The 114011-nt window shown below is 61.2% G+C and carries 108 protein-coding genes (2 of these 108 running past the window's edge); 44 read left to right on the forward strand and 64 right to left on the reverse strand.

Annotated features, from left to right (window positions below; genetic code table 11):
- Together ACZ5FP_RS20860 and ACZ5FP_RS20865 are read right to left on the reverse strand one after the other, a co-directional pair.
- A protein-coding gene (locus ACZ5FP_RS20860; protein ID WP_464664398.1) for an amino acid ABC transporter substrate-binding protein crosses the window boundary here: on the reverse strand, positions 1-438 show its start. It extends 579 nt beyond the left edge of the window; only the first 438 of its 1017 coding nucleotides appear in the window; the start codon lies at positions 436-438; its stop codon lies beyond the left edge, outside the window.
- An 85-nt stretch (positions 439-523) separates the two neighbouring features.
- On the reverse strand, positions 524-3577 hold the full coding sequence (locus ACZ5FP_RS20865) for an aminotransferase class III-fold pyridoxal phosphate-dependent enzyme (RefSeq protein WP_464664399.1): 3054 nt from the start codon (positions 3575-3577) through the stop codon (positions 524-526).
- Between the two features lie 123 nt (positions 3578-3700).
- Here ACZ5FP_RS20865 and ACZ5FP_RS20870 point away from each other — a divergent pair, with 123 nt between their 5' ends.
- Both ACZ5FP_RS20870 and ACZ5FP_RS20875 read left to right on the forward strand, forming a co-directional pair.
- Complete coding sequence (locus tag ACZ5FP_RS20870) at positions 3701-4153, forward strand: Lrp/AsnC family transcriptional regulator (protein WP_223615429.1); 453 nt, start codon at positions 3701-3703, stop codon at positions 4151-4153.
- 130 nt (positions 4154-4283) lie between these two features.
- Positions 4284-4451 (forward strand): DUF1127 domain-containing protein, encoded by a 168-nt coding sequence (locus ACZ5FP_RS20875; RefSeq protein WP_464664400.1) that lies wholly within the window; start codon positions 4284-4286, stop codon positions 4449-4451.
- A 2-nt stretch (positions 4452-4453) separates the two neighbouring features.
- Here the strand turns inward: ACZ5FP_RS20875 and ACZ5FP_RS20880 are convergent, their stop codons facing one another.
- The 4 genes from ACZ5FP_RS20880 to gcl are packed head-to-tail and all read right to left on the reverse strand — an operon-like array spanning position 4454 to position 9276.
- Positions 4454-5728 carry a glycerate kinase type-2 family protein gene (locus tag ACZ5FP_RS20880; protein WP_464664401.1) on the reverse strand — a complete coding sequence of 425 codons (1275 nt, stop codon included), beginning with the start codon at positions 5726-5728 and terminating at the stop codon, positions 4454-4456.
- Between the two features lie 33 nt (positions 5729-5761).
- The gene (locus ACZ5FP_RS20885; RefSeq protein ID WP_346305692.1) at positions 5762-6646 is read right to left on the reverse strand and encodes a 2-hydroxy-3-oxopropionate reductase; all 885 of its coding nucleotides are present in this window, start codon (positions 6644-6646) and stop codon (positions 5762-5764) included.
- 4 nt (positions 6647-6650) lie between these two features.
- Positions 6651-7466, reverse strand: a complete 816-nt coding sequence (gene hyi / locus ACZ5FP_RS20890) for a hydroxypyruvate isomerase (protein ID WP_464664402.1) — start codon at positions 7464-7466, stop codon at positions 6651-6653.
- 25 nt (positions 7467-7491) lie between these two features.
- Positions 7492-9276, reverse strand: a complete 1785-nt coding sequence (gene gcl / locus ACZ5FP_RS20895) for a glyoxylate carboligase (protein WP_346305694.1) — start codon at positions 9274-9276, stop codon at positions 7492-7494.
- A gap of 167 nt (positions 9277-9443) precedes the next feature.
- Here gcl and ACZ5FP_RS20900 point away from each other — a divergent pair, with 167 nt between their 5' ends.
- Entirely contained in the window at positions 9444-10274 is an 831-nt protein-coding gene (locus ACZ5FP_RS20900; RefSeq protein WP_464664403.1) for an IclR family transcriptional regulator, read from the forward strand.
- A gap of 43 nt (positions 10275-10317) precedes the next feature.
- Here ACZ5FP_RS20900 and guaD read toward each other — a convergent pair whose 3' ends face one another.
- Both guaD and ACZ5FP_RS20910 read right to left on the reverse strand, forming a co-directional pair.
- Positions 10318-11673, reverse strand: coding sequence for a guanine deaminase (gene guaD / locus ACZ5FP_RS20905; RefSeq protein ID WP_464664404.1), 1356 nt, complete (start codon positions 11671-11673; stop codon positions 10318-10320).
- The gene (locus tag ACZ5FP_RS20910; protein WP_223615437.1) at positions 11670-12911 is read right to left on the reverse strand and encodes a urate hydroxylase PuuD; all 1242 of its coding nucleotides are present in this window, start codon (positions 12909-12911) and stop codon (positions 11670-11672) included. Before ACZ5FP_RS20910 ends, guaD begins: the two co-directional genes overlap by 4 nt.
- Before the next feature lie 134 nt (positions 12912-13045).
- Between ACZ5FP_RS20910 and ACZ5FP_RS20915 the strand changes: the two genes are divergently transcribed.
- Positions 13046-13960: a LysR family transcriptional regulator gene (locus ACZ5FP_RS20915; protein WP_105735167.1), complete on the forward strand. Its 915-nt coding sequence runs from the start codon at positions 13046-13048 to the stop codon at positions 13958-13960.
- Positions 13961-13963: 3 nt separating this feature from the next.
- Here ACZ5FP_RS20915 and xdhC read toward each other — a convergent pair whose 3' ends face one another.
- From xdhC to uraH, 4 genes are read right to left on the reverse strand one after another with little or no spacing between them, the layout of a single operon-like run.
- Positions 13964-14824 carry a xanthine dehydrogenase accessory protein XdhC gene (gene xdhC / locus ACZ5FP_RS20920; protein WP_464664405.1) on the reverse strand — a complete coding sequence of 287 codons (861 nt, stop codon included), beginning with the start codon at positions 14822-14824 and terminating at the stop codon, positions 13964-13966.
- Between the two features lie 7 nt (positions 14825-14831).
- Entirely contained in the window at positions 14832-17168 is a 2337-nt protein-coding gene (xdhB, locus tag ACZ5FP_RS20925; protein ID WP_464664406.1) for a xanthine dehydrogenase molybdopterin binding subunit, read from the reverse strand.
- A gap of 9 nt (positions 17169-17177) precedes the next feature.
- Positions 17178-18656 (reverse strand): xanthine dehydrogenase small subunit, encoded by a 1479-nt coding sequence (xdhA, locus tag ACZ5FP_RS20930; protein WP_464664407.1) that lies wholly within the window; start codon positions 18654-18656, stop codon positions 17178-17180.
- 6 nt (positions 18657-18662) lie between these two features.
- On the reverse strand, positions 18663-19031 hold the full coding sequence (gene uraH / locus ACZ5FP_RS20935; protein ID WP_105735171.1) for a hydroxyisourate hydrolase: 369 nt from the start codon (positions 19029-19031) through the stop codon (positions 18663-18665).
- Between the two features lie 181 nt (positions 19032-19212).
- Here uraH and puuE point away from each other — a divergent pair, with 181 nt between their 5' ends.
- Together puuE and ACZ5FP_RS20945 are read left to right on the forward strand one after the other, a co-directional pair.
- A complete protein-coding gene (puuE, locus tag ACZ5FP_RS20940; RefSeq protein ID WP_464664408.1) occupies positions 19213-20631 on the forward strand; it encodes an allantoinase PuuE in 1419 nt (472 codons plus the stop codon).
- Between the two features lie 27 nt (positions 20632-20658).
- Complete coding sequence (locus ACZ5FP_RS20945) at positions 20659-21144, forward strand: ureidoglycolate lyase (protein WP_464664458.1); 486 nt, start codon at positions 20659-20661, stop codon at positions 21142-21144.
- Here the strand turns inward: ACZ5FP_RS20945 and ACZ5FP_RS20950 are convergent.
- Entirely contained in the window at positions 21131-22054 is a 924-nt protein-coding gene (locus ACZ5FP_RS20950) for a LysR family transcriptional regulator (RefSeq protein ID WP_464664409.1), read from the reverse strand. The genes ACZ5FP_RS20945 and ACZ5FP_RS20950 overlap by 14 nt on opposite strands.
- Before the next feature lie 152 nt (positions 22055-22206).
- Here ACZ5FP_RS20950 and ACZ5FP_RS20955 point away from each other — a divergent pair, with 152 nt between their 5' ends.
- Positions 22207-23085, forward strand: coding sequence for an arginase family protein (locus tag ACZ5FP_RS20955; protein WP_464664410.1), 879 nt, complete (start codon positions 22207-22209; stop codon positions 23083-23085).
- Between the two features lie 58 nt (positions 23086-23143).
- Here the strand turns inward: ACZ5FP_RS20955 and ACZ5FP_RS20960 are convergent, their stop codons facing one another.
- The 4 genes from ACZ5FP_RS20960 to ACZ5FP_RS20975 all read right to left on the reverse strand — a co-directional run bounded on the left by ACZ5FP_RS20960 (position 23144) and on the right by ACZ5FP_RS20975 (position 27957).
- Positions 23144-23749 carry a deaminase gene (locus ACZ5FP_RS20960; protein WP_223615446.1) on the reverse strand — a complete coding sequence of 202 codons (606 nt, stop codon included), beginning with the start codon at positions 23747-23749 and terminating at the stop codon, positions 23144-23146.
- A gap of 67 nt (positions 23750-23816) precedes the next feature.
- Positions 23817-25109 (reverse strand): NCS2 family permease, encoded by a 1293-nt coding sequence (locus ACZ5FP_RS20965; protein WP_223615447.1) that lies wholly within the window; start codon positions 25107-25109, stop codon positions 23817-23819.
- Between the two features lie 345 nt (positions 25110-25454).
- Positions 25455-26711, reverse strand: a complete 1257-nt coding sequence (locus ACZ5FP_RS20970) for an ATP-binding protein (protein WP_464664411.1) — start codon at positions 26709-26711, stop codon at positions 25455-25457.
- A 58-nt stretch (positions 26712-26769) separates the two neighbouring features.
- The gene (locus tag ACZ5FP_RS20975) at positions 26770-27957 is read right to left on the reverse strand and encodes a serine hydrolase (RefSeq protein ID WP_464664412.1); all 1188 of its coding nucleotides are present in this window, start codon (positions 27955-27957) and stop codon (positions 26770-26772) included.
- 321 nt (positions 27958-28278) lie between these two features.
- On the opposite strand from ACZ5FP_RS20975, the gene ACZ5FP_RS20980 reads away from it, so the two are divergent.
- The 6 genes from ACZ5FP_RS20980 to ACZ5FP_RS21005 all read left to right on the forward strand — a co-directional run bounded on the left by ACZ5FP_RS20980 (position 28279) and on the right by ACZ5FP_RS21005 (position 33864).
- Positions 28279-29115, forward strand: coding sequence for a metallophosphoesterase family protein (locus ACZ5FP_RS20980; protein WP_464664413.1), 837 nt, complete (start codon positions 28279-28281; stop codon positions 29113-29115).
- A complete protein-coding gene (locus ACZ5FP_RS20985; protein WP_464664414.1) occupies positions 29112-30266 on the forward strand; it encodes an ABC transporter ATP-binding protein in 1155 nt (384 codons plus the stop codon). The genes ACZ5FP_RS20980 and ACZ5FP_RS20985 overlap by 4 nt, the downstream gene beginning before the upstream one ends.
- Positions 30259-31203 carry a carbohydrate ABC transporter permease gene (locus ACZ5FP_RS20990; protein WP_464664415.1) on the forward strand — a complete coding sequence of 315 codons (945 nt, stop codon included), beginning with the start codon at positions 30259-30261 and terminating at the stop codon, positions 31201-31203. The genes ACZ5FP_RS20985 and ACZ5FP_RS20990 overlap by 8 nt, the downstream gene beginning before the upstream one ends.
- The gene (locus ACZ5FP_RS20995; RefSeq protein ID WP_288193878.1) at positions 31200-32036 is read left to right on the forward strand and encodes a carbohydrate ABC transporter permease; all 837 of its coding nucleotides are present in this window, start codon (positions 31200-31202) and stop codon (positions 32034-32036) included. Before ACZ5FP_RS20990 ends, ACZ5FP_RS20995 begins: the two co-directional genes overlap by 4 nt.
- A gap of 25 nt (positions 32037-32061) precedes the next feature.
- Positions 32062-33327 carry an ABC transporter substrate-binding protein gene (locus ACZ5FP_RS21000; protein ID WP_464664416.1) on the forward strand — a complete coding sequence of 422 codons (1266 nt, stop codon included), beginning with the start codon at positions 32062-32064 and terminating at the stop codon, positions 33325-33327.
- Between the two features lie 195 nt (positions 33328-33522).
- Complete coding sequence (locus ACZ5FP_RS21005) at positions 33523-33864, forward strand: PilZ domain-containing protein (protein WP_346307662.1); 342 nt, start codon at positions 33523-33525, stop codon at positions 33862-33864.
- 6 nt (positions 33865-33870) lie between these two features.
- Here the strand turns inward: ACZ5FP_RS21005 and ACZ5FP_RS21010 are convergent, their stop codons facing one another.
- The 35 genes from ACZ5FP_RS21010 to ACZ5FP_RS21180 form a co-directional block, all read right to left on the reverse strand.
- Positions 33871-34356 (reverse strand): hypothetical protein, encoded by a 486-nt coding sequence (locus ACZ5FP_RS21010; RefSeq protein ID WP_223615455.1) that lies wholly within the window; start codon positions 34354-34356, stop codon positions 33871-33873.
- The gene (locus ACZ5FP_RS21015) at positions 34353-34790 is read right to left on the reverse strand and encodes a flagellar protein FlgN (protein WP_308526412.1); all 438 of its coding nucleotides are present in this window, start codon (positions 34788-34790) and stop codon (positions 34353-34355) included. The genes ACZ5FP_RS21010 and ACZ5FP_RS21015 overlap by 4 nt, the downstream gene beginning before the upstream one ends.
- 26 nt (positions 34791-34816) lie before the next feature.
- The gene (locus ACZ5FP_RS21020) at positions 34817-35377 is read right to left on the reverse strand and encodes a rod-binding protein (protein WP_464664417.1); all 561 of its coding nucleotides are present in this window, start codon (positions 35375-35377) and stop codon (positions 34817-34819) included.
- A 49-nt stretch (positions 35378-35426) separates the two neighbouring features.
- Entirely contained in the window at positions 35427-35837 is a 411-nt protein-coding gene (locus ACZ5FP_RS21025) for a hypothetical protein (protein WP_464664418.1), read from the reverse strand.
- A gap of 1 nt (position 35838) precedes the next feature.
- Positions 35839-36597 (reverse strand): flagellar biosynthetic protein FliR, encoded by a 759-nt coding sequence (gene fliR, locus ACZ5FP_RS21030; RefSeq protein ID WP_223615458.1) that lies wholly within the window; start codon positions 36595-36597, stop codon positions 35839-35841.
- Between the two features lie 11 nt (positions 36598-36608).
- Positions 36609-38699, reverse strand: coding sequence for a flagellar biosynthesis protein FlhA (gene flhA, locus ACZ5FP_RS21035; protein WP_464664419.1), 2091 nt, complete (start codon positions 38697-38699; stop codon positions 36609-36611).
- Between the two features lie 504 nt (positions 38700-39203).
- The gene (locus tag ACZ5FP_RS21040) at positions 39204-39470 is read right to left on the reverse strand and encodes a flagellar biosynthetic protein FliQ (protein WP_105735188.1); all 267 of its coding nucleotides are present in this window, start codon (positions 39468-39470) and stop codon (positions 39204-39206) included.
- 16 nt (positions 39471-39486) lie between these two features.
- On the reverse strand, positions 39487-39885 hold the full coding sequence (gene flgD / locus ACZ5FP_RS21045) for a flagellar hook assembly protein FlgD (RefSeq protein WP_464664420.1): 399 nt from the start codon (positions 39883-39885) through the stop codon (positions 39487-39489).
- Entirely contained in the window at positions 39882-40322 is a 441-nt protein-coding gene (gene flbT / locus ACZ5FP_RS21050; protein WP_464664421.1) for a flagellar biosynthesis repressor FlbT, read from the reverse strand. Before flbT ends, flgD begins: the two co-directional genes overlap by 4 nt.
- Positions 40323-40327: 5 nt before the next feature.
- Positions 40328-40672 (reverse strand): flagellar biosynthesis regulator FlaF, encoded by a 345-nt coding sequence (flaF, locus tag ACZ5FP_RS21055; RefSeq protein ID WP_223615462.1) that lies wholly within the window; start codon positions 40670-40672, stop codon positions 40328-40330.
- Positions 40673-40723: 51 nt separating this feature from the next.
- Positions 40724-41773 (reverse strand): flagellar hook-associated family protein, encoded by a 1050-nt coding sequence (locus ACZ5FP_RS21060; protein ID WP_464664422.1) that lies wholly within the window; start codon positions 41771-41773, stop codon positions 40724-40726.
- Positions 41774-41775: 2 nt separating this feature from the next.
- On the reverse strand, positions 41776-43248 hold the full coding sequence (gene flgK / locus ACZ5FP_RS21065; RefSeq protein ID WP_464664423.1) for a flagellar hook-associated protein FlgK: 1473 nt from the start codon (positions 43246-43248) through the stop codon (positions 41776-41778).
- 28 nt (positions 43249-43276) lie between these two features.
- A complete protein-coding gene (locus ACZ5FP_RS21070; RefSeq protein WP_464664424.1) occupies positions 43277-44563 on the reverse strand; it encodes a flagellar hook protein FlgE in 1287 nt (428 codons plus the stop codon).
- 122 nt (positions 44564-44685) lie between these two features.
- Complete coding sequence (ftcR, locus tag ACZ5FP_RS21075) at positions 44686-45357, reverse strand: flagellar transcriptional regulator FtcR (protein ID WP_105735195.1); 672 nt, start codon at positions 45355-45357, stop codon at positions 44686-44688.
- 238 nt (positions 45358-45595) lie between these two features.
- Positions 45596-46066: a transglycosylase SLT domain-containing protein gene (locus tag ACZ5FP_RS21080; protein WP_223615515.1), complete on the reverse strand. Its 471-nt coding sequence runs from the start codon at positions 46064-46066 to the stop codon at positions 45596-45598.
- Between the two features lie 52 nt (positions 46067-46118).
- Positions 46119-47345, reverse strand: coding sequence for a flagellar hook-length control protein FliK (gene fliK / locus ACZ5FP_RS21085; protein ID WP_464664425.1), 1227 nt, complete (start codon positions 47343-47345; stop codon positions 46119-46121).
- Complete coding sequence (locus tag ACZ5FP_RS21090) at positions 47342-48511, reverse strand: chemotaxis protein (protein WP_464664426.1); 1170 nt, start codon at positions 48509-48511, stop codon at positions 47342-47344. Before ACZ5FP_RS21090 ends, fliK begins: the two co-directional genes overlap by 4 nt.
- Before the next feature lie 38 nt (positions 48512-48549).
- Positions 48550-49809, reverse strand: a complete 1260-nt coding sequence (locus ACZ5FP_RS21095) for a MotB family protein (protein WP_464664427.1) — start codon at positions 49807-49809, stop codon at positions 48550-48552.
- Positions 49806-50459, reverse strand: a complete 654-nt coding sequence (locus tag ACZ5FP_RS21100) for a hypothetical protein (RefSeq protein ID WP_464664428.1) — start codon at positions 50457-50459, stop codon at positions 49806-49808. The genes ACZ5FP_RS21095 and ACZ5FP_RS21100 overlap by 4 nt, the downstream gene beginning before the upstream one ends.
- A gap of 1 nt (position 50460) precedes the next feature.
- Positions 50461-52107: a flagellar basal-body MS-ring/collar protein FliF gene (gene fliF / locus ACZ5FP_RS21105; RefSeq protein WP_464664429.1), complete on the reverse strand. Its 1647-nt coding sequence runs from the start codon at positions 52105-52107 to the stop codon at positions 50461-50463.
- A 139-nt stretch (positions 52108-52246) separates the two neighbouring features.
- A complete protein-coding gene (locus ACZ5FP_RS21110; RefSeq protein ID WP_223615471.1) occupies positions 52247-53197 on the reverse strand; it encodes a flagellin N-terminal helical domain-containing protein in 951 nt (316 codons plus the stop codon).
- A gap of 167 nt (positions 53198-53364) precedes the next feature.
- Positions 53365-54102, reverse strand: coding sequence for a flagellar type III secretion system pore protein FliP (fliP, locus tag ACZ5FP_RS21115; RefSeq protein WP_346307959.1), 738 nt, complete (start codon positions 54100-54102; stop codon positions 53365-53367).
- A complete protein-coding gene (locus tag ACZ5FP_RS21120) occupies positions 54099-54587 on the reverse strand; it encodes a flagellar basal body-associated FliL family protein (RefSeq protein ID WP_288193890.1) in 489 nt (162 codons plus the stop codon). Before ACZ5FP_RS21120 ends, fliP begins: the two co-directional genes overlap by 4 nt.
- A 5-nt stretch (positions 54588-54592) precedes the next feature.
- Positions 54593-55306: a flagellar basal body L-ring protein FlgH gene (gene flgH, locus ACZ5FP_RS21125; RefSeq protein ID WP_403184549.1), complete on the reverse strand. Its 714-nt coding sequence runs from the start codon at positions 55304-55306 to the stop codon at positions 54593-54595.
- Positions 55303-55743 carry a MotE family protein gene (locus tag ACZ5FP_RS21130; RefSeq protein ID WP_346307966.1) on the reverse strand — a complete coding sequence of 147 codons (441 nt, stop codon included), beginning with the start codon at positions 55741-55743 and terminating at the stop codon, positions 55303-55305. The genes flgH and ACZ5FP_RS21130 overlap by 4 nt, the downstream gene beginning before the upstream one ends.
- Before the next feature lie 89 nt (positions 55744-55832).
- Complete coding sequence (locus ACZ5FP_RS21135) at positions 55833-57050, reverse strand: flagellar basal body P-ring protein FlgI (protein WP_464664459.1); 1218 nt, start codon at positions 57048-57050, stop codon at positions 55833-55835.
- Positions 57050-57532 (reverse strand): flagellar basal body P-ring formation chaperone FlgA, encoded by a 483-nt coding sequence (gene flgA, locus ACZ5FP_RS21140; protein WP_464664430.1) that lies wholly within the window; start codon positions 57530-57532, stop codon positions 57050-57052. The genes ACZ5FP_RS21135 and flgA overlap by 1 nt, the downstream gene beginning before the upstream one ends.
- Before the next feature lie 8 nt (positions 57533-57540).
- Positions 57541-58329 carry a flagellar basal-body rod protein FlgG gene (flgG, locus tag ACZ5FP_RS21145; protein ID WP_464664431.1) on the reverse strand — a complete coding sequence of 263 codons (789 nt, stop codon included), beginning with the start codon at positions 58327-58329 and terminating at the stop codon, positions 57541-57543.
- 9 nt (positions 58330-58338) lie between these two features.
- Positions 58339-58659 carry a flagellar hook-basal body complex protein FliE gene (locus tag ACZ5FP_RS21150; RefSeq protein WP_464664432.1) on the reverse strand — a complete coding sequence of 107 codons (321 nt, stop codon included), beginning with the start codon at positions 58657-58659 and terminating at the stop codon, positions 58339-58341.
- Positions 58659-59078, reverse strand: a complete 420-nt coding sequence (gene flgC, locus ACZ5FP_RS21155) for a flagellar basal body rod protein FlgC (RefSeq protein ID WP_105735210.1) — start codon at positions 59076-59078, stop codon at positions 58659-58661. The genes ACZ5FP_RS21150 and flgC overlap by 1 nt, the downstream gene beginning before the upstream one ends.
- A gap of 5 nt (positions 59079-59083) precedes the next feature.
- On the reverse strand, positions 59084-59464 hold the full coding sequence (flgB, locus tag ACZ5FP_RS21160; protein ID WP_346307955.1) for a flagellar basal body rod protein FlgB: 381 nt from the start codon (positions 59462-59464) through the stop codon (positions 59084-59086).
- A gap of 115 nt (positions 59465-59579) precedes the next feature.
- Positions 59580-60155, reverse strand: coding sequence for a hypothetical protein (locus ACZ5FP_RS21165; protein WP_464664433.1), 576 nt, complete (start codon positions 60153-60155; stop codon positions 59580-59582).
- Entirely contained in the window at positions 60152-61528 is a 1377-nt protein-coding gene (gene fliI, locus ACZ5FP_RS21170; RefSeq protein WP_464664434.1) for a flagellar protein export ATPase FliI, read from the reverse strand. The genes ACZ5FP_RS21165 and fliI overlap by 4 nt, the downstream gene beginning before the upstream one ends.
- Positions 61529-61559: 31 nt before the next feature.
- Positions 61560-62285: a flagellar basal-body rod protein FlgF gene (gene flgF / locus ACZ5FP_RS21175; protein ID WP_223615519.1), complete on the reverse strand. Its 726-nt coding sequence runs from the start codon at positions 62283-62285 to the stop codon at positions 61560-61562.
- Complete coding sequence (locus ACZ5FP_RS21180; protein WP_464664435.1) at positions 62282-63061, reverse strand: DUF1217 domain-containing protein; 780 nt, start codon at positions 63059-63061, stop codon at positions 62282-62284. Before ACZ5FP_RS21180 ends, flgF begins: the two co-directional genes overlap by 4 nt.
- Before the next feature lie 163 nt (positions 63062-63224).
- Here ACZ5FP_RS21180 and motA point away from each other — a divergent pair, with 163 nt between their 5' ends.
- From motA to ACZ5FP_RS21215, 7 genes are read left to right on the forward strand one after another with little or no spacing between them, the layout of a single operon-like run.
- A complete protein-coding gene (gene motA / locus ACZ5FP_RS21185; protein ID WP_319025573.1) occupies positions 63225-64097 on the forward strand; it encodes a flagellar motor stator protein MotA in 873 nt (290 codons plus the stop codon).
- Between the two features lie 8 nt (positions 64098-64105).
- Complete coding sequence (locus tag ACZ5FP_RS21190) at positions 64106-65041, forward strand: FliM/FliN family flagellar motor switch protein (protein WP_464664436.1); 936 nt, start codon at positions 64106-64108, stop codon at positions 65039-65041.
- Complete coding sequence (locus ACZ5FP_RS21195) at positions 65022-65522, forward strand: BAB2_0123 family type IV secretion system effector (protein WP_464664437.1); 501 nt, start codon at positions 65022-65024, stop codon at positions 65520-65522. The genes ACZ5FP_RS21190 and ACZ5FP_RS21195 overlap by 20 nt, the downstream gene beginning before the upstream one ends.
- A 25-nt stretch (positions 65523-65547) precedes the next feature.
- Entirely contained in the window at positions 65548-65901 is a 354-nt protein-coding gene (gene fliN, locus ACZ5FP_RS21200) for a flagellar motor switch protein FliN (RefSeq protein ID WP_105735218.1), read from the forward strand.
- A 53-nt stretch (positions 65902-65954) separates the two neighbouring features.
- Positions 65955-66983 carry a flagellar motor switch protein FliG gene (locus ACZ5FP_RS21205; protein ID WP_223615482.1) on the forward strand — a complete coding sequence of 343 codons (1029 nt, stop codon included), beginning with the start codon at positions 65955-65957 and terminating at the stop codon, positions 66981-66983.
- Between the two features lie 20 nt (positions 66984-67003).
- On the forward strand, positions 67004-68068 hold the full coding sequence (locus ACZ5FP_RS21210) for an EscU/YscU/HrcU family type III secretion system export apparatus switch protein (protein WP_464664438.1): 1065 nt from the start codon (positions 67004-67006) through the stop codon (positions 68066-68068).
- 30 nt (positions 68069-68098) lie between these two features.
- Positions 68099-68539: a hypothetical protein gene (locus tag ACZ5FP_RS21215; RefSeq protein ID WP_223615484.1), complete on the forward strand. Its 441-nt coding sequence runs from the start codon at positions 68099-68101 to the stop codon at positions 68537-68539.
- Between the two features lie 8 nt (positions 68540-68547).
- On the opposite strand, the gene ACZ5FP_RS21220 is transcribed toward ACZ5FP_RS21215, so the two are convergent.
- A complete protein-coding gene (locus ACZ5FP_RS21220; RefSeq protein ID WP_464664439.1) occupies positions 68548-69342 on the reverse strand; it encodes a helix-turn-helix transcriptional regulator in 795 nt (264 codons plus the stop codon).
- Positions 69343-69838: 496 nt separating this feature from the next.
- Here ACZ5FP_RS21220 and ACZ5FP_RS21225 point away from each other — a divergent pair, with 496 nt between their 5' ends.
- Positions 69839-70993 carry a DUF3095 domain-containing protein gene (locus ACZ5FP_RS21225; RefSeq protein ID WP_464664440.1) on the forward strand — a complete coding sequence of 385 codons (1155 nt, stop codon included), beginning with the start codon at positions 69839-69841 and terminating at the stop codon, positions 70991-70993.
- A gap of 274 nt (positions 70994-71267) precedes the next feature.
- On the opposite strand, the gene ACZ5FP_RS21230 is transcribed toward ACZ5FP_RS21225, so the two are convergent.
- Complete coding sequence (locus tag ACZ5FP_RS21230; protein ID WP_464664441.1) at positions 71268-72611, reverse strand: nucleotide sugar dehydrogenase; 1344 nt, start codon at positions 72609-72611, stop codon at positions 71268-71270.
- A 494-nt stretch (positions 72612-73105) separates the two neighbouring features.
- Here ACZ5FP_RS21230 and ACZ5FP_RS21235 point away from each other — a divergent pair, with 494 nt between their 5' ends.
- From ACZ5FP_RS21235 to ACZ5FP_RS21280, 10 genes are all read left to right on the forward strand, one after another.
- On the forward strand, positions 73106-74443 hold the full coding sequence (locus ACZ5FP_RS21235) for an adenylate/guanylate cyclase domain-containing protein (RefSeq protein WP_223615488.1): 1338 nt from the start codon (positions 73106-73108) through the stop codon (positions 74441-74443).
- Complete coding sequence (locus ACZ5FP_RS21240) at positions 74440-75402, forward strand: polysaccharide lyase (protein ID WP_464664442.1); 963 nt, start codon at positions 74440-74442, stop codon at positions 75400-75402. Before ACZ5FP_RS21235 ends, ACZ5FP_RS21240 begins: the two co-directional genes overlap by 4 nt.
- Positions 75403-75542: 140 nt before the next feature.
- Positions 75543-77432: an ABC transporter ATP-binding protein gene (locus ACZ5FP_RS21245; RefSeq protein ID WP_464664443.1), complete on the forward strand. Its 1890-nt coding sequence runs from the start codon at positions 75543-75545 to the stop codon at positions 77430-77432.
- Positions 77426-79333: an ABC transporter substrate-binding protein gene (locus ACZ5FP_RS21250; RefSeq protein WP_464664444.1), complete on the forward strand. Its 1908-nt coding sequence runs from the start codon at positions 77426-77428 to the stop codon at positions 79331-79333. The genes ACZ5FP_RS21245 and ACZ5FP_RS21250 overlap by 7 nt, the downstream gene beginning before the upstream one ends.
- 2 nt (positions 79334-79335) lie before the next feature.
- Entirely contained in the window at positions 79336-80334 is a 999-nt protein-coding gene (locus ACZ5FP_RS21255; protein ID WP_223615492.1) for an ABC transporter permease, read from the forward strand.
- Entirely contained in the window at positions 80331-81506 is a 1176-nt protein-coding gene (locus tag ACZ5FP_RS21260) for an ABC transporter permease (RefSeq protein WP_223615493.1), read from the forward strand. The genes ACZ5FP_RS21255 and ACZ5FP_RS21260 overlap by 4 nt, the downstream gene beginning before the upstream one ends.
- 102 nt (positions 81507-81608) lie before the next feature.
- Positions 81609-82823 carry a glycosyltransferase family protein gene (locus ACZ5FP_RS21265; protein WP_464664445.1) on the forward strand — a complete coding sequence of 405 codons (1215 nt, stop codon included), beginning with the start codon at positions 81609-81611 and terminating at the stop codon, positions 82821-82823.
- Between the two features lie 10 nt (positions 82824-82833).
- Positions 82834-84081, forward strand: coding sequence for a glycosyltransferase family 4 protein (locus ACZ5FP_RS21270; protein ID WP_464664446.1), 1248 nt, complete (start codon positions 82834-82836; stop codon positions 84079-84081).
- Positions 84078-85208, forward strand: a complete 1131-nt coding sequence (locus ACZ5FP_RS21275; RefSeq protein WP_464664447.1) for a glycosyltransferase family protein — start codon at positions 84078-84080, stop codon at positions 85206-85208. Before ACZ5FP_RS21270 ends, ACZ5FP_RS21275 begins: the two co-directional genes overlap by 4 nt.
- Before the next feature lie 164 nt (positions 85209-85372).
- Positions 85373-86896, forward strand: coding sequence for an EAL domain-containing protein (locus ACZ5FP_RS21280; protein ID WP_464664448.1), 1524 nt, complete (start codon positions 85373-85375; stop codon positions 86894-86896).
- Here the strand turns inward: ACZ5FP_RS21280 and ACZ5FP_RS21285 are convergent.
- Positions 86893-88500 (reverse strand): CYTH and CHAD domain-containing protein, encoded by a 1608-nt coding sequence (locus tag ACZ5FP_RS21285; protein ID WP_464664449.1) that lies wholly within the window; start codon positions 88498-88500, stop codon positions 86893-86895. The genes ACZ5FP_RS21280 and ACZ5FP_RS21285 overlap by 4 nt on opposite strands.
- 303 nt (positions 88501-88803) lie before the next feature.
- Between ACZ5FP_RS21285 and ACZ5FP_RS21290 the strand changes: the two genes are divergently transcribed.
- The 5 genes from ACZ5FP_RS21290 to ACZ5FP_RS21310 all read left to right on the forward strand — a co-directional run bounded on the left by ACZ5FP_RS21290 (position 88804) and on the right by ACZ5FP_RS21310 (position 94112).
- Complete coding sequence (locus ACZ5FP_RS21290; RefSeq protein ID WP_464664460.1) at positions 88804-90237, forward strand: esterase-like activity of phytase family protein; 1434 nt, start codon at positions 88804-88806, stop codon at positions 90235-90237.
- 111 nt (positions 90238-90348) lie between these two features.
- A complete protein-coding gene (locus ACZ5FP_RS21295; protein WP_464664037.1) occupies positions 90349-90867 on the forward strand; it encodes a SixA phosphatase family protein in 519 nt (172 codons plus the stop codon).
- Positions 90868-91018: 151 nt separating this feature from the next.
- The gene (locus ACZ5FP_RS21300; RefSeq protein ID WP_464664039.1) at positions 91019-91213 is read left to right on the forward strand and encodes a hypothetical protein; all 195 of its coding nucleotides are present in this window, start codon (positions 91019-91021) and stop codon (positions 91211-91213) included.
- Between the two features lie 168 nt (positions 91214-91381).
- Positions 91382-92908: a glucose-6-phosphate dehydrogenase gene (gene zwf, locus ACZ5FP_RS21305; RefSeq protein ID WP_464664041.1), complete on the forward strand. Its 1527-nt coding sequence runs from the start codon at positions 91382-91384 to the stop codon at positions 92906-92908.
- A gap of 37 nt (positions 92909-92945) precedes the next feature.
- Positions 92946-94112, forward strand: a complete 1167-nt coding sequence (locus ACZ5FP_RS21310; protein ID WP_464664043.1) for a diphosphate--fructose-6-phosphate 1-phosphotransferase — start codon at positions 92946-92948, stop codon at positions 94110-94112.
- Positions 94113-94118: 6 nt separating this feature from the next.
- On the opposite strand, the gene ACZ5FP_RS21315 is transcribed toward ACZ5FP_RS21310, so the two are convergent.
- The 4 genes from ACZ5FP_RS21315 to ACZ5FP_RS21330 form a co-directional block, all read right to left on the reverse strand.
- On the reverse strand, positions 94119-94718 hold the full coding sequence (locus ACZ5FP_RS21315; RefSeq protein ID WP_464664045.1) for a DUF922 domain-containing Zn-dependent protease: 600 nt from the start codon (positions 94716-94718) through the stop codon (positions 94119-94121).
- 33 nt (positions 94719-94751) lie between these two features.
- Positions 94752-95273, reverse strand: coding sequence for a peptide-methionine (S)-S-oxide reductase MsrA (msrA, locus tag ACZ5FP_RS21320; protein ID WP_464664046.1), 522 nt, complete (start codon positions 95271-95273; stop codon positions 94752-94754).
- A complete protein-coding gene (msrB, locus tag ACZ5FP_RS21325; RefSeq protein WP_288194906.1) occupies positions 95270-95719 on the reverse strand; it encodes a peptide-methionine (R)-S-oxide reductase MsrB in 450 nt (149 codons plus the stop codon). The genes msrA and msrB overlap by 4 nt, the downstream gene beginning before the upstream one ends.
- Before the next feature lie 134 nt (positions 95720-95853).
- Positions 95854-97341: a carboxypeptidase M32 gene (locus tag ACZ5FP_RS21330; protein WP_464664048.1), complete on the reverse strand. Its 1488-nt coding sequence runs from the start codon at positions 97339-97341 to the stop codon at positions 95854-95856.
- A gap of 274 nt (positions 97342-97615) precedes the next feature.
- On the opposite strand from ACZ5FP_RS21330, the gene ACZ5FP_RS21335 reads away from it, so the two are divergent.
- Entirely contained in the window at positions 97616-99112 is a 1497-nt protein-coding gene (locus ACZ5FP_RS21335) for an MDR family MFS transporter (protein ID WP_464664049.1), read from the forward strand.
- Between the two features lie 22 nt (positions 99113-99134).
- Here the strand turns inward: ACZ5FP_RS21335 and ACZ5FP_RS21340 are convergent, their stop codons facing one another.
- Positions 99135-100907: an adenylate/guanylate cyclase domain-containing protein gene (locus tag ACZ5FP_RS21340; protein ID WP_464664051.1), complete on the reverse strand. Its 1773-nt coding sequence runs from the start codon at positions 100905-100907 to the stop codon at positions 99135-99137.
- A 526-nt stretch (positions 100908-101433) separates the two neighbouring features.
- Here ACZ5FP_RS21340 and ACZ5FP_RS21345 point away from each other — a divergent pair.
- The 3 genes from ACZ5FP_RS21345 (at position 101434) to ACZ5FP_RS21355 (ending at position 106524) form a co-directional block, all read left to right on the forward strand.
- Positions 101434-103704, forward strand: coding sequence for a caspase family protein (locus tag ACZ5FP_RS21345; RefSeq protein ID WP_464664053.1), 2271 nt, complete (start codon positions 101434-101436; stop codon positions 103702-103704).
- A 66-nt stretch (positions 103705-103770) separates the two neighbouring features.
- Positions 103771-105306, forward strand: coding sequence for a DUF1800 domain-containing protein (locus ACZ5FP_RS21350; protein ID WP_464664055.1), 1536 nt, complete (start codon positions 103771-103773; stop codon positions 105304-105306).
- 30 nt (positions 105307-105336) lie between these two features.
- Positions 105337-106524 (forward strand): DUF1501 domain-containing protein, encoded by a 1188-nt coding sequence (locus tag ACZ5FP_RS21355; RefSeq protein ID WP_464664461.1) that lies wholly within the window; start codon positions 105337-105339, stop codon positions 106522-106524.
- A gap of 42 nt (positions 106525-106566) precedes the next feature.
- On the opposite strand, the gene ACZ5FP_RS21360 is transcribed toward ACZ5FP_RS21355, so the two are convergent.
- Positions 106567-107127, reverse strand: coding sequence for a DedA family protein (locus tag ACZ5FP_RS21360; protein WP_464664057.1), 561 nt, complete (start codon positions 107125-107127; stop codon positions 106567-106569).
- Between the two features lie 106 nt (positions 107128-107233).
- Positions 107234-108559, reverse strand: coding sequence for a S41 family peptidase (locus ACZ5FP_RS21365; RefSeq protein WP_464664059.1), 1326 nt, complete (start codon positions 108557-108559; stop codon positions 107234-107236).
- Between the two features lie 278 nt (positions 108560-108837).
- Here ACZ5FP_RS21365 and ACZ5FP_RS21370 point away from each other — a divergent pair, with 278 nt between their 5' ends.
- From ACZ5FP_RS21370 to ACZ5FP_RS21380, 3 genes are all read left to right on the forward strand, one after another.
- On the forward strand, positions 108838-109233 hold the full coding sequence (locus ACZ5FP_RS21370; protein ID WP_464664060.1) for a hypothetical protein: 396 nt from the start codon (positions 108838-108840) through the stop codon (positions 109231-109233).
- A 173-nt stretch (positions 109234-109406) separates the two neighbouring features.
- Positions 109407-111140 (forward strand): ABC transporter permease, encoded by a 1734-nt coding sequence (locus ACZ5FP_RS21375; RefSeq protein WP_464664061.1) that lies wholly within the window; start codon positions 109407-109409, stop codon positions 111138-111140.
- A 30-nt stretch (positions 111141-111170) separates the two neighbouring features.
- Complete coding sequence (locus ACZ5FP_RS21380; protein ID WP_464664063.1) at positions 111171-112481, forward strand: ABC transporter ATP-binding protein; 1311 nt, start codon at positions 111171-111173, stop codon at positions 112479-112481.
- A gap of 25 nt (positions 112482-112506) precedes the next feature.
- On the opposite strand, the gene ACZ5FP_RS21385 is transcribed toward ACZ5FP_RS21380, so the two are convergent.
- Positions 112507-112791 carry a hypothetical protein gene (locus ACZ5FP_RS21385; protein WP_464664065.1) on the reverse strand — a complete coding sequence of 95 codons (285 nt, stop codon included), beginning with the start codon at positions 112789-112791 and terminating at the stop codon, positions 112507-112509.
- Positions 112792-113065: 274 nt separating this feature from the next.
- Here ACZ5FP_RS21385 and ACZ5FP_RS21390 point away from each other — a divergent pair, with 274 nt between their 5' ends.
- On the forward strand, positions 113066-113926 hold the full coding sequence (locus ACZ5FP_RS21390; RefSeq protein WP_464664067.1) for an undecaprenyl-diphosphate phosphatase: 861 nt from the start codon (positions 113066-113068) through the stop codon (positions 113924-113926).
- 69 nt (positions 113927-113995) lie between these two features.
- Here the strand turns inward: ACZ5FP_RS21390 and ACZ5FP_RS21395 are convergent, their stop codons facing one another.
- A protein-coding gene (locus ACZ5FP_RS21395; RefSeq protein WP_464664069.1) for a DUF2076 domain-containing protein crosses the window boundary here: on the reverse strand, positions 113996-114011 show its 3' portion. The gene runs 692 nt beyond the window's last position; only the last 16 of its 708 coding nucleotides appear in the window; the start codon falls outside the window, past its right edge — the gene reads right to left on this strand; it ends in the stop codon at positions 113996-113998.

Raw genomic sequence — 114011 nt, forward strand, 5'->3', positions numbered from 1 at the left:
CGAAGCGCCGGAAAGCTCTTTCGCGCTCTTCACGCCCAGCGACTTCTTCACCATGAAGCCCTGCCCGTCATAATAGGCGGTGCCGACGAATTTGAGGCCCATGGTGGTGTCGCGCGACAGGGTCCATGTGGTCTGGCGCGACAACAGATCGGCTTCGCCGGACTGCAGCGCGGTGAAACGGTCCTTGGTGGAAAGCGGAATGAAGTTGACCTTGTCCGGGTCGCCGAAGATTGCCGCGGAAACCGCATGGCAGAAATCGACGTCGAAGCCGGTCCATTTGCCCGTGCTGTCCGCATTGGAAAAGCCGAGGACGCCCTGGCTGACGCCGCAATTGACGCGGCCGCGTTCCTTGATCACCGACAGCGTGTCGGCCTTGGCGGGGGTGGCGGTAAAGGCTGCCGATGCTAGCAGCAGGGCGAGAAGTGCAGTCCGTTTCATGATGTTCTCCCTCATTGTGATTGAATAAATCTTTCCCATCCGCCGGACAGCTGCCCGGCGGTTCGTTCGTTCTTCGGTGTTTGGATCACTGGTTCGCCAGGACGGCCGTGAACGTGTCCTCCAACACGTCGATCAGATAATCCGCATTCGCCCGGTTGAAAATCATCGGCGGGCGCAGCTTCAGGATGTTGTCGTGCGGTCCTTCCGTTCCCATCAGGACACCGCGTTCCCTGGCACCGTTGTTGATGGCGCGGGCGATCTGCGTGGCAGGCTCCTTGCTCTTGCGGTCCGTGACGAGTTCGACGCCGAGAAACAGCCCCTGTCCGCGCACATCGCCGATGACGGCATGGCGGGCCTGCATCTCCTTGAAGCGCTGCAGCAGGTAATTGCCTGTCTCCAGCGCATTCTGCCGCAGATCGTCGCGCTCGATGACATCGAGCACCGCAAGGCCGACCGCACAGGAAACCGGATTGCCGCCGAATGTGTTGAAATATTCCATGCCGTTGTTGAACGAGGCGGCGATCTCGCGCGTCGTCACCACCGCCGCCATGGGATGGCCATTGCCGATGGGCTTGCCCATGGTGACGATGTCGGGCACGACGCCTTGCGTCTCGAACGCCCACCAATAGCTGCCGACGCGGCCGAAACCGACCTGCACCTCATCCGCCGCGCAGATACCGCCGGCGGCACGCACCATCGCGTAGACCTCTTTGAGGTAACCATCCGGCAGGAACACCTGACCGGCAACGCTGGGAATGGACTCGGCAAGGAACAGGCCCGGCGCCTTGCCCGCCCGGCGCATCTGTTCGATCTGTTCGGCAACGCTTTGCGCATAGCGGCTGGCAATCTCCGCCTGCGGCCAGTCGGACGGCGCGCGGTAAGGATCGGGAATGGCGGCCTCATAGACATGCGGCTTGCGGCCCTTGCCGCCCTTGCGCTTGTACTTGTAGGGGCTGAGATCGATCAGTTCCTGCGTCGTGCCATGATAGGCCCAATCGAGAACAATCGCCTCCTCGCGTCCCGTATGCGCCCGCATCATCCGCAGCATCAGGCTGTTGGCTTCGCTGCCCGAACAGGCGAAGGTCGCGACCGCGAGATCACCGGGCAGTGTCGCGGTCAGCCGCTCCGCATAGGTGACGATATTGTCGTGGAGATAGCGCGTGTTGGTGTTGAGCAGGCCCGCCTGCCACGACAGGGCCCTCACCACATCCGGATGCGCATGGCCGAGATGGCAGACATTGTTGAAACAGTCGAGATAGGCCCGGCCGCGATCGTCGATCAGCCAGACACCCTCGCCGCGCACGAACTTGATCGGCTCCGCATAGGAAATGGAGAGATTGGGCAGGAGCGACGTACGGCGCGCGGCAACAATGGCCTCCCGGCTGCGCCCCGTCTGCTGGAATGTCTCGCGCGGCAGGCCGATGAAATTGGCCGGGTCCGGGAAGAGTTCGCCCCAGACCGGGAGATAGCGCGCTTCGCCAACGCCGAGGATGGCGGTTGCCGACAGGGATGTATCGACCGACAATTGCAGGTGCAGATGCGGTGCCCAGCCGCCATTTTCCGCCGGCGCGCCCATTTGGCCGACGAGATCGCCCGCTTGAAGCACGTCGCCCGGACGCAGCCGCGTCAGGGCCTCATGCGCAAGATGCCCCCACAGCGTTGCAAAGGGCGGGCAGCCGTCCGGCGCATGCTCGAGCTTGACGAGGCAGCCATAGCCGAGCGGATCGGGCTCGATGACGACTTCTGCGACAGTTGCCGCGATGGGGGTGAACAGCTTCGTGCCTGCAGCCATGAAGAGGTCAAGGCCGAGATGCCGGGTGCGCCGCTCGCCGGCAATGAAACGCGATTCGAACATCACACCGGTATAGACGGAGCGTTCCTCGCCCCACGGCCCGATGCCAAGCGCAATACCGTTTTCCGCGCAATAGGCATCCCACCATGCGGTTGCCTTGTCCGGCTGCTGCGCCGCGGACCAGACGGTCATAGCATTTTCGGGATCGCCATAGGGAACCAGCGCCTTGGCCGCGGTGGCCGGATGCTGCGTGAGAACGGGAGCAAAAGTCCGGTTGTTGCGCTTGATCCAGCCGGCAACCGCCTTGGCACCCGCAGACGCATCATATCCGCAGGCATGGCGGAAAATCGCCGTGGCAAAGCCCGGATTGATCGCATCGAGGCGGCGCAGCAATGCCCATGCGGGCGCCTCGCTGATGGCGAGATAGGGATTGTCATCCGTCTTGTCCTTGCGCTGCGCCGACAGCGTGACGCTGGTGACGAGCCGCATGGCGATCAGGTCGAACAGCAGATCCAGCTCCTGTTCCTGCAGGGGATATTCCGCATGGAAACCCGCAACGATGGCGACTGCCGCCCCGATGGGATCGTCGAGATCGAGAATGGAATAGGCGCAGGCGACCGCCACTTCCGCGATCAGCACGCTGTGCAGCGCGTCGCCGAAATCGATCAGGCCGGCAATTTTCCCCGGATTGTCCGGGTCGACCAGCACGTTCCAGTCATTGGCGTCATTGTGGATGACGGCGGCGCGTAAGCGAGGCAGGCGCGGCGCCACCCGCGCCTCGAACCGGTCGAGGAAGCGGCCGAGCAATGCACGATCCTCGGCATTGTCGATATATTTCAGGCGCTGGCGCGACAGGCCCGCCGCCCGCATGTCCCAGTCGAATGTCCTGAGCGCGCCGGGATGCATGAAGCCCTGCATGGCCCTGTCCAGCCGCCCAAGCATGCCGCCGAGGCTTTGCAGGACCGCCGGCGTGCGTTCGCGTTCGGCCAGGGGATCGCCGTCCTGCCAGGACACCATGCGGATGCAATGCTGTTCGCCGGTCGAGGACTGAACCTGCACCAGCACCTGCCCATCCAGCGACCGGCGCAGTCTTGGCACCGGCAGGTCGGATGCGTTTGCTTCGAGATGATGCAGCAGCGCCGTCTGGAAATCGCTCTGGTCCTTCGGCTCGCTGGAATTGACGGCCTTGAGAATCCAGATGGAGCCATCCGATGCATCGATCCGGAAATTCTGGTCGCGTTCACTGGCGAGCGAACTGATCCGGCCCTCGACGCCAAAATGCTCCTTGGCGATGGCGAGGGCTTCCGCATTCGAAAATGCCGGTGCCGGATGGGACAGATTGATCATGCATCAACTCCTTTTCGCCAGAGCTTGGCACGGGCCTCAAAATGGGGCATCCGTTAATCCGCCGGTTTGACCGTCAGAAGGACGGCCTGAACCGGCATTTGGTCGGGGGAAGAGAAGAGGGCAATGAAGGAACTCGATGAAAAGGACCGGAACATTCTGAGCATCCTGTCGCGCGATGCCAAGATTCCGCTGAAGACGCTCGCCGGAAAGATCGGTCTGTCGCGCAGCGCAACCAGCGAGCGCATTCTTTTTCTCGAACGGTCGGGGGTCATCCGTGGCTACCGGGCCGATATCGGACAACTGAACGAGGGGGTGATCTGCGCCTTCCTGCTGATCAGCCTGGTGCGCACCCCGGCGCTCGGCGTGCTGGACCAGCTTGCGGCCCGTCCGGAAGTCCGGCGCGTTTCCTCGGTCAGCGGGCAGCTCGATCTGATTGTCGAGGTCGAGGTGCCGTCGATGAATCATCTCAACACGATCCGCAACACCGTGGCGCTGCTGGAGGAAGTCGATGACGTCACCACATCCATCATCCTGCGCCGCGACATCGACCGGATGGGCGGCGACGCGGGAGAATAGCCGCCGGCCGGCCTCACTCTCGGAGGATCAGGCAATCTCTTCGGCCAAACGGGATACCGGTTTTTGACCGGTCCGCGCATACTCCGTCGTGTTCACAGGTCTATTTGACGAACAAAGACGAGGTATGAAAATGAACATTTACCGCAACTATATTGCCTGGCGCAATGCGCGCCGCACCATTGCCGAACTCAACACCCTGCCGCTGGATCAATTGGCCGACCTCGGCATCGATCCGCTGATCCATGTCCTTGGCATTCCCGTCCGCTCCTATTCGGGCAGCCAACGCGAAAGGAACTAGGGTCAGGACCCTTTAATATAAATGGCCCGGAAATCATTGACATTGGTGCCTGTCGGGCCCGGCACGAACAGATCACCGAGGGCATCGAACGCCGACCACGCATCATTGGCATTCAACAGGCTGCGCGCGTCCCTCCCAAGACCCGCCAGCCGCGCGGCGGTGCTGCCGTCGGCAAAGGCTCCGGCATTGTCCTCCGAACCATCGATGCCGTCCGTATCGGCGGCCAGCGCCGAGATGCCCCCGGCCCCGGCGATACCAAGCGCAAAAGACAGAAGAAACTCCGTATTGCGCCCGCCCTTGCCCTTCCCGCGCACGGTGACCGTGGTTTCTCCCCCGGACAGGAGAACCACCGGCGCCGTGAACGGCCGGTTTCTGGTCAAAACTTCGCGGGCAAGCGCGGCATGCACATGCGCCACCTCCCTTGCCTCGCCCTCGATGGCATCGGACAGGATGACGGCGTCGACGCCCTGGCGCCGCGCCTCCGCTGCGGCCGCGTCGAGCGAGACCGCCGCTGAAGCGATGATGCGGACCGTGTTGCGGGCAAACCCGGCATCGCCGGGGCTGGGTGCGCGGGCCGCATCCAGCGACAGATGCCGCAAGGCCGCGGACGGCAATGCAAGATTGTACTGGCGCACGATCGCCCGTGCATCGTCGAGCGATGCTTCATCCGGCACGGTCGGTCCCGATGCAACCAGGGCCGGGTTGTCGCCCGGAATATCGGATATGACCAAGGTAACGACCCTGGCCGGAAAGGCGGCGGCGGCCAGCCGCCCGCCCTTGACGGTTGAAAGATGCTTGCGCACCGTGTTCATCGCGGCGATGGGTGCGCCGGATGCCAGCAATGCCTTGTTGACCGCAATCTCGTCATCGAGTGCCATGCCTTCCGGCGGTGCCGGTAACAGCGCGGAACCGCCGCCCGATATCAGCGCCACCACAAGATCGTCCTCCGTCAGGCCAGCAACCGCGTCAAACAATCTTGCTGTGGCCTTCAGACCCGCCGCATCGGGCACCGGATGCGCCGCCTCGATGATCTCGATTTGCTCGCACGCCACGCCGAAACCGTAACGGGTGACCACAACCCCTTGCAGCGGGCCATCCCAGGCCTGTTCGAAAGCGCGCGCCATCTGCGCCGAGCCCTTGCCCGCACCGATGACGATAGTGCGCCCTTTCGGGCGGTCCGGCAGGTTGGCGGCAACGGTGCGTTCGGCCTGCGCCGCCGCCACGGCGGCGTCAAACAGGGATGCCAAAAATGCCCTGGGGGCGGTTTTCAATGTCATTATTGTCCGCCCCCGTGGCCTTGTCGGTTGAACTCAGGCGACCGCGTGGTTGGCGATGCGCTCCAGCGCCTTGACCAGTCCGGAGTGGTCGAGACCGCTGTCACCGTTCGCCGCGCAGCTGTTGAACAGTTCCTGCGTCGATGCCGTGTTGGGCAACGAGACGCCCAGCGTCTTGGCGCTCTGCAAAGCCAGGTTGAGATCCTTCTGGTGCAGCGAAATGCGGAAACCCGGTTCGAATGTCCGCTTGATCATCCGCTCGCCATGCAGTTCGAGAATGCGCGAGGAGGCAAAGCCGCCCATCAGGGCCTCGCGCACCCGTGCCGGATCGGCACCCGCCTTCGACGCCAGCACCAGCGCTTCCGAAATGGCTTCGATGGTCAGGGCAACGATGATCTGGTTGGCAACCTTGGTCACCTGGCCGTCGCCGCAATCGCCGACGAGCGTGATGTTCTTGCCCATCAGCTTGAACAGCGGCAGGGCCCGGTCGAAGGCGCTTTGCTCGCCGCCCGCCATGATGCTGAGCGTGGCGTTCTTGGCGCCCACCTCGCCGCCGGACACCGGCGCATCGATATATTCGCTGCCCGTCTCGCGAACCCTTTTGGCGAATTCCTTCGTTTCAATCGGCGAGATCGAGCTCATGTCGATGACGAGCTTGCCCGGCTTCAGGCCGAAGACCACGCCGTTTTCACCAAAGAGCACGTCCTTGACCTCGGGCGTATCCGGCAGCATCAGGATGATGATATCCGTCTTTTCGGCGAGAGCCTTGGGGCTTTCAACGATCTTCAGGCCGTTCTCGACCAGTTCCGGGCGCGGCTCGATGAAGAATTTCGAGGTGTAGACGTCATGCCCCGCATCCTGCAGGTGACGTGCCATGGGCGTGCCCATGATGCCCAGTCCGATGAAACCTATGTCAGCCATGTCCTCAGCTCCTCATTCTCAAGATGTCGGCGGATTTCTGCGCGTCGGAAAAATCCTTCAGCCAGCCCAGTCCGCGTTGCGTTTCAGTCTTTGGTTTGTATTCGCAGCCGATCCAGCCGGCGTAACCGGCCTCGTCCAGTGCCTCGAACACGAAGGGATAGTTGATCTCGCCCGTGCCCGGCTCGTTCCGGCCGGGATTGTCGGCCAGCTGGATATGGGCAATCCGGTCCTTGTGGCGCTGGTAGGTCGCCACCAGTTCGCCGCGCGTGCGCTGCTGGTGATAGAGATCGTACTGGATGAAGAGATTGTCGCTGCCGACCTCGTCGATGATCGATGCCGCCTGTTCGACGGTATTCAGGTAGAAACCGGGAATATCGTAGGCGTTGATCGGCTCGATCAGCAGGCGGATCTGGTGCCTGGCAAGCTCCTGCGCCGCCAGGCGCAGATTGTGCACGAATGTCGTGCGCAGCACATCGGCCGCCAGCCCGACCGGCGCGATGCCGGCAAGGCAGTTGATCTGCCTGCACCCCAGCTCGGTGGCATAGTCGATGGCCGTGGCAACGCCGCGCCGGAACTCGTCGATGCGGTCCGGCAGCACCGCGATGCCGCGCTCGCCGCCCGCCCAGTTGCCGGCCGGAAGATTGTGCAGCACCTGCACCAGCCGGTGCTGCCCGAGTTTCTGTTTGAGAACGGCCGCATCGAATTCATAGGGGAAGAGATATTCCACCGCATCGAAACCCGCCTGGCTGGCCAGTGCAAAGCGGTCGAGAAACGGAACCTCGTTGAAGAGCATCGTCAGATTGGCTGCAAATTTGGGCATGAGACCTCCGGAAAGTCAGTGAAATTCAGTCAAGGAATGCCGCGACGGCGGTCGGCGCATCCTGTTTCTGTTCGGCCAGCTCCTCGAACTCGACCACCGCATTGATGTCGGCGCCCATGGAGATATTCGTCACCCGCTCGAGGATGAACTCGATGACCACGGGCACCTGGTGTTCGTCCATCAGCGCCTGCGCCTGCGCAAAGGCGTCGGCAAACTGGTTGGGGCTGCGCACGCGGATGGCCTTGCAGCCGAGACCTTCGGCCACCGCCACGTGGTCGACGCCGTAGCCTTTCTCCGCGTCATCAGACGCATTGATGTTGTCGAAAGCAAGCGACACTTCGAAATCCATGTTGAAGCCGCGCTGCGCCTGGCGGATCAGCCCGAGATAGGAATTGTTCACCACAACGTGCAGATAGGGCAGCTTGTGCTGGGCGCCGACGGCCAGTTCCTCGATCATGAACTGGAAATCATAGTCGCCGGAGAGCGCCACGATCGGCCGGTGCGGATCGGCGGCACGCACGCCGAGGGCGGCGGGCAAGGTCCAGCCGAGAGGACCGGCCTGACCGCAATTGATCCAGTTGCGCGGGCGGTAGACATGCAGGAACTGCGCCCCGGCAATCTGGCTGAGGCCGATGGTCGTGACATAGCAGGTGTCGCGGCCGAACGCCTTGTTCATCTCCTCGTAGACGCGCTGCGGCTTCAGCGGCGTCTGGTCGAAATGCGTCTTGCGCAGCAGGGTGCGCTTGCGCTCCTGGCATTCCCGCGCCCATGCCGACCAGTCGCGCAGTTTGCCTGCGGCCTTCCATTCGGTGGCCACGTCGAGGAACAGCTTCAGCGCCTTGCCCGCATCGGAGACAATGCCGAAATCCGGTGCGAAAACGCGGCCGATCTGGGTCGGCTCGATGTCGACATGCACGAATGTGCGCCCTTCCGTATAGGTCGCGACATTGCCCGTATGGCGGTTGGCCCAGCGGTTGCCGATCCCCAGCACGAAGTCCGACGCCAGCAGCGTGGCGTTGCCGTAGCGGTGCGAGGTCTGCAGGCCGCACATGCCCGCCATCAGCCGGTGATCGTCCGGGATCGTTCCCCAGCCCATCAATGTCGGGATGACGGGAACGCCGGTGATTTCGGCAAATTCAACCAGGAGATCGGAGGCATCGGCATTGATGATGCCGCCGCCCGCCACGATCAGCGGCCGTTCCGCCGCATTGAGCATAACAAGCGCCTTCTCCACCTGCGCGCGCGTTGCGGCGGGCTTGTACGGCTCGAGCGGTTCATAGGTGTCGGCGTCGAATTCGATTTCCGCCAGCTGCACATCCAGCGGCAGGTCGATCAGCACCGGACCCGGACGGCCCGAGCGCATGATGTGGAAAGCCTTCTGGAAAACGTAGGGCACCAGGCCGGGTTCCATCACGGTCACCGCCCATTTGGTCACCGGCTTGGCGATGGAAGCGATATCGACGGCCTGAAAATCCTCCTTGTCGAGACGGGCGCGCGGCGCCTGCCCGGTGATGCACAGAATGGGGATGGAATCGGCCGAGGCCGAGTAAAGACCGGTGATCATATCGGTACCGGCCGGGCCCGAAGTGCCGATGCACACGCCGATATTGCCGTGATTGGCGCGGGTATAGCCCTCCGCCATGTGCGAAGCGCCTTCCACGTGGCGCGCCAGGATATGGCGGACCGAACCGCGGGCGCGCAGCGCCGAATAGAACGGGTTGATGGCCGCGCCCGGCACACCGAAAGCGCAATCGATCCCCTCCTTTTCCAGGATAAGAACCGCAGCATCGACAGCACGCATTTTGGTCATGATCATTCCTCCAGATTTAGTGGGATCATAATCCGTTTCATGAATCACACAATGAATTTCTGGAAATCATTCTCATTATATGGAAATAAAGATTTTCAATAAAACTGGTAAAATCAACCGCGCCAGATTATGCCAATGCAACACAATGCAAAGGGAAAGACAGCAGCATGGCTTTACAGTCGACGGCAGCAAAAGGCAGGCGGGGACGCAAGGCGGGGGAGAATGCCGTGCCTTCCTCGGTTCAGGTGCTTGATCGCAGCCTCCATCTGCTCAGCATCGTCGCCGACAATGACGGATCGACGCTGACGGACCTCGCCGACCACACGGGCATGGCGCCATCGACCGTTCACCGGCTGCTGACGTCGCTTGCCAATCACGGCATGCTCGCGCATGACCCGGAATCCGGCGAATGGACGGTCGGCGTGCGCGCCTTTGAAATCGGCAATGCCTTCCTGCGCTACCGCAAGCTCGGCAGCATCAGCCGGCCATTCCTGAAAAAGCTGATGGACGCGTGCGGCGAGACCGCCAATGTCGCCATCGAGGACGAAGGTGATGTGGTGTTCATCTCGCAGATCGAGAGCCATGCACCGATGCGCGCCTTCTTCCGGCCGGGACGGCGCGGCCCCATCCATGCATCCGGCATCGGCAAGGCCATCCTGTCGACCTGGTCCGACACCGATATCGGCCAGATGCTCAGCGGCAAGACGCTGGCGCATTTCACCGACCGCACGCTCGATACGCTGCCCGCCCTCCTGAAGGACATTCAGCAGATCCGCGCACGCGGCTGGTCGATCGACGATGAGGAGCACACGCTCGGCATGCGCTGCATCGCAGCACCCGTTTTCAACGAACACGGCGAGGCCATCGCCGGGATTTCGATTTCAGGCCCGGCCGTGCGCCTGCCCAAGAACAAGCTGGATGTGTTTGGACCGGTCATCCGCCGGACCGCCGATGAACTGACGCAGGCCATGGGTGGCCGCAAACCGCACGAACTCTAGCGGGAAAAGCAAAAAGGGGCCGACGGCCCCTTTTTCGTCACCCTCAGGCGATCTGTAGATCAGCCGCCGACCGGACGGGACCGGCCGCCGGATGTTTGTCGAGCCTGCTCTTCATCGGCTTGCCCGCCACGTAGACCTCGGCTACCGAACGGTCGTCCCCCATGGTCTGCAGGATGAACAGTTCTTCGGCGAGCGTGGTTGCCGTGCGCATGCGCAATTCCATCGCCGGCTTGGCGCGGCTGTCGAGAACCGTGATATCGGCATCGGCGCCCGCATGCAGCGATCCGATCCGGTCTTCAAGGCCGAGCGCCCGCGCATTGCCGAGCGTCATCATGTAGTAGGACGCGAAGGGCGAGAGGCGCTGGCCCTGCACGTGCAGCACCTTGTAGGCTTCGGCCATCGTCTCCAGCATGGAGAAGCTGGTGCCGCCGCCGACATCCGTCGCCACCGAAAACCGCGCGCCGAGCGTCTGGAACCGGTCGCGGTCGAACAGGCCGCTGCCGAGGAACAGATTGGAGGTCGGACAGAAGACCGCCACGGACCCGGTTTCGGCCAGCACAGCAAGTTCCCGGTCGGACAGGTAGATGCAGTGCCCGAGCAGCATCTTTTTGCCCAGGAGGTCATAGCCGGCATAGATGTCGGTATAATCCTTGGCGGCGGGGTACAGCGACGTGGCATAGGCAACCTCGTCGCGGTTTTCCGACAGGTGCGTCTGCACGTAGCATTCGGGATGTTCACGCACGAGAACCCGGCTCATCTCCATCTGCTCGGGCGTCGAGGTGATGGCAAAGCGCGGGCTGATGGCATAATGCGCCCGGCCCCGGCCGTGCCATTTCGCGATCAGCGCCTTGGTCTCGTCGTAACCGGACTGCGCCGTGTCGCGCAGCCCTTCCGGCGCATTGCGGTCCATCATGACCTTGCCGCCGATCATCAGCATGTTGCGCTTTTCCGCTGCCGCAAAATAGGCGTCGACGCTTTCCGGATGCACCGAGCAATACGCAACCGCCGAGGTGGTGCCGTTGCGCAGGAGTTCGTCCATGAAGCGCCCGGCGATGAAATCGGCATGGGCGGAAGACGCGAACTTCTGTTCCTCGACAAAAATATAGGTGTTGAGCCATTCCAGCAGTTGCGCCCCGTAGGAGGCGATGGCCTGCGTCTGCGGGAAGTGCAGATGCGTGTCGATGAAGCCCGGCAGGATCAGATGCGGGCGGTGATCGACGATCTCCGCCTGCGGCCCGGCCAGAGGCGCAAGCGTTGCATGGTCACCCACGCGGGCAACCCTGCCGTTTTCGATGAGAACGGCACCGTCTTCGAAATAGGAATAGGACGCAGTGTCATCGATGGCCTTCGGCGCATCGGTAAAGGTCAGCACCCGGCCGCGCAGCAGCAGTTGGCTCATTGGATTGTTCCTCCCTTGACTGTGTTCTCATACCACTTGGCCAGCAACTGCCGCTCCTCGTTGGAGATGGCGGTCACGTTGGCGGGCGGCATGGCGTGCGAGCGCCCCGCCTGGAGATAAATCTCGCGGGCATGCGCGGCGATCTGGCCATCGGTTTCCAGCATGACGCCCTTGGGCGGGGCGATAAGCCCTTCCCAGCCCGGCTCCTTCGCATGGCACATGGAGCAGCGGCCGAGGACCGTATCGCGCACCTTGGGAAATTCCGCCGAGGCGATGAAGGGCTGCTGCACGGCCGATACCTTGTCGGCGGCTGGGCCTCCCGACAGGATTTTCGGCACCGTCGACAGCCACATGATGACGATGAACAGGATGGCGGTGACCAGCCACGTCCAGGTTGGGTCGCCCTTGCGGGCATGGCGCGTGTTGAACCAGTGGCGGATCGTGACGCCCATCAGGAAGACCAGCGAGGCGATGATCCAGTTGTACTGGGTGCCGAATGCCAGCGGATAATGGTTCGACAGCATCAGGAACAGCACCGGCAGCGTCAGGTAGTTGTTGTGGGTGGAGCGCTGCTTGGCCTGCTTGCCCAGCTTCGGGTCCGGCGTCTTGCCGGCAATAAGGTCCGCAACCACCTTCTTCTGGTTGGGAATGATGATCATAAACACGTTTGCCGACATGATCGTCGCCGTGAAGGCGCCCAGATGCAGGAAGGCGGCACGGCCGGTGAACAGCTGGGTATAGCCCCAGGCCATGCCCACCAGAATGAAATAGAGCAGCACCATCAGCCGCGTATCGTTGCGGCCCAGCGGTGACTTGCAGATCGTGTCATAGACCACCCAGCCGCCGAAGATCGAGGCCAGCGAGATCGCGATGGCCACCGGCCGCGACACGTCGAGCACATGCGGATCGATCAGATAGAGGTCGGCGCCGGCATAATAGACGATGCACAGCATGGCGAAGCCGGACAGCCACGTCGCATAGGATTCCCATTTGAACCAGGTGAGATGTTCTGGCATCTGCGCCGGAGCGACCAGATATTTCTGGATGTGATAGAAACCGCCGCCATGCACCTGCCATTCCTCGCCGTGGGCGCCGACCGGAAGGTCCGGTCGCTGCCGCAGGCCAAGATCAAGCGCCACGAAATAGAATGACGAGCCGATCCACGCAATGCCGGTGATCACGTGCAACCAGCGGACGGCAAAATTCAGCCATTCCCAGGCTATGGCATATTCATACATGCGGCTCTCCCTTTTATGCGAAAGAGTATGTGCCAAAGCCTGAGCCGCAGGAAAACGCCATAAATCGCCCATCTCTTTCAAAAAAAACTATAAAATGCTACATCTTGGAACGGTGTAAGACAGGGGTGGGAACCATGTCATATTTCGATAATCTTCGTGTTTTCGTTCGCGTCGTCGAACTGGGAAACCTTTCTGCCGCCGGCCGGGACCAGCGGGCGTCCCCGGCTGTCGCCAGCAACCGCATCAAGGAGCTGGAGCGCTATCTCGGCGTGCGCCTTTTCAACCGCACGACGCGCAAGCTGACGCCGACCGAGCATGGCCGCGTCTTCTATGAAGGGGCGGTCAAGATCATCGAAGCGATCAACGAGGCGGAAGCGGCGATTGCCGACCTGTCGCAAAAGCCGAAGGGCGCCATCCGCATCACCGCGCCGCTCGGCATCGGCCGCCGGCTGATTGCCTCCGGCGTGCCGGAATTCCACGACAAATATCCGGATATCGAGGTGCGGCTGCGATTGTCGGACCACAATATCGACATCATGAGCGAGGGCGTCGACGTCGCCTTCAAGCTCGGCATTCTCGAAGATTCCAACCTGCGCATGCGCGGCATCATGAACTGCGAGCGGGTGATCTGCGCCTCGCCGGACTATCTCGCCAAACGCGGCATCCCGGCCAGCCCGGACGAACTCATAACCGGGCATCACGATTGCCTGCTTCTGCGCTATCCCGGCTCCAAGGAATATTACTGGACGCTGCAGACGCCGGAAGGCCCGCGCAAGCTGGAGGTCAGCGGCCCCTATGATTCCGACGACGGTGACGTTTTGACCCGCTGGGCGCTCGATGGCCGCGGCATCATCAACAAGCCGCTGTTCGAGGTCAAAAACCACATCAATGACGGGACATTGCAGCCGATCCTTGAGAATACGCCACCGGTCAGCATCCAGCTTGCGGCGATCTATCCGCACAAGCGGTTCCAGGACCCGAAGGTGCGGCTGATGATCGATTTCATGACCGAGCGCTGCCAGCGGCTGATCAGCGCCATGCTCGAATAGGTATCAGGCGTGCAGGCGCGCCTTCTGCCTGGGCAGGCGCTCCTCGCCGATCCGGTGGTTGAGGGCCGACGTCATGATCTCGGCCGCCGCCAGCGCCGCAATGACGCACGGGCGCTTGTCCTTGACCGCGCTTCCCCCCACCGGGCAGACAAGCCCGTCAAAAATGTCCGGGCGGCCGACTTCCCGCTCCAACCAGCTGCGGAACGTCGCCTTCTTGGTCTTCGAACCGATCATGCCGACATAGGCGGCGTCGCCCCGTACCAGGGCTTCGGCCGTGATGAGAAAATCCAGCGCATGGTCATGGGTGAGGACGACGAAGGCGCTGCCCGCCGGCGCATCGCGTACCACCACTTCCGGCATCGCCGTCAGGCAGGTTTCGATGCCGGGGACCCGCGTGGCGGACAATTCGATCTCGCGCGTGTCGACGAGAACGATGCGCAGCGGCACCAGCGACAGGGCCATGGCCAGTGCGTCGCCGACATGCCCCGCCCCGAAGATGTAGACATGCGGGCGCTGGGCGATTTCCAGGTCGACCTTTTCCACCAGCGCCGAGCGCAGGGGCCTGTCCACCCGCTTGAAACCGAGGGCAACCCGCCCGCCGCAGCATTGTCCGATCTCCGGTCCGAGCGGAACGGAAATATCGTCCGCATCCGCCCCGCCTTCGCTTAGCAGCCGCCGCGCGTGGTCGATGGCCATGAATTCGAGCTGGCCGCCGCCGATGGTTCCAAAAATGCAATCGACCGCAACCAGCATCCAGGCGCCCGCTTCGCGCGGCGTTGAGCCGCTGGCGGATTTCACCTCGACCAGCACCACATGTTTGCGCCGGTTGAGAAAATCCCTGATATCATCGCGGTTCGACGGCATGGGACGCTCACTTCCCGTTTCGCGCAGCGCGCAGCCGCTCGACCGCCATCAGCACGCGCTCCGGTGTAGCCGGCGCATCGAGGCGCGGCGCAATCCGATAATCGGCAACGCTGGCTACAGCCATGGAGATCGCCTCGAGCACGGAGATGGCCAGCATGAACGGCGGCTCGCCGACCGCCTTGGAACGGCGGATCGTCTCTTCGCGATTGACGGACCAGGTGGCCAGTTCCACATTGAACTGGCGCGGACGGTCCGAGGCGAGCGGGATCTTGTAGGTGGAGGGCGCATGGGTGCGCAAGCGTCCCTTGGCATCCCACCAGAGTTCCTCGGTGGTCAGCCACCCCATGCCCTGCACGAAAGCGCCTTCGATCTGCCCGAGATCGAGCGCCGGATTGAGCGATTTTCCGACATCATGCAGCACATCCGTCCGGTCGACCTGATATTCGCCGGTCAACGTATCGATGCTGACCTCCGAGACCGAAGCGCCATAGGCGAAGTAATAGAACGGCCGGCCTCTGCCTTCGGCGCGGTTCCAGTGGATTTTCGGGGTCTTGTAGAAACCCGCCGCCGACAGCTGCACGCGCGCGCCATAGGCCATCCGGATGAAATCGGGAAACGGGATAAGGCGATTGCCGGCGCGGACCGCGTTGGGTTCAAAGAACACCTCGCTCTTTGCGACCGCATAATGTTCGGCGGCGAAATCCACCAGCCGCGCCTTGATCTGCTGCGCCGCATTGGCCGCGGCCATGCCGTTGAGATCGGACCCGGACGATGCTGCCGTCGCCGATGTGTTCGGCACCTTCGCCGTGGTCGTCGCGGTCACCTTGACGCGGTCGAGATCGACCTGGAACTCGTCGGCCACCACCTGCGCCACCTTGGTGTAGAGCCCCTGCCCCATTTCCGTGCCGCCATGGTTCAGATGGATCGAACCGTCGCTGTAGACATGCACCAGCGCACCGGCCTGGTTGTATTCGGTCTTGGTGAAGGAGATGCCGAACTTGACCGGCGTCAGCGCGATGCCGCGCCTGATGATCCGGGTGTCGCGGTTGAAGGCAAGGACCGCTTCACGCCGCGCCGCGTAGTCCGACGACGCCTCCAGTTCGGCGACGATCTGCGGAATGATATTGTCTTCGACGGTCTGATGGTAGGGCGTGACGTTCCTGCCGGCATCGCCGTAGAAATTGGCCTTGCGGATCTCCAGCGGGTCCTTCCCCAGCGCATAGGCGATATCCTCGATCATCCGCTCGCCGCCGACCATGCCCTGCGGGCCGCCGAAGCCGCGAAATGCCGTGTTGGACACCGTATTGGTCTTGAGCGGCCGCGAACGCAGGCGGACATTCGGATAGAAATAGCAGTTGTCGGCGTGAAACAGCGCGCGGTCGGTGACCGGTCCGGACAGATCGGCTGAGAAACCGCAGCGCGCCGAAAACGTCGCGTCCACCGCTTCGATACGGCCGTCATCGTCAAAACCCAGTTCATAGGCCACATGGAAATCGTGGCGTTTGCCTGTGGCGACCATGTCGTCGTCGCGATCCGGCCTGATTTTAACCGCCCGCTTGTATTTCTTCGCCGCAACCGCTGCGACGGCGGCGAAGAGGTTGGCCTGCGTTTCCTTGCCGCCAAAGCCGCCGCCCATGCGCCGCACATTGACCGTGACCGCATTGGCGGGCACGCCGAGAACGTGGCCGACCATGTGCTGGGTCTCGCTCGGGTGCTGGGTCGAGGAATACACCGTCACCTCGTCGTCCTCGCCCGGCATGGCAAAGGCGATGTGGCCTTCGAGATAGAAATGATCCTGGCCGCCGATGCGCATTTCACCGCTCAGCCGGTTCGTTGCCTTGGCAAGCCCCTCGGCAATATCTCCGCGCTCGAGCTTGAGCGGATCGATGACCAGCGGATAGCCGGCTTTTTCAGCGTCGAGCACGTCGATGGCGTGATCGAGATCGCGATATTCCACCTTGACCTTCGCGGCCGCATTCCGGGCAATCTGCCGCGTTTCGGCAATGACGGCAAACATGGGCTGGCCATGGAACTCCACCTTGCCCACCGCAAAGACCGGATCGTCATGCTTGCCGGCCGGGCTCACATCATTGTGGCCGGGGATATCGTCCACCGTCAGGACACCGATGACACCCGCACATGCCCTGACCGCTTCGAAATCGATCGACACGATGTCTGCATGAGCACGCTGCGACAGGCCGAGATAGGCGTGCAGCGTGTCGGCCGGTTCCGGCATGTCATCGATATATTCGGCGGAACCGGAAACGTGCTTGTGGCCGGATTCATGCGGCTGCTGTTCGTGCACCCCGCCCTTGATGCGGGCCAGCGGCTGGATCGAATTCATGCTACCCTCCTAGCCCGCAACCGCGGCATAACGGTTCAGCCGGATATTCTCTTCGCCCGTCGTCTCCAGATGGAAGCGGCGCAGCAGGTTCCTGGCGGTCAAAAGGCGGTAATCGGCCGAGGCGCGCCAGTCGGTCAGCGGCGTGAAATCCGCTGTAAAGGCCGCCATCGCCTGCTCGATGGTCGCGTCATCCCATGAGGAACCCGTCAGCACCTCTTCGACGGCGGCAGCGCGCTTTGGCGTCCCTGCCATGCCGCCGAAGGCGATCGTTGCCGCCTGCACCTTGCCAGCCGTGTCGAGCAGCACCTTGAACGCACCGCACACCGACGAAATGTCCTCGTCGAGCCGTTTCGATATCTTGTAGACGGCGAACAGTTCGCCCGGCTTGAGCGCGGGAATGTGGATCGCCTCGACGAATTCTCCCGGCACGCGGTCCTGTTTGCCATAGTCGATGAAGTATTTTTCCATCGGCACGCTCCGGCGGTTCGGCCCCTTGCGCAGGCGCACGCTTGCGCCGAGCGCAATCAGCGCCGGCGGCGTATCGCCGATGGGCGAACCATTGGCGACGTTGCCGCCGATCGTGCCCATGTTGCGCACCTGCTCGCCGCCGATGCGATTCCACAACTCGGACAATTGCGGGAAATGTTCCGAGATGACCGGATAGGCATCGGTGTAGCTCACACCCGCACCGAGCGTCAGTCCGCTGGCGTCGGCCGTGATCCGGCGCAGCCCGTCCAGATGCGAGGTGAAGATGACGGGGCCGATCTCCCGCATGAATTTCGTCACCCACAACCCGACATCGGTCGAACCGGCAACGATGGTTGCACCGGGATTGGCGTCGAGAACAGCGGCGAAATCATCCACATCGGCGGGCAGGATAAAGCGCTGCTTCCCTTCGCCGACATCGACGCGCCTGCCGTCCTTCAATGCCTGCAGCTGTTCGATGACCCGTGCGCGCTCGGCGACAAGCGGATCATTACCGGCATTGCGCGCCGACACGCTTTGCGCTGCGCGGATGATGGCGGCATAGCCGGTGCAGCGGCACAGATTGCCCTGCAGCGCCTTCTCGATGTCCCGCACCGCCGGGCTCGGATTGTGCATCCACAGGCCGTAGAGCGACATGACGAAACCGGGTGTGCAGAAGCCGCACTGGGAAGCGTGAGTGTCGACCATCGCCTGCTGCACCGGATGCAGCGTGCCGTCGGCGGCGGCAAGCGCCTCCACCGTGACGACATGGCAGGCATCGAGCGAGCCGACAAACCGGATGCAGGCATTGACCGATTCATAGGTCAGCTGGCCATGGGTCAGGCGGCCGACCAGGACAGTGCAGGCGCCGCAATCGCCTTCGGCGCAGCCTTCTTTCGTGCCGCGCAACCGGCGATCGAGGCGCAGGAAATCGAGTAGCGTCTGGGTTGCCGCCACATCGGTCAGTTCGACAGGCCGGTCATTGAGCAGGAAGCGGATGCTGGTGCGCGTCTGGATATCCATGGCCGGTCAGCTCCCGCGATAGGTCGAGTAGGCATAGGGCGCGACGAGCAGCGGCACATGGTAATGCGCGGCCTCGTCACCAATGCCGAAGCGGATCGGCACCACGTCGAGGAACGGCACGGCGCCATCGGTCTGCCCGCCGAGATAGGCGCCAACGTGGAAACGCAGCTCGTAGGTGCCGGCACGCATCTCCGCGCCGGCCAGAAGCGGTGCATCGCAGCGTCCGTCCGCATTGGTGCGCGTGCTGCGCAGTGCCGAGAACTGCTCGCCGTCAAGACGCAGGAGATCGACCCGCAGGTTGGCGGCAGGCTTGCCGCTGGCGGTATCCAGCACATGCGTCGTCAGACGGCCTGTCGTTTCGTTCTGAGAACTCATGAGCGTTCCTCCCTCCCGAGGCGGATTTTCCACTTTTGCATCGCCCAGTTTGCCCGGCGCGGAGGCGGCGCAGTAGGCGGCGCTTCCTTGCAGGACTTTCAAAATTTTCTGGGGGAATGCATCTCCGCTTATTTGATTATTCATGGGATCGGACCAGCAGAGTGGAGGACGGATCGCTGCCATGAGATATCCCAGAGACTTGCATGGATACGGAGAAACCCCGCCGCAGGCCCTTTGGCCGGACGGCGCAAAAATCGCTGTCCAGTTCGTTGTGAACTATGAGGAAGGCGGTGAGAACTGCGTGCTGCACGGGGATGCCGCGTCGGAAGCCTTTCTCTCGGAAATCGTCGGCGCGCAGGCCTGGCCGGGCCAGCGGCACTGGAACATGGAATCGATCTACGAATATGGCGCGCGGGCCGGTTTCTGGCGTCTGCATCGCCTGTTCACCGGCAAGAACGTGCCGGTGACGGTCTATGGCGTGGCAACCGCCCTGCAGCGTTCGCCGGCACAGGTCCGCGCCATGCTGGATGCGGACTGGGAGATCGCCTCGCACGGGCTGAAGTGGATCGAATACAAGGATTATACCAGGGAGGCGGAGCGCGAGCATATGCGCGAGGCCATCCGCATCCACACGGATATCACCGGCGAGCGGCCGAAGGGCTGGTACACCGGCCGCTGCTCGGTCAACACGGTGGACCTCGCAACGGAGGAAGGCGGCTTCGACTATGTCTCGGATTCCTATGCCGACGACCTGCCCTACTGGCACGAGGCCGCCGGGCGGCAGCAGCTGATCATCCCCTATACGCTGGATGCCAATGACATGCGCTTCGCCACGCCGCAGGGCTTCAATTCCGGCGAGCAGTTCTTCTCCTACCTCAAGGACAGTTTCGACACGCTCTACGCCGAAGGCGAAGCGGGTTCTCCCAAGATGATGAGCATCGGCCTGCATTGCCGCCTTGCCGGCAGGCCGGGGCGCGCGGCCGCCGTCGCAAGGTTCATCGACTATGTGCAGAGCCACAGCCATGTCTGGCTGGCGCGGCGCATCGACATTGCCCGGCACTGGGCAGAAACCCATCCGCAGCCATCCGGCGAACCGCGCCCGTCGGGACTGGCGGAAGCGGCATTCGTGGCGCGCTTTGGCGGCGTGTTCGAACATTCCGAATGGATCGCGCAGCGCGCCTTTGCCGGCGAGCTTTCCCATGGGCACGACACGGCAGCGGGGCTGCATGCCCTGTTGACCGCCGTCTTCCGCAGCGCGTCGGCGGAGGAACGGCTTGCCGTGCTTACCGCCCACCCGGATCTGGCGGGGAAACTGGCGCAGGCCAAGCGGCTGACGGAAAGTTCCACACAGGAACAGGCATCCGCCGGTCTCGATGCCCTGACCGACGCGGAGCGCGCGCAGTTCGAAGCGCTCAACGGCCTCTACGTCGAAACCTTCGGCTTCCCCTTCATCATCGCGGTCAAGGACCACAGCAAGGATGGCATCCTTGAAGCCTTCAGGACACGCGTCAAGAACGACCGGGAAACCGAATTCAACACCGCCTGCCGGCAGGTGGAGCGGATCGCGTTTCTCCGCCTGCAGGGCATGCTGCCAAACTGAGGGATGACCATGTCAGGTTCAACAGCTATGCGCGAGATTCGGATACAGCCCCTTACCCGTGAAGCGTTCCAGCCCTTCGGCGACGTGATCGAGGTGGAGGGATCATCCAGCTTTCCCATCAATCACGGCATGTGCATGCGCTATCACGACCTGGCGAAGGTCGAGACAACCGGGGAAAACCCGCGCGTGCTGATCAGCCTCCTGCGCGGCAAGCCCTATGATTTGCCGCTGACGCTGACGATGGTGGAACGGCATCCGCTCGGCAGCCAGGCCTTCATGCCGCTGTCCGCCCATCCCCTGCTGGTCGTGGTTGCCCATGACCTGCCCGGCGGGGCGGGCGATCCCATCGCCTTCCTGACGGGACCGGGACAGGGTGTGAACATCCATCGCAATATCTGGCATGGCATCCTCACGCCCCTCGGCGGCATCTCGGATTTTATCGTCGTGGATCGCGGCGGCGACGGCAACAATCTCGAAGAACATTTTTACCCCGAACCGTTCATCGTCCGCTGAGCGTAGCCGGCGGCATGCCGGCTTTCCCGAAGCGCTCGACAAGCCACTGGATCAAGGCCTTCAGGCGGGCGCTCTGATGCCTGCCGGGCGGATACACCACATGGAACGGCAGCGGCGGATGGCTCCATTCGCCGAGGATTTCAACGAGTTGCCCGGACTCCAGGTAAGGCTGGACGAACGGCTTGAGATTCTGTCCGATACCCAGCCCTGCCAGCATCATGGCGATCTGGCCATTGTCCTCATTGGCGGAGAATTGCAGCTCGCTGACGGTGTACCTGTCGCCGGGTTTCACGAACAGCATCGGCTTGGCCTTGCCGTCCGCATGCGAGAAGAAGCCAACCTTGCAGTGGCGGCCCGCGAGCTCCTGCGGGGCAGCAGGCGTCCCCATGCGTTCGAGATAGGCGGGCGACGCGCACGTCACGAACCCGGCATCGAACAGGTGCCGTGCCACGAGGGACTGGTCGCCGATGTCCCCGGCCCTGATCGCGCAGTCCACGCCCTCGCCGACGATGTTCGCCGTTCGGTTGCTGGTGCCCAAGGCGATGGTGATGTGCGGGTATCGCGCATGGAAATCCGGCAGGTGCGGGATCAGGATATTCTGGGCGAACGTGGCGGTGGATTCGATGCGCAGATGCCCTCGCGGTGTCAGCTTGCTGCCGCGCACCGCACCGTCGGCCTCGTCGATCTCCGCCACCAGACGGGCCGCATGGCGGTAATATTCCTCGCCCTCCGGCGTCACCGCGACGTGGCGGGTGGTCCTGTGCATCAGCCGGGTTCCGAGATGCTTTTCCAGATCGGTCACGAGCTTGCTCACCGTCGAGCGCGGCAGCAGCAGCTGGTTGGCAGCGCCCCGGAAGGAACCGGATTCAACGACCCGTACGAAGGCGCGCATCGCAAGCAGCTGATTCACCGCGTTTCTCCACGTGCGAATGATTGTCCACGATTATGGACAGTGATGCCATGAATGCGGCATTTTGTTTCAGATTTCAATCACCTATTTCCTGCTTTCAGCGCGGCCGGAGCCCGTCCGGCTGCACGTCTCCCACAGGAAAGAGTGAATCCATGACCATCGATCCGATGAAAATTCTGCGCCTGAACCTGTCGCAATGGCAGGGCGGCGATCATCCCGACTATGCAATCGGCGCCCGCGTGCTCGCTGCCCTGGCGCCGCAGGCACCGGGGCCGGAAGAGACGGTGGCCGTGCCGGAAGCCGATAACGCCGTGCGGCCGGTCGAGCGGGGCATCGTCTCCCGCCAGCCGCTGCTCGATCTCATCGCCGCAACCAGCGCATCCATCGCCCGGCACGATCCCGAGGCCATTGTCACCCTGGGGGGCGATTGCCTCATCGACCTCGCGCCGATTGCCCATCTCAATGCAAGATACGGCGACGATCTCGCGATTCTCTGGGTGGATGCCCACCCCGACGTGATGGGGCCGCAGCAGTTCCGCAACGCCCATGCGCATGTCCTTGCCATGCTGATGGGCATGGGCGATCCGGATTTCGTGGCCGCCGTGCCGAAGCCGGTGAAGGCCAGCCAGATCCTCTATGTCGGCCTGACCGAAACCACCCCGTTCGAAACCGATTTCATTCCGAAGCACGGCCTGGCACGGCTCAGCCCGGAAGACCTGGCCGGGTCGGCCGAGCCCGTCCTCGCCTGGCTGCGTGCGTCCGGCGCCAGGAAGGTGGCGGTGCATTTCGACCTCGATGTGCTCGATCCCGCATTCTACGATTTCCTTCTTTCGCAGGACCCCGCTGCCGGTCCGGATGCCTTTGACGGCGTCGCGAAAGGCCGGATGCGCTTCGAGGAAGTGGCCGGAATTCTGCGGGCCGTGAATGCCGAAGCCGATATCGTCGGGCTGGCGATCGCCGAATACATGCCGTGGAGCGCGATCCGGCTGGCAAAATCGCTGCGGACACTGCCGCTTCTCGGCAGCAGCTAGCCAAAACGGACGAGACGGGGCGCAAACCCCGTCTCGTCCATGTGTCGATGGGTCAGCCCTAGTTCAGCGGGATCGAATTCTGATCCTTGCCCGCCTGATACTGGTTCGACAGATCCGCATATTTCTTGGCGATCCGGGCGGCACGGGCATGCAGCCTGCCCCGGTCCGGCTCCGGCAGCGCCGCAATCAGCGCGTGGATGGCATAGCTTTTCCAGAACGCATTTTCAGTGTTGTAACCGCCGGGCTCCAGCGTGAAGACTTCCTTCAGAATCTTCAGGTCATGCGGGATGGCGAAGGCATCGCGGGAATCCTCATGGCTGAAGAAATAGTAGAAATTGTCGAAGCCGGCCCAGGTGATGGCCGAAAGGCACATCGAGCAGGGTTCGTGAGTCGACAGGAAGATGAGATCCCTGGGGTCCGGGCGCTTGTCCGGGTTCACTTCGTAGAAGCGCTTGAGCGTATGCACCTCGCCGTGCCAGAGCGGGTTTTCCGTCTCGTTGTTCGTCTCCGCCAGAACAAGCGACAGATCCGACTTGCGCAGCAAGGCGGCGCCGAAAATCTTGTTGCCTGCCGCCACACCCTTTTCCGTCATCGGAATGATGTGATGCTCCATCGCGTCGAGCAGCGCATCGATCGTCGCGGTCGTTGGTCTTTCCACAGTCATTGACGTGTCCTTCGCTTAAGCCTGCAAACAGTCTGGCCCGGATACGGCATGCATCCGGGCCGCTTTTTCACACAGGGAACAGGGTGTACCGGACGACAAACAGGATCGCCACGAGCCAGGTTGCCAGATGCACGTCCTTGACCCGGCCCGTGAACGTCTTGATCACGACGTAGCTGATGAAACCGAAGGCAAGACCGTTGGCGATCGAGTAGGTGAACGGGATCATCAGCGCGGTCAGTGCCGCTGGGGTTGCCTCGGTGACATCACCCCATTCGATGTCGGTGAGTTCACGCATCATCAGGCCGGCGACGTAGAGCAAGGCTGGTGCCGTGGCATAACCGGGAACGGAACCGGCCAGCGGCGAGATGAACAGGGCCGCCAGGAACAGGACGGCAATGGTGAGTGCCGTCAATCCGGTCCGACCGCCGGCCTGAACGCCCGATGCGCTTTCGACATAGGCGGTGGTGCTGCTGGTGCCCAGCAGCGAACCGGCCACGATGGCGGTGCTGTCGGCAAACAGGGCGCGTCCGAGACGGTTGGGTTTTCCCTCCTCGATCAGGCCGGCACGCTTGCTCACGCCGATCAGCGTTCCCGTGGCATCGAACACCTCGACCAGCACGAACACCAGGATCACCTGCAGCAGGCCCGTATGCAGGGCGCCCATGATATCGAGCTGCAGGAATGTCGGCGCGAGGCTCGGCGGGGCGGAAAACACACCCTTGAACTCGCTGGCGCCCACGGCCATCGACAGGACGGTGACCACGAGAATGCCGATGAGGATCGCACCGCGCACCTTCAGTGCATCGAGCGCCGCGATGATGAAGAAGCCCAGCATGGCGAACAGGGCGGGCGTGCTGCCGAGATGGCCCAGACCGATGAAGGTAGCGGGGTTGGCGACGATGATCCCGGAATTCTTCAGCGCGATGAAGGCAAGGAAGAGGCCGATGCCCGCCGCAATGGAACTGCGCAGCGATTTGGGAATGCCGGCAACAAGCCAGCTGCGCACGCCCGTAACGGTGAGCAGGATGAAAATACATCCGGAAATGAAAACGGCACCCAGCGCCTGCTGCCAGCTGAAGCCCATCGCCGCCACGACCGTGAAGGCGAAGAAGGCATTGAGGCCCATGCCCGGCGCCATGCCGATGGGCCAGTTGGCGACAAGCGCCATGACCAGCGATCCGACCGCCGCGGCGATACAGGTGGCGACAAAGATGGCATTGCGGTCCATTCCCGTCGACGACAAAATCTCCGGATTGACGAAGATGATGTACGACATCGTCAGGAATGTCGTCAGTCCCGCGAGCATTTCAATGCGCGCGGATGTGTTGTGTTCTCGTAGCTTGAAAAGCTTTTCGAGCATGATTCCTCCCCCTGGCTCTCGCCGAGTCTCCGGTTGCTGCGTGACCCCCTTGGATCGGCGAGTCGCATGGCTGCCTGTTTTGAGTTTTCGAACGTCTTCAATCAAGAGAAAACTGGCGCAGCTCCTCCACAGCCAGCCTCTCCTCAGTGCTTCCACTGCGGGGCTGATAGTGCGTCTTCCGGCGCGGCGATGCTAGGCCATGATTTCCGCAGACATGAGCGAAACAGCTTCAATATTTTATTGATGCCAGCTAAGTTTCGGATGGGAAAAGAGACAGATAGCGGCTGCGGCTATCCCTCTCATTCATAGAAACATTTGCCGCATCCCGCAAGCATCCTGCCTGACTTAACTCAACCACAGGCTGGACAGCGGCATTGCATGCAGCTTTTCACCGAAGGGCGTTATCCGGTCGTGATCGTGCAGCACGATGCCATGGACGAAGCGGTCGCCGACCGCCTCCTGCAGCTGGCGCAGCCCGCGCAGATCCTGCTGGCGCACGGTGGCCGCCGCCTTGACCTCGATGCCGATGACCCGGCCACGCCTGTCCTCGATGACCAGATCGACCTCGTCCTGATCCTTGGTGCGGTAATGCGAAAAGGTCAGGCGGCGCTCCGACCAGGCCGCCAGCTTGAAGATTTCCGACACGACAAAGCTTTCCAGGATGGCGCCGAACCGCGTGCGGTCGCTCAGCACATCGTCGGCATCGGTGTCGCGCAGGGCACCGAGCAGACCCGTATCGAGAAAATGCAGCTTGGGCGTCTTGATCAGCCGGGTCAGCCGGTTGGTGGACCAGGGCGGCAAGGTGCGCACCAGGAACAGCCGTTCGAGAATGGCGACATATTTCTGCGCCGTCACGCTGGAAAGGCCGAGCGCCGCACCGAAACTGGAATGGTTGGTCAGTTGGCCCGCATGTTCGGCCAGCACATCGAGCAGCCGCGGCAGGCGGTCCAGCTGATCGATATTGGCAATGTCCCGCACGTCGCGGTCGAGAATGAGGGCAACGTAGTCTTCCAGCCAGGCCTTGCGGCGCGCTGGCGACGACCGGCGCACGACCTCCGGGTAGCCGCCGCGCAGCACGATATCGCTCAGGGCCTGTCCGGTGACCGGCCGGGCTGCCAGCTGCAGATCGTCCCCGGCAAACAGCCGGTCGAGAAAATTGCCCGGTGTTCCCGCCAGTTCGCATTGTGCAAACGGCAGCAGCGGGATGACCGCCATGCGTCCCGCGAGGGAATCGGCGATGGCCGGAACCGTGGCGAGATTGGCCGATCCCGTCAGCAGGAACCGCCCCGGCTCCTGATCCGTATCGACGCTCTCCTTGATCGCCAGCATCAGTTCCGGCGCGCGCTGCACCTCGTCGATGACGGCCCGTTTCAGTCCGCGGATGAAGCCGACGGGATCGGTACGGGCCGCCTGCAGGGTCGCGGCATCGTCCAATGTCAAATAGGGCCTGTCGGCACCCGAGAACTGGCGGGCCAGCGTCGTCTTGCCCGCCTGGCGCGGACCGGCGATCAGCACAACCCGCGTATCCGACAGGGCGGTTGCGACGTGCGGCCCGACGCGTCTTTCGATCAGGCCATGCTTTTCAGGCAGGGAATCACTCATGCGTCCACTCCTAAATCATTTACCGTCTGATTTAAAGCGAATAGACGTCTATTTTTAATCACATGCGCGATGCAATACAGGCGAACGAGCGGCGCTTCAGTTCGGAACAGGCGGCACTTGCAGCCTGTAGATCCGTGAAACCACCAAACCGCACCCGAAAGCGCTTGGCTGCGGGTTCAATATAACCCTTGGCCTCGGGCAAAATCGAACGGACCAGCCGATCCGCCTTGCCCAGCAGCCGGTTGGCATCGGCGCGCGTATCCACCGCACCGATCTGGATATTCCACTGGCCGCTTGTTTTCAAAGGCTGAAGACCACCGTCGCCCTGCTCGATGGCGGATTCATCGATAAGTTCGGCAATGCCGGGTTTGCGCTGCGGTTCGGCTTTGGCAACAAGATTATTGCCACGTTTGCCCGCATCGCTTGCAAGCGGCATGTACTGGGTCAAAAGCTCCGCCATCCGGTCATCACGCGACCGGCCGGTCTTGCCGCCGAGGACAACGCCGACAATATGTCTGTTGTTGTCAGTGAACGAGGATACGAGATTGAAACCTGAAGCGTCGGTATAGCCGGTCTTGATCCCGTCAACGCCGGCATAGCGATACATCAGATTGTTGTGACCGTTGATCTGCTTGCCGCGGAAGACGAAGGACCGCTGCGAGAAAAGACCATACTCCTTGGGGAAATCGCGCATCACGGCCACGCCCAGCACAGCCATATCCCGCGCCGTTGTCGTCTGTCCCTTTTCCGTCAGGCCGGATGCGTTGCGGAACACCGTGTTTCTGAGACCAAGCTGCCGTGCACGCTGGGTCATCTGCTGTGCAAAACGCGCCTCCGATCCGGCCAGATGCTCACCCATGGCGGAAGCCGCATCATTGGCCGAAAGGATGATCATGGCATCCACGGCTTCGCGCACGCTCAGCGTATCGCCGCCGCGCATCCACAGCTTCGCTGGAATCTTGCGGGCAGCGTTGGCCGACATGACGATACGATCATCCCACTTCAGCTTGCCCTTCCGGATCGCCTCGAAGGTTAGATAAAGCGTCATCATCTTGGCCAGCGAGGCCGGTCCGTGCGGCGCATAGCCGTTGCCCTCGCCTAGGACCTTGCCGGTCGGCACGTCGAGCACCAGCCAAGGCTGGTCCGCTGCCTGCGCCGCGCCCGCCAAACCGGTGGCAAGGGCACAGGCCAGCGCAAGCGTTCTGACGCAGTACAACAGGCTTTGACGAGCGAAACCAAGCAGCATTGCGGGATCTCCATGCGAAAGGGGCGAAGGCATAATTCAACGGGTTGGGCGTCGGTTGAGACTACTGAGGCCGAGGTTGATAAGGTGTAAACAACCATGGTGAACGGCGTGATCTTCACCGCTGATTGAGCAGAAATTGCGGCCGGCCTATCCGCCCTGTCCGCCCCGCATGGGGCAACGACGTTCATTGAATTGTCATTGGCTTGAAACGCAGCTGTCACAGACCAAGCCTAAGAAGACCCCGCGCCGGGTCGGGTCGAAAACGGCTTTCCCCCAGCACCACATGCGCCCCCATTGTTCGATTTTGAAGAGAGATATCCTGTGCGGATCATCCAGATCACCGACACTCACCTCAGCCCTTCCAAGGCCCATTTCAACGCCAACTGGTCACCCCTGGCCCAATGGGTCGCGGAGCAGAAACCGGACCTGGTGGTGCACACGGGCGATCTGTCCATCGACGGCGCGGATATCGAGGATGACCTGGCCTTCTCCGCCGGCTTGCTGAACGCGCTTCCTGTCAAGGTCCTGAGCCTGCCCGGCAACCACGACGTCGGCCACATGCCCGGCAGCCCGCAGCCTGTCAATGCCACGCGCATCGACCGCTGGCGCGAAATGGTCGGACCGGACCGCTGGATTCACGACATGGACGGCTGGCGGCTGGTCGGCCTCAACAGCCTGATCCTCGGCAATGACAGCCTCGAAGAGGAAGAACAGTTCGACTGGCTTGAGGACGCCCTTGCCGAAGCGGAGACCCGCCGCATCGCCCTCTTCGCGCACAAGCCCTTGTTTGTCGACGCGGCCGACGAAGGCGAAACCGGTTACTGGAGCGTTCGCCCTGCGCCGCGCAAACGGCTGCTCGACCTGATCGGGGAATATGATGTGGCCCTGCATGCCAGCGGGCACCTGCACCGCGCCTGGCAGGGCATGCACAACGACACCAGTCTCGTCTGGGCCCCGGCTTCGTCGTTCGTCGTCGGGGACATGGAGCGGGACATGCCCGGCCAGCGCATTGTCGGCGCGGCGATCCATACGCTGACCGACACGGTTGAAACAGACATCGTCGAGATCGGCAGCCTCTCACGCTTCATCCTCGATGACGTCATCGAGGAGGTCTATCCGCGTGCACGCATCGCGCAGGCACCGGAGACAGCCGCATGAGCGCGTTCGCCCTCAGGAACATCTCGAAATCCTATGGCACGAACAGTATCCTGAACGATGTCAGCATCGAAGCGGAAGACGGCGAGTTCATCGCCCTCGTCGGGCCATCGGGCTGCGGCAAGAGCACCTTGCTGCGCATTGCCGCCGGTCTTGACCATGGCGATGCCGGCAGCATCTGGATGCGCGACCGCGAAATCACGGCGGAGCACCCGGCCGACCGCAATGTGGCGATGGTGTTCCAGTCCTATGCGCTCTATCCGCACCTGACCGCCGAGCAGAACATTGCCGTGCCGCTGGCCATGCGCACGCTTTCCACCCTGCAGCGCATGCCGTTGCTTGGCCGTTTCACCGCGGGCCGAAGCGCCGCGCAGGCGGCAATCAAACAGCAGGTGCTGGCCACGGCAACCAGCCTGAAGATCGACCACCTGCTCGACCGCAAGCCGGGGCAGATGTCCGGCGGCCAGCGCCAGCGCGTGGCGCTCGCCCGGGCGCTGGTGCGCCAGCCCGGCGTGTTCCTGATGGACGAGCCGCTTTCCAATCTCGACGCCAATCTGCGCGTGCACACCCGCGCGGAGATCGTCGACCTGCACCGGCGCACCGGCGTGCCGACCATCTACGTCACGCACGACCAGTCGGAAGCCCTCAGCATGGCCGACCGGGTTGCCGTGATGATGGGCGGCAAGGTGCTGCAGTTCGCCTCGCCTGCCGAGATCTATGACGATCCGCGCCATGTCGAGGTGGCAAAATTCGTCGGCAGCCCGCGCATCAACATCATCGATGCCGTGACCGCGGACAATGGCACAGTGTTTTTCAGCGGCAAGGCCGTGGTCGACGGCGTCACCGGTCCGGTCGGCACGCCGGTCCAGCTCGCAATCCGGCCGGAGCGCATCAGGCTGAGGCCGCAGGGCGCCAAGGGCATTGCCGCCACCGTCACCCGGCTGGAGTTCCTCGGCTCGGAAGTGCTGGTGACAACGCAGGCCGATGGCGCCGGGGACGGCATTGTCATCAAGGCCGCCCCGGCCGACGTCACCCATCTGGGTATGGGATCGCCGGTCACGCTCGAGATCGACAGGGATGCCTGCCTCGTCTTCGGGCAGGACGGGCTGCGCGTGCCGCTGCGGGCAACGGCAAGGGTTGCCGTCGATGCATGAGACCGCGATACCCAATCATCTTTCCGCCAGCCGGACCACCGCCCGGCAGGCAGCCATCCGCGCCGCCAAACGCGAAGAGCGCGTGGCCTGGCAGCTGGCTGCACCGGCAATCCTGCTCATTATCGTCCTGATATTGCTGCCGACACTCGCCGTCTTTATCTTCAGCCTGACCAATTATGAGCTCGGCTATGACGACTTCCAGTTCATCGGCCTCGACAATTATATCGAGCTCTTCGCCGACCGGACGTTCCTCATCTCGCTGAAGAACACCGCCGTCTACACCGCCATCGTCACGCCCTTTTCCGTGTTCATCGGCCTTGGCGTCGCCCTCCTCATCGAGAGCGAGACACGCGGCCGCGCCTTCTTCCGCACCGTGTACTTCCTGCCCGTCGCCTCGCTGCTGGTGGCCATGGCAACGGTGTTCCAGTACCTGCTGCATCCGACCATCGGCCCGGTCAACGCCATGCTGTCCATGCTTGGCATTGCCGGTCCCAACTGGCTCGGCAGCAGCAGCACCGTGCTGATCAGCCTGGCGATCGTCGGCATCTGGCAGTCGGTCGGTTTCAACATGGTGCTGTTTCTCGCGGGCCTCACCGCCATCCCGCGCGAACTTTATGCCGCGGCGGAAGTGGATGGCGCCAAGGGCAGCTGGGAGCGCTTCCGGCTCGTCACCTGGCCGATGCTCGGACCGACTACCCTATTCGTCGCCACGATCAGCGTGATCAACGCGGTGAAGGTATTCGAGACGGTCAAGACGCTGACCGAGGGCGGCCCGAACAAGGCTTCGGAAGTGCTTCTCTGGACCATCTATCAGGAGGGCTTCGTCTATCTGCGCGTCGGCTATGCCTCGGCCATGACCGTCATCTTCCTCGCTTTCCTCATCGTGCTGATGCTCGTCCAATACCGGGTTCTCGACAGACGGGTGCACTACACATGAAAAACACCGCCTTCTTCTCCATGCGCAACCTGCGTCTGGCCATGCTTTCGGCCGGAGCGCTCGTCTTCCTGGCGCCCTATATCTGGATGATTTCCACGGCGGCGAAATCCCGCGAGGAAATCTTTTCGTCCTCGCTCACCCTTTTGCCGCAGCACTGGGCGCTGTGGGAAAACCTTGCCAAGGCGCTCACCCGGGTGCCGATGGGCCAGCTCCTGTGGAACGGGCTTGTCGTCTGCGGCCTGATCTTCTTCTTCCAGGTGGTCATCGCCATTCCCTGCGCCTATGCCATGGCCAAGCTGAAATTCCGCGCCGCCCGCACGATGATGACGCTTGTCATGCTCGGGCTGCTCATCCCCATTCATGCCACCGCCCTGCCCATCTACGTCGCCCTGAACAAGGCTGGCATGCTCAACAGCTATTTTGCCCTGTCCGCGCCGTTTTTCATCTCGGTCTTCGGCATCTTCCTGTTCCTGCAGTTTTTCCGCGCCATGCCGGACGACCTGATCTCGGCCGCCCGGCTCGATGGCATGTCGGAGCTTGCCATCGTCAACCGGGTGATCGTTCCCAATGCCTGGCCGGCCGTCACCGCCTTCGCCATCTTCTCGGTGGTCGCGCACTGGAACGACCTGTTCTGGCCGCTCATCGTCATCACCGGCAGCGAACGGGCGACACCGCCTTTGGGCCTCCTGTTCTTCCGCGCCGCCGAAGCCGGGGACGATTACGGCGCGCTGATGGCCGCAACCCTCATCATCACCCTGCCGCTCGTTGCCGCCTTCCTGCTGGCGCAGCGGCGTTTCATCGAAGGCATCACCCTCACCGGCCTCAAAGGCTGACAGTTCCCAAGACCAGGAGATAACAATGAGCTTCTTCCGAAAGACGATTGCGGCAGTCGCGATCGCTACCGCGTTCAGTGTTCCCGCTTTCGCGGAAACCACCCTGAACGTGCATTACCCGATGCCCGGCTTCTTCAAGGATGTGATGGATGTCATCTCCAAGAAGTTCATGGAGGAAAACCCCGATATCAAGATCAGCTTCGTCAGCCCCTCGGCCACCTATGAGGAAGGCATCCAGACGATCCTGCGGCAGGCGGGAACCGCCGAAATGCCCGATATCACCTTCATCGGCCTCAACCGCCTGCGCATGATTGCCGAGCGCAGCGTCAATGTCGACATGAAGCCGCTGATCGCCAAGGAGCCTGATATGGCGGCCCAGGGCTTCAGCGACAACATCCTTCGTCTCGCCCAGGTCGGCGACCAGCAGGTCGGCCTTGCCTTCGCCACCTCCAACCCGATCATGTACTACAACGCCGACCTGATCCGGCAGGCGGGCGGCAATCCCGACCAGCCGCCGAAGACCTGGGACGAGGTCATTGCCCTCGGTGCCAAGGTCAAGGCGCTCGGCAACGGCAATGAAGGCATCGATTTCCGCTGGCAGGGCGATGACTGGATGTTCTCCGCCCTGCTGTTTGGCGCCGGCGGCACCATGCTTTCGCCGGATGAAAAGAAAGTCGCCTTCAACGGCCCGGAAGGCATCGCCGCCTTCAACCTCGTCAGCCGTCTGGTCAAGGAGGGCGGCATGCCTGTCCTGACCAAGCAGGCGGGTGAACAGGCCTTCGTTGCCGGCAAGGTGGGCTTTGCCTTCCAGACCACGGGCGCGCTGCGCAACACGATCAAGAATGTCGGCACGAAGTTCGACCTGCGCACCGGCTCGCTGCCGCTGCTCAATCCGGAAAAGGGTCATCTGCCCACGGGCGGCAATGCCGTCGTCATCCTGACCAAGGATACCGCCAAGCAGCAGGCCGCATGGAAATTCGCCAAGTTCGCCGCCGGTCCCTACGGCGCTTCGGTGGTGGTTCCCGGCACCGGCTATGTGCCGAACAACGAACTTGCTGCGAAGTCGCCGGACTATCTCGCCGATTTCTACAAGCAGAACCCGCTGTTCCAGGCTGGTCTCAACCAGATGAACCGCATGATCCCCTGGTATGCCTTCCCCGGCACCAATGGCGTCAAGGTGACCCAGACCATCGTCGACAACCTCTCGCGTGTCGTCGAACAGTCGGCCACACCGCAGGAAGCCCTGAACAACGCGGCCGACGAGGTCCAGAAGCTTCTGCCACGCCGCTGACACCGGTTCAATCAAGGACAGTCGCCCTGCCCACCGCGACAAGGCGCCTGTCCGCATCACACGCATTTGCCAACTTGGTATAACGGTTTTGCAATGGTTTGAGACTATGACCATCAGGGACAACCACCGGCTTGAAATATGTATCCCGGATACGTACTCGCGCCGGACCATCAATCCTTGCTGGACCAGCCATCGATGCCACCAACCGAATCCGGCCACAAGACGGAAAAGCGTATTGAAGAACGCAAGCGGACACGCCTGCGCTCAGGAAAGCTTGCAACGCTTGAAGGCCAGTTTCTGACCGAGTGCCACTTTCACAACATTGCCGGCGGCGGTGCCCGCATCCGCACCGTGGGGCCCTGCACCATCCCCAACCGCTTCTGGCTGTTCGACGACCAGTATCGCGGGGCGCTGATGACCGAGATTGTCTGGCACCGGGATGGCGACTTCGGCGTGCGCTTCATCGAGGATGCGAATGTGACACCGCTGAGCGAAGCCGTCCTCAGCGCCCTAGCCGGAAAATACTATTCCCTGTGAGGCGGATCAGGGTGCCGCGGGTGCCTGCCGCTGCAGGCCCTTGGTGTTCTGGTCGCGGATCTCCTTGGCGGTGATGTAGTTGAACTGTTCGACCAGAAGATCGCGCACCAGCGGTTCGGGGAATTTGGCGTTGACCCCGTCGATGACCGATTGCTTGACGCTGGCAAATTCAACCTTCTGCACGTCTTTCACATCGGAAAAGCGGCCGTAGAACTGGCGGAAGATTTCATCATTGATGAACGGCGCAACGGGCACGGTGACCGAGGCCTTGACGCGGCTGTCGAGCGTGTAGCCGAGCTGCACCACGATATAGCCTTCCACTGCCCCGTCCAGAATGATCGGGACACTGAAACTGTCGGTCTTGCCGAAATCGAGCACATCCTTGCTCTGCGACGACACAGCCGCCGTCGCCGAATTCTGCCACACGGCAAAATACAGCGATCCCAGCGCCACGCCGCAGATCCAGAGGCCGATCAGGACAATACGGATCATGCGCCTTGCCCGTTCCTCATCTGCTGGGCGGTGTAGGTGCCGTCGGCTTCCTGCGTTTCCAGCGCATCCCGGATGAGGCCGGTCAGCTCGGTCACGGCACGCAGATGCAGCTTGATGGCATCACAATTGCGGTCCAGCTTCTGCTTCAAGGCATCCAGCACCGGCTGCAGCGATTTCAGCGCCGGTACCCCGGCGGTTTTCGCGGCCTTGTTCATCGCCTTGTTGAAATCGCGCAGGCCACGGCTCTTGTGCGAGTTGATTTCGGCAAGATCGATCGTCTCGCCATCGAGCAGCAGTTTGGTTTCGCGCTCGACGACCTCTTCGAGGCGCTTGATGGCAAAGAGGACTGGCTCAAGCGCCGGTTCGACCTCGGGTACAAGGGGAGCGTGTTCGATCACGGTGCCGTTCTCTTCATTATCGTTGACTATATCCATATTCATTTCCTCCAATCTTGCCGGCATCAGCCCCGTTTGATCGCGTCAAGAGGTTTCGTCGTCTTCAATTGCTTGTGAATGAGTTGCCGTTCGATCTGGTACAAAATGACATTCGGGTCCGGGGTCTGATCGCCGGAGACCGCAGGCGCGGCGCTCGCCGCCGCGCTTTTCGTCTTGTTGGCGCTTTGCTGTTCCAGCATCCGCGCCACGCCGATGCCGCCGGCATCGGCCATCTTCTTGGCCACCGCCTCCGCCATCATGGATTTCCAGTAATCACCGGCAATGCCCTTGCCGAACACGGCCTGGTTGTCGCCGGTAAACATGGATTCGACAAAGGACTGCAGCATGAACGACTCGAATTTCTTGTAGGCGGGGTTCGGCGCGCCCGGCGCGCTGGTGCTGCCGATGGAAACCGTTGGTGTCCCGGCCTGCTGGATGGACGCGAATGTCTCGCGCGACAGCCGTGTCTGGGCTTCGACGCGCGCCGCAGCAAGGCTGCGAAGCTTCTCGACCGACGCCTGCAGGGTTGCCGGATCGGCTGCATTGGCAACATCCAGCACCAGATCGGAAGGTGGATTAATGGCCATCGGTCACTGTCCCATCGTGTTTCATGCTTCGTACCTTACCGCGCCAAACTTACGGGAGGCTTGTGCCGCCAACGATTGTATGGATGACATATTCCTCGATTTCCTCGGCAGCAGCAGCCCGTTCCATCGCCTGCTCCAGCTGGCGCAGGCGGCCGCACAGAATATCGATGGTGCGCGACACCGCCAAAAGATCGCGCTTTTCCCGCACCATCCGTTCGGACAGGCCCGCCTGCTTCGCCTTGTTGGTTTCCAGCCGTTTCATGACGAGATCGGGCGGGACGATCCCCGCGCCATTCTCGAAGCGGTCGTTCTGCATCCTGAACAATGCCGTATTCTCTTCCGCGATGGCCGAGGACTGCGCATTCAGGCGCGCCAGCGCCATCTCGTGCCGGGCCTTGGTCAGCCGCTGCAGTTTGATCATTCCGCGCAGGGATTGGCGCGAACCCGGCCTGGTGCTCATGTCAGAAGTTCCGTAGGTAAGTGCCGGCCTCGCTGGTGAAGAAGCGCAGGAGATCCGGCATGCTGAAATAGAGAAGCATCAAGCCTCCGGCGAGAACGAACGGCATGGAGATGAAGTAGACGGGAATGGTCGGCGTCAGCTTGTTGATCAGCCCGACCGCAATATTCACCACAATGGCGAAGACAATGAACGGCGCGGCGATGCGGATGGTGCTGAAGAAGGCCTTGGACAGCGTATCGGTGAGGTTGACCATAGCGGTCGCGGGCTGAAATACCCCATCCACCGGAATGGCCGAATAGGATGAAAGCAGGGCGCGCAGCACCTCGAGATGCAGATCCATCACGAAGAACATGAGCAGCGCCGACAGGGTGACGATGGTGGCGATGGCCGCCTGCGGCTCCTCCGATTCGATGCCCGCCCCCGGCGCGCCGGAATAGCCCGTCGCCATGGCGATGGTGTTGGCCATGAACTGCAGGGCCCAGAAATACATGCGCGCCAGGATGCCGATCAGCGCGCCCACGACGGCTTCGATAAGGATGATGCGCATCAGCACCAGCGGCGCGGCATTGGCCACGGGCGCCATCTGCTTGAACACCAGCGGCACCACCATCAGCGAACAGGTCAGGGCAAGAAACAGCCTTATCTGCATGGGAATGCGCGGGCTGGAAATGCCCGGCATGATCAGAAGGCACGAGCCGACGCGGGCGAACACCAGAAAGGCGGCGATCACCATGTCGCTGAGCGCCAGGTTCTGCAGCATCGATCAAGGCCTCACGAGATCGTGCCGAGCGAACGCACTTCGACGCCACGGGCAATCTCCACATGGGACAGCACGGACAGCGTGGCGAACAGCCGCTCGATGATCATGCGGATGTAGGGGCGCGCTTCCGGCGACGCGACGAGCACGAAGCGCTCGCCCGCGTCCAGATGCTTGCGGATGGCGGTGCTGGCTTCGGTGCCGAACTGTTCGAGCAGGCGCGGGTCGATGTCGAACTCGACGATTTCGCCCTTGGCATCGCGCTTGAGGCTCTGGTGGAAAACCATGTCCCAGCGGTTGCCGAGGCGCAGCACGCTGAGCACGCCATTGTCCGCCAGATCGCCGCAGATCTGCTGCGACATGCGCATGCGCACATGCTCGACGATCATTTCCGCACGGCGGATATGCGGCGCGACTTCCGCGATGGCTTCCAGGATCAGGTTGAGATTGCGGATCGACACACGCTCCGACAGCAGCAGCTTGAGCACGGCCTGCAGGCCGGAATAGGACAGGTGCACGGGGCAGATATCGTCAAGCAGCTTGCGGTATTCCGGGCCGAGCCGGTCGAGCAGCGCGCGCATGTCCTTGTAGGACAGAAGCTGCGCCAGATTGTTGCGGACGATCTCGCTCAGGTGCGTCAGCAGCACCGAGAGATTGTCGACGGTCATGTAGTTGTCGCGCTTCAGATCGGCGGCAAAGGTTTCCGGCACCGAATAGGCCTTCATGCCAAAGGCGGGTTCGCGCACCTCTTCGCCCGGAATTTCGGGAATGGGCCGGTCGCCCGGGATGACCAGGATTTCACCGACGCGCAGCTCCTGCGAGACCACAACAGTGCCGTGGATCTTGATGCGGTACACCTTCGGCGGGATGAGGAAATCATCGGTGACCTTGATCTCGGGAACCACGAAGCCGTATTCGGTGGCGAACTTCTTGCGCATCTTGTTGACGCGGTGCGCCAGCTCCAGCTGCGAGGCCATCAGGCGGGTCGACAGCTGCTTGCCGAGGCACAGCTCGATCTGCGCGGTTTCGAGCGAGGCGCGGACGGAATTGCGATCCTCGTCCTCCGCCTCTTTCTTCCTCTGGTTCTGCTCGGCCACGGCTGCTGCTGCCACCCGAGCGATCTTGCGCGGAACGGCAATGCCGATGGCGACAAGGCCAAGGGCGAGAACGAAGAAGGGAAAGGAAGGCAGACCCGGCAGCACACCCAGCACGAACAGCAGCAGGGCGGCAACGAACAGAGCCTTGGGATAGGCGCCGAGCTGGCCGAAGACGGCCTTGTCGGTGGAGCCGCGCGTGCCGCCCTTGGACACCAGCAGGCCCGCCGCCAGCGAGACGATAAGCGCCGGAATCTGCGTGACCAGACCGTCACCGACGGAAAGCTTGGTGAAGACGTCGGCCGCCTGGCTGACTTCCATGCCGTGGCGGGTGACGCCGATGATGATGCCGCCGAAAATATTCACGGCGGTGATGATGAGGCCGGCGATGGCATCGCCGCGCACGAATTTCGACGCACCGTCCATCGAGCCAAAAAAGGCGCTTTCCTCTTCCAGCTCGCGGCGGCGGTGCTGCGCTTCCTTTTCGTCGATCAGGCCGGAGGAAAGATCCGCATCGATTGCCATCTGCTTGCCGGGAATGGCATCGAGCGTGAACCGCGCGCCGACTTCCGCGATGCGCGTGGCGCCCTTGGTGATGACGAGGAAATTGACGATGATCAGGATGGCAAAGACCACGAGGCCGATGACGAAGTCGCCGCCCATGACGAACTGGGAGAAACCGTGGATCACCTGCCCGGCGGCGGCATAGCCTTCATCGCCGTGGGTGAGGATGACGCGGGTTGTCGCGATGTTGAGCGACAGGCGCATCATGGTGGCAATCAGCAGGACCGTCGGAAACGCCGAGAAATCGAGCGGGCGCTGGATCCACAGGGACACCATGAGAATGAGAACCGAGAGCGCAATGGAAAAGGCCAGGCCGATATCGAGCACCATCGGCGAGACGGGCAGAAAGAGCACGGTCAGAATGATGACGATGCCAAGCGCCAGCCCGACATCGCTGCCGGTCAGATAGCCCTTGTCGCCCAGTTTCTTTACGGCAGCCTGTTGCACAGCATTCTCCTATGATCACAGCAAGCATAGGGAGCGAAGCTTACGCGAAGCCAAAGCGGCCACGTCGACCGGTTGCCACGCCCGCAATTGCGTCTGGCCATTGAGAAGGTGGGAAAGACGGGCGGTCCCTGGAACGCGGGTCTTGGGTATTCTGGTATGCTATGCTTGCGATCCTGGGGACCACCCGCCCCGGCAACCGGTTTCGCTCAATGCGGCATCATTGAACGCTCCCTCTCCGGCCGCACAGGTTTTCTTCCCTGCGAGGCCGAAGCGCCGGTCCTTTCCCGACTTTCGAAAGTTTCCGGAAGCATTCCCGCCGGAAAGGACAGGGATGAGAATAATGCGGGTCGGGATGTGGTGGATAAGTTGGCGTGATTTTTTGTGATGAGGGATGCGTTGCATAGCTGTCGCGCGCCCTTCGACAAGCTCAGGATGAGGGAGGTTGCATTTTTGCAGAGCGCTGGATTCCCTCATGGTGAGCCTGTCGAACCACGCACCAAAGACTCAAAAGCCCTTTTCGATCCGCGAATAGGTGAGCAGGGTCAGCGTGTTGATCTGCGAGCCGACGAAGGGGGCGGTCAGCGCAAGTACGGCAAGAATGACGATGATCTTCGGCACGAAGGTCAGCGTGACTTCCTGGATTTGGGTCAGGGCCTGAAACAGGGCAATGATGACGCCCGCCAGCATGGCGGCGCCCACGGCCGGACCGGCGGCGACAATCACCGTCCAGATCGCCTGGTTGACGATGTCGAGCGCATCGGCCTCATTCATGGTCGGCGGCGGGCGGTCAACTGATGACGATGCCGGCGGTGATCGGCAGTGTGGCCCCGCCCTTGAGCGTGGCGATCATGCCGTCGCTGTAGATCTTGACCGATTCCACCACGCCGGTGACCTTGCCGTCGGCGCTGGTGACGGTCTTGCCGATAATGCCATCCGCCTGGGAAAGCGAGGCGCTGGCAAGAATCTGGTCGAGCTTCTTGTTCATCAGCGTCGCCTGCTCGACATTGGAGAACTGCGCGAGCTGCGCGACGTATTGCGTGCCGTCCATCGGCTGTGTCGGGTCCTGGTTCTTCATCTGCGCGACGAGCAGCTTCAGGAAGGACTGGTAGTCGACGCTCGGTCCGCCGGTCTTGGACGTGTCCGGTGTATTGCCGGTTGATGATCCTATGGGAGGTGTGGTGGTCATGCGATTGCCTCCGGCCGGTTTGGCTGATCCGAATGGGTGGGATGAATGGTTTCAAGCTCGCCGGAGAGGATTTGCGCCTCCAGCGGATAGAGCAGCCGTATGGCCTTGAGCGCCTCGAACACCCGGTCGTTGCAAACGATCTCGTCGATCAGCTTCAGCTCCTTGAGCATCAGCGGATTTTCGAAGGTGGCCAAAAGGTTTGCCAGCATGCGCTTGAAGGTGATGCTGGCTTCATGCCTGATCAGCGGATTGATCAGCATGATCTGTGCGGCGTAATAGAGCTGGCGCAGCGGTGTCGTCGTCTCGTCCGCCTGCAGGACGTGGCTCTCGAGCAGGAACGTCACATCGTTGAGAAACTCGAGGGAAACCTTGCGGTCAGCACAAAGGATAGCACCGTTGATATAGACTTTCTCGCCGGCGCGCAGGGTTATTTTCATGGTGTTCAGATCCCGTCCCGAATGGTTCTGGTGATCTCGATAATGCCGTCATAGTCGGTCGACCGGCCCTGGCGGATCTCTTCAAGCTCCTTGAGGATATAGATGCCGATCGAGATCAGCGACGCCCGCAATTGCGGCGGCAGGCCGTTTTCCGGGCTGCCGAGATCTTCGATCACGATCACCCACAGGCGCGAGGTGAAATGCACCGCTTCGATGCCCTTGAAGGAATAGGCGCCCTCGTCGCGCGCTTCCTCCAGCATCATGATCGACTGGTCGAACAGCGAGCGTTCGCGCTCCTTGGCGCTGGCAGCGCCGTCATCCATGATGTCGTTGTATCGGGCCTGGTACATATGTTTTTCCGGTATCGGCGCAGACGGGCGTGGCAACCGCGCCCGCTACAGCTATTTCAGGTAGTTGAGCAGGCTCAGGCTCTGCAGCTTGACGGTCAGGGCGTAGGAAGCCTGGATCTGGTTTGAGAGGGCATTCACGCGGTTCGCCGCTTCATAGGGATCGACAGCCTCCAGATCGAGAACGGAGCTGTTGAGCACCTTGATCTGCACGGTCAGGCGATCGGTCGCATCCTTGGTCCGCGCCTGGGCATCACCCAGAAACGCCTGTGCGCCGGTCAGCGAGGTGACGGCCTGGGTTGTCGTGGAGATCGCCTTGTCCATGACCGCATCGAAAGCGCCCTGGTTCAAGCCGATATTGCTCAGTTCGGCAACCATGGTGTAGCTCAACGCCATCTGCCGGAACCCGGCATTGTTGGCACTGACCGAGGTCTCGGCCAGCTCCGTCGGCGCGATCCGGCTTTTGACGACGGTGTCTGACGCGGACGACCAGTTGCTGGACCACGAGCCGGCGCTGAACTGGGCGGTCATCGTGGTGTCGAGGAAGGTCTTCATCTGATCGGCGGTGATGTTCTTCACCTGCGGATCGGTCATGGGAAAGCCGAACTGCGTCTGGAAAGCCGTCTGGATGGCTGCGCGCGCCGGACTGCCGGCGGCGTAGTAGTCGTCCATCGGCTGCACGTCCGTGTTCACGCCGGCAAAGACATACTCGCCATTGTAGTTGGTGTTGGCGAGGCCCGTCATGGTCTGCAGACCGCTTTTCGCCTTGTCCAGGGCAACCGAATGACCGTCGGACGAACCGCGCAGCGCGGTCACGGTGCCGAGAAAATCCGTCGCGCCCTTGACCATATTGCCAAGCGCATTCTGCGATGTCGTCATGCGCTGGCCGATCAGATTGTTCGTTTCGGTCAGAACCGTCAACCGGTCGAACTCCTTGCGCAGGGAGATGGACTGGCCTGTCCGGCTGCCGAGCGCGAGACCGGTATCGGACACGAATCCGGTGGTCGACTCTTCCTTTGCCTTGATCAGGTCGGCCTGCGCCTTGGCCAGGATATTCCGGGTGGAATTGGCCAGCATGTAAGATGAAATCGATTGGGTTTTCATCGTTATTTCACCGCGTTCATGAGTTCGTTCAACATGGCATCCACGGCGGAGAGAATCCGGGCCGACGCCTGATAGGAGTGTTCAAGCTGCAGCATCGACTGCATCTCGACATCGATGTTCACACCCGACGCATTGGAGATCGCGTCTTCGGCCCGCGATGCCAGCACGCCGTTATAGGTATTGGTCTCCGTGGCAGCCTTGCGCTTGGTTTCAAGCGAACTGATCGAGGCGGCGGAATAGTCCAGGAGGTTCTTCTGGCCGGTGATGCCGGCATTCGCATCGTAGCTGCGCGGCGCATTGATGGCGCCGATCAGCCCCTGCAGGCGGGATGAAAAGCCAGCCGACCCCGAAGTGTTCTGCACATAATCCGGATTGGCCGGGTTGGTGCCGCCGTCACGCAGGAGCGTCGGGCTGCCGCCTTCCGACTGGATATAGGCCGAGGAAACCTTGATGGTCCCGGCAATGCCGGGCGATATCGTTCCGTCCGCAGGCATGGCCGGCGCGCCGGAATAGGTGAAAAGACCCGGAACGTCCGGCAGGGTCGGCGGCGTCTTCTGGTCTTTTTCGGCAAACATGCTGACAAGACTGCGCGCGATCTCGTCGAGCTGGTTCTGGTAGGCAGGCGCGGTCTGGTCGCGCAGCTGCAGCAGGCCGCTCAGCCGTCCCGTCCCGTAGGGCTGCTGGAACGTATCGTGCGACAGCGGCACGCCGTCCACATAGACCTGGTTGCCGGTGGTTCCCGCAGCAAATGCAGCGGTCGGCGTGAAGCTGACCTTGCGGGGCGATCCTTCGAACAGGGTGACCCCGGACTCGGCGAAAATCACGACATCATTGTCGCCGCGCACCATCGTCGTGATGCCGATCTCACCGGAAATTTCCTTCAGCAGGCCATCGCGCTGATCGAGGAAATCCGACACATCGGCGCCCGAGCGGGTTCCGTTGACCACCCGGTTGTTGATGGTTTCGAACTTTGCCAGCAGCGCGTTCAGATTGCTGACGGAATCCTTGATGTCGTTGTCGGCATCCTGGCGCAGCTTCTGGATGTCGCTTGTTCCCTTGTTCAGGGCATTGGCCAGGTTGACGGCCTTGGACACCGCCGCTTCACCAACGGAGTTATTGCCCGGCTGCGATGCGTAGAGCTGCAGGGAATCGCGCAGGTCGCCCAGAAGAGCGCTCGGCGAACCGGATGCGTTGTTGGCGGAGTAAATGCCGGAAAGCCTGTCAAGGCCGCTCTTCAGCGTCGAGGACGAGCCGTACTGGCTGTTCGTCTCGATGTATTTGGACAGGAGCGCATCGTCGGCCGAGCGGCTGACGGACAGATAGGTCGATCCGTTGGGGCCGCTGACAACGGAGCCGATGCGGCGCGTAAAATTGGGATCGTTGGCACCCGCAAGATTGCGGGATACCAACGCTGTCTGTTTCGACGTCGTCGTCAGAGCACTCTGAGCGGTAAGGAGCGCCGAGCTTAGTGACATGCCTTAGGTCCAATCAACATTTGCGATGCTACCTCTTCAGATTGACCAGCACGTCCATCAAATCCGCACCGGTCTGGAAGACCTTGGAATTGGCCGTGTAGCTTCTCTGCGCCTCAATCATCTCAGTCAGTTCCTGCGCGATATCCGCGTTCGATTCTTCCAACGCGCCGGATGTCAGTGTTCCGAAGCTGCCCTTGCCGGGCCGGCCGAACTGCACATCGCCGGAGTTGGCGCTGGTCGCAAACACATTGCCGGACAGGACAAGCAGGTTGTCGGGGCTGGGAACGTCAGCCAGAGCGATCTGGTAGATGGCGCGCTGCGCGCCATTCTTGTAGCGGGCAACGACGGTGCCGTCTGCCGCGATATCGACGTTCTCGATCGGGCTCGGGGTGCTGCCGTCGATCTTCGCCTCGATCGGCGTGTAATCGCCTGCCAGCTGCTTGGTGGCCGACATGTCGATCTCGAGCATCTGGCCGTTGGGGATCTGCACCGAAAGGGATTTGTCGGCCGACGTCATCTTGCCGGTTGCGCCATCGAAATTGAAGCTTTCGCTGGCCAGGGGCGCCTTCGAATAGGGGAAGCCGCCGCTGGCCGCCGCATCGGCCTTGTTGTAAACCGTGGCCTCCCACGTGGCGTTCTTGGTGACCGGATCTTCACCTGTCTTGGTGAAGTAAACATCGAGAACCACCAGATTGCCGAGATTGTCAAAACTCTGCAGCGATGTCTTGGCGGTGTATTTTGCCGTCCCGGCGGCATTGGCGGCCGCATTGGACGGAAGGTCGGCGGCAGCGACAACGGCGGAGCCCGCCGGCAGGTTGGCCGTGAACGTGCCCTTGCGGCTTGGATCGGCGACAAGATCGTTCTGCTTGACGTTGATCTTCTCGAGCCCCTGGTAGCCATTGATGACCGAATTGGTCTGGCCGTTCACGATCGGATTGCCCATGAGATAGTAGCCGGCCGCATTGACCAGATTGCCCTGCGCATCCGGCACGAACGAACCGGCGCGTGTCAGGTATGGCGTGCCGCTGCTGTCATTGACCACGAAGAACCCGTTGCCCTTGAGCGCAAGGTCTGTCGATGAGGTGGTGAAGCGCAGCGAACCATCGTCGGAAATATGGTGACGCACAACCGTTTCGACGCCGCCGGAATTGTAGGAGCCGCCCGAGCTTGGCAGAACCAGCGAGGCAAACTGGGTGCTGGCGCGCTTGTAGCCGGTGGTGCTGGAATTGGCGATGTTGTCGGACACGGTCGACAGGCGATTTGACTGGGCGTTCATGCCCGATACACCCGTCCGCATCATTCCATAGAGGCTCATTTCCGTCTCCTTGCGCGATGATTCCGTTGCGAATCGTAACCTGACGATGCTTGCGTGAACCTGACGCCTTGAATGTTTCGAGAACTTGCTGAACGCCCCGCCGGCGGCGGAGCGGTGAAGGCTCAATCGAGATTGATGCAGTAACCGAGGAACCGCTTGGAATCGATCGGATCGTGGCCGAGCTGCTCACGCAGCTTCTTGCGCAGCTTGCTGATGTGGCTCTCGACCACGCTTTCCTCGACCTCACTGTCGAAAATGCCGTAGATCGCGCTGAATATCTGCGCCTTGTTCAGGCGCCGCCCGCGGTTGGCGATCAGATATTCCAGGATGCGGCGTTCACGCCGCGGCAGCGAAAACTCGACGCCGTTGACCTGCGGATCGCGGCCGTCCGAGAAGACGCGGATCGGACCGACCTGCGTGCCCGTATCGCCGTTGCCGTAGCGCCGGCGGATCGCGTTGATGCGGGCGAGAATTTCCCGCACATGCATCGGCTTGCGCACCACGTCGTCAACACCGGCCTGGAAGAGTTCAAGCGTGTGTTCGAGCGACTGCGTTTCGTTGACCGCAATGACCGGCGCCGAGCAGCGCTCACGAATCTTGTGGGGAAACTGGCTGCGGTTCGCACATTCCCCTATCAGAAACGCCTCAACCGCCATAATGTCGCTCTGCTGGACGGTCGAAACCCAGTCACCGAAATCATCGGGAGCGAACCCTGTTGTTGTAATGCCCTCGCGGGCGAACCACGCCGAATACCCACTCGTCACCAGACTTCGTTCGTCGACGACTACAATCACGGCCCCACCTTCCGAATCAGTAAAAACCCCACACAACACACACCTAGCGGGGTCGATGACTCGCCGACAATCCCCAACTAATTGACCGCAATTAATTGGGAGTCTGAAATGGGGAGTCCGAAGGGGAAACGGGAGGGAAACGCGATGCGACTCGCATGGCTGAATGTCTACTGGTCATACCTTAACGAAAGATGACCGCGTCAACAAATTCACGTTTTATTACCGATCATTAACACCCTCACTTATCGCAGAACATTCGCGCCTTTTGCGTCCAGTTTCCGAAGCCCGAAGCCACCATGTTTTCCATGACCCGGCAGACATACTGCTTCTGTGCCGGATTGTTGTTGGGACCCGCATGGTAGCGTGCCACGGCCATGGTCCAGTTGCCTTCGCGTGCCCGGAGCTGTTTGAGAAAGCGCGCGGCGTAATCGACATTGGTTGCCGGGTCCAGCATTGCCCCCACGGAGGGAAAGGCGCTGGCGTGAAAATAGTGATTGATCTGCATGCAACCGAGATCGATGAGCTTGGCTCCCTGGCCATGCGCTTCGTTGAATTTCATCACGGCCGCCGCAGCTGACGGCATGAAAACCGCTTTGCCTTCGATGTTCATGGCGTAGGGCTGCAGCGAGTCCTTGCGCCCGGTTTCGGTCAGCCCAACCGCATAGAGAATGCCGATCGGGATGTCGTACTTGCTCGACGCCCGGTGCATTTCGCGCTCGCAGAGATTGTCGGCGCGCGCAGCGTGCGCGGTCAGCAGACTGCTACACGACCAGACCGCGAGACACAGTGCGATCAGCCATGGCTTTGGCAGTCTTGTCATCGCTTTCATCGCGTCTGCTGTCTCCAAAATGCTGCTGCCCGGACGAGCGGTCGCCCTGCGTTCCCTGCGAGCCGGTGTTGGCCTGTCCCCGGCTCCCGGCCGGCTGGTCCTGGCCGGTCATGGCCTGCTGGCCGGGTTGCGTGCTTGCCACGGCCCCACTGCGATCGATCACGGAAATGGTGACGGCGGATGCATCATCGGCAACACCGGCGCGCTGCAGGGCCTTGCCCAAGGCTTCGTGGTCGCGCGCGAGGTGCTCGGCTGCTGCCCTGCTTTCCGCCATGAGCTGGATATGCATGCCTTCGCCGGTCAGACGCAGGCGGGCCGTGACCGTACCGAGTTCGACCGGCTGCAACTGGATCACCAGCGTTCGGGCCGCACTGGTGCTGTGATCCGAGATGATCTGGACATCCGCGATGGCGGGGCGGCTCTGCGGCGCTGCCGGCGCCGCCTCGGCAAGTGTTGTCAGGGTGACGCGCGGCTCGGCGGCGGGGGCCGGCTGGGCAACCGGAGCCGGGGTGCTGATGGCGGGCGGCGGCGCCTGTTCTGGCGCCTGCTTTGCACTGACGCGGGCCTTGGGCGCATCGGCCGCCGCTGCTTCGGCAGGCTGCGGCTGCGGGCCATCGGCCCTGTCCGGCTGAGCCTTGGTATCAGGATTGGCAGCGGTCTTCACAGCCGGCTTGTCAGCCCCATCGGCAGCGGATTTCCTGTCGGCCAGAGACGCAGGCGCAGGCGGTTCGTCCTGACCATTTCCGCCGGTATCGAGCGCCGTCTCCCCGTCGGTCAGGGCATTGGCGTCCAGCGCCCGCAGCGGCTTGTTCTCGCGTCCCGGCTGACCGCCACCGGCCGATGCCTGCCGGTCAAGCAGCTGTTCCAGCGCGAGGATGGACTGGCCGAACATGGCCTGCACGGACGGGCCCGTGCTTGCCTGCTCATCGTCCGCTTCAACCGCCGGTTCGTCATCCATCGCGGCGACGTCATCCGGCGCGATCCCGTCGCCCGCCTCTGACGGCAGGCGCAGCGGCTTTGCCTCCAGCATGGACTTGAAGTCAACCGCGTCGTCCTTGCCCTTGGCGGCTTTCCTGTCGGGCAGGCGGTTTCCCTTGCCTGTCTCCCCGACAATGGCGTCCTTGAGTGATCTGAGCGGCATATCCGGTCCGATGGTCATTTCCTGGCCTTCCCTAGAAGCGCATCGATTGCGTCAAGCTTCTTGCGTGTTTCATCGATCATCGGATCAACCGCGATGGCCGGTTTGGGTGCACCGGTCTTTGCCCTGGCGTCCGTTGGTGCGGCACCAGCTCTCACGACGGATCGCTGCGGCGTTTCCGCAACATCCGCGGATGGCTGCTCGAGGATTTTACCCCCCATCGCCGCCGCTGCTTCCAGCAGTTTGACATCGCGTTCATGCAGGCGGTCGCGCGGCAATTCCGAGAGCATTTTCATCGCATCGTCGGTCTTTTCCGTACCGACATTGCTGATCCCGAGATAGAGCCGTGCCTGCGTGTCATCCGCCTTGAGCGACTGGGCCAGCGCTTCGGCTTTTTCCGACATGAATCGGGCGCGCTGCATGTCGCCGCCAACGATCGCACCGCGGGCTATGCGCAGGTAAAAGGGCATGCGGGCTCCGGTCCAGGCCAGCGACGCCATTTCCTCGATCTCGTCATTGCTGATCTTGGCCTTGAGGACCATGACCGCATCGACCAGCTGGCGGAAGAAGTCCTCCGAATAGGGTGAAAGGGCAAAGCGCTGCAGATAATTGCGGGCCAGCAGCCTGACCTTGTCCTTGTCGCCCAGATTGGCGGCCATCATCAGGCCGCGCCGCAGGGCAGCCTCTTCCAGCAGGGTTCCCGGCGCCGTCAAGCGGATATAATCCAGGCGCTTCAGCGCTGTCGGTACATCGATGGCGGCGAGCTGTGCTGCCGTCACCAGCGAGATGGAAGCGATCAGTTCGCTCGGCACATCCGGCGGCAGCTCCTCGCTGAAGTTTTCAACAATGCCAAGCGGATTGCCGTCCGCATAGGCCAGCGAACCGGCGACCAGCTTGGGACTGATGCCATCCAGTTTCGTCGTGGTGAGGATGGTGCGCACGACCTGCGGATTGCCGCCATTCAGGAGATAGATGAGAATGGCGTAGGCGTTGGCCGGCTTTTGCCAGACGTCCGGATTGGCCGCCTGGAGCTGCGCTGCAATATGGCCCAGCACCCGGTTGAGCATGGGCAGGGCTTCCGGCTTGCCGGAGGCCACCTGATCCTGCAGCATGCGCATGGAGCGCACCAGCAGATAGGGTTCCGGCGACAGCATGTCGGCCCGGGCCATGCCAAGAGGCAGGCTCATAAAACCGATCAGCAGCCATCGCAGACGGGAGCCCCACATCATCTCTTGGCCGTTTTCAAAAAGATGTCGATACGCCGGTTCTGAGCCGCGTAGGGATCGGCCGGCACCTTGGGATCGCGGTCGGCATAGCCTTCCACGCGCAGGATGCGCTTGGCATCGAGGCCGCCGCGCGTCAGCATGTAATAGGCCATGTGCGCGCGCGCCGACGACAACCGCCAGTTGTCATAGGTATCGCTCTTGAAGGGGCGTGCGTCGGTGTGGCCGCTGATGATGACGTCGCCCTTGCGCGTCGCGATGATCTTGGCGATCTGCTCGAGAACCTGCACCACCCGCTTGTCCGGCTTTGCCGATCCGATGGCGAACATGCCGTAGTCGACCTTGTCGGTCAGCTGGATCAGGACACCCTCGTCGGTGGGCACCACGGTGATGTCAGGCGCCTTTTCATCGGCGGCAGTGCTGGTCTTCTTGGAAATTTCCGAGGCAAGCTCGCGCGCCGAAGCAAGCTGCGCCGAATCCGGCTGCTTGTCGCCCTTCGCCGGATCAACGGTTACGCTGGCGTCGGCGGGCTTGACTGCCGCCTTTTCCAGCTTCTGCTGGTTCGCCTGCTGGGCGGCACTGGCCGTATCCATCGGCTTTGCATCGGGCGTCTGCGCCTGCGCACCGGCCTTGTCTTCAACGCCCGCGGCCCGCTTTTCCAGCTGTTCCTGCGAGGGCGGCGGCACGGCGGGACTGTCGGTCAGCGGAAAGAGATCATCCTCCACGTGGGTCGACCAATAATTGGGATTGAAGGGATCACGATAGGCGTCGCCGCCCTGCGCGCCCGTGGATGGGCCGGCATTGTTGGACCCGCCGTCACCCTTGGCAGACCGGTTCTGCAACACGCCGGAATCCGTAGCGATTTCCGCAAGCACCGCATAGGGGTCCTTGAACATCTGCCGCTCTTCCGTCTCCGGCTTGGCTTGCAGTTCCTTTTCGTTGCGCGCGCTCTTGGTTTCCGCATCGGTCGAATTGGGGCGCTCGAAGCGAACCTTGCCTTCCTGATTGTCCGTGGCTTCAATGCCCTTCGGCCGCGCCTGCCGGTCCATCAGCTTGACCGGATTGAAATAGCTGGCAACGGCCGCCTTGGTTTCCTCATTGGCGGCATTGATCAGCCACATGACCAGGAAGAAAGCCATCATCGCGGTCATGAAATCCGCATAGGCGATCTTCCAGACGCCGCCATGGTGGCTGTCTTCGCCGTCATTGCGGCCGCGCCGGACAATGACGATTTCGCGGCGGGTTTCCGGGTCGATATTCATCGGGTCGTATCCTTCACCGCATCAATCAGGTGACCAAGCCGCGTTTCGACAACCACGTCGTCGAGTTTCATCGACAGTTCCGGTTGATCGGACCGGGTGAACGTGAAGCGCATGAGATCAATCCCCGGGCGATTGCGCAAAGCATCGATGAGGTGCGGCGGCCCGGAAATGTCGATCATCACGCCCTCCAGGCCCTGTGTCAGCCGCTCGATTTCCCCGACAAAGCCGGTAACAGCGCGCTCACGCAGATTCTTTTCAACCAAGGGGGAAAGAACGGTTGCAAGACTGCTCGACAGTCCCGCCGATATGACCGCCAGCCCCGCTTCAACCTGATCGTACAGGCGGGTTCCGATCCGATCCATGAAATCCGCTTCCGCCGCCGCCAGTTGTTCCTGAAAATCCCGCTCCAGCCGCAGTTTTTCCGCATCGAAAAGCACGGAGGCCTCCGCCTGCCCCTCGGCGCGGCCGAGCTCGAAGGTTTCCTTGATCTTCAGCTCGATATCGATGAGATCGACAACATCTTCGGGAACCGCATCATCCACCAATGTTTCAACGCGCTCACGCGTCGCGGCGGCAAAAACCGTCACCCGGTTATCGGGCACATGTTTCGGCGTGAAGTCGGTGAGCATACTGGCAATCGATCGGGCCATATCAAGCTGCCTCGTGAACCCATTGTTTCAGGATCGCCGCCACGCGCTCTTCATCCATATCGATCATCTGTTCCAGCCGGTTCTGCGCGGGAACGCGCATGCGCCGCCGCAGCTCGCTCAGGTCGTCATAGGGCAGGCTCTGGTCGGCATTGGCGGCCAGCGCCGGTTGCGGCCGCGATGCGGCGGTGAAATCGGGAACAGCCACGTCCGTACCGGCCGCCAGCTGCAGCGCATCCTGCGGCTTGGTCATTTCGCGCATCAGCGGGCGAACGCCGAACCACAGGATCAGACCCACGGCGACGATCAGTGCAGCGGCATTGACGAAGCTGCCCGCCTGCCGCGACATCGTTTCCGACAGCGGCGTGGCGGCCGGCTGCAGCTGATCGTCGGTTGCTTCCATGAAGTTCAGCGCGGTCACGTTGATGACGTCCCCACGTTTCTGGTCGAGGCCGGCCGCGGTTGCCACCAATTGGGTGATCTTGGCGATCTGCTGTTCGACGAATTTGTCCGGAACCGGCGTGACGCCTGCGGTTGCCAGCAACCGCGCCTGGTCGATGACGACGGCGATCGACAGGCGCTTGATCTGATAGCTGTCGCTGACCGTCGAGATCGTCTTGGAATTGACCTCGTAATTGGTCAGCTCTTCGCGCTTGTCGGTCTTTTCGGTCGAGCTGTCGCCGTTCTTGCTCTGAATTTCTTCCTGCGGGATGTTCTGTTCCACACCGGTCGCGTTGTCGCTCTTCGAGTTCTTCGAATCGCCGCTTTCGCGCACGACACGCACGGACCGCTCAACCTTTGATTCCGGGTCGAACACGGTCTCGTTGGTCTGGCGCTTGTCCGTATCGAGCGCCACCTGGACGCTTGTCTGGAAATGGCCGATGCCGAGATAGGGTGCAAGCGCCTTGCGGATGTTGTCATCGACCGAGGCCGAAACATTCTGCTCCAGCGTCGCCGACATGACGGCACCGGCATTCGAGCCATCATCCTTGGATGCCAGGAGCCGCCCGTTCGTATCGAGCACGGTGACTTCGGAGGCAGTCAGCTGCGGCACGGCGGCTGCGACAAGCTGGCGGATCGACTGCGCCGACTCCATCGAGAACCCGCCTTCGGTGCGGATCACCACGGAAGCGGAAGGTGCCTGATCGCCGCGGCGGAAACTGCCCTTTTCCGGCAGAACAATATGCACGCGGGCGGCCTTGATGCCGCGGATCGCCTGGATTGTCCGGGAGATTTCGCCTTCCAGCGCCCGTACCCGGGTGATTTCCTGCATGAACGAGGTAAGGCCCAGCGAGCCCATATTGTCGAAGAGCTCGTAACCGGCATTGTTGCTGGTCGGCAGCCCCTTCTCGGCCAGATACATGCGGGCCTGGTCCGCCTTGCCGAACGGGACGAGCACGGAGGTGCCGTCGGCCTTCACATCGAACGGTATGCCCGCTTCGCCGAGGGCCATGCCCATGCGGTTGACGTCGTCGCGGCTGAGACCGACATACAGCGTCTCATATTGCGGGCGGTTGAGATAAATGCTGGAGACAAGGATGGTGGCGAACAGGGTGACGCCGACGAGGGCGAGCCCGATGAGCCGCCGCGCGCCAAGCTTTTTCATGGCACCCAGAAACTGCTCCAGAGACTGTCTGATATTCTTTTCCATCAATGCCCACCACGCTTGCGTCGTCCGACCATAGAGGCCGAAGCTTGCGCGAAGTTAGAGCGTGCTGCGAAGTGGAAAAGAAAAAGGCCACGCACGAGGCGTGGCCCAATTCAGTATCGATCCCGAGGGATCGTCATCCTTAGCGGAACAGCTGCTGGATGGTCTGGTTGCTTGCATTGGCAATCGACAGCGCCTGAACGCCGAGCTGCTGCTGAACCTGCAGAGCCGACAGACGAGCCGATTCCTTGTTCATGTCAGCGTCGACCAGCGTGCCGATACCACGATCAACGGCATCCGAAAGCGCGCTGATGAACGACTTCTGGCTGTCGATACGGGTCTTGGCAGCACCGAGCTGCGAAGCACCGGAAGCCAGGCCCTTGGCAGCAGCTTCGATACCGGTCAGCATGCCGTCAATCGCCGTGTTGTCGACGCCTGCAGCCGAAACGTCGATCGTCAGGATCGAGGTCTGCGTTGTGACAGGTGCGGCTGCGGCGTTGGTAACAGCAAACTGCTTGTCGAGAATGCCGGTCTTCGTTGCAGCGGTGCCGCCCGTGTCGATAAGACGGGTATTGGCAAGCGCAACGTCGATCGAGCCGGTCGTTACGACGCCGGTCGAGCTGCGGCTGTAGGAAGCGATCGTGCTGAAGTTTGCCGTTGCAGGAGCAGCGTCGACAGCCTGGTCGGTGGTGAGCAGGTTGGAACCGGCGTAGGAAGCGCCTGCGTTTTCCTTCAGGGCGCCGATAGCCGAGTTGATCAGCAGCTGGTTCTTGGCGCGGTCTTCAGCGCTGGCATTCTTGGAAGCCAGAACCAGGTTCTTGATGGTGTTTACCGAATCAATGGCCTTGTTCATTGCGGAATAGGCAGTATCGATCTTGGAGCTGCCGAGACCGAGAGCGTCCTGGATAACCGAGTTGGCACCATTGTCCGAACGCATCGTGGTAGCGATCGACCAGTAAGCGGCGTTGTCGGAAGCTTCGGAGATCTTCAGGCCCGTTGCAATGCGGTTCTGAGTGGTGGCAAGGTTTTTGCCGGTTGCAGTAAGTGTCTGAAGCGCGGTCATTGCTGACGCGTTGGTAAGAATGCTGGCCATGGAAAAAGCCCCTATAAAAGATACATGTGATGGGGACATGTCGGATCAGAACCGACCTAACAGAGCGGCATGATGCCTGTAACCGAAGCGGTCACCTGTTATGACGAGCAGGAGTACGCCAGAATTGTTACGGTTTCAATAACGGCCAGGATTAATTTTCATCATGGTTACGAAAACGATCGTATCAAACTGCCGACCAGAATATTCCAGCCGTCGATCAGCACGAAGAACAGGATCTTGAACGGCAGCGACAACACGGTCGGCGGCAGCATCATCATGCCCATGGACATGGTGAGCGTCGCGACGATCAGGTCGATGACCAGGAACGGCAGGACGATGAGAAAGCCGATCTCGAAACCGCGGCGCAGCTCGGAAATCATGAAGGCGGGCACGAGGATACGCATATCAATGGCCTCGTTGGCCTTGGTGCGGAAGGATTCGTCCGCCAGATCCTCGAACAGCCGCAAATCCTTGTCGCGCACCTGCCGCAGCATGAATTCACGGAACGGCGACATGATCTCGCGGATCGCCACATCCTGGGTGATCTGGTTGTTCACCAGCGGCTGCACGCCATTCTGCCATGCCCGGTCGAAGACCGGCGCCATGACATAGAAGGTCATGAACAGCGCAAGGCTGATCATCACGAGATTGGCCGGCGTTGTCTGCAGGCCGAGGCCCGAGCGCAGCATGGAGAAGGCAATGGCGAAGCGGGTAAAACTCGTCGCCATGATCAGGATGCCCGGCGCGATGGAAAGCACCGTCAGCACCGCCAGCATCTGGATGATCTGGCCGCTGGTCGACGCGCTGCCCTGCGGGATCAGCCCGTCCAGGAGCGAGGGCGTCTGGGCCATGGCGGTTCCGCCGAGTACAAGCAGCAGCAGGGGTGTCAGAAGACGCCGTTTCATTCCATCACCAATGCCCAGATGTACACTTTCTCGATCTTGCCCTCGGAGCGCATCCGCGCCCTCTCCTGCAGATCCATGCGCAGATATTCCAGCCCCGCCGCCCCGCGCAGCTGCATGAGATTGACGGTGCGCAGGAAGGCCATGAAGTCGCCGGCAACGGTTGCAGCCATTTCATCGGATATTTTCTCGCCGGGCTTGGCCACGATGCCCGCTTCCAGCCTGATCCAGACATCCTGCGGGATTTTCACGTTGGTCAGGATCGGTTTGAGCGCCACGACATTGCCGGATGGCAGGTCGGTACCGGCGGGGCGCGTCTTCTCGCCCGCCCCGGCGGCCTGACCGGCCGGCACGCTCAGGCCGAGCTGTGTTCCAAGAAACCAGCCGCCCGCCGCAGCGACGAGCGTGAGGACCGCCACCGCAGCAATGACCGCCACGCTGGATGGTGCTTTCGGGGCGGGTGTCGTGTCTTCGGCGAGCGTGCTCATATCGGTCAGATCGGCGATACTTGATCGAGGATCTGCTGACCCCAAGCCGGCTGCTGCGTTTCGCTCTGGCGCCCGCGGCCGCCATAGGAAATGCGCGCTTCGGCGATCTTCTCATAGGAAATGACATTGTCGCCGGAAATGTCACGCGGCCGTACGACGCCGGCGACATTCAGCACCCGCAATTCATAGTTGACGCGCACCTCCTGCGAGCCGCGGATGACCAGATTGCCGTTGGGCAGAATATTGGTGACGATGGCCGCAACCCTCAGCACGATCTTTTCCGACCGCTCGATCTTGCCCTCGCCCTTGGTGCGGCTATCGGATTTCAAATCGAGATTGCCGCCGATATTGCCGGCGGAGAAGCCGCTGCCGCTGATATCCGCCTTGCCGCCGACATCGGATGAGGCGACGCGCGAACGGCTGTTCTTGTTGTCGAACGTCGCCTTTTCGTCGATCAGAATGTTGACGGTCAAAACGTCGCCCGGATTGGTGGCGCGCGGATCGCGGAAGAAGCCGGCCGCGCGGTCCTGCCAGAGCGAATAGCGTTTCGGCTGCGGCTGGGACGGATAATAGGACGGATCCGAGACGCTGAAGCTTTGCCCGACACCCGCGCCCACCGGCGACATCTGTGGTGTGCGGTTCAGATCACGAAAATTGTCGGCGCATCCCGAAAGGGCAACGGCACTGGCGATGGCAAGCAGGGATGCCGCTTTCTTCATTGTGCGGTTCTTTCTTTGTTTGTGACCACACGGGATCCGACAATCACGCGGGCTAGACGCGAGGATTTTTCCGCGGGCATTTCATTCAGGATAACGCTGGAGACACGGGGATTGAGCTTCAGCAGCAGCGCGGCTGCCGGCTCGTCGCCCATCAGCGCCATCTGGGCGGCAGCTGCATCCGGCCGCATCTTGGAAATGATGCCCACCAGCGAATCCTCGGCCTTGTCGATGAACTCGTCACGCCGTTTCAGCCAGACTTCATATTCCTTGCGCTTGGCCTCCAGCTCCTGGATGCGGCTGTCGATATCCGCCCGCAGCTGCTCCAGTTCGCGCGTCTGCATGGCATAGCGCGCATCGGCCGCCTTGTCGGTGATGTTGGTGCAATAGCGGCCGATTTCCTGCCCGGTTTCATCCTTGGGGGCCGCATCCTGCGCCATCGTGGCGGATGGCAGCAGGGACATTGCCAGCAAGAGTGCAGCGGCCTTGGAGGATGCCGTGATTTTCCGTCGCGCGTTCATGGCAACACTCATTGGACCACCAGCTCCGCATGCAATGCGCCGGCCGTCTTGATGCCCTGCAGGATGGCGATGATGCCCTGCGGCTTCACGCCGATCTGATTGAGACCCTTCACCAGGCTTTCAAGATCGGTTCCGCCGAGAACACCGATTTTGGATGTTTGCCGAACCTGGATGTTGGTGTTCGGTTCGACCGCCGTCACGCCGTCACTGAACGGTTCCGGCTGAATGATCGTCGGCGTCTCGGTGACCTTGACGGAAAGCGTGCCATGACTGATGGCGACCCGCGATATCCGCACCTTCTCGCCGATGACCACGGTACCGGTGCGCTCGTCGACGACGACCCGCGCCACCTCATCAGTCGGCACCGGCAGACCTTCGATCTCCGCGAGGAAGCGGGCCGCCGTGATATCCTTGGGTTTGCGCAGGCGGATTGATTTGGCATCGCGCTCCTTGGCAACAGGCTGATTGTACCGCCGTTTGGCAAAGGCATTGATCGTATCGGTGATGCGCACGACCGTGGTGAAATCCGGCTGCCGCAGCTCGACGAGAAGTTCGCCGTCCTGGCCGAAATTTCCGGAAACCTCCCTTTCAACCAGGGCGCCGTTGGGAATACGTCCGCTGGTCGGCGTACCCTGCGTAACGGTGGCGGCATTACCGGATGCCGTAAAGCCGGACACGATCAGGTTGCCTTGCGCCGCCGCATAGACCTGTCCATCGGCCGCGGCCAGCGGCGTCATGACCAGCGTGCCGCCGGACAGCGACGTGGCGTCACCCAGCGAGGAAACGGTGATGTCGATCCGCGAGCCGCGCCCGGCAAAGGGCGGCAGATTGGCGGTGACGATGACGGCCGCGATATTCTTCGAACGCGACACACCGGCCGGCGGGCTGATGCCGAGATTATCGAGCATGGCGCGCATGGATTGCTCGGTGAACGGCGCATTGCGCAGGCTGTCGCCGGTTCCGCTCAATCCGACAACGAGACCATAGCCGACGAGCTGGTTTTCGCGCACGCCCTGAATGGCGGCGATATCCTTGAGCCGTGCGATGACTCCGCCGTCGCCGAACTGAGAAGCCGGTCCGCCCCAGCGCCCGTCGTCGACGTCCTTCTGCCAGGCGGCCTGGGCCTGGGCCGGCGTCTTGTAGCCCCTTTCCTTGGGCGAAGATTCGCCCGCATGCAGTGCGGTCGATGCAAGGACGGCCAACAGGACAATCGCGAAACGCCGCATCATTGCATGCCTACCTGTATGCGCCCATCGGCGAGGATGGTGCCCGTTACGGTGATGCCGCTGTCGATATTGCGCACCTTGATGAAATCACCGACGCGGCCCGGCTCCAGCGGCGTGCCCCGCGCCGTGATGACGAGCGCACCGGTATCATAGACCAGTACCGCCGGAACCCCGCGCTGCACCATGTCAGGCTCATTGACCGAAGACAGGAGGATGGGCTGCCCCGGCAGCAGTGTCCGGCGCGATATCTTGCCGACGAGTTGGTCCGGCGACAGCACATATTGGGCGGCGGCGGAGGCACGGATCGTAAAATACTTTTCCGTCAATCCCGCATTGCCGATGGTCTGGCCGGGATAGATGATCTGGGAAGGCACCAGGAATGCAATGCGCTCGGCGCGGGCGGCGACGGAAAAGACCAGCGCGCACAGGCCGAATGCCAGCACGCGAAGAGCCCAGTTCCCGATGATCTTTGCCGCCGTCATGATCGTCCTCAGCGCAGGTTCTTCGACACGACCGATGCCATTTCATCGGCTGCCTGGATGACTTTCGAATTCATTTCATAGGCCCGCTGGGCCGTGATCAGATCGGTGATTTCCTTGACGGGGTCGACGTTGGAATTTTCCAGATAGGCCTGCTTCAGCGTACCGAAACCGGGATCACCGGGAGCGCCGACAACCGGAGCACCCGACGCATCGGTCTGCTTGTAGAGATTGTCGCCGAGCGGCTCGAGACCGGCTTCATTGGCAAAATTGGCGATGGTCAGCTGGCCCAGATTGATCATCGGAATCTGGTCGGATTGCTTGGCAAAAACCTGGCCGGAATCGGTGATTTTCACTTCAATGGTGTTGGGCGGAACAACAATGTTTGGCTCGACCAGATCACCGTTGAGCGTCACGAGCTGCCCCGTTGCATTGGTGTTGAATGCCCCGGCGCGGGTATAGAGCGTTTCGCCGGCGGTGTTCTGAATCTGGAACCAGCCGCGGCCCTTGAGCGCCACGTCGAAGGGATTGCCCGTCTGATTGAGCCCGCCCTGAATATGCAGGTTGCGGACGGCCGATGTCTGCACGCCGAGCCCGACCATCGCGCCCTCGGGAATGATGCTCTGGTTTGCCATGTTCGGCACACCGGCGCTGCGCTCCGTCTGATACAGCAAGTCCGAGAACTCGGCCTTTGCGCGCTTGAACCCGGTCGTGTTGATATTGGCGATGTTGTTGGCAATCACTTCCAGATTGAGCTGCTGGGCATTCATGCCGGTCGCAGCAATGGTGAGCGCTTTCATTCTGATTCCTTAAATCGGCATACGGCTGATTTCGAGATAGGCCTGGACGATCTTGTCGCGAATGGCGATGGCCGTCTGGAGCGATTTTTCCGCATCCATAACCGCGTTGACGACATCACGCGTCGGCACGTCGCCGGTCATGCTCTTGAGCGAAACCGCTTCGGCATTCTGGAGTTTTCCGGTGAGCTGCGACAGAACGTTGTCAAAGGAAGGCTGACCGGTTGCGGCTGCCGCCGGCGAAGCGGCACCGGGCATGGATGTCTGATTGACGGTTTCCGATAGTTTGGAAAGAGCGTTGCGGGTGGATACACTGAGAAGCTGGTCTATCATCAGGAGTTCCTTAAGAGATCGACGGTCATGGCAATCAGTTCACGTGCTTGCTTGACCACCTGGAGATTGGCTTCGTAGGAGCGGTTGGCTTCGCGCATGTCCGCCATTTCGACGACCATGTTCACGTTTGGATATTTGACCATGCCCTTGGTGTTGGCAGCCGGGTGGCTTGGATCATATTCTTCGGTAAAGGCGGAAACGTCATGCCCGACTTCCGCGATGCGCACGGTCTCGACGCCGCTGCTGCGGTCGAGCTCGGTGGCAAAGGAAACGGTCTTGCGGCGGTATGGATCGCTGCCCGCCGTCTTGCCGGTCGACTGGGCATTGGCCAGATTCTCGGAGACGATGCGCAGACGGGTCGATTGGGCATTGAGGCCGGAAGCGGCAACCTTGAGCGCGGCCTGGAGCGGATCTGACATCTGTTTCAGCCCTTTACTGCGGAGAGCATCATGCGGTGAAACGCCTTCACGATGCTGGTGTTGAGCGCGAACTGGCGATTGATCTCGCCGGACTTGACCATTTCCCCTTCGAGGCTGACCGTGTTCTTCGAATGGTTCTGTTCCGTCACTTCATTCTTGCGCAGCGCGGTGGCGGCGATGCCGGATGCATTGATTTCAAGGTGCTTCGCATTTGTCGCCGCCATGGTCAGCTGCGTCTGCTGCAACACGTCCTTGAACGGCTCGACGTCCCGCGCCTTGAAACCCGGCGTATTGGCATTGGCGACATTGCCGGAAACCGCGGCCTGCCTGACGGACAGCCACTCGGCCTGACGTGATGCCAATTCGAACAGATGAATCCCCTGCATGTGCCTGCCTCGCGTCCCGGACCAATCAATTGAGGTCACTCTATGCGGTCAATCTTGCGTGAGACTTGCGGCGGCGACAGCCACGGAACTTATGCATGGATAAAGAGGCATTTGATCAATTGGTTCGGCTGATCACTTCGCCGTCGGATGTCTTGATCTGCCACGAACCGTTGCCATTGCCGCGTTCGATCGCAACCAGGGTGCTTCCGTCCGGCAAGGGCGATCCCTTCTCGACAAACCAGTAGCCGGTATTGTCTTCGATCATCACCAGACCGCCGACCACTTCGCGCACCAGGAACACCGGCTTGTCGGGAAACGGCTGTTTGCTGGCGGCATTGATCCCGGCCAGACGATCGCCGGTGAGTGCCGACGTGGTTGCCGTGGTCATGAGGTCCACTTCGCCGGTTTTCGTTCTCGACAATGACACTTCGGTGCCGTTGTTCTTGCGCACGACCTTCTGGTTTGTCCGGTCCAGGGGGTCGCGAACAGTTTTGCCTGTGGCTTCCGGCTTGGGCCGCGCTTCCCAGATGTCGTAATACATCACGAAGGGCAGGATGGCGCAGATGGTTGCAAGGACAAATCCCGCGCCCTTGATATAGCCGTCAAAGCGCTTGTCGCGCTGGCGGGGTGCGGGAATTTCCGTTGCGGGATCGCTTTCAGGCGCCAGGCCCGTGGTCTTCTGTTTTGTCATGCCCCCTCCTTTGGCCGAAGCGCCGCTGCCAGATCGCTGTAGGGATCCAGCGAAAGCGGCGTGGCCGGTGTCTGCTGCATAGCGTCGTAAATGCGTGGAACCAGATGCACGGCCTGATCGAGCAGGGGATCCCCCCCCTCCTGATAGGCGCCGATCATCCGCAGGTCGCGGGTCTCTTCGAACCGCGAAATGAGGCCGCGCATGCTGGTGGCGAGCTTCGCCTGTTCCGGCGACCAGTTGTGCTGCGCCAGGCGCGAAATGGAACCGAGAATATCCATGGCCGGGAAACGGCCCTGCGCGGCGATAGCGCGGTCGAGCACGATGTGCCCGTCCAGCGTGCCGCGGATCGCATCCGACACCGGATCATTGTGATCGTCGCCATCGACCAGAACGGCATAGATGCCGGTAATCGTACCGCTGTCCGACAATCCGGGGCCGGCGCGCTCAAGCAGGCGCGGCAACTGGCTGAACACGCTCGGCGGATAGCCGCGCGAAACCGGCGGTTCACCCGCGGCAATGGCGATTTCGCGCGCCGCATGGGCGAAACGCGTCACGGAATCCACGATCAGCAGAACATTGTCGCCCAGATCGCGAAAATATTCGGCGATGGCCGTTGCCGTGTTGGGGGCAAGCCGGCGCATCATCGGACTTTCGTCGCCGGTCGAAACAACGGTGACCGTCTTGCCAAGCTTCCCGGCCATGGTGTCTTCGAGCATGTCGCGCACTTCGCGGCCGCGTTCGCCCGTCAGCGCCAGGACAACCGTGTCGAAATCCGTTGCCTTGGTCATCATGGCCAGCAGCGTGGATTTGCCGACGCCGGACCCGGCAAAGACACCCATGCGCTGGCCGAAACACATCGGCGCAAAGACGTCGACGACATTGACGCCGGTGCGCAGGCCGATTTCGACGCGGCTGCGGTTCATGGCGAGCGGAGCCGGACAATCCACGGGCTTGGGATCATTGCCTGCGGTGAGCAAACCCTTGCCGTCGAGCGGTAGACCGAGGGCGTTGATGACCCGCCCCTTCCAGTCGGGCGCCGGGGCAATGCGAAACGGCCCCTCGGGGAAGACGGGCGTTCCGAGCGATGGCACGATCCGGTCATCGAACGGCTTGACCAGGACGCGCGACTGCTCGATCCGCACGACTTCGGCCGGGTGCAGCCGGTTGTCGCTGCGGATGGTCACCATGTCGCCGAGCTGCGCCTGTTCCGAAATGCCGCGCACGCCGATGGCGGAGCGTGACACCTCGTTCACATAGCCGCCGACGGCCACGGGAGCCGGAGCCGTCACGACCTGCGAGACAAGCCGGGCCAGCGCCTCGAGACTGCCCGTCCCGGTGCTCATCGTCGGCAGGGCTGCTTCAAGATCCTGCATGCTTATCCCGCCGGTTCAAGGAGACGGTGCATCAGGTCTTCGATCCAAGCGTCTTGATGGCTTCGGAGAAGGTGCCTTCATTGCCGCGCAGCAAGGCATCGACCCGCTCGAAAGCCCGGGTAACGCTCATGAGCCGGGTCATTTCGCCGATCGCATCGACATTTGATCCTTCGATGGCGCCCTGAACAACCCCCGCATGCGGATTGTCGATGGTCGGCTGTGCGGTAATGCTCGGAATAACAGCCGAATTGTCGAAATAGGTCAGCTTGGCATTGGGGCTGATCGTGAACAGGCCAATGGAGCCCAGCTGGCGCTTGTTCTGATAGACCGCCCCATCGGCGGAAATCTGCGGCGGACCGCCATTGGGGTCAATGACCAGGGGCTGGCCGCCCGCATCCAGGATGGGATAACCTTTGACGGAGCGCAACTCGCCGGTCGTTGTCATCTGCATGCGGCCGTCGCGGGTGAAAACCTGCCCAGCCGGTGTCTGCAGCGAAAACCATACGTCGCCCTTTGCGGCGATATCCAGGGGATTGCCGGTCTGGGTGATCGGGCCCGCATCCGTCTTGATATAGCTCTGACCGGCTGAAACGAAGCTCGAGTCCTCGGCAGCCTTCGACACCATGGTTTCGAATTTCATGCCCGTGGCGCGAAAACCCGGCGTCGACATGTTCGCCACATTGTGCGCCAGGGCATCCAGGCGGCGCTCCAGCGATATCTGCGAGGACAGGCCGACATAGATCGAGTTTTCCATCAGCGGCCACCCAGCTTGAACGACTGCAAGATCGTCAGGATGTTTTGCGAAATGCCGATGGTGGTGTCCCCGCCGAAGAGCAGCGAGGGAATGGTGGAGGCAGTCGAGGGATTGTTCATTTCATACATAGCCGTAAACCGGGTGAGGAATTTCTCAAGCTTCGCCGGATCCTTGAGAGATGCGAGATCGAGCTTGTCGGTGACCATCTTGGCCTGCCGGTCGATATCCATGTTGGACGCCTGCGCCGGGATGGAAAAGGTTGTCTGGAAGACCTTGAGCAGTGCCTTGTCGCCGAGGATTTCATAGGCATTGGTGATCGTGGGCGCCTTGCGGGCAAAATACAGGGCAAGCCGCACGCCTTCATTGTCCTGCCCGGCTTCCTGCTCCAGCGTCTGGCGGGCATATTTGTCCGTCACCGGCTTGAGCACGGCGGGCTGGCTGGTTGCCTTGTCGCCCAGTTTGGCGAAATCGAACGTCGTGGCAAACTCGAGGTAGCGCTTGTCCGTCAGTTTGTTGGCAAAGCTGTCCTTGCCGGTACCTTCGGTGAGAACTTTGCGGATAAAGGCCTTGGCGAAAGCCATGTCCTCAAGCCCGATAGCCTTCAGGGCGTATTTATACAGCCGGTCATCCTTCATGAAATCGTCAATGGTTTTGACCTTGCCGATATTCTTCAGGTAGTAGTCCGTATCGCGCTGCACGACCGGTTCGGCCGCCACCCTCGTCAGCGAACGCGTCAGGTTCGACGAGATCAATTTATAACTGGTCATCGTATTGATCATGGCAACGGCACTCCCACGGCTTTCGCCTATCTGTGCCAAAGCAAGCTTGCCTGAAGCTGTCCGCGCAATTTCACCCCGGCCACAAACCTGCGTCTCCATGCAAGGTTCACGCAAGCCGGACTTGCTACTGCTCGGCCGCTGGCAATATTTGCAGGAGAGCGCTTTGGGAATCCTTGTTGGACTTGTGGTAACGATGGGATGTCTCCTTGGCGGCTTCATTGCCATGGGCGGGCATGTGAGTGTTCTCATGCAGCCGTGGGAATTCGTCATCATCGGCGGCTCCGCGCTTGGCACGTTCCTGGTCGCCAATCCGTTTTCGGCGGTCAAGGATACCGGACGCGCCTGCATGGAGGCCTTCTCCAACAAGGTTCCCAAACAGCGCGACTACCTCGATGTGCTCGGCGTCCTCTACGCATTGATGCGGGAACTGCGCGCCAAGTCGCGCAACGAGGTGGAAGTCCACATCGACAACCCCAATGAATCACTGATTTTCCAGGCATTTCCGAGCGTTCTGAAGAACCATGATCTGACGCAGTTCATCTGCGACTACTGCCGCCTGATCATCATCGGCAATGCGCGCTCGCATGAAATCGAGGCGCTGATGGACGAAGAAATCCACACGATCTCCCGCGACAAGCTCAAGCCCTACCATGCCATGGTGGCCATTTCGGAAGGTTTGCCGGCACTCGGCATCGTTGCTGCGGTGCTGGGCGTGATCAAGGCCATGGGCGCTCTCAATGAATCGCCGGAAGTGCTGGGTCATCTGATCGGCGCGGCGCTGGTCGGCACCTTCGCCGGTATCTTCCTTTCCTATGGTGTGGTCGGCCCGATTGCCACCAAGATCAAGACGACGCGCGAGAAGCAGAACCGGCTTTACATGATCGTCAAGCAGACACTGCTCGCCTACATGAACGGCGCCCTGCCGCAGATCGCGCTCGAATATGGACGCAAGACGATTTCGGCCTATGATCGTCCATCCATCGATGTGGTCGAGCAGGAAACCATCTCCACCGTTCCGATGCAGCAAGCGGCATAGGCTGAACAATGGATGTCGAGACAGAACAGAAAAGACCGGACGTGCTTGCGGAAAGCATCCTGCGCGCCGCCGGCATGTCGGTGGACGATCTCAAATCGCTTGAGGCGGTGTTTCGCGACCTTGCAACGACGTTTGCCGGCAAAATAACCAGCCAGTCCGACGTCGCCATTGCGGCCGAATTCGTGCGCATGGAATCAATCGAGAAGGATGCCATTGCCAGCACCCTGATGCGCTCGGGACTGATCGGAACCGTGCAGGTCGTCAAATGGGCATCGCGCCTGCTGCTGGCTGCCGACCGCGCCTTTGTCGATTGCGGGGTCGATGCCCTGTTCGGGTCCGGCGCCAGCCAGGACCACCAGCCGCATCGCCCGATGACCTCGGTCGACCTTGGCATCGCCCGCCAGATTTTCACCGACGTCACCGCATCGCTGGATCACATGTTCTCGGGCGGCAGCGACACGCTGTTCCAGATCGCCGAACTGACGGAAGCCGCGCATTTCTCGGTTGCCTCGGTGACCGATACGCGCATGATATGCTGCACGATGCTGCTCAAGGTTGGCGGACACAGCGGCCAGATCATCATCATGATGCCGCGTTCGAGCTTCCGTCCCATGCAGGATGCCATCGCGCGGATGCTGCAACAGCCGGCACACCATTCCGATCCGACCTGGGCAAAGAAGCTGCGCCTCGAGGTGAGCCGGGCCCATATCGACATTGAGGCCTTCATCCAGCAGGGGTCCATGACGCTGGAACAGATCACCCTTTTGAAACCCGGCCAGATCCTGCAGCTGCCCAAGGATGCGATCAATCAGGTCCGCCTGCGCAGCGGCAAACAGGCACTTTACAAATGCCGTCTGGGCAAGACCGGCACGGCATTCACCGTGCGCATCACCGATCCGATCAATGAAGAAGAGGACCTGCTCGATGAGCTTGCTGCTGGCTAATCTCATTTCCGCCGCCCTGATCGCAACCGGGCTTGCGGTCTTCCTCGTTGCCCTGCGCAAGGCCAACCGGCTGACGGCCATGAGCCGCGCCATGGCGCAACAGGTGGCCGGTTCGGCCCGGAGCCTTGAGCAAGCGCTGCTCTTCCTGCAGAACGAGCGTGAAACCTGCCGGGACGAAAGCGTGCGTCTGGAGGCCAAGCTCAAGGATTCCGACCGCGCCCGTTCGGAGATGACGCGCACCATCCGCATGGTTGAACGCGCCAAGAACGAGTTCAAGGACAATGTGCGCCCCTTCCCGGCCGTCGATGCCGCCCAGCGCGCTGCCGCACCCGCCTTTGCGCAGCAGCCGGTTCCGGCAGCCCCGGCGGAGCTTCGTCAGGGCACGCCTATCCATAACCAGCCCGCGGCTCCGGCGAAAGTCCTGCCCGTGTTCGTCAATCGCATCGTCCGCAGTGCTGACGTGGCGAATGCCGTCCTTTAACCCAGTGTGAACGGGATTTCCCATCATGGCCATTTCCGACAAGAATTCCATCGAAGACGAGCTCAACGAGGCAATCGAAGATCTCAAGCGCGATGAACCACAACCAAGCCGCAAACCTGCGGGATCGAAGCCGAACATCGATCTCATCATGGGCATTCCCGTCGACGTCCAGGTTGTTCTCGGCAGCACGTCCATGCCGGTGGCCAATCTGATGAAGCTCGGCCGCGGCGCCGTCGTGACCCTCGACAAGCAGATCGGCGATCCCGTCGATATCGTCGTCAACGGGCGGGTGATCGCACGCGGTGAAGTCATCGTCCTCGAGGACGACTCCTCGCGCTTCGGCGTCAGCCTCACCGAAGTCATCGGCAGCGGCAGCTAAGTCATCCGCCGCCGCGCCGCCTTCCCCCCTACAAGCACGAGAAGCCAGACCGCATGAGCGATCAAGACACACCTCAGGGCGAAAGCACCATCCAGGACCTGAGCGGCCCGGAAAAGGTGGCCGCATTGCTTGTGGCGATCGGGCGGCCATCCGCCTCGCGGCTTCTCAAGCATTTCAATGCGGACGATCTGCGCTCGCTTGCCGGCCATGCCCGCAAGCTCGAGCCGATCACCCCCGGCGACTTCGAAGAGCTGGTCAAGGAATTCGAGAACGCCTTTGCCGACGGCGCGCCGGTTTCGGAAGCCGGCATGCGCTTTGAAGGGCTGCTGCGCGAAACGCTGTCGGCGGAAGAGGCCAGCGCTGTTATCGAGAACCGCCGCCCCGAACTGCTGACGCAGGAATCCGTCTGGGATATCCTGCCGCGCGTGCCGCTCGACGTCCTGCAAGCCTATCTGTCAACGCAGCATCCCCAGGTGACGGCCTATGTGATTTCGCGCCTGCCTTCCGATATCGCGGCCCGGCTGCTGATCGGCTTTGCGCCGCAGGAACGCGGTGCCATCATTCAGCGCACGCTGCATATCCGCAAGGTGGGTCCATCGACGATCGCGATGCTGGAAAGCATCCTGCAGCGCGAGGTCACCGGAAAAGACAATTCGGGTTCCGAGAAGAGCCATCACGGCACCGTTGCCAACATCATCAACCAGCTGGAAAAATCGGAGATCGACGAGCTGCTGGCGAGCCTCACCGATCTGGGCGCGGAAGACCTTGCCAAGATCAAGGCCAAGCTCTTCACCTTCGAGGATATCGTGCGCATATCGCAGCGCGCGCGCCTCATCCTCTTCGATGAAATCCAGACGGATGTGGTCACCTCAGCATTGCATGGCTGCGAACCGCGCCTGCAGGAACTCATCCTCCAGTCCCTGTCGACACGCGGACGGCGCATGGTTGAAACCGAATTGTCCAGCCAGACCAACATCAATGCCAACACGGTCACGGAAGCGCGCCGCGCCATTGCCCGCACCGCCATTGCCCTGGCCGAACGCGGCGAGCTCAAGCTCGAACCGCAAGAATCCGAAACATGATCGGCAGGGCCTGCTAGAGCATGTCGGACGGGCCCGACAAAGAGAGTAAAACCGAGGAAGCAACTGAGAAGAAAATCAGTGATGCGGTCGAGAAGGGCAATCTGCCCGTCTCGCGCGAAGCGCCGATCCTCGCCTCCATCGCCGCCTTTCTCGTCATCATGGTTTTCGTCGCCGTGCCCAGCGGCTCGAAACTGGTGGCGTTCCTCTCGGCCCTGCTCGACAAGCCCGAGGAATGGCGGCTCAACAGCGCGCAGGATGCCCGGCAATTGTTCGGCATCGTCGGCCTGGCCGTGGGTGCGGCCTTGCTTCCCGTCTTCATCATCATTCCCACCGCCGGCATCCTCGCATCGGTGCTGCAGAATGCGCCGCGCATGGTCTTTGACCGTATCCAGCCGCAGTTTTCGCGCGTATCCATTGCCAAGGGCTGGACACGCATCTTCGGCGCGTCGGGCCGCATAGAATTCCTCAAGTCGGTGTTCAAGTTCGCGGCGGCCAGCATCATCGTTTTCATGATGTTCTTCCGCAGCAGCCATTTCTTCGTCGACACGATCATCACCGAACCCAGCCAGCTGCCCGAACTCATCCGCAGCAACATCACCCGGCTTCTGGCATCCGTGACGATTGCGGTGACCGCGCTCGCAGCCTTCGACCTTGCCTGGGCCCGCATTCACTGGCGCAGCGAACTGCGCATGACCAAGCAGGAAATCAAGGACGAGCACAAGCAGGCAGAGGGCGATCCGCTGCTGAAGGCCCGGTTGCGCTCGCTCGGCCGTGACCGGGCGCGCCAGCGCATGATTGCCTCGGTTCCGACGGCCACGCTGATCGTCGCAAATCCGACACACTTCTCCGTTGCTCTACGCTACAGCCCGGCGAAAGATCCGGCCCCTATCGTGGTTGCCAAGGGGCAGGATCTGATCGCTCTCAAAATCAGGGAGATTGCCGAGGCCAATGACATACCGGTTTTCGAGAATGTGCAACTGGCGCGCGCGTTGTACAAGCAAGTGCAAGTGAACAATGCCATTGCACCAGAATTCTATAAAGCCGTGGCAGAACTGATCCAATTCGTTAATGTACGACGTAAATAATAAAACCGTTTCCAATCGGGTAAACAGCAGATGAAAAGAACGCAGTATTCGGTTGCCCGGGTTGATATCATTTCAAACCACCTGACAGAGGTCATCCATGATCTTCGTCTTGTGGATGTTGCCGACTATATTGCCTTCATACGCTGTGAACTGTTCGGCAACATTGCCGATATCGTCAATTCAGCGACGGAACTGACATTCTATCCCGATACGTTGACGTTCGGTCTTGGCGGCGAATATGCGCTGGACTGGAACACCGCGCCGAAGGTGATGCTCGATCTCGAGTTCAGCAATATGGGGGTCAATGCCTATTTCCGGCTGACGCTGTCATCCGAAAGCACCGAGATCGATCTGCACCATCTGCGGTTTGCCGAAACGGGGCATAGTCCCGCGCAAAACACCGCATTGCTGGCTCAGGCCTTCGAGAATGCACGCCTGCCGCAATTGTCGGCATCGGCAAAGGCGCAATAAACGCCTTCCTACAGATAGGCCTTGGCAACGGTGGGTATGTCGATCACACCGAGAGCAAGCGCCGTCGCCACGGTCGATGTTCTGTTGGAACAGCCCAGCTTGTTCTTGGCGTTCTGCAGATAGGTGACCACCGTCCAGCGCGCGATATTGAGAATCTCGCCGATCTCGCCATCCGTCTTGCCATTGGCTGCCCAGAACAGGCAGTCGATCTCGCGCCGGGTCAAAAGATTGGAGATGATCGCGGCAAGGGCCGGATTGCGGGTGCCGTGCAGGGCGTTGTGGATACGCGCCGAAGCGGCCGATAACTGTTTGCGCCTGCGTTCGACAAAGGCACCCTGTTCAGCCTTTTCGACGTCGAAGGTGAAGAGCGTGATCCCGCGGAAGCCGAAGGCATTCGTCGCGCAAATCGCAAGATACAGGTTGCCAAGCCCGCGCCGTTCGGCGTCCATCAGATAGCGCTTTACGGCTGGCGAAGGGACGGCGTCGCCAGTCAGGTTGCAGATCGTGCCGGGCGCGTCGGCACGCGGCTGGAACAGCGTCATCCCCTGCATCACCGGATCGATCTTGAGATAGTCCTTGGCAAAATACCGCAACATCCAGCTGACCGGATAGGTCATCAGAAGCGGGACATTTTCATCGACCACATCGCTGCCAGGCCGCGGCTCCGGGTGCCCGACATGGGCAATGTGGCGGCAGCCAGTCTGCTGTTTGACCTCGTGCAGCATTGCAAGCGTGTCCGAAGCCACCACGTCCTTGAACAGGCCCTTTTGAAAATCGGGAAAATGAGCCAGTTCAAGCAGCATTGGATACAAGTCATTCCTCTTGGCCCGCAAAGTGCCGGCTTCCGCAACGGTATTCTTCTGGATTTCAGATGGCTTTTCATCGCATGGGATTAAAAGCCCCTTCATGCTCGCACGAGACAGGCAGGCAGACAAGACGATGAACAATTGTATTTGCAGTTTTTCACATAAATGCTGCAAAAGGCAATTTATGGTTGAACCCGACCTGCCAAGCTTTGATGATCAGTATCAAGCCTGACAAACCAGAAAACGCGCGTTTCCTTTAACCCACATTTCCCAGTGTTTTCGGTCATTTTACCGCAAAATTCGGGCATAAGCGCCAAGCTGTTGCGATCGCGCTAACTGTACCCACAACCGCTGCGCGCAGGGTTGGCGCGCTTGCCCTTGGCCGGGAGGCGGCCCCGCACCGGTTGCCGGCAAGGCCCGTTAATTCCCGCTTCATCGCCGTACATTCATCCAGCCCGTCGCCTGTTCCCGCACAATGTGCTAATTGCCTTGCATGGGTGCCATTGCAAACGACGATTTCTTCGACTCGCTTCCTGTCTTCGTTGACTTCGAAGGCGTGGCGGATGCGGGCAATTATCGGCCGCTCCCCAACGACTGGATACTGGCAGTGGCCGATATTGTCGGCTCGACCGGGGCGATCGAAGCTGGGCGCTACAAGGCCGTGAACATGGCAGGCGCAAGCGTCATCTCCGCCCTGCTCAATGCTCTGGGCAGGCACAACTACCCCTTCGTCTTCGGCGGCGATGGCGCGCTTGTTGCCATTCCGGCCTCCGCCGCCGCGCAGGCGCGTGAAGCGCTTGCCTCGGTTCAGGCCTGGGTGCGTGAGGACCTGCAACTGACCCTGCGTGCCGCCCTCGTGCCGATGAGCGAGATCAAGGCGCAAGGCCTTGACGTGCGCGTTGCCCGGTTCAGCGCCAGTCCCGAAGTCTTCTACGCGATGTTCACGGGCGGCGGCAGCAGCTGGGCCGAAGCGCAGATGAAAGCCGGCAAATATGCCATCGCCGCCGGTCTCTCCGGATCGCGCCCGGATCTGACGGGCCTTTCCTGCCGGTGGAATCCGATAGTGGCACGCAATGGCGAAATCCTGTCCATCATCGCCATTCCCGGCGACGCCGGCGCAACGGCGGCGTTCCAGCAGCTTGTTGCCGACATCGTTGCCATTGCCGCCGAACAGAATCGCGGCGCGCATCCCTTGCCGGCGGATGGCCCACCCATTGCATTCAATACCAGCGGTGTGGAGACGGAGGCACGCGCCACGGCCCCCAGGGGGCAACGTCTTCTTCGCAAAATCGCGATACTCGCCCAGATCGCGCTGACCGTTGCGATGGACAGGCTTGGCCTGCATTGGGGTAAATTTGATCCGAAACAATACAAGCGCGACGTGGCGCAGAACTCGGATTTTCGCAAATTCGACGATGGTCTGAAAATGACGATTGATATCGATCCGGCCCGGTTGCAGCGCATTGAGGCGCTGCTGGAAAAGGCATCGAAGGCGGGCATCGCCCGCTTCGGCCTGCACCGGCAGGATTCTGCCCTGATGACCTGCCTTGTTCCGACCCCCCTATCGCGCAATCACATGCACTTCATCGACGGGGCATCGGGCGGCTATGCCATGGCGGCCAGCAATCTCAAGGCCAAGCTGTCCTGACCCTAGAGCCTTTCCTGTTTAAATAGAACCAGTTCTGTTTCCCGGATGGCGAGACAATCCACGCGGAAGGTAGCGAGGCCGATGTTGACCCATCGGACGACGCTGCCTGACAAAGTGGGTGTCCGCCAGCCGGAAACCCGAAGGGCCGGGTGAATTTGGCTCAATACCATCGGGCTTCGGCTTCGCCCGATGGAAAGGCATCGGCCTAGCCAAACCCCTCGACCTTGAACCAACTTCCCTCCGGCAGAACGATTCTATTTAAGCAGGAAAGGCTCTAGGATTTCACGATATGCCCGGCGGCGAGCCCGCGCCTGGTGAAAATGTTGCGCGTATCGACGATCAGCGGCGACCATTCGGCCAGCGCCGCATAATCCACGTCGTCATGGTCGGTCGAAACCAGAATGGCATCGTAGGATTTCACCGTTTTCTCATCCAGAGGCACGGATGCACGGCCTTTCAGCGCCATATATTCGCGGGTCGACGGTATCTCGCCGACAAACGGGTCGTGATAGTCCGCGTGGCCGCCGCGCTCCTCGATGATTTCGATGAGGCGCAGCGAGGGGCTTTCACGGATATCAGGCACGTTCTTCTTGTAGGCAAGCCCGAGAACCAGCACGCGTGAGCGGCTGAGCGCCTTGCCCGCCCGGATATCCAGCGCTTCGGCCAGCTTGCCGACCACATAACGCGGCATGGCCGAGTTGATCTCGCCTGCCAGCTCGATGAAGCGGGTCGGCAGCTCGTACTCGCGCGATTTCCAGGTGAGATAGAACGGATCGATCGGGATGCAGTGGCCCCCGAGGCCGGGGCCGGGATAAAACGGCATGTAGCCGAAGGGCTTTGTCTTGGCCGCCTCGATGACTTCCCAGATGTCGATGCCCATGGCGGCGTAGACGGTTTTCAGTTCGTTGACGAGCGCGATGTTCACCGCCCGGAAGATGTTCTCGGTCAGCTTGACCGCCTCGGCCGTGGCGTTGGACGAGACGGGAACAACGGTCTTGACCGCCGCACCGTAGAAAGCCTGCATCAGCCGGCTGGCTTCCTCGCCATCGCCCGCAACGATTTTCGGTATGGTCGAGGTCTGGAAATCGCGATTGCCGGGATCTTCCCGCTCCGGGGAAAAGCCGAGGAAGAAGTCCACGCCGGATTTGAGACCGGTCTTTTCCAGAATGGTTTTGACCACATCATCGGTTGTTCCGGGATAGGTCGTCGATTCAAGCACGACAAGCTGGCCGGGCCGGAGCGCCGCGGCAATCGAGCGGCAGGTTGCCTCGACGAAGGACAGGTCGGGATCGCGATGTTTCGTCAGCGGCGTCGGCACGCAGATGACGATCACGTCGCACTGGGCGAGCCGGGCAAAATCGTTTGTCGACCGGAACCGGTTCTGCGCCGTTTGCGCACCGAGCGCCGCGTCCGTGACCGCCTCGATATAGGAATGGCCGGCGTCGAGGGCGACAATCTTCTTCGGATCGATATCAAAGCCGGTCACCGAAAACCCGCTCTGGGCAAGGGTGATGGCGAGCGGCAGCCCGACATAGCCAAGCCCGATCACCCCAGCCTGGGCGGTACGCGCGTCGATTTTGGCGGAAAGGTCGGAGAAGGGGGAGGAGGAAACGGCCAAGGCGATCTCTTCTTTGCGAAGCACGCCGCGTGAGCGGATGCGGTTGAGGGCGCAGTGGCGGCCCGGAATTCGTCCGGTTTAGATGGCTGCTCCGGCCACCGCTGTCAAGCAAGGCCGGCTGCGTCCGGCCTGTCACAAACAGTTGATGCGACGGCAAGCCCGCGCCAGCAGGCTGCTGACAGGAGGTTGTCAGGAGTGCGCGCCGGTCCGGTGAATTAACCCCGGCGCCTCTATTGTTTCAGATCGGTGACATGCCCATTTCAGTGCCAGCACGCAATCAGGATCGATAGAGAACCGCCAGCCAGCCATCTATTTGAACAGAACCGGGCAGTGCAATTGTTGCCGGCGGCCCCGCTGCCAGCGTTGACACCATTGTCCGGTTCGCTCATCTTGTCTCCGTATCTGCTTGTTTTGGGTATGATTTTTCATGTGCCCGGCCGATCACGGAACAGCGCATCGAAGCTGGACGCGGTTCGCAAGGACAAGGACGAGTGATGAGCACGCAAACGGATGTTTCCACCATACTTCTCGACAAGGTCGCAGACTGGCTCACACGTTCTTCTCTCGCCGGCGAGAATCTTGAGACAATCATACGCGGTTTTTGTGAACGCATTGCCGCGGCGGGCCTGCCGATTGCCCGCGTCCATCTGACGTTCTCCATGCTGCACCCGCTCTACGATGCACTTGGCTTCACCTGGCAGCGCTCCAGCGGGCTCGTGGTGGAAGGCTATCGCCACAATGCGGGCGAAAAACCCGAACGTTTCCTGCTCAGCCCCTATTATTATCTGCTGTGCAATAACCTTGAACATGTGCGGCGGCGCATCGATGCGGACGGGCCGCATGAATTCCCCATCTTTGACGAGTTGAAGAAGCAGGGCGTGACGGATTATCTGGCCTTCGTGCAGCCCTTCAGCGGCGAGTCGACACAGGGCATGATGGGCTCCTGGTCAACGGACAGCAGCGCGGGTTTCAGCGAAAGCATGATCGGTGCACTGCTGAAGCTGCAGAACCATCTGGCCGTTGCCGCCAAAATGGCGGTTCTCGGCAAGCTCGCCGACAACATGCTGACCACCTATCTCGGCGGCAATGCCGGCAAGCGCGTTCTCAACGGCCAGATTCGCCGGGGTGACGGCGAAACGATCCGCGCCGCTCTGGTGATGGGCGACATGCGCCAGTCGACCATGCTGGCCGAACGGGAAGGCCGTCAGGCCTATATCGACACACTCAATCATTTCTTCGATGCAATCGCCGCGCCATTCAACCGCGGCGGCGGTGAAATCCTCAGTTTCATGGGGGACGGTTTTCTTGCGGTCTACCCCTGCGGCCGGCACAAGGACGCTTCAAAGGTTGCCTGTCAGGCGGCTCTTTCGGCTGTTTTCAAGGCACAGGCCCGCGTGGCGGAGCTCAATCGCGACCGGCGCAAGGACGGCCTCAGCGACATCCGCTACGGCATCGGCCTGCATGTCGGCAACGTCATGTTCGGCAATGTCGGCCTGAAGGACCGCCTGACCTTTTCCGCCTTCGGTTCCGCCGTCAATGAGGTGCAGCGGCTGCAGGGCCTGACCAAGAAGTATTCGCGCGAAATCGTCGCCAGCCAGGCGTTCGCCAACTATTGCGGCGGTGACTGGACAACCCTCGGCGAAGAAAAATTGCGCGGCGTCGGGCAAAAGGTCACTGTTCTCCTGCCCAAACAATCGGCTACTGTCGTGGCGGAAGATGCCTTTGATGAAGTGGCCTATGACGGCCTGTCGGAAGCGGAACAGGTCATGCTGCTGCACCGCGACGCGAAAACACAGGATCAGAGGCCCCTTCTGGAGAAGTTCATGCAATGAAGCGAAAGACCGTTCTGATGGCTGCCCTGGCTGCAAGTTTGACTCTCTCATCCCAAGCCGGCGCAGAGCCAAGGAGCGACGTGCTCATCGACCGTTTTGATGGTCAGGACTTTTCGCCGGCCGGCGGCCTCTACTACCGCAAGAATTTCGAGCAGAGCGCCGGAACGGTTGAATTTCAATCCGAGGTCACGCGCAACGGCAGCGGCGCCCTCAAGCTGAGCGTCAAGCCGCTGTGTCCGGGCACGAAGCACAATTGCAGTGAACGGGCGGAAATCTGGGAAAAGACGGACAAGCGCGTGCCCTACAACCAGGGGGTCTGGTACGGGTTTGCCGTCAAATTTGCCGATCCCATTCCCAGCGACGATCACCGCTATCTGATTGCCCAGTGGAAACGCGAGATCGGGCCGAAGGCGGTCGGCGATTTCAGCCCCTTTCTGGCGCTGCGGCTCAACCAGGGAAAGCTGTTCGCCACCATCGAGACCAATTACATCGCGCCGGCCAAAAAGAACGGGATCGCGGCGGATCCGGCGTGCGCCGGCGGACAGACACCGGTGTGGCTGCGCCCTGAAACCAACCAGATGCGCGCCCTCGTGGCGACCGATTCGAACTGGTCGGCCGAGAACGGCAAGCAATTCTCCACCTGCACCAGCGCCATAACGGTGACGGATCGCGGCAACAGGCTGCCGACGCCGGATTCGGGCTGGATCGACTTTGCGATCTACACGAAGCCCGGACCTGACGGCTCGGGCCATGTCGAGATTTTTGCCAACAACAAATGGATCGTGACGGTCAAGGGCCATATCGGCCATGCCGACAAGGGACTGGGCAAGAATCAATATTTCAAATTTGGCCCGTACCGTGCCGCCGACGACAAGGAATGGACGCTTTATTACGACGATTTCCGCCGCTCGCCGCGCTGTGAAGACGTCATGGACGCGCAGTTCTGCCCGGTGTTTTGAAGCTTTCCCATTTAAAAATAACCGTTAAAAGCCAGAGTGATGTCATCGGCGTGTGACCTAGCTAGACTCACTGTATATCGTGCGATAGTCTTCATCGTAATGGCGATAATAAAAACGCTCTGGGGGAATGAAAAACTGGCATGACGTCGGGGTCTGATCTGTTGCGTATCGAGAATCTCGGCATTTCGTTTTCGATGCTGGGCGGGCGTATGCATGTCGTCAAGGGTGCGAATCTGCGCATCCTTCCGGGAAAAGTAACGGCATTGGTGGGCGAATCCGGATCGGGAAAATCCGTCATCAGCCAGTCCGTCATGGGCATTCTGCCCAACACGGCCGCCGTAACCGGCAAAATCCTGTTTACGGACCCTATCGACGGCAAAACCACCGATATTCTGCAATTGGAGCGGGACGGACCCGAAATAAGAGCCCTGCGCGGCAGCCGCATGGCCAAGATATTTCAGGAACCCATGACGTCACTCTCGCCGCTGCACACCGTCGGCAACCAGATCAGCGAAGTCCTTGCCATCCACACCAAGGCGACCAAATCCGAACGCCGTTCGCAGACCGAGGAAATGCTGGGACTGGTCGGGTTCTCCAATCCCAAACGCACCTATGACATGTACCCGTTTGAATTGTCGGGCGGCATGCGGCAGCGGGCGATGATTGCCATGGCGCTGATCTGCCGCCCTGCCCTGCTCATTGCGGACGAACCGACAACGGCACTCGACGTCACCATCCAGGCGCAGATCCTGGAACTGCTGCGCAATCTCCAGCACAAGCTCAATATGGCCATGCTGCTGATCACCCATGACCTCGGTGTCGTGGCCAACATGGCCGACGAGGTGGTGGTGATCTACCACGGCGAAATCATGGAGGCCGGGCCGGTCGATGCCATTTTCCGCAACCCGCAGCATCGTTACCTGAAGGGGCTGATGGCTGCCATACCGCATTTCGACATGAAACCCGGTGAACGCCTGAAGGCATTGCGTGAAGTACCGGTCAATTCCGGGGCGTTGTGGGGAAAGAGAAAACACGAGGAAACGGCTCCTGACGTGCTTGTATCCGTGCGAAACCTCACCAAGAGCTACGGCATCCGCAAATCCGGTCTTTTCGGCAAGCAGGACAAGACCCGCATACGCGCCGTCGACGGTGTCAGCTTCGATATCCGGCGTGGTGAATGTCTTGGCCTCGTCGGCGAGAGCGGCAGCGGCAAGACCACCGTCAGCAAAATCCTGATGCGGGCGGTGACCCCGGATAGCGGCTCGGTGACCTTCGATGACGGCCGGGGCAAAATCGACGTGCTTGCCGCGCAGGGCGCCAAGCTTCTGGAATTGCGCACCAAAATCCAGATGGTGTTCCAGGATCCGGTTTCGTCGCTGTCGCCGCGCATGACCGTACAGAACATCCTCAGCGAGCCCCTGGAAATTCACGGGCGCGGGGATCGGGCCTATCGTCTTGAAACGGTGTGCGCACTGATGCAGGCGATCGGTCTTGACCAGCGGTATCTCAACCGTTACCCGCACAGCTTTTCCGGCGGCCAGCGCCAGCGCATCGGCATTGCACGGGCACTGGCGCTCGGACCGCAGTTGCTGATCTGCGATGAGCCGGTTTCGGCGCTCGACGTTTCGGTTCAGGCGCAGATCCTCAACCTCCTGAAGGACCTGCAGAAGGAGCTGGGCCTGACCTATCTGTTCATTTCCCATAATCTTGCGGTGGTTGATTACATGGCCGATCGTATCGCCGTGATGTGTGCCGGGCGCATTGTCGAGATTGCGCCCCGCGAAATTATCCTGCGCGATCCCGTCCATCCCTACACGAAAGCGCTCCTGGCTGCCGTCCCGTTTCCGGACCTCGACCGGCCGCTGGATTTCAAGACGCTCAAGGCCAGCGGTGCCTCGGATGAACGAGCCTGGGGACCAAAATTCTCCAGCGGCGACAGCGATGATCCGCTCTCGCCCGCCGATCTCGGCAATGGTCACGTGGTGCTGGCGCGGCGCAATGTCGATACACGGGAACTACGCTCGTGGTGACGCGGCGGACAGTCCTGGGCGCCCTTGCCGCCACCGTGGTTCCGGTCACGGTCAAAGCGGCCGATCGCGAACGCGAACCGGAGTTTCTCGAGGACCGGCTGCGTGCCACCAGCCTGCCGCCGCTCGCCCAGCGTATTCCCAAACGGCCGCGGATTATCAACCTGAAGGAAATGGGCCGCGTCCCCGGACAGTACGGCGGAACGCTGCGCACCATCATCGGCAGCCAGAAAGATATCCGGTTCATGACCATCTACGGCTATGCCCGTCTGGTGGGATATGACGAACATCTCGTTCTGCGGCCTGATGTGCTCGAATCGTTCGAATCGGAAAACGACACCGTTTTCACCTTCAGACTGCGCGAGGGGCACAAATGGTCCGACGGTTCGCTGCTGACAACCGATGATTTCAGTTACTGGTGGAACGATGTTCTTCTGAATTCGGACCTGACGCCCGCCGGCGGCGCGCTGGAGCTGCGCATCGACGGGAAGTTGCCTAAGTTCGAGGTCCTCGATCCGCTGACCGTGCGCTATTCCTGGGAGTCGCCGAATCCTGATTTCCTGCCCAGCCTGGCAGCCCCGCAAGCCCTGGTTGTGGTTGGCCCGTCGCTCTATCTGAAGCAATTCCACAAGGATTATCAGGACAAGTTCCGCCTTGCCGCCCTGATGAAAGAAAACCGGGTCAAGAAGTGGGCCGATCTTCACATCAAAATGGCGCGCCAGTACCGTCCGGAAAACCCTGAACTGCCGGTGCTCGATCCCTGGCGCAACATGACAGCCCCTCCGGCCGAACAGTTCGTGTTCGAGCGCAACCCGTTCTTTCATCGCGTCGACGAGAACGGACGGCAGCTTCCCTATATCGACCGATTCATCCTGAACATCAGCTCATCGCCGATCATTCCGGCAAAGGCGGGTGCGGGCGAAAGCGAACTGCAGGCCACCGGCATCGATTTTGCCGACTACACCTTCCTCAAGGATGCCGAAAAGCGCTATCCGGTGAAGGTCGACCTGTGGAAACTGACCCGGGGTTCACGGGTCGCAATCCTGCCCAATCTCAATTGCGCGGATGAGGGATGGCGATCGCTTTTTCGCGATGTGCGCTTCCGGCGCGCGCTGTCGCTTGCCATCGACAGGCATGAAATCAACATGGCGGTGTTTTACGGCCTGGGAACACCAAGCGCCGACACGGTGCTGCCGGAAAGCCCGCTGTTCAGACCGGACTATGCCAAGGCATGGATTGCATTCGATCCGGACAAGGCCAATGCGCTCCTGGACGAAGTGGGCATGCACAGGCGCAACGATGATGGTATCCGCCTCCTCCCTGATGGCCGCCTTGCGGAAATCACCATCGAAACGCCCGGCGAGAGCACGCTGGATTCCGATGTGCTCGAGCTCATAGTGGATCATTGGCGCAAGATCGGTCTGGCGCTGTTCACCAGAACCTCCCAACGCGATATCTTCCGCAGCCGCGCCAAGTCAGGCCGGATCATGATGTCCATCTGGTTTGGCATCGCCAATGGCGTGGCAACACCGGACATGAATCCGGGACAGCTGGCACCGACCACCGACGATCAATGGCAATGGCCGCTTTGGGGCATGCATTACCTGTCGCTCGGGCAGAGCGGCCAGGCGCCCGACCTGCCGGAAGCACAGGAACTCGTCGCCCTGCAAAACCAGTGGCGGAAATCGGCCCATTCGGCCGAGCGCGCGGACATATGGCACAAGATGCTGGCCATCTACACCGATCAGGTGTTTTCGATAGGGTTGGTCAACGGCACGTTGCAACCCATTCTGCGCTCCTCCCACTTGCAGAATGTTCCCGAAAAAGGTCTCTACGGCTTTGATCCGACCTGTTGGCTCGGGGTTTACATGCCCGATACTTTCTGGATGAGCGGGGGGAAGTAGACGTGCTGCGATATATCCTATGGCGCATTGCCGCGATGGTGCCTACGCTGCTGATTATTTCGGCGCTGGTTTTCGTCATCATCGATTTGCCGCCCGGCAACTTCTTTGAAAGCCAGATCGCCGAAATGCAGGCGCAGGGCGAAACCGTCAACCTGCAGGATCTGGAACAGCTTCGCCACCAATATGGCTTCGACCAGCCGCCGGTTCTGCGCTATTTCCACTGGCTGGGCGGCATGCTGCAGGGGGACTTCGGCTACTCCTTCGAGTATCAGTTGCCGGTTACCGCTGTCGTGGGCGACCGGTTGTGGCTAACTGTTCTCGTTTCATTCGTCACAATTCTGGTGACCTGGCTGCTTGCCTTCCCCATCGGCATGTATTCGGCAACGCATCAGTACAGCTGGAGCGATTACGGGCTGACGCTTTTCGGCTTGCTCGGTATCGCCATCCCCAACTTCATGCTGGCCCTGATCCTGATGTATTTCGCCAATATCTGGTTTGGCACATCGATCGGCCATCTCATGGATCAGAAATATCTCAGTGAGCCGATGAGCTGGGAAAAGGCGCGATCAATCCTCGCCCATCTGTGGATTCCCGTCATTATCGTTGGAACGGCCGGGACGGCCGGCATGATCAGACGCCTGCGCGCCAACCTGCTCGACGAGCTGCAGAAGCAATATGTGATGACGGCACGGGCCAAGGGGCTGCATCCCTTCCGCACCCTGGTCAAATATCCCTTGCGCATGGCGCTGAATTTCTTCGTGGCCGATATCGGCTCGATCCTGCCGCATATCATTTCCGGTGCGGAAATTACCGCCATTGTCCTGTCGCTCGAAACGACCGGGCCCATGCTGATCAAGGCATTGCAGAGCCAGGACATGTATCTTGCCGGTTCGTTCCTCATGTTCCTGGCGTTTCTCACGGTGATCGGTGTGCTCATCTCCGACATTGCCCTGGCCTTTCTCGATCCACGCATCCGGTTGCAGGGCAGGAGCACGAAGTGACAGCACAACTCCCGCTCCCCGGCGCGCCCCTGCAGCACTACGTCTCAAGCGCACCATTCGATCCGATGTCGATCGAGACGATGACCGAGGCTCAGGCCAAGGTTCATCTCGCATCGCAATTGCGGCTGATGTGGTGGAAATTCAGACGCCACCGCCTTGCACTGGCGTCCGGCATTTTCCTGATCGCACTCTACGGCATGATCATCATTGCCGAGTTTCTGGCGCCCTATAACCTGCACACACGCAATGTTGATTTCATCCATGCCCCGCCGCAGCGGGTCCGCCTCTTCCATGACGGAAAGCTGATCGGACCGTATGTCTATGGCCGTGAAATGACCCTGAACATGGAATCGCTGAAACGCGTATACACGGACAACAAGAGCGACGTGCAGCCGCTGCGCTTCTTCTGCCGCGGCGACGATTACCGCTTCTGGGGTCAGATTGCGACCAATGTCCATCTGGTCTGCCCGGCCAAGGGCGGGCAGCTGTTCCTTCTGGGAACCGACCGGCTGGGTCGCGACGTGCTTTCCCGGATTATCTACGGCGCGCGCATTTCCCTGACCATCGGTCTTATCGGCATCACCATCAGCTTCGTCCTCGGCATCATCATCGGCGGGCTCGCGGGATACCATGGCGGCTGGTTCGACCTGCTCGTTCAGCGCGTCATCGAGGTATTGCAATCATTGCCTAGTCTGCCCCTATGGATGGCGCTGGCCGCCATCATGCCGGTGACATGGAGCCCGATCATCATCTACTTCGGTATCACGCTCATTCTTGGTCTGCTCGACTGGACGGGCCTTGCCCGTGCGGTGCGCTCCAAAATTCTGGCGTTGCGCGAAGAGGATTATGTTCTGGCGGCCCAGTTGATGGGAGCAAAAAGCGGACGTATCATCGGGCGTCACCTCGTTCCGGGATTCATGTCACACCTGATTGCAACGGCAACCATATCCATCCCGGGCATGATTCTGGGCGAGACGGCGCTGAGTTTTCTCGGTCTCGGCCTTCGTCCGCCCATCACCAGCTGGGGTATTCTCCTGACCGAAGCCCGCAGCGTCAGTGTAATCGCTTTTTATCCCTGGCTGCTTTTCCCAATGATTCCGGTCATTCTAGTTATTTTGGCATTCAATTTTCTGGGAGATGGGTTGCGCGACGCCGCAGACCCCTACAGATAAGTGGAAAGTTGACATACCAATGGATTTGCATTCTCCCAGCCGTCCCGAATGTGCTGCGCAGCGAAACCTGCCAAAGCTATTCGTCTCAAAGAGGTTTTGACCATGATGCGGCGTTTTGAAGATGCTCGGATCCTCATGTACAGCCATGATACGTTTGGCCTCGGCCATCTCAGGCGCTGCAGGACCATCGCCCACTCGCTTGTCGAGGACTATCGCGGGCTCAATATACTCATCATTTCCGGCGCGACCATCGCCGGGGCATTCGATTATCGCGCCCGCGTTGACTTCGTGAAGGTTCCAAGCGTGATCAAGCTGCGCAACGGCGAGTACACCTCGCTTGCCCGGCACATCGATCTGCATGAAACCCTGAAAATGCGCCAGTCGATCATCCGGCACACCGCTGAAACGTTTCAGCCGGATATTTTCATCGTCGACAAGGAACCCATGGGCCTGAAAGGCGAGGTCGAGGAAACCCTGGCCTATCTCAAGTCGCGCGGCACGACGCTTGTGTTGGGCCTGCGTGAAGTCATGGACGCACCGCATCTGCTCGAGGCCGAATGGAAAAAAGCCAATGTGATGCAGAAGATCGACCAGTATTACGACAATGTGTGGGTCTATGGCCCGCCGGATTTCTACGATCCGCTGGTTGATCTCGACGTGCCGGCCGGCGTGCGCAACAAGATGGAGTTTGTCGGCTTCCTGCAGCGCAGCCTGTCGCACGACAACGCCTCGGTGCATGTGCCGGAGGGCGATTACATCCTGGTGACGACCGGCGGCGGCGGCGATGGCGCCGACCTCGTCCACAACGTCATCCATGCTTACCAGCAGGACCCGACACTGACGCACAAGGCCTTCATCGTGCTCGGGCCCTACATGCCCGCCAAGCAACGGGCCAAGCTGGTGAAAAAAGGCGGCAAGATCCCCTATATCGAGGTCATCGAGTTCGACAACCGCATGGAAGAGCTGATTGCCGGTGCGAAGGCGGTCGTGGCCATGGGCGGCTACAACACCTATTGCGAGATTCTGTCGTTCGACAAGCCGGCATTGATTGTCCCACGCATCCAACCGCGCGAGGAACAGCTGATCCGGGCCCAGCGCGCCTCGGAACTCGGCCTTGTCGACATGCTTCTGCCGGAAGAGGCCGAAAACCCCCAGTTGCTCGCCGAAGCGCTCAAGCGTCTGCCTGACCGGGCACCGCCGTCGAAAAGCGGCAAGGGCGAAGGCATGCGCTTGGAAGGGCTTGTCCATATCTCGACGATTGTCGGCGATTGGCTGGATGAGCGTCAGCAAGAACAACCTTTGGCCGTTGCCGAGTAAAGAGCCGATTTTGCCCATACGCCGTAAAACACTGGTGGTGCTGAAGGGTTATCCGCGCCTGTCGGAAACCTTTATCGCCCAGGAATTGCTCGGGCTGGAACGCGCCGGCTTCGACCTGACGCTCATTTCGATGCGCAAGCCGACGGACAGGAAGCGCCATCCGATCCATGACGAGATCAGGGCGCGGGTCGTCTATCTGCCGGAATATCTGCACGAGGAGCCTCTGCGGGTGCTGCGGGCACTGTTTGCCGGCTGGTCGAAGCCGGGCTTCAAACCCCTGCTGCGGCGCTTCTGGAACGATCTGCGCCGCGATGTCACCCGCAACCGGTTCCGCCGCCTGGGCCAGGCCCTTGTGCTAGCCCATGAATGGCCAGATGCTGGCGAATGGCTGCATGCGCACTTCATCCACACGCCCGCCTCGGTGACCGCCTATGCCAGCATCATGACCGGCGTGCCGTGGACCTGCTCGGCCCACGCCAAGGACATCTGGACCTCGCCGGACTGGGAACTGACGGAAAAGCTGGCGGAGGCCCGCTGGAGCGTCACCTGCACCCGCAGCGGCTATGAACACATGCGTGGGCTGACCGATCGCCGGGAACAGGTGCACCTGAGCTATCACGGTCTCGATCTGGCGCGGTTCGGCCATTTCACCGGGGCGCGATCCGGCCGCAACGGTTCGAGCCCGGCAGATCCGGTGCAGATCCTGAGCGTCGGACGCGCGGTGGAAAAGAAGGGCTATGACGTCCTCATGCGCGCGCTGGCGGCCTTGCCCGGCGATCTCAACTGGACGTTCGTCCATATCGGGGGCGGCGACCAGCTGGCCAGGCTCAAACCGCTGGCGCAGAAACTTGGCATTGCCGATCGCATCACCTGGAAGGGCGCGCTCGCACAGGAAGAGGTGCTGGAGCATTATCGCCGCGCCGATATTTTCGCTCTGGCCTGCCGGATTGCGGCGGATGGTGACCGCGACGGCCTGCCCAATGTTCTCGTGGAAGCCTCAAGCCAGAATCTTGTCTGCATCTCCACCAATATTTCCGGCGTTCCGGAACTGCTGACTGACGGGGAAAACGGTTTTGTCGTGCCGCCGGAAGATCCGGAATCCTTGGCCCGGGCGCTGGAGGAGGCAATCCGCGCGCCGGACCTGCGCCACCGTCTCGGCCGGGCGGCCGAAGCGCGCGTGCGCGAACACTTCGACCATAATTCCAGTATCCGGCAATTGACCAACCTGTTTGAAACCGAATGGCAAAGGACGGAATGACCGCTCCCCGTGTGCTCTTCTATGTCCAGCATCTTCTCGGCATCGGCCACCTTGCCCGCGTCAGCCGCATTGCCGCAGCGCTGGCCCGCGATGCATTCGATGTGACGGTCATCACCGGCGGATTGCCTGTTCCTGGATTTCCGGGCCCCGACGTCAAATCCGTGGCCCTGCCCGCCGTTGTCGCCAGCAATGCCGGTTTTTCCGGCTTGGCCGACGAGCACGGCAATCCGGTTGACGAGGACTTTCTCCACCGCCGCCGGGATCTGCTGCTCGAGACATTTCATGCCGTCCGGCCCGACATCGTCATCATCGAGGCCTTTCCCTTTGGCCGCAGGCAAATGCGCTTCGAACTGCTGCCGCTGCTCGACGCCATAGCAGCCACGTCTCCCCGGCCCAAACTCCTGACCTCCGTGCGGGACATATTGCAGGAACGGTCCAAACCCGGACGGGACGAGGAAACCGTTGCGCTGATCAAGGCGCATTTCGATCATGTGCTCGTCCATGGCGACCCGGATTTCGTCACCCTGCCCGAGACATTTCCGCTGGCCACCGAGATTGCCGGCAAGATCATCTATACCGGCCTCGTGGCTGCACCTGTTGCCGCGCTCCCGTTGGAAAGCTTCGACATCGTCGTTTCCGCCGGTGGCGGCGCCGTCGGCCTTGATCTGATCCGCGCGGCCCTCGAAGCGGCGAGGACCTCAAGCCATCGCGGCCGCTGGTGCCTGATAACCGGGCCCAATCTGCCGGACGCCGATTTTGCGGCACTTTCACACGCCGTGCCCGACAATGTCAGTGTGGTGCGTTTCCGCAAGGACTTCCCTTCCCTGTTGCGCGGCGCGGCGCTTTCCATATCGCAAGCCGGGTACAATACGGTCTGCGATGTGCTGCGCGCGCAATGCCGTTCGATCCTCGTGCCATTCACCGCGGGCGGCGAAACCGAACAGACAGTGCGGGCAAACCGCCTCGCAGCGCTTGGCCTGGCCGTGGCCCTGCCTGAAAACGGCTTGACCGGGCGCCTGCTCGGCGAGACCATCGAGGCGTCGCTCGCACAGCCCAAACCGGGCAGCCATAGTCTCGACCTGAACGGAGCGGCACACACTGCAAAGCTGCTGCGGGACATGCTGTAGCGCAGTCGGGCTCCCGGCAACAGTAGCGTTTGATACATCCAAAATCCGAGCGGAGAATTTCCGGTTCATTACCACTTGTTATCCCGCCTGCGATACAGTCGCCCAAATATAGTGCGGATGAGATCACGCGAATGCCAGTAATACGATCCTTTAGATGGCGGATTGTGCCGCAAATTACTCTGGCCATCGCTCTCATTGTGCTGGGAAGCCTCGCCGGATCGTGGATCGGCAGGCTTGTCATCATCCGCAGCGACCGCGGGCACATGCTGTCCCTGTCGAACCAGCTGCTGAAACGCGCCGACTTCGTTTTCGCCGAGGCGGATACGATCCTGTCCATGGCAAATGAAACCGGTTTTCCATTCTGTTCGAACGATGAGATCAACCACCTGCGCGATGCGCTTTTCGATACGAAGTATCTCAAGGACATTGGACGCGTGCGGGATGGCGCATTTCATTGTTCCGCCGTCTTCGGTTCAGCCAGGCCCACCCCACTCGCCAAGCCGGATCTTGCAACGAATGACGGCACGCTTGTCTACGCCAATACGCCCCTGGCCATTTCCAACACCACGGCGCCCATCATCGGCCGGGGGAATGCGAATGTCGTGCTCGACCCCACCGCTTTCGACGCCATGGCCGACCCGAACTATAGTTTCGGCATCCTGTTCAAGCCGCCCGGCGCGCAAAACCCCGTCGCGATGTTCGGCGGGCTGAATGCGGGAAAGCGGCGAGAAAAGCTGCCGGAGGGTGCCGGGCGGGATGGCGATATCGTCTTTCGTAATCTCTGCGGCGAACGAGCATGCGTTTCCCTGCAGGCCCATGTCAAGGACCTGGAGGAGGACGCGTTCCCCATCGAGGCCAGCATCACCGGGCTTGGCGGCACCCTGGGCGGGGCGCTCGCCCTGATCATCCTCCTTCTGCAGCGCAAGCGGCTATCGCTCGGTGCCAGGCTGGCCCAGGCCCTCGACAAGCGGCGTCTTACCGTCGTGTACCAGCCCATTTTCGATATCGGGACGAACACGCCGCGCAGTGCCGAGGCACTGGTGCGCTGGACGGATGGCAAGGACACCATCTCGCCGGACATCTTCATTCCGGTAGCCGAAGACGAAGGGCTGATCAAACGCGTCACGCTCTATGTCCTCGAGCGCGTTCTGGCCGATATGGATGCCTTCCTGCAAGCGGACCGGACCTTCCGCATCAACGTCAACATATCCGCTGCCGACCTTGTCGATCCGGCATTTGCTTCGGCGCTGGAACAGCGCCTGCGGCAGGCCAATGTCGGAAGCGAACAGCTCGGCCTTGAAATTACCGAGCGATCAACGGCCAATGCCGACGCTGCGGTCGACGCCATCCGGACACTTCGCGCGCGCGGCCACCGAATCTACATCGATGATTTCGGCACCGGCTATTCCAGCCTCGCCTATCTCGGCAACCTCAATGTCGATGGCATCAAGATCGATAAATCATTCACCCAGACGATCGGAACCGGCTCGGTGACGGTCTCGATTGTCCCGCAGATCATCGACATGGCCCGTGTCCTCAACCTCGGAATCGTTGTCGAAGGCATCGAGACAGCCACGCAGCGCGACTACTTTGCCGGGCTGCAAACGCCGATCGACGGTCAGGGATGGTTTTACGGCAAGCCAGTCAGTGCCGCAGCGCTGCAGGAACTGGTGCAGGAAAAATTCTAGGGCCGCGGTGCCCAGAACGGCGCGGTGTCCTTGAACGCCCGCCATCTGCCGATCAGCTGTTTGCCACCCGCCGCCTGGCGGTGCCCCTGCCAGCCGATGACGGCCCCGACGGCCCGGTTAGCCTCCGCGCCGAGGGAATCATGGTCGAGCGTATCCATGAGCTCATGCGCGCTCTTGATGTCGTTCGCCTCACCCAGAAGATCCTGCAGCCGCGACAGGCGCTTCAGGTATTTTGCGGTCACCGGCCGGCTGGAATAGAGCGGCAGAAAAAACTCCGCGGCATAGCGCAAGCGCTTCAGCCCAAGGCGCAGCCGATGGCGCGCATCGGCATGCAGGTGGCGAAAGCCGTGCCCCCGCCTGCGGACCTGCCGTTCTATCCGATCCAGCACCCGCGCCGCAAACTGCCCCAGCGGCTCGGTCAGGATGCGCAAATCCTCGCTGGCAATATCGTTGCGCCAGCTCCTCTGTTCGATCACCAGCCCCAGGGACAACAGGAACCGGTTGGTCCTGGGATCGCCGATGATACGCCGGACGGCCTGGTAGGCCTGATCGTGGGAGGACATGCATGCCGCACGGAAGGCGGATATATTGACATGCGGCAGAGCGGCTTCCTCAATCTCTGTCAGGGTCGAATGCAGGAAAACGTCCCAGTTTCGGGCGGGACCCAGCGCCTGCCCGAACAGTTTTGCCTCGGCGTTGAGGTTGTCCAGCGACGGCGCCTGCAACTCGCGGCAGAGAAAATGCAGCGCCACGCGCAATCGCCGGAGCGCGACGCGCAACTGGTGGACGCCTTCCGGCTCTTGCCCGGTTTGACTGGCGCTAAGATTGGCCACGATCTGCTGCTGGCAATTGGTCAGAAGCTTGGCAATCGCCTCATCGACCGTATCAGACCTGACGAAGCCGGACGGTGCCGCCTTGACGGCCGATGGTTCATCGCCAAGCGCCAGCGCATAGCCCCGCGCCGATTTGCTCTGCGTTTCCAGGCAAAGCGGCGCAACATCCATCAAATTGAGACCGAACTGATAGAGCGCCGCGACTTTCCCCTGCTTCAGCTCAAGTTCGACTTCCGACAGCGGCACGCGCGTTGCGCCGAATTCAATGACGCCGTCATCAAGCGCAAGTTCGATCCGGGCGTCCTGATGGTCGAGCATCAGCAGATGCCGCCGGACTCTGGTCGCAAAAACCGGTGCCAACTCATCCGCCGTCATTCCGTCCAAAGGCGCGCCGATGTCGGCAAGCGGCAGCAGAGCAAGGTCGGGCGCCATGCCGCTCACCACCGTCTCCCACTCGTTGCGTTGCAGAGAACCGTGATCCGCTGCCCGCTTGACCGTCTGCACATGTTGACGGCCCTCACGCCGGACACGCAGCGACAATCCCGCCGCAAACAGCCGGTGATCGGAGGTGTCGTAATAGGTGGCATCAAGCCGCCGGATCAAGCCCTTGTTGCGGGCAGCCTGCTGAACCGCTGCGGAGGCGCGAATTTCATCGAGCATGCCCACGGGTGCCCGCAGCTTCAACTCGATCTCGACAGGGGCACGCGGCGGAACGGCAGCAGTCCCGGCGCCCGCACCGTCCTCCGTTCCGTGAACCGAAACTCCAGCCATTCCGTCCGCTCCCGTCGATCATCCCGTTGCACGGACTATACTATCGCGTGTGCGCCGTCTTGGTAGCGCAAATATTGTTGAGCCGGGTTGCCGGCTGATGGCCAGCGGGACCCAGGGCCGTCGCCGCTGTCATGTGCGTATTACATTCCGGTTCTAGACCCTACCGGAAAGGTCTCCTTGCGCGATTCCGGGGGATGGTCTCTTCCCAAGATCGACCCCGAGACCACCCGCCACACTGTCTTGTCAAAGGATTTTTCCATGCGCCATCTGCCGTCAATCCTGTTGCGTTTGCTTGCAACCTCCATGGCCATACTTCCGGCCGCAGCCTTTGCCGATAATTCGGTTGCGATCAGCGGTGCAACGCTCGTCAATAAGGGGCTGGTCGGCGTTGGACGGATTCCGGCCAATCAGCGCGACAAATTCGGCGAAACCTTCGGTTCCGGCTCGGGCATGGCGATGAACCCGGCCGAGTGGAGCCGCGATGGCGACAGCTACAAGGGCACGATGCTGCTCCTGCCCGACCGCGGTTACAATGTGGCGGGTACAACCGACTACCGCCCCCGCCTCAACATGCTGTCGATCCGGTTCACGCCGGTGGCGCCCGGCGCAACACCGTCCGCCGACAAGCAGCAGAGCGGCGTCGAGGCCGCACTCACCGACACGTTGCTGCTGGTGGACGACAAGGGCACCGATACAACCGGCCTCGACCCGCAGTCCGATGTTCGCGCCGCTGCCGGGGATTTTCCCATGCTGCCGCAGGCCGTCAATGGCAAGATATCCCTGGACAATGAGGCAATCGTCCGCCTCGCCGATGGCACGATGCTCATCAGCGACGAGTATGGACCGAATATTTACCGCTTTTCCGCCGAGGGCCGCATGATGTCGGCAACCCAGCCTCCGGCAGCGCTGGTTCCCATGCGCCATGGCAAGGCGAATTTCTCATCCAACAATCCGGGGCCCGGCGCACAGGCGCCCGATCCGAAGGATCCCGATACCGGCCGCCAGAACAATCAGGGCCTGGAAGGCATGGCACTGACGCCCGACGGCAAGTTCCTGATCGCCGTTCTCCAGTCGGCCGCGCGGCAGGATGGCGGCGATTCCAGTTCGACCCGCCAGAACACCCGCGCCCTCGTCTATGACGCGGCCGATCCGGCCCATCTGAAGCTGGTGCATGAATATGTCGTGCCGCTTCCCGTCTTCACCAATGCCAAGGGCAAGAAGGCTGTAGCAGCGCAGAGCGAGATCGTGGCTTTGTCCGACAAGGCATTCCTGATGCTGGCACGCGACAGCGGCAATGGTTATGGCCTTGACGGCGACACGTCGCTCTACCGCAACATCGCCGTCGTCGACACCTCGGCGGCCACCGATATCGCCGGAAGTGCCTTCGATGCCGACAAGGCCGTTGCACCCAAGGGCATTGTCGACCCCTCTGTTACACCGGCAACACTGACCCCCTTCATTGATATCAATGACAATGCGAACCTGTCGCGCTTCGGCCTGCACAACGGTGCGCCCAATGACCGCAACAACCTGTCGGAAAAATGGGAAGCTATGGCACTTGTCAGCGTCCTCGATCCCAAGCTGCCGGACGACTATTTCCTTTTCGTCGGCAACGACAATGACTTCCTGACCCAGGACGGCTTTCAGGTCGGCGCGAGCTACAAGGCCGAGGGCGGTGCCGATGTCGACACCATGTTCCAGGTGTTTCAGGTCACCATTCCCGGACTGCATAAGTAATCCGTTCGACTTGTCATCGGAGAGGATTGCTCTCTCCGATGATACCAGCCTCCATGCATTCCCGTTCATGTTATATGATCGGGTGAGCTGAGTGCCCATGGAGCAAAACAGATGCTGCGACTTCTCCTGCTTCGCCACGCCAAATCGGACTGGCCGGATGGTGTTGACGACCACGACCGCCCGCTTGCTGAACGCGGCCGCCGGGCCGGCTCCCTGATGGCCCGATATATGGCCGGGGAAGGGCTCATACCGGATCTCGCCCTTATCTCCACGGCACGGCGGACACAGGAGACATGGGAACTGCTGCGTCCCGTCATCGGAGACGGTATAGGCTGGCTGGAGGAGCCGCGTATCTACGAGGCGCCCGCGCGGGTGATTCTGGATGTCGTCAGAGCGGTGGAGCCAGGGATCGGGACATTGCTGGTTGTCGGCCATAATCCGGGGTTGCACGATGCAGCCCTTCGGGTCGCCGGTAAGGGACGGGAGTCCGATCTCACCCGCCTCCGGCAGAAATACCCCACGGCGGGACTAGCCGTCATCGATTTCACCGCCAGGCGCTGGTCCGATCTTGCTGATCAATCCGGGGAACTGGAACGGTTTGTGACACCGAGGACAATCGGCCACGGGTGAGGCCATTCGCCCAAACCCCGATTCCACGGGCGTTCATGCGCCAAAATTGCAGCACTGAGGCGGTCATTTCAACTTTCAGCTGTTGATTATGACAATCATTTTTCGAATATGTGACAGGACCATTCACTGCAAACCGCGATTGGACGTCAGGATGCGCCTTAGAGAACTTCAGGAAATCAGGTACGAAGAGGAAACCGCCAACCTCAAGCTTTCGGGCCTCAACCCGTTCAAGGAAGCCAAGAGCGTCAACATTTCCATCGACAATCCCGAAGCATTCCTCAATGCGATCAAGACGGCGCTTTCGGACCCTGACGGCAAGCCCATCAAATTCGGCAAGGTCAAATAGGCCTCCGCGCGCATCACGAAACAGCTTCCCCTGGCGGATGAAATCGTGGCAAGCCAGCAAGATAATGCTTGCCACGCCGCGCGTTATTCCGTTCATTCTCGGAACGAACCGGCCAAGACCCCCACGCGCTACCCACCATGTGCCCAGTGTTGAACCAAAGGAGCTCCCGTGACTGAACCGACCATCGCGCCCGCTCCGCCCGTCACTCTGGTCATCTTCGGTGCAACGGGCGATCTGACGCGGCGGCTGCTCGTTCCCACCGTCCTCAACATGACGCAGAGCGGTCTCGTGAGCGACAGCCTGCAGATCCTTGGCATCGGTATTGAACCCGGCGATGACGAAATGCTGCGCGCCAAGCTTGAGGATTTTCTCACGACGTCCAACATCAAGGCCAACTACAGCGCCGAGACATGGCAGGGGCTGCGCTCGCGCATCTTCTATCGGCAGGGCGATTTCACGCAGGATGCCATCTATGCCGAGATTGCCGGCCAGCTCGGAGCACAGGCCGGGCGGAACGCCGCCTATTATCTTGCGGTGCCGCCGCTGTTCTTCGGCGATATCGTCGACAAGCTCGCCGATCACGACCTGCTGAAAGAAACGGGTGGTGCCTTCCGCCGCCTTGTGATCGAAAAGCCGTTCGGAACCGACCTCGCCTCGGCCAAGGCGCTCAATGCCAGGATATTGAACCGCGTCCCGGAAACGCAGGTCTATCGCGTCGACCACTTCCTCGGCAAGGAAACCGTGCAGAACATCATGACGGCGCGGTTTGCCAACATGATGATCGAATCCCTGTGGAGCAACAATTTCATCGATCATGTCCAGATCACCGCGGCCGAACTCGTCGATGTCGGCACCCGCGGCAAATTCTACGACGCAACGGGCGCGCTCAGGGACATGGTGCCCAACCATCTGTTTCAGCTTCTTGCCATGGTTGCCATGGAGCCGCCGAACAGCTTTGACGCCGAGGCAATCCGCGACGAGAAGGGCAAGGTCCTGAAAGCCCTGCGGATCTACTCCGGCGAAGAAGCCGAGCAGAACTCGGCGCGCGGCACCTATACAACAGGGGTTTCCGGCGGAAAAACCATACCGAACTATACGGATATCCCGGATGTGGCGCGCGACAGCGCAACGGAGACCTACGTTGCCCTGAAGCTTTTTGTCGATACATGGCGGTGGGCGGGTGTCCCCTTCTATCTGCGCACCGGCAAGGCCATGACGGCCCGCGATACCGAGATCGTCGTCACCTTCCGCCAGGTTCCCTTCGCCCAGTTCAAGGGGATGGGGCCGCAGCGCCGCCTGACACCGAACCGGCTGATCATCCAGGTGCAGCCGGACGAGGGCCTGCACATCGAAATATCGATCAAGTCGCCCGGTCTTTCCGTAGAGACGGTGCCGGTATCCCTCGATTTCAACTATGCGGATTTCTTTGATATCGGCAAACTGACCGGGTATGAATCCCTGCTCTACGATCTGTTCGTCGGCGACCAGACCCTGTTTCAGCGTGCCGACAGCATCGAAGCGGGATGGGCGGCCGTGCAACCCTTTCTCGATCTGTGGGCGACGTTGGCAGAACGCCCTGATCCCTATCCGGCGGGCAGCATGGGGCCGCAATGCGCCGATGTACTGATCGAGCGCGATGGCCGCAAATGGCACCAGCCCGATGTGCAGCACCGGGTGAAAGCGAAGGTTTCCTGACTTGATCTGACAAACAAGAAAAACGAGAGGGACGGATATGACCGAGACATTCGTAATTGCGCAGGGCGGCGGACCGACGGCAGTCATCAACCAGACCCTTGCGGGCGCCACGCTGGAGGTGCGCAAGCGTTATCCCGGTGCCCGTGTGCTCGGTGCAAAGCACGGCGTGCGCGGTATTCGCGCCGGCAACTTCGTCGATCTCTCGGCTCTGCCGGAACAACAACTGCGCCTGATCGCGGCAACACCCAGTGCTGCGCTGGGGAGCACGCGCGACAAACCCGATGCGGCCTATTGCGAGGCGATCCTGAAAAGCCTGCGTCAGGTCGGGGCAACGGCCTTCATCAATATCGGCGGGAACGATACCGCCGGAACCCAGCAGATCCTTGTCGAAGCGGCGGGCAAGGATATTGCCTTCGTTCATGCCCCCAAGACGATCGACAATGATCTGGTCGAGAGCGATCACACGCCCGGTTTCATTTCCGCTGCCGAGTTCATCGCGGGCGCTTTCCTCAGTATCGATCTCGACTTCCGTGCGCTGCCCGGCATCTATGTCGGGATCGTCATGGGCCGCCATGCGGGATTCCTGACCACCGCGGCGGCTGCATGGCAGCACGACGACGCGAGCGCGCCTCATCTTGTCTATGTGCCGGAGCGGGCCTTTTCGGCAAAACGGTTCATCGATGACGTGCGCGAAGCGCAGAGCCGTCACGGCCGCTGCATCATTGCCATGTCAGAAGGCGTGACCGGCGAGGACGGGCGGACCGTGGTTGAAAACCTTGTTCCCGCCGATCGCCTTGAACGCGACGCCCACGGCAATATCCGCCTGTCCGGCGGAGAATTGGGAATGGCCATCGAACAGCTTCTCAGGGATGGCCTGCCCGGGGCCCGTGCACGAGTGGATACGTTCGGCTACCTGCCGCGTGGTAACATCGCCACAACCAATGCGACCGACGCACAAGAGGCTTTCGAGGCGGGAGTCTTCGCCGTCGAAACGGCGGCGCGCGGCGGCGGGTCGGTGGCGCTGCAATATGCCAATGGCAGCACCCGTCCGCAGATCGTTCCGCTTGCCAGCGTTGCCGGCAAAACACGCCACCTCCCGGACGATTTTCTCGAGCCTGAGCGCAACCGGATTTCTGCGCCGTGCCGGGCCTATTTCGAACGGCTGCTGCCAAAGCGCTTCACGCTCGCCGAGCCGTTCGCATAGGCGGCGTCACCCGCCATTGACCAGGCGAAGCACAAGCTGCTGGATGTTGCCGCCCTCGCCCATCTCGACCCGGTCGAAATCCCGCCCCTTCTGCCGCTGGGCAAGGGAAAGCTCGGAAAGGCGCTTCGTCATCTCGACCCGGATTTTCCGGCAGCCGGGATCACCCGGCACCGACAGGCCGATGGTCGCGGCCTCGATCCCCTTGACCATGTCCTTGATTGTCTCGCCGTGCACGGCTTCATGGGTGCGCACACCGGCAATGAACGTATCCCAGTTCGCCTGTACCGCAGCCGGCAGCCGTTCGGCGGGCTTAGGCAGCGTATAGGTGATGATGAGTTTCGGCGTTGCGGCAACCAGGGCGCAGGCATTGCCCTGCCGCTCATACTTTCTTTGCCACGTCAGTTTGAAATTGGTGTGCGCGATTGTCCGGGTGGCACCGGCGATGATGGGCCCCCGCTCGCCGATCGACGCATAGAGCGCCGCACCGGATTTTCCGGCAATCGCGTAGGTTTCCACCTGTTCGACAGCTTTCCACGCCGCCTGTGCCACCGCAGGCATGCCGACAAGGCAGACGGCAACCAGGCAGTACCCTGCAGTTTTTATCATGTGGCCCCTTCCCGTCACATCCGGGCGGCAGCATCAGGCTCCCGATGCTGCCGCCTTGTCCCGCACAGGAAGCTTCCAGCCGGGCCGGACGAAATGACAGGTATATCCGTTGGGATACCGTTCCAGATAATCCTGGTGTTCCGGCTCCGCCTCCCAGAAATCGCCGACCGGTGCGAGCTCGGTCACGACCTTTCCCGGCCACAGACCGGACGCATCGACATCGGCAATCGTGTCCTCGGCAATCCGCTTCTGCTCTTCATTCGCATAGAAAATCGCCGAGCGGTAACTCAATCCCAGATCGTTGCCCTGGCGGTTGAGCGTTGTGGGATCGTGAATCTGGAAAAAGAATTCCAGAATGTTCCGGTAGCTGATCCGTGCGGGATCGAAAATGATTTCGATGGCTTCCGCATGGGTGCCATGGTTGCGGTAGGTTGCGTTCTCGACATCACCGCCGGAATAGCCGACGCGGGTCGACAGGACGCCGTCATAACGACGGATCAAATCCTGCATGCCCCAGAAACAACCGCCGGCAAGGACTGCGCGTTCGCTTGTCATCCGATTTCCTCCACCTGATTGAGATAGGCTCCATAGCCCTCCGCCTCCATGTCATCCCGATGGACGAACCGGAGCGAGGCCGAGTTTATGCAGTAGCGCAGCCCGCCGCGATCCTGCGGACCATCGGGGAAAACATGCCCGAGATGGCTGTCGCCATGGCTGGAGCGCACTTCAATGCGCACCATGCCGTAACTGTCGTCGCGCAGCTCGTTCACATGGGCAGGCTCGATGGGCTTGGTGAAACTGGGCCAGCCGCATCCCGATTCAAACTTGTCGGATGAGGCAAACAGGGGCTCGCCGGAAACGATATCAACGTAAATGCCCGGTTCCTTGTTGTCCAGATATTCGCCCGTTCCGGGACGTTCGGTCCCGTTCTGCTGGGTGACACGAAACTGCTCCGGAGAGAGTTTCGAGATCACGTCAGAGTTCTTCTCATATTTGCGCATATGTTTCCCTTCCATCAGGGGTCAGCGTGATTGCGGCATGTCCGGCCAACCATCAAGTGTGTTGGTGCATATTTGTGTCCGCCCGCCCCGGTTATCAAGCCCGGCGCGGCGCAAACATCATCCGCTGCAAGCGTTTACACCGCACCATAGCGCGCACGGATATGGCCGATGAAGTGGTCCGCGTTGAGCTTTTCGCCGGTGGCGCGTTCAAGCAGTTCCGGCGTCGACCAGCGCGATGCCTGAGACCAGATCTTGTCACGCCGCCAGCCGTTGATGGCCGCAAACTCTCCCCTTGCGACATCCCTGTCGGCAGCCGGATATTCCTTTGTCAGCGCCGCCCATTGTTGCGCAGCCATCATCGCCCCGAGGGTATAGGACGGGAAATAGCCAAAGGCGCCGCTTGCCCAGTGCACATCCTGCATGGGCCCGTCCGCCGGGTTATCAATCGTTGACAATCCGAGGTAGTCGCGCATCTTCGCATCCCATGCCTCGGGCAGGTCAACCGGCTGCAATCTGCCTTGGATCAGGTCCTGTTCGAGTTCGAAACGCAAGATGACATGCAGCGGATAGGTCACCTCATCGGCATCGACCCGGATCAGTCCGCGTTCGACGCGGTGAACATGCGGAATGATGTCATCCATAGACCAGGATTCACCCAGATATTTGTCGACAACCGGCAGAGCCCATTGCCAGAATGCGGGGTTGCGGCCGAGCTGCTTTTCGACAAACAGGCTCTGGCTTTCGTGCACCGCCATTCCCCGCGCCTTCCCCAGCGGCCAATGCGACCACTTTTTCGGCAGGTTCTGTTCATAAAGCGCGTGACCGGTTTCGTGCAGCACGCCCATCAGCGAGGAGAGAAACTCCGTCGTCCGGTAGCGTGTCGTTATGCGCACGTCGCTCGGCACGCCCCCACAGAACGGATGGTGCGATACGGAAAGGCTGCCATGGGAAAGGTCGAAGCCAACTGCCGCCATCATGGCAAGACCAAGCTCGCGCTGCCTGTCGATTGGATAAACACCGGACAAGGGTTTCAGCGGGCGTTTTGCCAGCCTTTCCGCCTGCACGGCCAGCGCCTCCGGCACGAAGTCCTTGAGGAAGGTTTTCAACGTGTCGAATACCGGCGCGATATCCGCCGTGCGATTGCCGGGGTCATATTGCTCGATCATCGAATCATAAAGACCAAGGCCGAGAACCTGCGAGCGCATGGCTGCTTCTTCGCGCGCCAGTGCAATGACACCTTCGAGCGCCGGCAGGAATCCGGCCCAGTCATTCTTGGCACGCAGGTCGCGCCATAACTGCTCGCAGCGCATACGTGTGTTCGTCTGGCGCTCGACGAATTCAGCGGGCAGGCAGGTCAGATTGACATAGTGCCGCTTGAACTCCCTGACAGCCGCGACCTGTTCCTCGTCCAGGTCCTCGCGCTCCGCCGCATCGATCCAGTCGGCGATTTCGGGCGCAGATGCCTGGCGATGATACATCCCCGCCAGCGTGCCCATGGCTTCCGCCCGCTTTTCACCGCCGCCGACGGCCATATGGGTGGCCTCGTCGGCGCCGAGAATGGCAAGCGCGTGTTCAAGGGCTTCAAGCCTGTGGCCGAGTTCATCGAGTTTCTGGAAGGACATTCTGTTCCCCTTGGGCGAATCCTGATTCAAAACAGGGCCCGAGAGGACTTCAATTTTCCGGCGAGTGCAAGATTGAATCACGCGCCGGGATGTCAGGAGTGTGCATCGGGGAGATTGACAACCGGCGTTTCGAGGCGTTGAAGTATGGCGTGCAAGCCGCGATTTTGAGCCCCTTGCCGCCAACCCGATCCCGATCCCGCACATATACAGCTCGCCTGAGGTCTTCCGTGACCCGTCAACCACTATCCCGGCGAGTGGAAAGCCAGAACAACACATGTCTCAATCGGTTGAACGTTCAAAACGTCCGTTGATTGTTGCCTCCATCATGCTGGCAACATTCATGGTCGCCATTGAAGCCACCATCGTTGCCACGGCAATGCCGCGCATTGTCGGGCAGCTCGGCGGTTTCACCTATTACAGCTGGGTCTTCTCGGCCTTCCTGCTGGCACAGTCGACGACAACGGTGATCTACGGCAAGCTGTCCGATATTTTCGGCCGCAAACCCATGCTCATCGGTGGCATTGTTATTTTCCTTGCCGGCTCGGCACTGGCCGGTTTTGCCTGGTCGATGACGTCATTGATCGCATTCCGCCTGCTGCAGGGGCTGGGTGCCGGAGCCATCCAGCCCGTGACGATGACCATCGTCGGCGATCTCTACAGGCTTGAGGAACGCGCCAAGGTGCAGGGCATTCTGGCCAGCGTCTGGGCAATTTCCGCCGTAACCGGCCCCCTCGCCGGCGGCCTGATCGTGGATCATTTTTCCTGGGCGTGGATCTTCTGGATCAACCTGCCGATCGGCCTGCTGACGATCATCGGCTTTACGCTGTTCCTGCATGAAAAAATCGAGCCGCGCAAAGCCCGGATCGACTATCTCGGCACCATCCTGTTTTCGATCGCCATCGTCTCGCTGATGGTCATCCTGACCGAAACGGACGCCGATCTGTCGATCCTCGCCGCGCTGGCTGCCGTGTTCATCGTGACTGCCATCCTGTTCTTCATGCAGGAGCGCCGGGCGCCGGAGCCCATCATTTCGCTTGCCCTGTGGAGCCGCCGGCTTGTCGCCACCAGCAACATAGCGACGCTTCTCGCCGGCATGGCGCTGATCGGGTTGACCACCGTCCTGCCGATTTATGTCCAGGGCGTCCTGGGACGCTCGCCGCTCGTTGCCGGCTTCACGCTAACCATGCTCATCGTCGGCTGGCCGCTCGCCGTCATGCTGTCCATCCGGCTGTTTCGCGCGTTTGGAATCCGCAGGACCCTGCGCGCCGGCAGCCTGATGTTTCCGATCGGCGCGTCCTTTCTGCTCTTCCTCACACCCGAAAGCAGCCCCGTCCCTGCCGGCGTCGGTTCCTTCCTCATGGGTTTCGGCATGGGACTGATCAGCGTCACCAGCGTCGTTCTCGTACAGGAAAGTGTCGAATGGTCGATGCGCGGCAGTGCCACGGCATCGATCATCTTCTCGCGCAGCCTCGGCAACACCCTCGGCGCAACAACCCTCGGTGCCATACTCAATATCGGGATTGCGCATTTCGGCAGCGGTGATCTCGCCAACAAACTGCACGAGGTGATCAACCAGCCGTCAGGCCTGTCCAGCCTGGCGACGAACCCCGCCATCCGCCTGGTGTTTCACTCCGCCTTGCACTGGAGTTTCTGGGGGGTGTTCACCGTTGCCATCCTCACCTTTGCCACGACCTGGCTGATCCCGGTTTCACGCGAGGCGGGCCGCAAGCCGCCGACACAAACCGAGATGCAGGAGGCACTGTCGTCCTGACGGCAATGCCAGGGCTGCCGCATCACTCCGGCAGCCCCGCCTTGCGCAGCGCATCGAGATAGCGCTGCAAATGCTCGGGGTTTCGCCAGGGAACACCGGCACGTGTCGTGGCAATGCTGGTCCCCGGGGCGACATGGAGAAGGCGGTCAAGCGCGGCACGCGTCGCGTCTGCATTGTCCATCTCGCCGAGTGCCGCCAGAAGAACCCTGTGACCGGTCGGAAAATTGGGATTGAGATGCAGCGCCTTGCGCGCCCATTCCGCCGCAGCGTCATAAAGCCCGTCGGCAAACTCGGCCATGCCGAAAAATGCGAAGGTCCAGTAATTGGCCGGGTCGCGCGGGCTGAGCCGTATGGCCATCTTCAGGGTTTCGCGTGCATTGCCGCTTTCACCCGCCAGCGCATAATATCCGCCGCCCCACATGCGTGCGAACGCCAGATTGGGATTGATATCGATGGCCGTTTCCAGGCATCGGCGCGCATCGTCGAACCGCCGCATGAACAGGGCGACCGAACCGAGGATCGTATGCGCTTCGGCATCCCGTTCATCCAGTTCAACCGCGACGCGCGCCATCTCGTGGGCTTCGTTCATGGCCTGCGGCGGATTGGGGCTCCAGGCGTACAGCACATCGATGATATCGCACATGGCATGCACCACCCGTGCACGCGCCAGGTTCGGATCAAGGGCTATTGCCTTCAGGGCAAAGTCCTTGGCTGCCGCGCTGTCTTCCCTTGTCCAGCGCCAGGCATGCCAGTTCGCTCGCATGACATAATCCCACGCGCTGAGGTTGGCGGGATCTTTCCGGCGAGCCCGCTTCATCTCCGCGCCGATGAGTTCGGGCGTCACCACGCCGACTATGCTCGCCGTGATGTCGTCCTGGACAGCGAAGATGTCATCCATCTGCCGGTCGAACTGCTCGGCCCAGATGTGATTGCCGGTCGCCGCATCGATCAGCTGCGCGGTGATCCGCACCCGGGGACCGCTGCGCCGCACGCTGCCTTCCAGCACATAGCGCACGCCGAGTTCCCCGGCGACCTGCTTTATGTCGACGGCGCCGCCCCTGTAGGTAAAGGATGAATTGCGGGCGATGACAAAGAATGCCTGGTTGCGCGCCAGCCCGGTAATGATGTCTTCGGCGATACCGTCGGCAAAATACTCCTGGTCCTTGTCGGCACTCATATCCTGGAACGGCAGGACGGCTATGGCCGGCTTGGCGACACCGTCGGCCGATGGCGCATCGGATCGGGGGCGTTTGGCACCCGCCATGATCTCCAGCACAACCCGGTAGACGCGTATGCGCTTCCTGATGTTCTTGACCTGCCGCTCGCCAAGATCTTCAAAGGTAAAGGCCACCTTGCCCGCGACCTGCTCGAACACATTCGCGGTGATCGAGATACCACCCGGTTCAGCCAAGGCTTCCATCCTTGCGGCGATATTGACGCCGTCACCAAAGATATCATCACCGTCAATGACGATATCGCCTATGTTGATGCCTGCACGATATTGAATGCGGTGTTCGCGCGGCATGTCCGCTTCGGCGTCCGCCACGCCGCGCTGGATCAGAACCGCACTTTCGACCGCGTCGACAACGCTGCCGAATTCGACAAGCAGCCCGTCGCCCGTCGTCTTGACGATGCGTCCATTGTGTTCCCGCAGAACCGGATCGATCAGCTGCTGACGATGAACGCGCATGCGCGCTATCGTGGCGGCCTCATCGGTTTCCATATGGCGCGAATAACTGACCATATCGATTGCCAGAATGGCAACCAGTTTGCGTGCAACGCGGTCGATAGCCAACACTGCTCCCCATCTGAATGGCTCTGCAACCGACTTTATGAGTCTATGCCAGCCAAGTCCATGTGAAACAGGTGATCAGAAATGCAATCAGCAAGCCGCCACCGCTCCGGTGGCAAGGAAAGGCAGAGCAATCTGCCTGAGCCGCAATCCCATCGGTGGCTCCGCTCTCTAGGTGGAACTACCAATTTTCAAATCGATTTAAATGGCTAGAGTATCTTTCGAGGGCTTTGGTCTTCAGATGCACTCTTTTCCAATGACCAAGATCTTTTTCAACGATCAAAGGCACCGGTCTGGCAACAGACCGGTGTTTTATTGCGTATTCCGCCGCGGCAATTCCCGGTGCAGGACGTCCCGTCAACCATGCCACATTGATTATACTCAGCAATTTCGAAAGCATTGATCAAAGCAGATTTAAAGCGCCGATCCCACGATTTTGCCGGAATCATGGAGCACGATTTTTGCGTGCCGCTTTCAAAGCACACCATAATCCTGCTGCACGTGCGTGCTTTGCAATGAGGTGATCGAGATGCGAATAATCCGGACATGTCTTGCCGTACTTCTGGTGCTCGGCTCCCTAGCCATTCCCGGCCTGGCCCAGGCCCAGGCGCCGTTGGAGAAAAGAATCGCTCTCGTCATCGGCAATTCGGCCTATCAAACCGGTCCGCTGCCGACACCCGCCAACGATGCCGGCCTGATTGCACAAACATTACAGGCCGCAGGATTTGATGTGGTCGGAGCGAGGGATCTTGATCAGGATTCGTTGCGCCATACCTTCCGGGATTTTCTCGACAAGGCGACGGCCTCCGGGCCCGACACCGTCGTCTTCGTTTATCTCGCCGGGTACGGCCTGCAGTATGAAGGCGAAAACTATTTCGCCGGTGTCGATGCGAAAATGACGCGCGCAACCGATGTTCCCGTTGAAGCCATACGGGTCTCCGATTTCACCAAATCGCTTGCCGCTTTGCAAAACAAGGGCACCATCATGGTGCTCGACGCGGCCCGAACCAACCCATTCGTCCGATCGGATCAGCCGCTGGCAGGGGGATTGGCCATTGTCGATCCCGATCCCAATGTCCTGATCGGCTTCAATGCAGCGCCCGGAACCGTCGCTCCGCCAGAGCCCGGGCCTTACGGCGCCTATGCGCACGCCCTTGCCGAGATGATCCGTGTCGGCGGGCTGGGGCTTGATGACGTCTTCGATCGCACGCGCCTGCGGGTGAGCGATGCGACCAAGGGCGGGGAACTGCCTTGGAATGCCTCGAAATTCCGCACGCCGTTCCTTTTCTTCGACAAAGGCCCCGATGCGCCGGCACAGCAAGTCTCCGCGCTGCAGGGCGGTGCGATGCGGGCCAAGGCCATTCGCGATTTCGATGCTCGCGATGCCTATCTCGCTGCGCTCGATCGCGATACGCTGCGCGGGTACGAGGATTTTCTTGCCGCTTATCCCAGCGACCCGATGGCCAAGCGTGTGCGGGCCATTGTCGCTGCCCGGCGTGAGGCGATCACATGGCGCCAAACCTGGGTCGCAGACACGCCGGAAGCCTATTGGTCATATCTGCGCCGCTATCCGCATGGTCCGCACGGCTGGGATGCCCGCCGGCGACTTGACCATTTCGAGGCCGCGCTGGAGCCGCCCGCATCCTTCACGGTGATTGCTTACGACGTGCCGCCGCCGCCTGAAACGGAAATCATCTATGTCGACCGCCCGGTCCTGTATTTCGATGATCCCGAATTCGACCTTGCGCCGCCGCCACCGCCGCCGGTGATCTTCCTGCCGCCACCGCCGCCCGATTTCATCGTGCTGGCACCCCCGCCCCCACCTGTCGATCTCTATGTTCTGCCGGTGCCTGTATTCGTGCCCGTGGCCGAGTGGGTCCGCCCGGCACGTGACATTGCACCGCCTGAAAACAATGTCATCTTCAACAATATTCATAACACGGTGATCAACAACACCACGACGATCGTGCAAGAACCTGCGGCTGCCCCCAGCCCTGGCCTGAGCACCGGCGCGAAAGTTGCCGGTGCCGCTGTTGCGGTGGGAGCCGCGGCGGCCGCCCTGCACGTTGCCCTGCCGCCATCGGTACAGAAGAAGGCGGCAGTCATGCCAAATCAAAATCCCGTCGCACCCGCCAAACCCGCCGCGCCGGGCCCGGTACCCGCGGCCATCAAACCGCAGGACAGCCATTCGCTCCCCGGAACCAACGGCAGCCGCCTGCCCCTCGTCAACGGCAAACCCGCACTGCAAAACCCGGCACCGGTGCAGACACCAGCCCCGCAGGCTGTGACGAAAACACCCGGAAAAGCCAACGCCGCAGTGGTCAAGCCGCCATTGCCGGGGCACGCCCTCCCGGCTGCCCCAAGCAGTGCCGCACCGCTTGCCCCCGGGAAAGCTGCGGTGTCGACCGGCCGGAACAAAGCCGGGAAAAATGCCTTGCCGGCTGCTGTCAACCGCCAGCCCACTATTGCCGCACAGGCCAGGCACAAGGCTGCGCCCAATCCTCAACCCCGGACCATTCCACCGGCGGTTGCAAAACTGAATGCCAGCCCGCGTCCGCGCGATCAGGCCGCTCCCCGACCGCCGGTTCAAAGGGCTCAACCGCAGAACCAGGCACGGGTCAATGCGCAGGTGAACAGGCCGTCCAGTCCCGTGCCGCAAGCCCATACGCCAGTGCAAGTGCAGCCGCGACGGCAGGTCGAGGTAAGGCCGCCAGCCGGAAGGCCCCAGCCACATGTGCCGCAAAAGCCCGGCATGAAGAAAGAGTGCGGCGGCCAGGATCAGCCCGCCTGCCCCAAATAAGAATCGGCATCGGCAACGGGAAACGCCGTTGCGATGCACCCAACCTTTATTCGGCGGAGTGAGAGCATGCACAGGGGTCGAATAGCAAGATTTTCAATCTGCGGGCTGATCCTGCTCAGCCCGCTCCACGCGGCGGCAGCGCCGGCCGCTGACAACCCTGCAGCGCAGATCGTGCGCGATCTTGCGCTGGTCGATGCAATAACGTGGGGTGTCAATCCATCGACGATGGCGGCCTATCACACGCTTGGCCGGGAAAAATGGCTGCAAACGCAACTCCATCCCGCGTCCGATGCACTACCGGCAGCGGTCCGGGCACAGATCGAGGCCTTGCCGGTCAGCCAGAAATCCGCCTTCGATCTTGCCACGGACTTCGACGCGCAGGGGCGCACCGCCAACCAGACGGCCGATCCCGACCAGAAAGCCATTGCGCAAAAGGCTTTTCAGGATGGCATGAGCGACATGGCCCGGCAGGCAGCAACCGCCAGCCTGTTGCGGGCGCTCTATTCACCCGATCAGCTGCGCGAACGGATGACGTGGTTCTGGTTCAATCATTTCAACGTTCATCAATACAAGGCCAATCTGCGCATCCTTCTCGGCGACTACGAGAACAAGGCCATCCGCGCGCACGCGCTCGGCCGGTTTCACGATCTGCTGGACGCAACGCTGCGTCACCCCGCCATGATCCGCTACCTCGACAATGCCGACAACGCCGTTGGCCACATCAACGAAAATTACGCCCGGGAGATCATGGAGCTGCACACCATGGGCGTCGGCTCCGGCTATACGCAGAAGGATGTCGAGGAACTGGCGCGCATCCTCACGGGTGTCGGGATCGATCTCAAACCGGACAATCCCAAGCTGAAACCGGACCTGCAGCCGCTGCTCGTGCGCGATGGTTTGTTTGAATTCAATCCGGCACGCCATGATTTCGGCGACAAGGTTTTCCTGGGGCGAACGATCAAAGGGCGCGGCTTTGCCGAAGTTGAAGAAGCGCTCGATATTCTATGCAAACAGCCGGCAACGGCCCAGCATGTGTCCCGGCAGCTCGCCACCTATTTTGTCGCCGATGTCCCGCCGCCAGCCCTGGTTGACCGGATGGCGCAGACCTTCATGCGGACGGATGGCAATATCGCGAGCGTCCTCGACACGCTGTTCCATTCCCCCGAATTTACAGCCTCGCTTGGCGGGCATTTCAAGGATCCTGTCCGGTATGTTCTTTCCGCCATCCGTCTTGCCTATGACACGAAAGTCATCGTCAACAGCGCGCCCGTCCAGAACTGGCTGAACCGCCTGGCGGAAGGCCTCTATAACCACCAGACCCCCGATGGTTACTCCATGATGTCGACGGCGTGGAACGGATCGGGGGCGATGATGACGCGCTTTGAGATTGCCCACCAGATCGGGTCCAATTCCGCCGGGCTTTTCAAGGCGGCAACGCCCGATGCGGTGGATCAGCCGGCATTCCCGCTCATCGAGAACGGGCTGTATTTCTCAAGCCTGCATCTGAAGCTTTCAGCGCCCACGCAGACCGCCCTCGACAAGGCGATTTCACCGCAGGACTGGAACACGCTGTTCCTGTCCTCACCCGAATTCATGCAGTAACGGCAACCCGACGAGGAGACGATCATGTATATCAATCGCCGTGATCTCATTGGTGGACTGGCAGCCCTGACCTCCATGACGGTTGCCGGGCGCGTCTGGGCGGCGCCCAAAACCGACGCACGCCTGCTCGTGGTGTTCCTGCGCGGCGCCTATGATGCCGCCAATGTGGTGATCCCGGTCAGCAGTGATTTCTACTATGCATCGCGGCCGAACCTCGCTATCGCCCGTCCAGACGCGGCCAATGCCGCCTCGGCGCTTTCCCTCGACGTCAATTGGGGCCTGCACCCGGCACTGAAGGACACGATCCTCCCCTTCTATCAGAAAGGGCAGGCCGCCTTCATTCCATTCGCCGGTACGGACGACCTCACCCGCAGCCACTTTGAAACCCAGGACACCATCGAGCTCGGACAGGACGTCAACGGCACGCGGGATTACCGGTCCGGCTTCATGGCGCGCCTCGCCGGCGCCCTGACACGCGTGCGGCCGATCTCCTTCACCGACCAGATGCCGCTCACGTTCCAGGGCGGAGAGCCGGTCCCCAACATCGCGATCAACAGCGTGGGCAAGCCGGGCATCGACAGCCGCCAGGCGAGTCTCATCAGCGCCATGTATGACGGGAAATCATTGGAGGGGTCCGTGCGGGAAGGCTTTCGCGTCCGCGACGATGTCTACCATGCGATCACCGATCACATGATGGAAGCCAGCCGCGGCGCCGTCTCCGCCAAGGGGTTCGAGCTGTCCGCACGTCGGATCGGCCGTCTCATGCGCGAGCAGTTCAACCTGGGTTTCGTCGATGTCGGCGGCTGGGACACCCATGTCAACCAGGGGGCGGCGAACGGCTATCTCGCCGACAGGCTGAGCGAGCTCGGCCGGGGAATTGCCGGGTTCGCCGAAGAGATCGGCCCGCAATGGCAGGACACCGTCGTGGTGGTCCTGTCCGAATTCGGCCGCACGTTTCGCGAGAACGGCAATCGCGGCACGGATCACGGCCATGGCAGCGTCTACTGGGTTCTGGGTGGCGGCATCAAGGGTGGCCGCATCGTCGGTGAACAGATCGCCGTCGACCAGGCCCATCTTTTCCAGAACCGCGACTATCCCGTTCTGACCGATTACCGCTCCGTGCTCGGCGGACTGTTCCAGCGCATGTATGGCCTGGACCAGACCGGACTGCACCGCGTCTTTGCCGCCGTGCAGCCGCGTGACCTTGCCTTGATATGAAAGCGCGGGAAACGGACCGCCGATGCTGATGTCTGCGTAGACTCAGCTTCCGGCCAGGCTTTTGAATGAGTCCCAGAATGGTTTCATCTGGTCGGACTGGGTGGAGAAATAGCCCGGAGCGATGACGAGAAACGCCCACAGGAAGCCCGACGGAATATTGGCCAGCTGAAACCGGAATTCCGTCATGCCGGCCACCCCGGCGACAACCGGAATGACAGCACGAACCGGACCGAAGAAATGGCCGAGAAAAACGCTGAAGACACCATATCGCTCGAAAAACCGCTCGGACCGCTCGACCATGGCCGGATAACGGGAAAATGGCCAGTTTCTCAAGATGGGTTCGTGAAAGTGCCGCCCCACCCAATAGGAAAGCGTATAGCCCACGCATGCGCCGATGCCGCCGGAAACAAGCAGCGGCCAGAAGGGAAGCCCGCTCGCCCCAAACAGGCCGCCGATGCCCAGAAGGATGATCGTGGAGGGAACAAGCAGGGAGAGCAAGGCCAGAGATTCAACCAAGCCGAGCGCAAAGACGATGACCGGCGCCCATTTTTCATGCTCCCGCGTGAAGGAAATCGTGGCTTCGATAATATTGGAAAGATCCATTGTGCCTGATGAGAATGAGAAATCGTGGTGGTTGCAGAATGGCCGGCAACCGAAAGGGACAGACCGGACGGGCCCGTCCCTTTCATGATGGTCTCCGGCTTTCCGGTTACTTGGAAAAGCCTTTCGTCGGATCTGCGGGGAATGCCGCATTGGCCTGTTCGCCGCGCAGCAGCTTCAGGGCTTCGATCAGCTGCAGGTCATCCTTCGGATCCGGCGGGACATAGGCAATCGAGCCCGATCCTTCCGCATCCTCCTGAACGCCCTTGATATGGCCCTTCAGGCTGGATTCGCTCATCGGCTCGGCCCGGCCCTTCAGATCGTCCGGCAGCGGCTGTTCGACCGCGATATCCGGCACGATGCCCTTGCCCTGGATCGATTTGCCGGCCGGCGTGTAATACAGCGCCGTCGTCAGCCGCAGCGCGCCATTCTCGCCCAGCGGGATGATCGTCTGCACCGAGCCCTTGCCGAAGGACCGCGTGCCCAGCACCGTCGCCCGGCGTTGATCCTGCAGCGCACCGGCGACGATTTCAGCCGCACTGGCAGAACCGCCATTGATCATGACGATCATCGGCTTGCCGTTGATCAGATCGCCCGGACGGGCATCGAAGCGGGTGATGTCCTGCGGGTCTCGGGCGCGGGTCGAGACGATTTCACCCTTGTCGAGGAAGGCATCGGAGACGGCAACCGCCTGGTCGAGCAGGCCACCCGGATTGAGGCGAAGATCCAGCACGAAGCCCTTGAGCTTGTCGGCGGGAATCTTGCTCTGGATGTCCTTGATCGCCTTCTGCAAATCTTCAAAGGTCTGTTCGGTGAAGGAAATGACCCTGACATAGCCGACATCGTTCTCGACGCGGTATTTGACGGCCTTCACCTTGACCACGTCGCGCACGACGGTCAGCTTGATCGGCTTGTCGGCGCCCTGACGGATCAGGGTCAGCTCGATGGGCGTGTTGACATCACCGCGCATCTTGTCGACCGCGTCATTCAGCGACAGGCCGCGGACATCGGTTCCGTCGATCTGCGAGATATAATCGCCGGCAAGAACACCCGCCTTGAACGCGGGGCCATCTTCCGTTGGCGTGATCACCTTCAACAGCTGGTTTTCCATGGTGACTTCAATGCCAAGGCCGCCAAACTCACCCTTGGTCTGCACCGACATTTCCTTCGCCTGTTCGGCGTTCATGTAGGACGAATGGGGGTCGAGCGACGTCAGCATGCCGTTGATGGCGCTTTCGATCAGCTTCTGGTCATCCGGCGGCGTCACATACTGGTTGCGCACCCGCTCGAAGACTTCGCCGAAAAGCGACAACTGCTTGTAAGTGTCAGTGCCCGCAGCTTCCGCGGCGGTTATATGCAGCCCGCCCTGCACAGCCACCATTGCCGTTGCACCCATCAGGGCTCCGGCCATGAGAAGCGTTAACCTGCGTACCATTTGCATTCCTTCCAGAAAATCTGCCTACCCCAAAACGTGGTAACAGGATAATTATATGCCAACCAAGGCAGGATTAACACGACCAGAATATGACCGACACATACTGTGATCCATAATGCTACACTGCCGCTTCCGGTAAATTACACAAGAGCCGTTCGCATGGCTTTTTGGCCCGAGCGCAACATATTTCGCTTGCTCCTATAGCCACTCGAGGATGCAGATTGACACCCGATTGTCAAACGGCAGCCACGCATTGACGCCCTCGAACGACGAGCGGCATGCAAATTCCGGTTGCAGAGCGGTGCGCGATGCAGAACAGCAGCAGTGAATTGGACCATATCCTGGCAAAGCGCCGCCAACTGCGCCTGAACACAGCGCAGGAGCTCGCGCGAATCCAGAAGGCGCATCGCCAAATCCGCAACCCGCATGCGCCGTCCGGTCTTCACCTTCAGCGGTGGCTGCAGGCGCGCCTGCGCTCCATGGAGGTCAGGGTCTGCGCGCATCTGGTTGCCATATTGAACTGGTGTTCCCTGCGCCTCATCTGGTTCGCGCTGCCCCGGCTGGCCACCGGCCGCCTGGCAAAGCGGCGTGCCCGATCCCTGTGGCGGGTTATCGGGAAACTCAATCGGATTGGCATGGGAATTGTGCGCTGGCAACTGCGCCGCCACGGGTGAAACAGCCGCAGCCAATCCGGCGATCCGCGCAATTTTTTCCGCTGCCCATTTTCCGTCATGACACTGTCATGATCGTCCTTCTTAAGTCCCTTGCAAATGCTTCGGCAACGATGGCAGAGTACCGCGAATAGCGTCCTTTATTCATTGCATTCAAGCCATTAGGGGCCCGGTTCATGGCGTTTCATAAATATACACCGCCTGCCATCGGCCGCTCGATGTGGCTGAGCATGTGGGACCTGATGGCTTTGCTTTTGGTGATCGGCGCCATCGTGCTGATTGCCTATGGTGCCCGCGTGACCACGGTTCCACTGTCGACGCTTGAAGCCGCCCCGCTTTCCCTTGATCCATCCAATCTGCCGGTTTACGCGCTCCGCACCATGCTGCGCATGCTCCTGGCCATTGCCCTGTCGCTCGTCTTCACCTTCATCTATGCCGCAGCCGCCGCCAAGAGTCGGCGTGCCGAGATGGTGCTGGTTCCCATTCTCGATATTCTCCAGTCCGTGCCGATCCTCGGCTTCCTGACCTTCACCGTCACCTTCTTCCTCAACCTGTTTCCGGGCAGCGTCCTTGGCGCCGAACTGGCATCCGTGTTTGCCATCTTCACCAGCCAGGCCTGGAACATGACGTTCAGCATGTATCAATCCATGCGCAACGAGCCGAAAGACCTGGAGGAGGCAACGCAGAGCTTCCACCTGACGGGCTGGCAGCGGTTCTGGCGGCTGGACGTTCCGTTTGCGATGCCCGGTCTTGTCTGGAACACCATGATGTCGATGTCGGGAGGCTGGTTCTTCGTCGTGGCGTCGGAGGCGATCACCGTCGGCGACACCACCGTTACCCTGCCGGGTGTCGGCTCCTACGTTGCGCTGGCCATCAAAGAGCAGAACATCATGGCAATCTTCTATGCCACGATGGCGATGCTTGCCGTCATCCTGCTCTACGATCAGTTCCTGTTCCGGCCGCTCGTGGCCTGGGCCGACAAGTTCCGCTTTGAAACGACCTCGTCGGAAACGGTTCCAAGCTCCTGGATGCTGGACCTGTTTCGCCGGGCCCGGATCACACGCCTGCTCGCCGCCCCGGTCGCCTTTCTTTCCCGTCTGGTCTGGAACCTGCGTTTGCCGGCGCTGCCGACATTCGGCTCGGGTGAGGCAAAGCCCGCAACGTCGCGCGTCCTGGACCGGCTCTGGCTTGCCTTCATTGTTCTTGCCGCTGGCTATGCGGCCTATATCAGCATCATCTATCTCAAGGCCAATATTGCCTGGTCCGATGTGGCGACCGCCGTCGGAAACGGGTTCATCACCCTGTTGCGGGTGACCGTTCTGATGATACTCGCGACACTTGTCTGGGTGCCAGTCGGGGTGTGGATCGGACTGCGGCCGAAACTGGCGCAGAAAGTCCAGCCGCTGGCCCAGTTTCTGGCGGCGTTTCCCGCCAATATCGCATTCCCGGCCTTTGTCGTGCTGATCGTGCATTTCGGGCTCAACGCCAATATCTGGCTCAGCCCGCTGATGATCCTCGGCACGCAGTGGTACATTCTCTTCAATGTCATTGCCGGGGCCAGCGCCTTTCCCAGCGATCTCAAGGAAGCGGCGAACAGCTTTCATCTCCGTGGCTGGCGCTGGTGGTTCAAAGTCATTCTCCCCGGCATTTTCCCCTATTACATCACCGGCGCGATCACGGCATCCGGCGGTGCATGGAACGCCAGCATCGTTGCCGAAGTGGCCAGCTGGGGTGATACGCAGCTGACGACACCGGGGCTTGGATCGTACATCGCCAATGCTACCACGGCGGGCGATTTCCCGCGTGTCGTGCTTGGCATCGCCGTCATGTGCATCTTTGTAACGCTGTTCAATCGCCTGTTCTGGCGCCCGCTCTACGCCTTTGGCGAGCGGCGCCTTCGTCTCGGTTAGTGCCGGATTATCGGATCAAAGGAATGTTCAATGCTTGATCAAGCTGACAGAAACCTGCTCGTCGACATCCGCAATGTTTCCCGGTCCTTCAAGAAGGGCAGCGGCAACGATGTCATGGTGCTCGACGATGTCGACCTGAACATCAGGGAGGGCGAGATCGTCGGGTTGCTCGGCCGCTCCGGCTCGGGAAAGTCGACGCTGCTGCGGATCATCGCCGGCCTGATCGCGCCGTCCTCAGGCGAAGCAAAGTGCCGCGGTTCCGTCATCCAGGGCCCGCCCCTCGGCATTTCCATGGTGTTTCAGTCCTTTGCGCTTTTTCCCTGGCTGACAGTCCTGCAGAACGTGGAACTTGGTCTTGAAGCGCAGGATGTCGATCGGTCGGAGCGGCGCAAGCGTGCGCTTGCGGCCATCGATCTCATCGGTCTGGACGGTTTCGAAAACGCCTATCCCAAGGAACTGTCCGGCGGCATGCGCCAGCGCGTCGGTTTTGCCCGGGCACTGGTGGTGCATCCCGACCTGCTGCTGATGGACGAACCCTTCTCGGCCCTTGATGTCCTCACCGCGGAGACCCTGCGCACCGACATGATCGATCTGTGGATCGAAGGGCGCCTGCCAATAAAATCGGTGCTGATCGTCACCCACAACATCGAAGAAGCGGTGCTGATGTGTGACCGTATCCTCATCTTCTCGTCCAATCCCGGCCGGGTTGCGCAGGAACTCAGGGTCGATCTTCCCCATCCGCGCAATCGCCTCGATCCGGTCTTCCGGCAGCTGGTCGACAATATCTATGCCCGCATGACCCAGCGTACCGAGCCTCGCCTGCCATCCGTGGAAGGTATTCCGGGTACGGGAATGGGCATGATTTTGAACCCGGTTTCGACCAATATCCTGGCTGGCCTGATCGAGTCTCTGGCGGGCGAACCGTATAATGGGCGCGCCGACCTGCCTGTTCTTGCCGGTACGCTGCAGATGGAGGCCGACGAGCTGTTTCATCTCGGCGAAGCCCTGCAGCTCCTGCGCTTTGCCCATCTGAACGAGGGCGACCTCGTCCTGACCGACGCCGGCATGCGGTTCGCCCATCTCGATACCGATGCACGCAAGAAGGTTTTCGCGGAACACCTCGTCACCTATGTTCCGCTCGTCGGCCTTATCAGACGCGTGCTTGACGAGCGGCCAACGCATGCGGCTCCGGCAGCCCGCTTCCGCAACGAGCTGGAAGACTTCATGAGCGAAGATTATGCGGATGAAACATTGAAGACAGTGGTGTCCTGGGCGCGCTATGCCGAGCTGTTTGCCTATGACGAGCAGGCCGAGCTTTTCAGCCTGGAAAACCCCCAGTAGCGGTTAATCCGCGGTAGATCGGCATTTATGGGAGTTGGGGCCGATTTGGCGGCGAAGCGGCCTTCGCACGCTTCAAGATCAGTATGGCAATGAACCCGCACGCCACGACGCCGAGCAAAATCGCACTCGGTGCTTCAATGCCAAACAGGGACGCAACACCAAAAAGCAGCAAGAGTCCCAGCAAAGCCAGACCGGCGGTCCGCTCGGCCCGCCATTGATACCGGCATGCGCCCCAGAGGACTCCCATGCCGACGGCAAGCGCCAGCACGCCGATAATCATTGAGCTCAAGACTTCCGAAAACTCTGCCACTGCGATCCTGCCGGTTGCCGATGGTGCGCTTTAAATTTCACGCGCTTCTGATGCTATACACTACATCGCAAGTTGCGGCTTATTAAAGTCGCAGCCGCGTCAATTGCGTGGCGGACAGTACCGGGCAACCGTGACATTTGGCGCTGCTGTTTTCTGTTGTTTCAGCGGCTCCAGACGTGCGTGGCGTCTACACTTGCAGCGCATTTGCATGTAGCCTCCGCAACGGTCGAAGCAATCGATCGACATCCATCACCCAGATCGAGGGAAACACTTTATGAGTGGCGTATGCACGCAAGGGGTAGATACCGGCTTTGTGGCTTTGGGCACCGCCAAGGTCGCCGTGCTGGGCGTGGTTCAGGGCATTACGGAATTGCTGCCGATATCATCAACCGCGCATATGCGGCTGGTTCCGGCACTTCTCGGCTGGCAGGATCCCGGATCGGCTTTTTCGGCGGCGATGCAGCTGGCCGCGTTGACGGCGGTCATCTGCTATTTCCGGCGCGATATCTACGCCATAACCGGCGGATCGCTCAGCGCGATCAGGACAGGCGACTGGATGTCGCCCAAGCTGCGCATGGCTATCGGCATCGTGCTCGGCACCGTGCCGATCGTCATCGCCGGCCTGCTTCTGGCGCCGGTTCTCAATGCCTGCGACAGTCCGTTGCGGACCTTGCCGGTCATCGGCTTTTCCTGCCTCGTCATGGGTGTTCTGCTCGCGGTTGCCGAATGGGTATGCCAGCATAAACGTCCAGCAGACAGCATGCGGCTGCGCGATGCGCTTATCGTCGGCGTCGCGCAGGTCGGTGCCCTGATCCCCGGCGTTTCACGCTCCGGCTCGACCCTGACGGCCGCATTGTTTCGCGATTTCACGCGGCAGGACGCCGCACGCTTTTCCTTTCTGCTCGGCATTCCGGCTATCGCGCTGGCAGGCCTGCATGAACTTGTTGTCCTGGCCCGCGCTCATCTTCCCTTTGAAGGCTGGATGATCCTGCTCGTCGGACTTGTCATCGGATCGCTGTCATCCTTCGCAGCCCTGTGGGGCTTGATGCGCATTCTGGAGCGTTTTTCAACGCTGCCCTTCATCTGCTACCGGATTCTGCTCGGCCTGGTGATCCTGTGGATTTCATACGCCTGACAGACCTTCGGCGAAAGACCGGGAAGACAGGCGATAAACAGGGCGCTGTCCTGTTTATCGCCCGGTGTGTCACGCTACATTGTCG

This window comes from Phyllobacterium sp. T2-21 (assembly GCF_055378485.1).

What these genes read in the sequence shown, in the direction of transcription:
- msrB (WP_288194906.1), bottom strand. Translation starts at nt 95,719, where the DNA reads ATGCGCAAATATGAGAAGAACTCTGACGTGATCTCGAAACTCTCTCCG.
- ACZ5FP_RS21180 (WP_464664435.1), bottom strand. Translation starts at nt 63,061, where the DNA reads ATGATCAATACGATGACCAGTTATAAATTGATCTCGTCGAACCTGACG.
- xdhC (WP_464664405.1), bottom strand. Translation starts at nt 14,824, where the DNA reads ATGCCGTCGAACCGCGATGATATCAGGGATTTTCTCAACCGGCGCAAA.
- ACZ5FP_RS21205 (WP_223615482.1), top strand. Translation starts at nt 65,955, where the DNA reads ATGAGCGATCAAGACACACCTCAGGGCGAAAGCACCATCCAGGACCTG.
- flbT (WP_464664421.1), bottom strand. Translation starts at nt 40,322, where the DNA reads ATGAAAATAACCCTGCGCGCCGGCGAGAAAGTCTATATCAACGGTGCT.
- ACZ5FP_RS20995 (WP_288193878.1), top strand. Translation starts at nt 31,200, where the DNA reads ATGAAAAACACCGCCTTCTTCTCCATGCGCAACCTGCGTCTGGCCATG.
- ACZ5FP_RS21360 (WP_464664057.1), bottom strand. Translation starts at nt 107,127, where the DNA reads ATGGATCTTTCCAATATTATCGAAGCCACGATTTCCTTCACGCGGGAG.
- ACZ5FP_RS21330 (WP_464664048.1), bottom strand. Translation starts at nt 97,341, where the DNA reads ATGTCCTTCCAGAAACTCGATGAACTCGGCCACAGGCTTGAAGCCCTT.
- ACZ5FP_RS20975 (WP_464664412.1), bottom strand. Translation starts at nt 27,957, where the DNA reads ATGCTGCTTGGTTTCGCTCGTCAAAGCCTGTTGTACTGCGTCAGAACG.
- ACZ5FP_RS21390 (WP_464664067.1), top strand. Translation starts at nt 113,066, where the DNA reads ATGAGTGGCGTATGCACGCAAGGGGTAGATACCGGCTTTGTGGCTTTG.
- flgA (WP_464664430.1), bottom strand. Translation starts at nt 57,532, where the DNA reads ATGACGGCGGCAAAGATCATCGGGAACTGGGCTCTTCGCGTGCTGGCA.
- ACZ5FP_RS21275 (WP_464664447.1), top strand. Translation starts at nt 84,078, where the DNA reads ATGACCGCTCCCCGTGTGCTCTTCTATGTCCAGCATCTTCTCGGCATC.
- ACZ5FP_RS21080 (WP_223615515.1), bottom strand. Translation starts at nt 46,066, where the DNA reads ATGCACCGGGCGTCGAGCAAGTACGACATCCCGATCGGCATTCTCTAT.
- ACZ5FP_RS21015 (WP_308526412.1), bottom strand. Translation starts at nt 34,790, where the DNA reads ATGGATATAGTCAACGATAATGAAGAGAACGGCACCGTGATCGAACAC.
- ACZ5FP_RS20865 (WP_464664399.1), bottom strand. Translation starts at nt 3,577, where the DNA reads ATGATCAATCTGTCCCATCCGGCACCGGCATTTTCGAATGCGGAAGCC.
- ACZ5FP_RS20960 (WP_223615446.1), bottom strand. Translation starts at nt 23,749, where the DNA reads ATGACTGTGGAAAGACCAACGACCGCGACGATCGATGCGCTGCTCGAC.
- ACZ5FP_RS21100 (WP_464664428.1), bottom strand. Translation starts at nt 50,459, where the DNA reads ATGGCCCGATCGATTGCCAGTATGCTCACCGACTTCACGCCGAAACAT.
- ACZ5FP_RS21235 (WP_223615488.1), top strand. Translation starts at nt 73,106, where the DNA reads ATGAGCACGCAAACGGATGTTTCCACCATACTTCTCGACAAGGTCGCA.
- msrA (WP_464664046.1), bottom strand. Translation starts at nt 95,273, where the DNA reads ATGACAAGCGAACGCGCAGTCCTTGCCGGCGGTTGTTTCTGGGGCATG.
- ACZ5FP_RS20990 (WP_464664415.1), top strand. Translation starts at nt 30,259, where the DNA reads ATGCATGAGACCGCGATACCCAATCATCTTTCCGCCAGCCGGACCACC.
- ACZ5FP_RS21025 (WP_464664418.1), bottom strand. Translation starts at nt 35,837, where the DNA reads ATGAGCACCAGGCCGGGTTCGCGCCAATCCCTGCGCGGAATGATCAAA.
- ACZ5FP_RS21240 (WP_464664442.1), top strand. Translation starts at nt 74,440, where the DNA reads ATGAAGCGAAAGACCGTTCTGATGGCTGCCCTGGCTGCAAGTTTGACT.
- ACZ5FP_RS21375 (WP_464664061.1), top strand. Translation starts at nt 109,407, where the DNA reads ATGGCGTTTCATAAATATACACCGCCTGCCATCGGCCGCTCGATGTGG.
- ACZ5FP_RS21380 (WP_464664063.1), top strand. Translation starts at nt 111,171, where the DNA reads ATGCTTGATCAAGCTGACAGAAACCTGCTCGTCGACATCCGCAATGTT.
- ACZ5FP_RS21335 (WP_464664049.1), top strand. Translation starts at nt 97,616, where the DNA reads ATGTCTCAATCGGTTGAACGTTCAAAACGTCCGTTGATTGTTGCCTCC.
- ACZ5FP_RS21165 (WP_464664433.1), bottom strand. Translation starts at nt 60,155, where the DNA reads ATGACAAAACAGAAGACCACGGGCCTGGCGCCTGAAAGCGATCCCGCA.
- ACZ5FP_RS21135 (WP_464664459.1), bottom strand. Translation starts at nt 57,050, where the DNA reads ATGCGGCGTTTCGCGATTGTCCTGTTGGCCGTCCTTGCATCGACCGCA.
- ACZ5FP_RS21300 (WP_464664039.1), top strand. Translation starts at nt 91,019, where the DNA reads ATGCGCCTTAGAGAACTTCAGGAAATCAGGTACGAAGAGGAAACCGCC.
- ACZ5FP_RS21225 (WP_464664440.1), top strand. Translation starts at nt 69,839, where the DNA reads ATGGGTGCCATTGCAAACGACGATTTCTTCGACTCGCTTCCTGTCTTC.
- flgC (WP_105735210.1), bottom strand. Translation starts at nt 59,078, where the DNA reads ATGTCAGATCCGCTCCAGGCCGCGCTCAAGGTTGCCGCTTCCGGCCTC.
- ACZ5FP_RS20880 (WP_464664401.1), bottom strand. Translation starts at nt 5,728, where the DNA reads ATGACATTGAAAACCGCCCCCAGGGCATTTTTGGCATCCCTGTTTGAC.
- flaF (WP_223615462.1), bottom strand. Translation starts at nt 40,672, where the DNA reads ATGTACCAGGCCCGATACAACGACATCATGGATGACGGCGCTGCCAGC.
- ACZ5FP_RS21040 (WP_105735188.1), bottom strand. Translation starts at nt 39,470, where the DNA reads ATGAATGAGGCCGATGCGCTCGACATCGTCAACCAGGCGATCTGGACG.
- guaD (WP_464664404.1), bottom strand. Translation starts at nt 11,673, where the DNA reads ATGAGCCAACTGCTGCTGCGCGGCCGGGTGCTGACCTTTACCGATGCG.
- fliN (WP_105735218.1), top strand. Translation starts at nt 65,548, where the DNA reads ATGGCCATTTCCGACAAGAATTCCATCGAAGACGAGCTCAACGAGGCA.
- fliF (WP_464664429.1), bottom strand. Translation starts at nt 52,107, where the DNA reads ATGGAAAAGAATATCAGACAGTCTCTGGAGCAGTTTCTGGGTGCCATG.
- ACZ5FP_RS21210 (WP_464664438.1), top strand. Translation starts at nt 67,004, where the DNA reads ATGTCGGACGGGCCCGACAAAGAGAGTAAAACCGAGGAAGCAACTGAG.
- ACZ5FP_RS21005 (WP_346307662.1), top strand. Translation starts at nt 33,523, where the DNA reads ATGCCACCAACCGAATCCGGCCACAAGACGGAAAAGCGTATTGAAGAA.
- fliP (WP_346307959.1), bottom strand. Translation starts at nt 54,102, where the DNA reads ATGAAACGGCGTCTTCTGACACCCCTGCTGCTGCTTGTACTCGGCGGA.
- ACZ5FP_RS21215 (WP_223615484.1), top strand. Translation starts at nt 68,099, where the DNA reads ATGAAAAGAACGCAGTATTCGGTTGCCCGGGTTGATATCATTTCAAAC.
- uraH (WP_105735171.1), bottom strand. Translation starts at nt 19,031, where the DNA reads ATGAGTTCTCAGAACGAAACGACAGGCCGTCTGACGACGCATGTGCTG.
- flgB (WP_346307955.1), bottom strand. Translation starts at nt 59,464, where the DNA reads ATGCAGGGGATTCATCTGTTCGAATTGGCATCACGTCAGGCCGAGTGG.
- fliR (WP_223615458.1), bottom strand. Translation starts at nt 36,597, where the DNA reads ATGCTGCAGAACCTGGCGCTCAGCGACATGGTGATCGCCGCCTTTCTG.
- ACZ5FP_RS21220 (WP_464664439.1), bottom strand. Translation starts at nt 69,342, where the DNA reads ATGCTGCTTGAACTGGCTCATTTTCCCGATTTTCAAAAGGGCCTGTTC.
- fliK (WP_464664425.1), bottom strand. Translation starts at nt 47,345, where the DNA reads ATGACCATCGGACCGGATATGCCGCTCAGATCACTCAAGGACGCCATT.
- ACZ5FP_RS21310 (WP_464664043.1), top strand. Translation starts at nt 92,946, where the DNA reads ATGACCGAGACATTCGTAATTGCGCAGGGCGGCGGACCGACGGCAGTC.
- puuE (WP_464664408.1), top strand. Translation starts at nt 19,213, where the DNA reads ATGAGATATCCCAGAGACTTGCATGGATACGGAGAAACCCCGCCGCAG.
- ACZ5FP_RS21290 (WP_464664460.1), top strand. Translation starts at nt 88,804, where the DNA reads ATGGCCATACTTCCGGCCGCAGCCTTTGCCGATAATTCGGTTGCGATC.
- ACZ5FP_RS21090 (WP_464664426.1), bottom strand. Translation starts at nt 48,511, where the DNA reads ATGAGCCTGCCTCTTGGCATGGCCCGGGCCGACATGCTGTCGCCGGAA.
- ACZ5FP_RS21060 (WP_464664422.1), bottom strand. Translation starts at nt 41,773, where the DNA reads ATGAAAACCCAATCGATTTCATCTTACATGCTGGCCAATTCCACCCGG.
- ACZ5FP_RS21095 (WP_464664427.1), bottom strand. Translation starts at nt 49,809, where the DNA reads ATGAATATCGACCCGGAAACCCGCCGCGAAATCGTCATTGTCCGGCGC.
- ACZ5FP_RS21190 (WP_464664436.1), top strand. Translation starts at nt 64,106, where the DNA reads ATGGATGTCGAGACAGAACAGAAAAGACCGGACGTGCTTGCGGAAAGC.
- flgD (WP_464664420.1), bottom strand. Translation starts at nt 39,885, where the DNA reads ATGACCACCACACCTCCCATAGGATCATCAACCGGCAATACACCGGAC.
- ACZ5FP_RS20955 (WP_464664410.1), top strand. Translation starts at nt 22,207, where the DNA reads ATGACCATCGATCCGATGAAAATTCTGCGCCTGAACCTGTCGCAATGG.
- ACZ5FP_RS20900 (WP_464664403.1), top strand. Translation starts at nt 9,444, where the DNA reads ATGGCTTTACAGTCGACGGCAGCAAAAGGCAGGCGGGGACGCAAGGCG.
- ACZ5FP_RS21130 (WP_346307966.1), bottom strand. Translation starts at nt 55,743, where the DNA reads ATGGCGCAGGATGCGGCCCCCAAGGATGAAACCGGGCAGGAAATCGGC.
- ACZ5FP_RS21120 (WP_288193890.1), bottom strand. Translation starts at nt 54,587, where the DNA reads ATGAGCACGCTCGCCGAAGACACGACACCCGCCCCGAAAGCACCATCC.
- flgK (WP_464664423.1), bottom strand. Translation starts at nt 43,248, where the DNA reads ATGTCACTAAGCTCGGCGCTCCTTACCGCTCAGAGTGCTCTGACGACG.
- ACZ5FP_RS20870 (WP_223615429.1), top strand. Translation starts at nt 3,701, where the DNA reads ATGAAGGAACTCGATGAAAAGGACCGGAACATTCTGAGCATCCTGTCG.
- ACZ5FP_RS20885 (WP_346305692.1), bottom strand. Translation starts at nt 6,646, where the DNA reads ATGGCTGACATAGGTTTCATCGGACTGGGCATCATGGGCACGCCCATG.
- fliI (WP_464664434.1), bottom strand. Translation starts at nt 61,528, where the DNA reads ATGCAGGATCTTGAAGCAGCCCTGCCGACGATGAGCACCGGGACGGGC.
- ACZ5FP_RS21350 (WP_464664055.1), top strand. Translation starts at nt 103,771, where the DNA reads ATGCACAGGGGTCGAATAGCAAGATTTTCAATCTGCGGGCTGATCCTG.
- ACZ5FP_RS21070 (WP_464664424.1), bottom strand. Translation starts at nt 44,563, where the DNA reads ATGAGCCTCTATGGAATGATGCGGACGGGTGTATCGGGCATGAACGCC.
- ACZ5FP_RS21365 (WP_464664059.1), bottom strand. Translation starts at nt 108,559, where the DNA reads ATGGTACGCAGGTTAACGCTTCTCATGGCCGGAGCCCTGATGGGTGCA.
- flgH (WP_403184549.1), bottom strand. Translation starts at nt 55,306, where the DNA reads ATGAAGAAAGCGGCATCCCTGCTTGCCATCGCCAGTGCCGTTGCCCTT.
- xdhB (WP_464664406.1), bottom strand. Translation starts at nt 17,168, where the DNA reads ATGAATTCGATCCAGCCGCTGGCCCGCATCAAGGGCGGGGTGCACGAA.
- ACZ5FP_RS21265 (WP_464664445.1), top strand. Translation starts at nt 81,609, where the DNA reads ATGATGCGGCGTTTTGAAGATGCTCGGATCCTCATGTACAGCCATGAT.
- gcl (WP_346305694.1), bottom strand. Translation starts at nt 9,276, where the DNA reads ATGACCAAAATGCGTGCTGTCGATGCTGCGGTTCTTATCCTGGAAAAG.
- ACZ5FP_RS20970 (WP_464664411.1), bottom strand. Translation starts at nt 26,711, where the DNA reads ATGAGTGATTCCCTGCCTGAAAAGCATGGCCTGATCGAAAGACGCGTC.
- ACZ5FP_RS20875 (WP_464664400.1), top strand. Translation starts at nt 4,284, where the DNA reads ATGAACATTTACCGCAACTATATTGCCTGGCGCAATGCGCGCCGCACC.
- ACZ5FP_RS21000 (WP_464664416.1), top strand. Translation starts at nt 32,062, where the DNA reads ATGAGCTTCTTCCGAAAGACGATTGCGGCAGTCGCGATCGCTACCGCG.
- ACZ5FP_RS20985 (WP_464664414.1), top strand. Translation starts at nt 29,112, where the DNA reads ATGAGCGCGTTCGCCCTCAGGAACATCTCGAAATCCTATGGCACGAAC.
- ACZ5FP_RS20965 (WP_223615447.1), bottom strand. Translation starts at nt 25,109, where the DNA reads ATGCTCGAAAAGCTTTTCAAGCTACGAGAACACAACACATCCGCGCGC.
- hyi (WP_464664402.1), bottom strand. Translation starts at nt 7,466, where the DNA reads ATGCCCAAATTTGCAGCCAATCTGACGATGCTCTTCAACGAGGTTCCG.
- ACZ5FP_RS21150 (WP_464664432.1), bottom strand. Translation starts at nt 58,659, where the DNA reads ATGATAGACCAGCTTCTCAGTGTATCCACCCGCAACGCTCTTTCCAAA.
- ACZ5FP_RS21285 (WP_464664449.1), bottom strand. Translation starts at nt 88,500, where the DNA reads ATGGCTGGAGTTTCGGTTCACGGAACGGAGGACGGTGCGGGCGCCGGG.
- ACZ5FP_RS21110 (WP_223615471.1), bottom strand. Translation starts at nt 53,197, where the DNA reads ATGGCCAGCATTCTTACCAACGCGTCAGCAATGACCGCGCTTCAGACA.
- ACZ5FP_RS20945 (WP_464664458.1), top strand. Translation starts at nt 20,659, where the DNA reads ATGCGCGAGATTCGGATACAGCCCCTTACCCGTGAAGCGTTCCAGCCC.
- ACZ5FP_RS21370 (WP_464664060.1), top strand. Translation starts at nt 108,838, where the DNA reads ATGCAAATTCCGGTTGCAGAGCGGTGCGCGATGCAGAACAGCAGCAGT.
- ACZ5FP_RS20910 (WP_223615437.1), bottom strand. Translation starts at nt 12,911, where the DNA reads ATGTATGAATATGCCATAGCCTGGGAATGGCTGAATTTTGCCGTCCGC.
- ACZ5FP_RS21195 (WP_464664437.1), top strand. Translation starts at nt 65,022, where the DNA reads ATGAGCTTGCTGCTGGCTAATCTCATTTCCGCCGCCCTGATCGCAACC.
- ACZ5FP_RS21315 (WP_464664045.1), bottom strand. Translation starts at nt 94,718, where the DNA reads ATGATAAAAACTGCAGGGTACTGCCTGGTTGCCGTCTGCCTTGTCGGC.
- ACZ5FP_RS20915 (WP_105735167.1), top strand. Translation starts at nt 13,046, where the DNA reads ATGTCATATTTCGATAATCTTCGTGTTTTCGTTCGCGTCGTCGAACTG.
- ACZ5FP_RS21020 (WP_464664417.1), bottom strand. Translation starts at nt 35,377, where the DNA reads ATGGCCATTAATCCACCTTCCGATCTGGTGCTGGATGTTGCCAATGCA.
- flgG (WP_464664431.1), bottom strand. Translation starts at nt 58,329, where the DNA reads ATGAAAGCGCTCACCATTGCTGCGACCGGCATGAATGCCCAGCAGCTC.
- ACZ5FP_RS21245 (WP_464664443.1), top strand. Translation starts at nt 75,543, where the DNA reads ATGACGTCGGGGTCTGATCTGTTGCGTATCGAGAATCTCGGCATTTCG.
- xdhA (WP_464664407.1), bottom strand. Translation starts at nt 18,656, where the DNA reads ATGGATATCCAGACGCGCACCAGCATCCGCTTCCTGCTCAATGACCGG.
- ACZ5FP_RS21345 (WP_464664053.1), top strand. Translation starts at nt 101,434, where the DNA reads ATGCGAATAATCCGGACATGTCTTGCCGTACTTCTGGTGCTCGGCTCC.
- ACZ5FP_RS21010 (WP_223615455.1), bottom strand. Translation starts at nt 34,356, where the DNA reads ATGATCCGTATTGTCCTGATCGGCCTCTGGATCTGCGGCGTGGCGCTG.
- ACZ5FP_RS21295 (WP_464664037.1), top strand. Translation starts at nt 90,349, where the DNA reads ATGCTGCGACTTCTCCTGCTTCGCCACGCCAAATCGGACTGGCCGGAT.